Below are 113,112 nucleotides of genomic sequence, written 5' to 3' on the forward strand. Positions count from 1 at the left end.
AGCTCCAGCGCCTCGTCGCCCGACCCGGCCTTCAGCACGCGGATGCCCGGGCGGGCGAGCAGGGCCTCCAGCGCGAGCAGGTTCTGCGCGACGTCGTCGACGACCAGCACGTTGACTTCTGACGTTGGGTTCATGGCGTTTCTCTGAAGTTCGATGGAGATTGGAAAAGGTTCATGACACGGCAGCCAGGCTCAGCGCCATGCGTTCGATCGAGAGCACCGCGTCCGCGCCGGCCGACGCGATGCCCGCGGCCGGCATGGTGCTCGCCACCGCGGTGTCCGGGTCCTGGACCCAGGCCGTGCCGCCGCGTGCGCGCACGGCCGCCAGGCCCTCGCTGCCGTCGTCGCTGCCGCCGGTCAGCAGCAGCGCGAGCAACTGCGCACCGTAGGCGATCGAGGCCGATTCGAACAGAGGGTCGATCGCCGGCCGTGAATAACGCACGGGCGCGTCGATCGACAGCGCGAGCGTGCGCGTGGGTTCCACGAGCAGATGGTAGTTGGGCGGCGCGAACACCACGGCGCCGGGCGGCACGGGCTGCTTGTCGAGCGCTTCGGTGACGGGCAGGGCGCAGCGCTGGTCGAGCAGCGCGGCGATGCCGCTCGGCTGGTCGGGCGGTACGTGGATCACCACGAGCACCGCTGGCCGGAATCCCGCGGGCAGGGCCGTCAGCAGCGACAGCAGCGCGTCCACGCCGCCGGCCGAGGCGCCGATCACGACCGCCTCGATCCGGGACAGGGGAAGCACGGGGGTGTCCATGGCGAGCCTCACAGTCGGCGGTAGATGCGCTCGGGGCTGGCCACGGCCTCGAACGCCTGCGCGTGCGTGCCGAACTGCAGCGTCTCCTTGCTGCCCAGGCCGAGGAAGCCGCGGTGCACCAGCGACTCGCGGAACAGGCCGATGGCGCGGTCCTGCAGGCCCGGGTTGAAGTAGATCAGCACGTTGCGGCATGACACGAGGTGCACCTCGGAAAACACGGTGTCCGTGGCGAGGCTGTGGTCGGCGAACACGATGTTCTTGCGCAGCTTGCGGTCGAACACCACGCCTTCGTAGGCCGCGGTGTAGTAGTCCGACAGCGAGCCCGTGCCGCCGGCCGCCTGGTAGTTGCGGCTGAAGAGCGCCATGCGGTCGAGCGGGTACACGCCGGCCTCGGCCTTGCGCAGCGCCTCGGGGTTGATGTCGGTGGCGTAGATGAGCGCGCGGTCGAGCAGCTTCTCCTCGGCGAGCAGGATGGCCAGCGACCAGACCTCCTCGCCGCTGCTGCAGCCGGCCACCCACACCTTGATGGAGGGGTAGGTGGCGAGCATCGGCGTCACCTCGCGGCGCAGCGTGGCGAAATACGTGGGGTCGCGGAAGAACTCGCTGACCTGCACGGTGAAGTACTGCAGCATCTGCGCGAACACCTCGGGCTCGCGGAGCACGCGGTCCTGCAGGTGGGCCAGGCGCTCGCAGCCGAAACGGGCCATCGCCTGGCGCATGCGGCGGCGCAGCGACGTGACGGCGTAGTCGCGGAAGTCGTGCTGGTAGCGGAGGTACACGGCCTCCAGCATCAGCTTGACCTCGATGTCGAACAGCGCGGTGTCGGCGTCCACGGGCGCTCCTACTTCGGCATCCAGACGCGGCACAGCGAGATCAGCTTGTCCACGTCGAGGGGTTTGGCCACGTAGTCGTTCGCGCCGGCCTCCAGGCAGCGGTCACGGTCGTCCGGCATGGCCTTGGCCGTGAGCGCGATGATGGGCAGGTTCGCCCACTCGGGCCGCTCGCGGATGTGTTTCATCGCGGTCAGGCCGTCCATCTCCGGCATCATGATGTCCATCAGCACGAGGTCCACGGCCGGACCGCGTTCCAGCCGGTCCAGCGCCTCCTGGCCGTTGCGGGCCACCTCGAGCTTCGCGCCCAGCGGCTCGAACACGCTCGAGAGCGCGAAGATGTTGCGCACGTCGTCCTCGGCGAGCAGCACGCGCCGGCCGTCCAGCACCGAGTCGCGCTCGCGCGCCTGCATCAGCAGCCGCTGCTGCTCGGGCGGCAGCGACGACTCCACGCTGTGCAGGAACAGCGTGACCTCGTCCAGCAGGCGCTCCGGCGAGCGCGCGCCCTTGACGATGATGGACTTCGAATAGCGGCGCAGGCGCTGCTCCTCGTCGCCGCTCAGGGCCCGGCCGGTGTAGACGATCACGGGCGGGAAGGCGTACTGGTCGCCCGCGGCCATCTTCTCGAGCAGTTCGTCGCCCGAGCCGTCGGACAGCGACAGGTCCATCACCATGCAGTCGTACGTGGTGCTCGACAGGCGCTCGAGGGCGTCGGCCACGGTGCCCACCGCGTCGATCACCACGCCGTCGGCCGACAGCAGCAGCACGAGGTTGCGGCGCAGGTCCTCGTCGTCTTCCACCACCAGCACGCGGCGCACCTCGCGCTGCAGGCGGTCCTGCAGGCCCTGGATGGCCGACACCAGCTGCTCGCGCGCGGCGGGCTTGAGCACGTAGCCCACGGCGCCCAGTTCGAGGGCCGTCTGCGTGCGCTCGTGGGCGGACAGCATGTGCACCGGCAGCGGCCGCGTCGCGGTGTCGCGCTTGAGCCGCTCGAGCACGGTCAGGCCCGACTGGTCGGGCAGCCCCACGTCGAGCAGCACGCCGCTCGGCTGCAGTTCGCGGGCGAGCCGCAGGCCTTCCTCGCCCGTGCTGGCGATCACGCAGTCGAAGCCCAGCTCGTGGGCCAGGTCGTACAGCACGGCGGAGAAACGCGGGTCGTCCTCGATCACGAGGATCAGGCGGCCCGCGCGACCGAGCTGCCGGCGGTCGTCCTCGACGGCCGTGGCCACGGGGGCCGGCACCGGCGCGGCGACGGGGGCGACGGCGGCAGTGGCCACCGCGGCCGGGATGGTCGACTCCACCGCGACCCCGTCGAACTCGACGGGCAGGTCCACCGTGAACGTGCTGCCGCGGCCGGGTTCACTGTCGACCCGCAGCGTGCCGCCGAGGCGGTGGGTGAGTTCGCGGGAGATCGACAGCCCGAGGCCCGTGCCGCCGAAGCGGCGGCTCGTGCTGCCGTCGGCCTGGCGGAAGGCCTCGAAGATCACGTCCTGCTGGTGTTTCGGGATGCCGACGCCGCTGTCGATCACGTCGAAGGCCACGCGGCCCTCGGCCGCGGGCCGCACCACGAGCCGCACCTCGCCGCGTTCGGTGAACTTGATGCCGTTGGCCAGCAGGTTCTTGAGCACCTGCAGCAGGCGCTGCCCGTCGGTCTGAAGCGTGGCGGGGGCGCCGGGCGCGGTCTCGACGACGAACGAGAGCTTCTTCTGGCGCGCGAGCGGGTCGAACGTGGCGCGCAGCCGCGCCACCACGTCGGCGAGGTCCAGCGGCTCCACGTGCAGGTCCACGTGGCCGGCCTCGATCTTCGAGAGGTCGAGGATGTCGTTGATGAGCAGCAGCAGGTCGTTGTTGGAGGCGTGGATGGCCTGGGCGTACTTCACCTGCTCGGCGTTGAGCGAACCCGGCTTGTTGTCGGCCAGCAGCTTCGACAGAATCAGCGAGCTGTTGAGCGGCGTGCGCAGCTCGTGCGACATGTTCGCGAGAAACTCCGACTTGTAGCGGCTCGCCGCCTCGAGCTGCTCGGTCTTGCCGTGCAGCGACTGCTGCGCCGCCAGCAGGTCGAGCTTCTGGCGTTCGAGCACCTGGGCCTGCTCCTCCAACTGCACGTTGGTCTGCTCCAGTTCCACCTGCTGGGTCTCGAGCCGCGCCTGCGACTCGAGCAGCACCCGGCTCTGTTCCTCCAGCTCCTCGTTGGAAACGCGCAGCTCCTCCTGCTGGGCCTGCAGCGATTCGCCCTGGCGCTGGGTCTCCTCCAGCAGCACTTCCAGGCGCCGGCGGTACAGGGCCGAGCGCAGCGCGAGGCCGATGGGTTCGGCGACCTGGTCGAGCAGTTCCAGCACCCGCCCGACGTCGTCGCGCTTGCGCAGGAAACCCAGTTCCACGACCCCGGCCGTGACGCCATCGATGCGCAACGGCGCGATCACGATCCGGCCGGGCGTGCTGCGTCCGAGCGCCGTGGTGACCGGCAGGTGGCCCGGCGGCACGTCGTCGAGCACCCGGGCGCGGCCGTCGCGCGCGACCTGACCCGCGAGGCCGTCGGGAATGGGGATGCGTTCGCGGGTGGCGGCGAGGTCGACCGCGTGGCCGCCCTTGCGCAGCAGGTCGGGGCCGTCGATGCGGTAGAGCAGGGCGGTGTCGGCCCCCGTGACCTCGCAGAGGGACTGGGTGGCGCGGTCGGCCACCTCGTTCGGGCCGTGTTCACCGATCAGGCGCTGCGAGACGATCGTTTCACCCTGCTGCAGCCACGCGAGCCGCGCCACGTCCAGGCGCACTCGCAGCACCTGCCACACGAGGAAGGCCAGGGCCCACAGCACCGCACCGCCCACGACGCGGTTGACGCCGGCGACGAACGCATCGGTGCCCGCGGGGGACAGCAGGTAGCCGGCGAGGCTCATCGCGGACGCCACGGCCGCCGCGATGAGGGGCGCCTGGGGACGCGTCTGGAGCAGCAGCAGGCCCACCGGCACGAGGAACAGCGCCCATTCGGCATAGCCCACCGGCGTGAACAGGTCGACGGCGAGGGTGGCGAGCATCAGCGCAGCGGCGCCGACCTGGACTGCGAGGTTTCGGGATCCGTCGACGTGGAGGTTCATGCGGGGTTGGGACGGGGTCGGCGTGGTGGAGTTCCCCGCGATTGTGCCCAGGACGCTCACGGTCGGGCCGGCGTGGGTGTCACGCGCCAGACCACGTTGCCCACGTCGTCGGCCACGAGCAGCCCGCCGCGCGTGTCGAAAGCGACGCCGACGGGGCGGCCGAGCGCCTTGCCGTCCTCGCTCAGGAAGCCCGTCAGCACGTCGCGCGGATCGCCCGCAGGACGGCCGCCGTCGAACGGCACGAGGATCACCTTGTAGCCGCTGTGGGGCTTGCGGTTCCACGAGCCGTGCTGCCCGACGACCATGCCCGTGCCGAGCGGCGGGAGCGCGCGGCCGTCCGACCAGGCGAGGCCCAGCGATGCGGTGTGGGCGCCCAGCGCGTAGTCGGGCACGAGCGCCTTCGCCACGAGTTCGGGGCGCTGCGGCGACACCCGTTCGTCGACGTGCTGGCCGTAGTAGCTGTACGGCCAGCCGTAGAAGCCGCCATCGCGCACGGAGGTGAGGTAGTCGGGCACGAGGTCGCTGCCGATCTCGTCGCGTTCGTTGGCGACGGTCCACAGCACCCCGGTGGCGGGTTCCCACGCCATGCCGTTCGGGTTGCGCAGGCCGGTGGCGAAGAGCCGTTTCGTGGCCGCGGCGGGGTCCACCTCCCAGATCGCGGCGCGGCCCTCCTCGATCTCGAGGCCGTTTTCGCCGACGTTGCTGTTGGAGCCCACGGTGACGTACAGCCGCCGCCCGTCGGGCGATGCGATCACGTTCTTGGTCCAGTGGTGGTTCAGGCCGGCCGGCAGGTCGACCACCTTGGCGGGCGCCGTGGCCACCGTGGTCTCGCCGGCGCGGTAGGGCACCTTCACGAGGGCGTCGGCGTTGGCCACGTACAGCGTGTCGCCCACGAGGGCCATGCCGAAGGGCGAGAACAGGTCCTTCAGGTAGACCGAGCGCACTTCGGCGACCCCGTCGCCGTCGGCATCGCGCAGCAGCGTGATGCGGTTGGCGCTGGGTACCGTGGCTCCGGCGCGCTTCATCATCGTCTTCTGGGCCCAGGCCCGCAGCCCGCCGCCGCCGGGCTTCGGCGGCGCGTTCGACTCCGCCACCAGCACGTCGCCGCTGGGCAGCACGTGGATCCAGCGGGGGTGGTCGAGCCCGGTGGCGAACGCCTTGACCTGCAGGCCGGGCGCGGCGACCGGTTTGCCGTTGGCGGGCCACCCGGTGGCCGGGGCGACGTTGAGGGTGGGCACCAGGGTCTTGTTCGGCGGCGGCAGCTGGGGGTTCGGGCCATAGCCGGCGCTTTCGGGCAGGCGCGCCGCCTCGCCGCAGCCGGCCAGCATCAGCACACCGAGGGCGACCGCGCCCAGACCCCGTTTGCGACCACCTGCGGACATGAGAAAAACCTGATTGAGGAAACAGACCATTCTTCAATGCCGTTCCGGCCGCCCTTGTAGGCGGACGCCTCACCGCCGCGTGGGAATACTTCCGTAAAGGCGGGAATTCCCAACGTTGTGCGGCCCCCGCGACCGGCCGAAGTGGGGCCCAATGACGGCATGGGGAAAAGAGAGTCTGCCGCGTTGCTCGCGTTGGCGGTCTCCGGTGTGACCGGAACCGCCAACGCGGACACGCGTCTGTCCACGCAGGAACTGCGCTGGGCCCAGGCCGCCAGCCCCGTCGTGGCGTATGCCCGCACGCAGGGCCTCCCGGTGGACGTGGTCGTCCAGCCGCAGGACACCCCCGGCCTCGCGCCGGTGGCCATGGCCCTTGTCGACGGCCGCTGCAAGCTGGTGTTCTCGATGCGGGGCAACCCCGCCGCCGAGGAGACGGAGCGTTCCATTCCCCCCGCCTTGTTCACCCCCGTCGTGGAAGCCATCGCGGCCCACGAGGTGGCGCACTGCTGGCGTCAGGTGCGAGGCGCCTGGCGCACCGTGCCGGCCGGGTTCACCGACCCGTCGGGGCCCGTGGGGTCGACCGACCCCGACGTGGTCGCCCGCTGGTCGGCCATGGCGGCCACGCGCCGCGAGGAAGGGTTCGCCGACCTGGTGGGCCTCGCCTGGACGTGGCGGCAGCATCCGGCGCAGTACGCGCAGGTGCACGCCTGGCTCATGAACGAACGGGCGAACCCGCCCCTGGCAGGCAGCCATCACGACACGCAGGCGTGGGTGCGCCTGGCCGCGAACGGGGGCTTCGGCGATGCCGACAGCCCGTTCGAGCAGGTCACACGGATGTGGACCGCGGGCCTCGTGGGCGAACCCTGAGACCCGCCGGTCCTGGAAAGAGCAGGAGGGCGGTCAGCCCTGGCCGTTGGCCGCGTCGAGCTCGCGGCAGGACGGCGCGCACACCGCCTGCGCCTTGCCGAGCAGCTTGCGCGTCTTGAGTGACGCGCGGGGCCGGTGTTTGCCACACAGGAAACACGACATGGTGGCGGCCCCGAAGGAGCCTGCCGCGGTGAACGGCGAACCCGCCACCTTCGATCGATACCGCAGACCGTCTGCCACGACGGTCGTCTTCACTTCATTCTTCGCCACTGAGGGGTCCCTGGTTCATCATTGATCGGTCGCGCGACGTGCCTTGTCGATCACGTCCCTGGCCTGCAGTTCCGCGCTCGACGAAAATTCGAGCGCCGACCGGCAAAGCCCGGCATGCTGGTACTGAAGGTTTTCATACAGCTCCGCGGCCGCGGGGTAGGAATCTAGCACCGCATTGAGTGTTTCGCCGGGCTTGACCGATTCGAATTCCTGTACCAAGTGCGTGACGACGGACCGGTATTGCACCGGATCCACCGCCACGGGGCTGCGTTCCAGCCGTTCCAGCAGGTGGGCGAGCGTGATCACCACCGAGGGCCGGGCGGGCGTTTGTTCAGGTGAACGGACGTTCATGGGGAATTTCCTCTCCGGGGGACGTTGATTCAGCCCCCCTCACTGAGAGAACATGGGGACGGTCGACCGGACTGCAAGGCCCGGTGCCCGCCGGCGGATGCCCCGGCGTATCGTTCCCTCTCCGGAGCCCGTGCCGCATGAGCATCCGCAACCTCGATTCGCTGTTCGATCCCTCGTCCGTCGCGGTCATCGGGGCCTCGCTCCGGCCCGACCGCACCGGCACGGTGGCCTGGGCCAACCTGAAGGCCGGCGGCTTCAAGGGCCGGCTGTTCGCGGTGAACCCCAAGTACGACGAGCTCGACGGCCACCCGGTCGTCCACCGCATCGACCAGCTGCCCGAAGCCCCCGACCTCGCCCTGATCTGCAGCCCCCGCCACACCGTGCCCGAGGTGGTCGCCCAGCTGGCGGCTCGGGGCACCCGGGCCGCCGTGGTGCTGACGTCGGGCCTGGGCGCGCGGCGAACCCAGGCCGCGCTCGACGCCGCCCGGCCCGCGCTGCTGCGCCTGCTGGGCCCCGACAGCATCGGCCTGCTGACCCCGCACCTGGGCCTGAACGCCAGCGCCGCCCCCATCGGGGCCACACCGGGCGCCGTGGCCTTCGTCTCGCAGTCGGCCGGTCTTGTCACCGCGGTGCTCGACTGGGCGAAGGGCCGGCAGGTGGGCTTCTCGCACGTGGTCTCGCTCGGCGAACGGGCCGACGTCGACTTCGGCGACATGCTCGACTACCTGGCCAGCGACCCGCGCACCCGCGCCATCCTCCTCTACATGGAGGCGATGGAGGCGCCGCGCAAGTTCATGTCGGCCGCCCGGGCCGCGGCGCGCAACAAGCCGGTGATCGTGGTGAAAGCCGGCCGCTCCGAGCAGGGCCGCCGGGCAGCCGAATCGCACACCCGGGCGCTCGCCGGCTCCGACCTCGTGTTCGACGCCGCCATCAGCCGGGCGGGCATGCTGCGGGTCGACACGCTGTACCAGCTCTTCACCGCGGCCGAAACCCTGGCGCGCTTCCGCGGCAACACCGGCGAACGCCTGGCGCTGCTCACGAACGGCGGCGGGGCCGGGGTGCTCGCGGCCGATGCGGCCGCGGCGTCCGGCATCGAACTGGCCGAACTGGCACCGGCGACGGTGGCACGGCTGAAGGAACTGCTGCCGCGCGGTCCCGAGGGCCATCCGGTCGATGTCGGCGGGGACGCGCCCGTGCCGCTGGTCGTCGACGCGCTCAAGGCACTGCTGTCGGACCCCGACGCCGGCGCCACGCTGTTCATCCATGCCCCGTCCGCCCGCGTGCGCGCCGACGACGTCGCCGAGGCACTGCTGCCACTCGCGCAGGGTTCGCCGCCGAAGCTGCTGAGCTGCTGGCTGGGTGATGCGGCGGTGGCCGACGCCCGGCAGCGCGTGCGCGCCGCCGGCATCCCGAGCTACTTCACCCCGGAGGAGGCGGTGCGCGCCTTCGCGATGGGCGTGCGCTACCGCCACAACCAGGCCCAGCTGATGGAGGCGCCGCAGGCGGCCTCGGGGGGCGCACGGGCCGACGTGGAGGGCGCCCGCCACCTGCTGCGTGCGGCGCTGGCCGGCGGGCGGGACGTGCTGACCGAACCCGAGGCGAAGTCGCTGCTGTCCCTGTACGGCATTCCCGTCGTCGCCACGCGGCGCGTGCTGCCCGACCCGGACGTGGTGGAGGCGGCCGCGGACGCCATCGGCTACCCGGTCGTGCTCAAGGTGCTGTCGGCCGACATCGACCACAAGACCGACGTGGGTGGTGTGATGCTCGACCTGCCCGACGGCGCCGCGGTGCGCCAGGCGGCCGCGTCGATGCTCAAGCGGGTGGCGGCGGCCCGGCCCGACGCGGTCATCGAGGGCTTCACGGTGCAGGCGATGGTGCGCCGGGCCCACACGCACGAACTCATCGTGGGCGGCAGCATCGACCCCACCTTCGGGCCCGTGGTGCTGTTCGGCGCCGGAGGCACCTCGGTGGAGCTGGTGGCCGACCGGGCCATCGGCCTGCCCCCGCTCAACGAACCGCTGGCCCGTGCGATGGTGGACCGCACGCGGGTCTCGCGCCTGCTCAAGGGTTGGCGCGACACACCGCCCGCCGACGAACCCGCCGTGTGGCAGGCACTCGTGGCGGTGTCGCGGATGCTCGCCGACCTGCCCGAACTCTCGGTGGTCGACATCAACCCGCTCGTGGCCAACCACGAGGGCGTGATCGCGCTCGACGCCCGCATCCGCATCGACCCGTCCCGCCCCGGCGGCGAACACCGCTTCGCGATCCGCCCATACCCGTCGGACCTCGTCGAATCCCGGGTGTGGCAGGGGCGCCTGGTGACGCTGCGCCCCATCCGCCCGGAAGACGAGGCGCAGCACCTCGCGTTCCTGCGCCGCCTCGACCCCGAGGACATCCGCATGCGGGTGTTCTACAGCCGCCGCTCCATCGAGCGCAGCGAACTGGCCCGCCTCACCCAGATCGACTACGCCCGCGAGATCGCCTTCGTGGCTGTGGCGGCGGGAGAGGCGCACGACGAGACGCTGGGCGTGGTGCGGGCGATGACCGACCCCGACAACGACAGCGCCGAGTTCGCGATCGTGATCCGCTCCGACCTCAAGAGCGGCGGCCTCGGGCGCATCCTGATGAACAAGCTGATCGCCTACCTGAAATCGCAGGGCACGGCGAAGGTCGTCGCGAGCGTGCTGACCGACAATCGCACCATGCGCCATTTCCTGCGTTCGCTCGGTTTCGTGGAGGGCCCCGTCGAATGGGGCAACGACACCGTCGACGTCACGCTGACGCTGAACCCGCCCTGACCGGGCCCTTCGGGCCGCCCGTACTTCGCGTCCCGCACCTGTTAGGCTTCACCGCATGGACATCCGACCCTTCCTGCCCCTGGCCCTGCTCGCCGCCATGCCGCACCTCGCCTTCGCCGCCGACCCGTCTCCCCGCGACGCGGCCGGCGAACGCTGCGAAGCCGCCGTCACCGAGACCGTCAAGCACATGCGCGGCGACGACGCGCGCCAGGTGCAGTTCAACCGGGCGAAGCAGGTCGTCGCGCCCCCGGTGGACGAGGAAACCGACGTGAAGGGCGAGGGCAGCTACCGCGGCGGCACCGGCGGGCCGCGCCCGTTCAGCTACAGCTGCGCCTACAACATCAAGGCCGGCACCACGTCGGGTGTCGTGTTCCGCGACCTGGGCCCGGCCCGCACCGACAGCCCCGAGACCGCGTGGCAGCCCGACCTGTCCACGCTGTCGCCCGAGGCCTGCGAATCGGCCGTGGCCGCCGTGCTGAAGGGCAAGTACCCGCGCGTCGGCCGCATCGCGTTCGGCTCCGATTCGCGCCGGCTGCGGCCCGCACCCAACGGCCGCTCCGGCATGACGGGGCAGGGCTCGGTCGAGCGGGCGCCCGGCATGAGCCTCATCGCCTTCGACTACCAGTGCGAGTTCGAGTCGCGCACCGGCAAGGTGGTGGCCGCGCGCACCACGCCCTGACACCTGGCGGGTCGCCCGCGCCTGCGGGTGATGCGTCGCGCGGGGCAGCCGGGCCGGCCCGATATCATTCCCCCGGACAAGACAACACGAACGAACACACAAGATGGCAACGATCAGAGACGTGGCTCAACTGGCCGGAGTGGGGGTCGCGACCGCATCGCGGGTGATCTCGGGCACCGGCTCGTTCTCAGCCGCGGCGGCCGAGCGCGTGCGCGCCGCCGCGGCCGAACTCGGCTTCCGCCCGTCGAACGTGGCACGCGCCCTGTCTCTGCAGAGCACCGGCACCATCGGCGTCTATGTGCCCGACTTCCGCGGCCCGTTCTACGGCCCCATGCTCGACGCCATCGACGGCGAACTGCGCCGCCACGGCCGCCACATGGTCGCGGTCAACGGCATCGGCGACGTGGACGCCCGCCAGCAGGCGCTGAGCAGTGCCGAGTTCCTCGCCGACCGCGAGTGCGACGGCATCATCATCGCCAGCAACGAGCTGCGCGACGCCGACTACCTCGCGATCCGCCAGCGCATCAAGCACGTGGCGATCATCAACCGCGAGGTCAAGGGCATGAAGACCCAGAGCTTCACGGTGAACCACCGGCTGGGCGGCGCGCTGGCCGCCCGGGCACTGCTCGAGCACGGCCACAAGCGCCTTGCGGTCATCTCCGGCCTCGCGCACGCGCAGGACAACCGCCAGCGCCTGGAAGGGTTCCTCGAGACCGTGCGCGCCGCGGGCATCGACTCCGACACCATCCCTGTGGTGCACGCAGACTTCACGGCGCCGGGCGGCTGGGCCGCCACCGAGGAGCTGCTGGGGCGCAAGACGAAGTTCACGGGCCTCTTCTGCGCGAACGACCAGATGGCCATGGCCGCCATCTCGAAGCTCGGCGTGGCGGGCAAGTCGGTGCCGGAAGACGTGTCCGTCGTCGGCTACGACAACACCGACATGGGCGCCTACCTGCGGCCCCGCCTGACCACGGTGGACACGCACATCGGCGAGATGGGCCTCAACGCCTGCCGGCTGCTCGTGAACCAGTGCTACGGCAAGGAACTGTCCATCGCGCGCGACTTTCCCCCCACCTTCGTGCCGCGCGACTCGCTCAGGAAAATCGGCCGCTGACCTTGCGGCGGGCGGCCATCAGCGCCTTGAGGGCCAGGGCGCTGTCCTTCGGGGTGCGTTGCTGGGTGGCGTAGTCCACGTGCACGATGCCGAAGCGCTTGGCGTAGCCCTCCACCCATTCGAAGTTGTCCAGCAGGGACCACGCGAAATACCCGCGCACGTCCACGCCGGCGCGCATCGCCTGGCCGATGGCCACGAGGTGGCGCTGCAGGTAGCGCACGCGCTGGGCGTCGTCCACGCGCCCGTCCACCACCGTGTCGTCGTCGCTCGCCATGCCGTTCTCGGTGATGTGCACCGGCGGCAGCGCGGGGTACCGGCCCTTGAAGCCGATGAGCAGGTCGCGCAGGCCGGCCGGGTACACCTCCCAGCCCATCACCGTGCGCTCGACGCGGTCGAGGCCCTTGTCGGCGTAGCCGTGGGCGCCGTCGCTGCGCACGTTCGCGCGGAAGTAGTAGTTGATGCCGATGTAGTCCATCGGCGTGGAGATCAGCGCCATGTCGCCGTCGCGCACGGACGGTGACACACCGGGCCACAACTCCTGCAGGGCCTCGGGGTAGGTGCCGAGCAGCAGCGGGTCCAGCACCCAGTGGTTCCAGCAGGCGCCGGCCAGGCGCGCGGCCTGGCGGTCCTCCGGGCTCTGGCTGTCGGCGGACACGGCCGTGACGTTCGTGACGAGGCCCACCTGGGCCGCACCGTTGGCCCGCAGCGCCGCGGTGGCCAGGCCATGGCCCAGCAGCAGGTGGTGCATGGCCTCCACCGCATACCGCACGTCGGCCAGGCCCGGCGCGTGCACGCCGCTGCCGTGGCCCAGCCACGCGGCGCACCACGGTTCGTTGACGGTGGCCCACGCCGCCACGCGGTCGCCCAGCCGGCGGCTCGCCACGTCCGCGAAGTCGGCGAGGCGCGAGGCCGTGTCCCGGTTGAGCCAGCCGCCCCGGTCCTGCAGGTGCTGCGGCAGGTCCCAGTGGTACAGCGTGACGAACGCGCGGATGCCGTGGTGAGCCAGCCGGTCGAGGATGCGTTCGTAGAAGTCGAGGCCCGCGGCGTTGGGCGACCCGTCGGGCCGCATCACCCGCGACCAGGCGACCGACAGGCGGTAGGCGTCGAGCCCCAGCGAGGCGACGAGGTCGATGTCGTCCTGCCACCGGTGGTAGTGGTCGCAGGCCACCACACCCGACTCGCCGTTGCGCACGGCGCCGGGGCGCGCGCAGAACGTGTCCCAGATGGTCGGCACGCGGCCGCCCTCGGCCACGCCGCCTTCGATCTGGTAGGCCGCCGTGCCGGCGCCGAACAGGAAGTCCGGCAGCCACAGGGGCGAACCCGGGGGCGGGGACAGGACGTCGTCGTTGGACAGGTCGTTCATGGCAGGTCAGCGCGGCATCCACACCCGCACGAGGGACAGCAGCTTCTCCACGTCGAGGGGCTTGGCGATGTAGTCGTTCGCGCCGGCCGCGAGGCACTTCTCCTGGTCGTCCTTCATCGCCTTCGCGGTGAGGGCGATGATGGGCAGCTTCTTGAGCCCTTCGCGCTTGCGGATCTCGCGCATCGCGGTGAAGCCGTCCATCTCCGGCATCATGATGTCCATCAGCACGAGGTCGGCGGCCGGGCCCGTGCCGCCGAGGCCGCGGTCCAGCACCTCCAGCGCCTCGCGGCCGTTGCGGGCGATCTCGATGGTGGCGCCTCGGGGCTCCAGCACGCTCGACAGCGCGAAGATGTTGCGCGCGTCGTCCTCCACCACGAGGATGCGCCGGCCTTCCAGCGCCGCGTCGCGGTCGCGCACGGCTTTCAGCATGCGCTGGCTCTCCGCGGGCAGGGCGGACTCCACCTGGTGGATGAACAGCGTGACCTCGTCCAGCAGCCGCTCGGGGGAACGGGCGTCCTTGATGATGATCGAGCGCGAGAAGCGGCGCAGGTCCAGCTCCTCGTTGCGCGTGAGCGAACGGCCGGTGTAGACGATGACGGGCGGGAACGACACGTCGTCCTGCTCGGACATGCGCTCGAGCAGCTGGTAGCCGCTGAGGTCGGGCAGGTTCAGGTCCATCACCACGCAGTCGAAGGTGGTGGCCTGCAGCTGCGCGAGCGCGTCGGCCGCGTTCGCCACGTCGGTGATCTGCACGTCGGCGTGGTCCAGCAGCAGGCGGATGCTCTCGCGCTGGCGGGCGTCGTCCTCCACCACGAGCACGCGGCGCGTGTTCTGCGTGAAGCGCTCCTCCAGGCGGCGGAAGGCCTCGGCGAGTTCCTCGCGCTTGACCGGCTTGAGCGCGTAGCCCACGGCACCGAGGCCGCGCGCCTCCTGGCGGTAGTCGGTCACGGACATCATGTGGACCGGGATGTGCCGCGTGGTCGCCGACCGCTTGAGCTGGTCGAGCACGCCGAGGCCCGAGTGGTCCGGCAGGTTCACGTCGAGCAGGATCGCGCTCGGCCGGTACGTGGCGGCGGCCTGCAGGCCTTCGCCGGCGGTGGGGGCCACGACACACTGGAAGCCCAGCTCGTGCGCGACGTCGCGGAGGATGGCCGCGAACCGCGGGTCGTCCTCGATCACGAGGATCAGCCTCGAGGCCGGGCTCAGCCGCTCGCGGTCGTCCTCCGGGGCGCTGTCGTCGCGCGCCGGGGGCGGCGGAAGTTCGGCGGGCACCACGGGCGGCGGCGGCGACGGGGTGCGGTCCGGGCGGCCGGCCGCCGGCCCCGGGTACTCGGCGGGCAGGGTCAGGGTGAACTGGCTGCCTTCGCCCGGTGTGCTTTCCACCGAGATGTCGCCGCCCAGCAGGCGGGCGAGGTCGCGCGAGATCGACAGCCCGAGGCCCGTGCCGCCGTACTTGCGGTGCGTGCTGCCGTCGGCCTGGCGGAACGCCTCGAAGATCAGGCCCTGCTGCTGCGGGGCGATGCCGATGCCGGTGTCGCGCACGGCGAAGGCCACCTGGCCGTCGGGCCGCGCGGTGACGCGCATCGAGACGGCACCGCGTTCGGTGAACTTCAGCGCGTTCGACAGCAGGTTCTTCAGGATCTGGCCGAGGCGTTGCGGGTCCGTGTGCAGGCGGTCGGGCACACCCGGCTCCACGACGGCGTCGAAGGCGAGCGACTTCTGCGAGGCCACGGGCTGCATCGCGGCCATCAGCGAGTCCACCGTGCGCGCGACGGGGACAGGCTCGGGCATCACCTCGACCTGGCCGGCCTCGATCTTCGAGAGGTCGAGGATGTCGTTGATGAGCGCGAGCAGGTCGTTGCCGGCGGACGAGATGGTGCGGGCGAACTTGACCTGCTCCTCCGTCAGGTTGCCCGGCTTGTTGTCGGCGAGCAGCGTCGCGAGGATCAGCGTGGAGTTGAGCGGCGTGCGCAACTCGTGGCTCATGTTTGCCAGGAACTCGCTCTTGTACTGGTTCGAGCGCTCCAGCGCCTCGGCCTTGTCGGTCAGCTGCACCTGGGCGAGGGACAGCTCGCTCTTCTGGCGTTCGAGCTGGTTCGCCTGTTCCTCCAGGCTCACGTTCGACTGTTCCAGCTCGGCGTGCTGCGACTCGAGCTGTGCCTGCGATTCGCGCAGCACACGGGACTGTTCCTCCAGCTCCTCGTTGCTCACCCGCAGCTCCTCCTGCTGCGCCTGCAGTTCCTCGGCCTGGCGCTGGGTCTCCTCCAGCAGCTCCTCGAGGCGGGTGCGGTCGCGCGACGAGCGCACGGCGACACCCAGCATCTCGGCCACGCGGGCCAGCAGCTCCTTGTCGTCCGGGTGCACCGGGCGCAGGAAGCCGAGTTCGACCACCGCGTGCACGGTGCCGTCGGCGATGGCCGGGGCCACGAGCAGCTCGGCCGGCCGGCCGCGACCGAGGGTCGACACCACCGGCAGGTAGCCATCCGGCACGTCGCGCACGTGCAGCGGCTGCCCGTCCTTGGCGGCCTGGCCCAGCAGGCCTTCGCCGCGGGCGACCGTGTCGGGGGCCGCCGCATGGCCGGCGACGCGCCGGAACCGGCCGTCCTCCCCGGCGACGTACACCGTCCCCACGCGGGCGCCCAGGTACCGGGCCAGGAATGCGAGCACCTTCTCGCCCAGCGCCGCCAGCCCCTGTTCGCCCTGGATGCGTGACGCCAGGCCCATCTGGCCGGAGCGCAGCCAGTTCTGGGCCTCGCGGGCGCGGTAATCGCGCGAGGTCATCGTCGCGGCCGCCAGGATCAGCACGAGCAGCAGCCCCGAGCCGCCCCACGCGACGTACGAGGCGAATCGAGTGGCCTGCCGCCATGTCTCCTGACGCTCGGCCAGCAGGCGCTGCTCTTCGTTCCTCAAGTCCAGCACCAGGGTGCGGATCTGGTCCATGACCGCCTTGCCACGGTCGGTGCGCACCATCGTCAGGGCCGCTTCGGCCTGGCCGGCACGCCGCAGCGCGATGGTCTCTTCCAGTTCCAGGAGCTTGAGACGGGAGAGTTCGCTCAACTGGCCGACGGTGCGCTGCTGCGTCGGGTTGTCGCCGGTCAGGCGGGCCAGCGCCTCCAGTTCACCATCGAGGCCGGCGCGCGCGTTGCGGTACGGATCCAGGTAGCTTTCCTGTCCCGTGAGCAGGTAACCGCGCTGGCCCGTCTCGGCGTCCTTCACCTGCGAGAGAACGCCGGCGAGCCGCGCTTGCACTTCGAGCGTGTGGGTCACCTGCCCGGCGGCGTCGGTGTTCGCCTGTTGGGCGCTGTAGGAAAAGGCGGCGATGAGGACCACGGCGAGGATGGCCGCGAGAAATCCTGCGAACGGGCCGGGAGGCAGGGGAGGACCGGAACGTGCATTGGGCACGGCGGCGAGGCCATCTGAAGGGGTGGTCATGGGCGGCGGGTTCGCGAAGGTCTCGCCGGCCCGTTGCGGAAGGACACTCGGGGGCCGGAAGCGCGTCGGATCCTACCGCATGGCCTGAAAGGGCTGGTACGCTCGGGGTTCGTCACACCAGGGAGGGAGTTGACATGCCGACGCATCCGACAGAGATCGCCACGGCCGAGCCGTGGGACACGGTTCCCGGAATCCAGGTCACCAAGGTCGTCGAGGCCTTCGGCCGCCTCGGCATCGACGTCTCGCCCACGATGGCCGCCTTCGGCCTGCCGGCCGACGCCGCCAACGACACCCCCCTGCCGTTCCGCCAGTCCGCTGCGTGGATCGACCACGTGCTGACGACGTTTCCCCAGCGCGGACTGGGCCTGCTCTACACCGACCTGCTGACGCAGCTCGACAACGGCATCGTCGGGTACACCATCCTGTCGTCGGACACCGTCGGGGCGGCCATCTCGGAGCGCATCCGCTTCGCCGCGCTGCTGCGCCCGTACTTCGGCGTGGCGCTGCGCGACGCGGGTGACGGCATGTCCGAGGTCGTGGTGATCGACCGCGACCCGCCTCTCGTCAGCGCGAAGACCCGGGCGTTCTTCATGGAGCGCGACCTGGCGATGTTCGCCGGCGCCGCCCGCCGCATGATCGGGCCCGGCCGGCACTTCGAGCAGGTGCACTTCGCCTACCCGGATCCCCAGCTGCGAGACCGGTACCACGAGGTGTTCGGCTGCCCGGTCCGCTTCGACCAGCCCGAGTCCCTGATTCGCTTCCGCACGTCGCTTCTCGACCAGCCGATGCGCCACGCCCACAGCGAGGCGCACGCGATCTGCGAGACCCAGTGCGACGTGCTGCTCGCCCGCATGCGCGAGCGCGCCGGCACGGCCACCGCGCTCCGCCGCCTGATGCTGCGCCGGCCGAAGACGCTGCCCGACCTCGAGTCGGCGGCCGCCACGATGGGCAAGAGCTCCCGCACGCTGCGCCGCCAGCTTCAGGACGAGGGCACGTCGTTCACCGAGGTGCTGGCGGACGTGCGCACCGTGCTGGCCTGCGACTACATGCGCGCCACCACGCTGGGCATCCGCGACATCGGCCGGCTCCTCGGGTATGCCGACGAGTCGGCGTTCTCGCGGGCGTTCAAGCGGGCGATGAAGCAGACGCCGCGGGAATGGCGCAACGGGCAGGGCGCCCTCCGGTAGGCCAACCGGCCACGAATCGTGGCCTCGCCTGCCGGAATCAAGCGCACAAACCCGAAGAAGAGGCGATCCTCCCGCCTGTTCGGGGGATGGTCGTCACGAGGTCCCATGGAAAGTGACGGCCGCTCCGTTCGCCCACTTCCCGAATGCGCATGCCCAAACTCTTCCTCCAATCCGGTCTCCGCGTCCGGCTGGCCGCGATGGCCGGCCTCGTGTTCGTGCTCGTCGCGACGGCCTGCGTCGACATGGCCAGCGCGATCCGGGCGCACCTGAATGCCGACATCGCCAGCACGGCGGCCCTGCAGGATGCGGCTCGGCGGCTGCGTGACCACCTCGAAACCGGGCGCCAGGCCGACCTGGGCCGCGCCGGCGCCGCACTCGCGGCACCGCTCGGCGCGGTGGCGGTGCGGCAGGCCCTCGACGCGGGCGGTGGCGACACCGACGCCCTGCGCCAGGCGCTGCTGCAGGCCCGGGTGCCGGAGCAGGACGTCGGCAGCGTGCTGCGCCTGTACCGCGTGATGCGGGGCACCGACGCGCTCGCGGGGACGGTCGCGCTGCGCAACGACGCCGACGAGGCGACGCTGACGCTCGACCGCATCGTCCACCAGCTCCAGGCGCGGGACACCGACACCGGCCCGTTCACCGACCGCGAACGCCGCACCTGGCTGCGCCGCATCGACGCGGCGCTGCCGGAAGGCGGCGCCGGCGCCCTGGCGTTCTCCGAGCGCCTGGACCAGCCCGTGCGCTGGCTCCGGCGCACGTTCGCGGCCGCCTCGGCCCTGTTCATCGCGGCGATGGTGAGCCTCGTGCTGCTGCCGGGGCGTCCCCGCCGCGCCGTGGCCCGTTCGCGCTGGGAACGTGCGGCCGCGGCCGGCCGCGTGGGCCTCTTCGAATGGGACATGCGGCACGATGCCTTCGCGTTCGACCCGCACAGCCTCGCGCTGCACGGCTGGTCCGGCGACGCGTCGGGCGGTGTGGCCACGCGCGACGTGCAGCAGGTGGTGCATCCCGACGACCACGCGCGGTTGCGCGAGTCGGCCGCCCACGCCCGCGTCACGCGCCAGCCCTGGGTCGAACGCTTCCGGGTCATCCGCCCCGACGGCAAGGTGCGCCATGTGGAAGTCTCCGGCCGCATGGACATGGGCGAGACGGGACAGGATGTGCGCATGGTGGGCGTGATCCGCCCGGCATCCGCCACCGAACCCGTTGCCGAGACCGCCGACACCGCGGGACCGAGCCGCTGCGAGGTGCTGGCCCGCGTGAGCCACGAACTGCGCACGCCGCTGCACGCCGTGCTGGGCTTCGCGCGGCTCATCGCCAACGACCGGTCGGACCGGCTGCCCGCCACGCAGGCCCACCGGGTCGACCAGGTGCTGCGCAGCGGGGCGAGGCTGCTGCGGCTCGTCGACGACGTGCTGGGCATCCCGCCGTCCGACGGGCCGGTGGCCGGGGTCGACGACCTGCCGCCACCGCGCGGACGCGTGCTCTACATCGAGGACAACCCGGTGAACGTGCTGCTCGTGAAGGAGCTGCTCGCGCGCTGGCCCGAGGTGCAACTGGTGACGGCCGACGACGGCGAGACCGGGCTGATGATGGCCCGCACCGACACGCCCGACCTCGTGCTGCTCGACATGCAGCTGCCCGGCATGGCGGGCCTCGAGGTGCTGCGTGCGCTGCGGACCGGCCCGGAGGTGGCGATGCCGCCGGTGGTGGTGCTGTCGGCCAACGCCCTGTCGGACCAGCGCGACGAGGCCGTGTCGGCCGGGGCCAACGGCTACCTCACGAAGCCGTTCGCGTTCGATCAGTTCCTGGAGCAGGTGCGGCGTCACCTGCGCTGAGCGGCGCGGGACGGGAGGGCAGCGACGACGCGATGCACCACTGCGCCGCCCAGTAGGTGGCCAGCACGAGCAGCGACGCCGCCGGCAGCGGGGCCTTGAAGCGGTCGAAGGCGAGCAGGGCGTCCGAGCACACGAACAGCGCGCCGCCCACGGCCGCCAGCGTGGCGAGCGGCTGCCGCACCCGCAGGGCCCGCGCCGCGGCCTGGGCCGCCATCGCCGAGAGGCACACCACGTACGCGAGCACCGGCACATGCAGCGGGCCCGGCACACCGGGCCACAGCACCACGAGCAGGGCGCCCGCCACCACGGCGTAGGCCGCGAACGCGGCAGGTGCGGCACGCAGCAGCGGCGTGTCGCGGGTGAACGCCACCAGGTAGCACAGGTGGGCGATCAGGAACGACACGAGGCCGGGCACGAACCCCTGCTGCGGCCACAGCAGCGCGATGTCGCCCGCGAGCGAGGCCACGAGGCCGGCGAGCAGCCAGCGGCGCATCCCGGGCGGACCGTCGCCACGCGACAGTGCGTGGCCGATGAGCAGCACCGTGGTCAGCGGCTTGAACACGAACGCGAGCCACGGCTGGCCGAGCGCCCACGGTGCGGCGGCGATGGCGAGGAGGGCGGACGCCGCGACGGCGAAGGGCATCAGGACACCGGGTCGGTTCATGCGCGGCAGGATACGGGAGGCGGCCGGTTGACACCCTGGGTGGATCCCCCGAGACTGGGCCATTCCATCAGACTCCAGGGGTGCTTCGCATGAAGGTTTCGTCCCGTCTCGCCGTCGCCGCGCTGCTGCTGTGCGGCGGGGTCCTGTCGGCCCAGGCCTCCGGCTGGGTGGCGCTGCTGAAGAACACGCCGGCCGAGGTGTACGACGACGAGGACCTGCAGCTGTTCCTCTCCGCCGCCGCCAAGGCGGTGGCCGCCGAGGATGGTCAACCCGTCGACTGGTCCAACCCGGCCACCGGGTCCGGCGGCAGCTTCAAGCCGCTCGGTGCGGCGCCGTCCGTGAAGGGCCTGCCGTGCCGGAAGGTCCGCATGACGGTCTACGCGAAGAAGCGGCCGCAGAAGTCGAGCAACCTCACGGCCTGCAAGACGCCGGAGAACAAGTGGAAGCTCGCGACCGTCGGCTGATGCGCTCCGCCGTCAGAACGCGAACTCGCCGCTGAACACGTCGCCCACCGCGAAGCGGGTGCCGGGCTTCGCGCGCCCGTAGACGCCGAAGGTCGTCGGCTTGCCCGGGTGGTGCGCCGCGGACAGCGCCGTGAGCGCTTCGAGCGTGCGCGGTGACACGGACGCATCCGTCGGATCCACGTTCGGCACCACGCACCGCACGCACGGCGCCGTCATCTCGATGCGGCCCGCCGGCCCGTCCAAGGCCTGCAGGAAGTCTTCCTCGAAGGCCGCGGCGTCGCTGCGCAGCACGACGTTCGGGCGGTAGCGCCGCGGGTCCGCGGGCGGCCCGCCGGCCTCGGCGAGGTGGCGGTCCACCGCGTCGGCCGACGCCCGCGTGGTCAGGTGCAGGCGGTTGACCGTGTCGCGGCGGCGAGCCGCGTGGCCGAGCCGCACGAGGCGCAGCAGCGCCCCCGTCACGCGGGTGAGCCATGCGGCCGCGGCATTGCCCGCGTCCTCGGCCTCGAACACCTCCGCGCGGCGGTCGCGCTCGTTCCAGATCGTCACGTGCACCGGCGCCAGGGGGCCCGTGGTGGGCACATGGACCGGTGCCATGCCCGGCGTGGTCAGCACGAGGGCGTCGTCGGTCAACTGGGGGTGGACCAGCGCAAGGCGAGGGTGGTCGCCCTGCCACGTGACATCACCGCGGGCGTTCACGATGGCCCAGTGGCGGTCACCCGCCGCACCGCCATCGCCGTCGATCACCAGGTGATCCACCGGCACCCCGGCGCAGGCCTTCACGGGGTACAGGTACAGCGCGTCGATCGTGAAGGCGGGCTCCGGGAGGGCAGGCGAGGACATGGCGGTTTGGTAGCGGTTCCAAAGCGACATCATCGCATTGCATCGCCGTGTCCGTTTCAAAGCCGTCCGCGCAGGCCACTGGCAACTCGTTCGTGGCCGGATGAGCGGGCGTCGACCAGAGCGTCGCGGCGAACCAACGCTCAGCCCGCATGAGGACTTTCCCTGAACCCGTGGGGTCGTGACCCGGATCCGGGCGAACGTCCAGGGGCGACGCGGTGAGGCGTGCGCGACGGCGCGGGGCGGTCCCGGTTCGTTCGATGGTGCCGCGGGGGGGCGATCGTGGACATGGACAATGCGAAGCAGGAACTGCCGGGCGGCATCCGGTGCAAGATGCGGATGCCGGGGCTCGCGGATTCGCGCTGACCGGCACGAGAAGGATCGCTCCATGCTGAACCGAATGGCCTGGCTGATCGTCCCGCTGCTCGCCGCCGCCCACCCGGAGGCCGAAGCGGGTCGCCCCGCCATGAAGACCCTGTCGAGATGCCTGGCCGTCGAGGGCCACGACATGGACCCGAGCTCGGCGATCAACATGGTGCTGGTGACCGACCTGATCCCGCCGCCACCGGGGCATTCGCGACACGGCGATGGCGTCATGAAGCACAAGGGCACGCTGGTCCCCATCCGCTCCGAGGTCGTCACCCCACCTCGGCACGGCGCGCTCACGCTGATCGACGCCGAACACCAGTTCTATCGCTACCAGGCCCGGGACAGCTACTACGGCCTCGACCACGCGACACTGCGCGTCGACGTCGGCACCTACCGCTACCGGGTGAAGCTGACGCTGGACTCCGTGCGGAACAAGGACTTGGACGGCTGCGGGCTGTGAAGAGAAAAAGGACCGGCTCATGCACATCGCCCGCTGTCGTGTTCTTCGCCCGTGGATCGCGCTCGGCCTGCTGTCCGTGGCGGCCACCGGGCTCGCCGGGGAGCCCAAGGAGAGCCTGAGCGGCCGTGATGGCGTATTCGCTGCCTGGGCCTCACCATCGGTCGCCGACACCCACGTGTTCTTCAAGAGCCGGGAAGGTGCGACGGCCCTCGCCAGGCATTGCCGGGCGCAGCTCCCGGTGCACCTGCTGCCCCAGGGAACGCCGTTCACCTGCCGGGTGGAGTTCCTGCCCCCTGCCGAAGCGGGCCATGAAGGTGGCGGGCTCCGCTTGTCGGTGAAGGGCCCCGGATCCAAGCCCGACCACTGGGTCTATGGCCTGTTCACCGTGTCGTCCCCTCACCATGTGCGGTGGACCGAACGGGCCGCCACGGCCGCCGAGCAGTCGGCGGTGAGGGCCTTGCTCGCGACCGACACGAAACTCTCTCGGACCGTGACAGGCCGAGCCGTGGGTTCGGCCCGCGCGGTGGCCGCCGCCGAAGGGGGGCGCATCCTGGTCGTGGTCCCGGGCAGGCGGGTGGTGGATGCGTTCTCCGAAGCACGGCGGCACCATGTTTTCCTGGTGGACGGGGAGTCGGCGCGCCACCTCGGCGAACTGCCCGACCGGCCGAAGCAGTACGTCGATGTCGACGGCGACGACCTGCCGGAGGTGATCACGGACACCGAGTGCGACGGCATCTGTGTCCAGCTGTGGACGTTCTCGCCGCGCCTGGAATTGCTCGTCGAACTGGGAGGGCATTGAGCGGTCAACGGTAGCTTCGCGCGTCCTCGATCACCTTGCCGTCGTTGGCGAGTTCGCCGGGGCCCACCACCACGACCTCGCCGCGGAGTTTCGTGACCTCGCGCAACGCGTCCGCCACACGCTGTTCCAGGCCGACGGGCGGCGACGCGCATTCCACCCGCAGGGTCATCCGGTCCGCTCCCATCTCGCCCTCGACCACGAGCCGCGCCCGCGCCACCTCGGGGAACCGCTTCACCACCTCGGCCACCTGGCCCGGGTGCACGAACATGCCGCGCACCTTGGTCGTCTGGTCCGCGCGCCCCAGCCAGCCGCGGATGCGGCGGTTGGTGCGGCCGGTCGGGCAGGGGCCCGGGAGGATCGCAGAGAGGTCGCCGGTGCCGAAACGCACCAGCGGGTAGGTGCGGTCGAACGTCGTGACGACCACTTCACCCACCTCGCCGTCGGGCACGGGGTCGCCGGTGCCGGGGCGCACGATCTCGACCAGCACGCCTTCGTCGAGCACCAGGCCCTCGCGGGGCTCGGTCTCGTACGCGATGAGGCCCAGGTCGGCCGTGGCGTAGCACTGCAGACCCTGGACGCCGTGGGCGGCGATCCAGTCGCGGAGGCTGGGCGGGAAGGCCTCGCCCGACACCAGGGCCTTCGTGAGGAAGGGCAGCGGCTTGTTCAGTTCGGCCGCCTTCTCCAGCAGGATCTTCAGGAAACTCGGCGTGCCGATGTAGCCGTCGGGCCGCAGGTCGGCCATCGCCTCCACCTGCTGCTCGGTCTGGCCGGTGCCGGCCGGGAACACGGAGCAGCCGAGGGCGCGTGCGCCCGATTCCATCATGGCCCCGGCCGGGGTCATGTGGTAGCTGAAGCTGTTGTGCACGAGGTGGCCCGAGCGGAAGCCCGCGGCGAACAGCGAGCGGGCCATGCGCCAGTGGTCGGCGTGGACGCCCTCGGGTTCGTACAGCGGGCCGGGGCTCGCGAACACCCGCGGCATGGCGGGGCCGCGCGTGACGGCGGCAAAGCCACCGAACGGGTCGCCGGCACGGCGCTGAATTTGCAGCGCGAGCAGTTCCGACTTGCGCGTGACCGGCAGGCGGGCGAGCGCTTCGCGCGACACCACGGCCGCCGCGTCCACCTCGGCGAGGATCTCCGCGAAGGCCGGGGCATTCGCCTGCGCGAACGCCACCTGGCCGGGCAGGGCGCTCAGCAGCGCACGTTCGCGCTCGGCCGGGTCGCGCGATTCGAGGGTGTCGTGGAACTCGCCCATGGCGGCCTCACGCGAGCCAGCGCTTGCGGCGCTTGTAGCTCTTGACGTCGCGGAAGCTCTTGCGGTCCGCACCGCCCATGCCGAGGTAGAACTCCTTCACGTCGGCGTTCTCGCGCAGGCTCTTCGCCTCGCCGTCCATCACCACGCGGCCGTTCTCCAGGATGTAGCCGTAGTCGGCGTAGCGCAGCGCCATCGCGGTGTTCTGCTCGGCCAGCAGGAAGGTGACCCGTTCCTTCTCGTTGAGGTCCTTCACGATGCCGAAGACCTCGTCGACGATCTGGGGGGCGAGGCCCATCGACGGCTCGTCGAGCAGCACCGTGCGCGGGTTGGCCATCAGCGCGCGGCCGATCGCGCACATCTGCTGCTCCCCGCCCGAGGTGTACGCCGCCTGCGAGGTGCGGCGTGTCTTCAGGCGCGGGAAGTAGCTGTAGACCTTCTCGAGCGTGGTGGCCACCGCCGCCTTGCCGTCGGTGCGGGTGTAGGCGCCCGTCATCAGGTTCTCCTCGATGGTGAGGTGGGCGAAGCAGTGCCGCCCCTCCATCACCTGCACGAGGCCGCGCTTGACGAGCTCCGACGGCGACAGCGCCTCGATGCGTTCGCCACACAGCTCGATGGACCCCTTGGTGACCGCGCCGCGTTCGCCCGCGAGCAGGTTGGAGACGGCCCGGAGCGTGGTCGTCTTGCCCGCCCCGTTGCCGCCGAGCAGCGCCACGATGCCGCCCTCGGGCACCTTCAGCGACACCCCCTTGAGCACGAGGATCACGTGGTTGTAGATGACCTCGATGCCATTGACATGGAGGACGGTGCTGGCTGCCGCGCTCATGGTGTCAGCTCTGGCAGTCGGCCGGCGTGCGCGGCGTGAGCTTCTTCTCCGACGCGTACTTCGCGGCGGTGCTCTTGACCAGGGGCTTGAGGATCTGCTCGTCGGCCTGCAGCCAGTCGGAACTGAACTTCCAGGCCTTGCCGTCCCAGGTGTGGATGCGGGTCCAGGCCGCGCCCATGTGGTCCACGCACGAGGTGCTGATGGGACGCATCACGCCCGCGAAGCCGAGCGCGTCGAGCTTGGCCTGCGTGAGGTTCAGGTTCTCGAGGCCCCAGCGGATCTGCTCGCCGTTCATCGTCTTGCCCTTGCCGAAGCGCTCCTGCGCGGCACGCACGCCCTCGACACCCAGCATCGCGCTCATCGCCCCGCGCATGTAGAGCACCTGGCCCACTTCCTCCTTCGGCCCGGTGCCGAGGTTCTTCGCGTGCAGCTTCGCGAGCACGTCCTTGACGAACTGGGACTGCGGCTCGGCGCCGTGCTGCATGGCGACGGCGTTGTAGCCCTTGGCGCCTTCGCCCACGTCCTTCACGTCCGGCTCGGCGCCGGCCCACCACACGCCGTACATCTTCTCGCGCGGGTAGCCGGTGGCCTGGGCCTCCTTCAGCGCGGTGGAGTTCATCACGCCCCAGCCCCACAGCAGCACGTAGTCGGGCCGGTTCTGGCGCACCTGCAGCCACGTGGCCTTCTGCTCGACGCCCGGCGCCGTGACCGGCAGCAGCGTCAGTTCGAAGCCGTGCATGCGCGAGCGCTCCTGCAGCAGCGGGATGGGCTCCTTGCCGTACGGGCTGTCGTGGTACACGAGTGCGATCTTCTTGCCGCGCAGCTTGTCGAGCCCGCCTTCCTTCTTGCCGATGGCCTGGATGATGGTGTCGGCGGCCACCCAGTAGGTACCGGCGATCGGGAAGTTCCACTTGAAGACGGTGCCGTCGGCGCTTTCGCTGCGGCCATAGCCCACCGTCACCACCGGAATCTTGTCGACCGGCGCCTTCTCGGTGATGGCGAACGTGGCGCCGGTGGACAACGGCTGCACGAACGAGGCGCCGCCGTTCTTGTCCTTCAGCCGCTCGTAGCACTCGACGCTGCGCGCGGTGTCGTAGCCGGTCTCGCATTCCTCGAACTGCAGCTTGACGCCGTTGATGCCGCCGCGTTCGTTCACGAGCTTCAGGTAGTCGACGTAGCCGTTCGCCCACGGCGCCCCGTTCGGCGCGTACGCCCCGGTGCGGTACGACAGCACCGGCACGAACTGCTGCTTCGCCTGGGCGAACGCGCCCGCCGTCACCAGGCCCAGGGCCGTGGCCACCGTCAGAGTCCGAAGGTTCATGGCTGCTCCTCTTGGAAGTGGAAGGTCAGTAGGGGAAAGGCCAGGTCCGCAGCTTCTGTTTGCCGGTGGACCAGAGGCGGGCGAGCCCGTGCGGCTCGACGATCAGGAACCAGACGATGAGGCCGCCGAACAGCATCAGCTCGGCGTGGGAGATGCCCACGGTGGAGATCTCGGCCCCGACGAGGCCCGCCAGCGCGGGCAGCACCTGGTTCAACACGACCGGCAGCACGATGATGAAGGCGGCGCCGAAGAAGCTGCCCATGATCGAGCCGAGACCACCGATGATCACCATGAACAGCAGGCGGAACGACAGGTCCACCGAGAAGGCGGCGGGTTCCCACGCGCCCAGGTACACGAAGGCCCACAGCGCGCCGGCCACGCCGATGATGAAGGAGCTCACCGCGAAGGCGCTCAGCTTCGCGTGCATCGGGCGGATGCCGATCACCGCGGCGGCCACGTCCATGTCGCGGATGGCCATCCACTCGCGCCCGATGGCGCCGCGCACGAGGTTCTTCGTCAGCACCGCCATCGCCACCAGCACCGCGAGGCAGAAGACGTAGCGGCTGGCCGCGCTTTCGACGGGCAGGCCGAACACCTGCAGGTTCGACACCGACACGGAACCGGACGGCGTGTCGAGCGTGAACCACTTGATGCGCAGGAACATCCAGTCGCTGAAGAACTGCGCGGCCAGCGTGGCGACCGCGAGGTACAGACCCTTCACGCGCAGGCTGGGCAGCCCGAACAGGATGCCGAACGCGGTGGCGCACAGCCCGCCCAGCAGCAGCGCGGGGACGAGCGGCATGCCGGGGATCCGGACGAAAATGTTGTAGGCCCCGTACGCGCCCACGGCCATGAAGGCGCCCGAGCCGAGCGAGATCTGCCCGCAGTAGCCCACCAGCACGTTCACGCCGAGCGCGGCGAGCGACATGATCAGGAACGGGATCAGGATGGCCCGCATCAGGTAGTCGCTGGCCAGGAACGGCACGACGACGAAGGCCGCAGCGAGCAGGGCCCAGATCGCCACGCGGTCCTGCAGGATCGGGAAGACCTGCTGGTCGGCCCGGTACGTGGTCTTGAACTGGCCGTTCTCGCGGTAGAACATGATGGTCAGACCCGGTCGATGATCTTTTCGCCGAACAGCCCCTGCGGACGGAACAGCAGGAACACGAGCGCCAGCACGTAGGCGAACCAGATCTCGATGCCGCCGCCGACGAAGGGCCCGAGGTACACCTCGGAGAGCTTCTCGCCCACGCCGATCACGAGGCCGCCGATGATGGCGCCCGGCACCGAGGTGAGCCCGCCGAGGATCACGACGGGCAGTGCGCGCAGCGCGACCGTGGTCAGCGAGAACTGCACGCCGAGCTTGCTGCCCCAGATCATTCCTGCCACCAGCGCGACGACACCGGCCACGCACCACACGATCACCCAGATGTGCGTGAGCGGGATGCCGATGGACTGCGCGGCCTGGTGGTCGTCGGCCACGGCCCGCAGCGCGCGGCCGATGCCCGTCTTCTGGAAGAACAGCGACAACGCGGCGACCAGCGTGGCGGCGATCAGTGCCGCGTACAGGTCCTCCTTGTTGACGAGGATGCCGCCCTGGAACATGCCTTCGAGCAGGAAGATCGGGTCCTTCGGCATGCCGATGTCGATCTTGTAGATGTTGCTGCCGAACAGCGTCTGGCCCGCGCCGTCGAGGAAGTAGGCAATGCCCAGCGTGGCCATCAGCAGCGTCGCGCCCTTCTGGTTGACGAGGTGGCGCAGCACCAGGCGCTCCACGAGCCAGGCCACGGCAAACATGATCAGCCCCGCCACCACGAAGGCGGCGACGTTGGCGAACCAGCGGCTCTCGATGCCGGTCCACTGCGGGATCCATTCGGAGAACCGGGCCATCGCGAGTGCCGCGAACAGCACCATCGCACCCTGGGCGAAGTTGAAGACGCCGGATGCCTTGAAGATCAGCACGAAGCCGAGGGCGACGAGCGAGTACAGCATGCCGACCATCAGGCCGCCGAAGAGGGTCTCGAGGAAAAAGCCCATGTCAGTGCGCCACCCCGAGGTAGGCCCGGATCACGTTCTCGTCGTGGCGCACCTCGTCGGGCGTGCCGTCGCCGATCTTGCGGCCGTAGTCGAGCACCACGACCCGGTCGGAGATGTCCATCACCACGCCCATGTCGTGTTCGATCAGCACGATGGTGGCGCCGAACTCGTCGTTCACGTCGAGGATGAAGCGGCTCATGTCCTGCTTCTCCTCGACGTTCATGCCGGCCATGGGTTCGTCGAGCAGCAGCACCTGCGGCTCCATCGCCAGCGCCCGGCCGAGGTCCACGCGCTTCTGCAGGCCGTACGGCAGCTGGCCCACGGGGGTCTTGCGAAACGCCTGAATCTCGAGGAAGTCGATGATGTGCTCGACGAACTCGCGGTGGCGGATCTCCTCGCGTTCGGCCGCGCCCCAGCGGATCGCCTGCTGGAACAGGTTGCAGCGCATGCGCAGGTTGCGGCCCGTCATCAGGTTGTCGAGCACGCTCATGCCCTGGAACAGCGACAGGTTCTGGAAGGTGCGGGCCACGCCCATCTCGGCCACCTGGCGCGAGTTCATGTGGCGGAAGGTGCGGCCGCGGAACTCGATCGCCCCCTGCTGCGGTGTGTAGACCCCGTTGATGCAGTTGAGCATCGAGCTCTTGCCCGCGCCGTTCGGGCCGATGATGGCGCGCACCTCGTGCTCGCGCACGTCGAAGCTGATGTCGCTCAGGGCTCGCACGCCGCCGAAGCTCAGCGAGATGTTCTGCACGTCGAGCACCACCTCGCCGATGGGGCGGCCGCCGTTCATGCCGCGGCCCTCACGGCGGGGAACCGTGTCGCGTCGACGATCTTCAGCGTCGCGTGGACCAGGCCCGTGCGGCCATCCTCGAACTTGACCTGGGTCTCGATGTACTGCTCGGGCCGGCCCGCGTACAGCGCGTCCACCAGCACCGCGTACTTCTCGGCGATGAAGCCGCGGCGGACCTTGCGGGTGCGGGTCAGCTCGTCGTCGTCGGGGTCGAGTTCCTTGTGCAGCACGAGGAAGCGGGAGATCTGCGTCTCGGCCATGCCGTGTTCGGCCGCCAGGTCGGCGTTGACCTGCCCGATGCAGTCGGCGATGAGGTCGAGCACGTCCGCCTTGGTCGCCAGGTCCACGTAGCCGCCGTAGGGCAGGCCGCGGCGTTCGGCCCAGTTGCCCACCGCCTCGCTGTCGATGTTGATGAACGCGCAGACCTCGTCGCGGCCGTGGCCGAAACACACGGCCTCCTTGATCTGCGGGAAGAACTTGAGCTTGTTCTCGATGTAATTGGGGGCGAAGAGGGCGCCTGCGCACGCGCCGTCGGGGGCGTTGAGCCGGCCCACGTCCTTCGCGCGGTCGATGATGCGCAGGTGCCCCTCGGCATCGAGCACACCGGCGTCGCCGGTGTGGAAGTAGCCCTCGGCGTCGAGCACCTCCGCGGTGGCGTCGGGCCGGCGGTGGTAGCCCTTGAGCACCGAGACGCCGCGCACCAGCACCTCGCCGTCGGCGGCGATGCGCAGTTCCATGCCGGGCGCGGCGGCACCCACCGTCTGCAGCTTGACCTTGCCGTCCTGCTGCAGGCACACGTAGGCGCAGGTTTCGGTCTGGCCGTAGAACTGTTTCAGGTTCACGCCGATGGAGCGGTAGAAGCGGAACAGGTCGGGGCCGATCGCGGCGCCCGCGGTGTAGGCGACGCGGATGCGGCTCATGCCCAGCACGTTGCGCAGCGGGCCGTAGATGACGAGGTCGCCGAGCGCGTACAGCAACCGGTCGCCCAGGGCCACCGGATGGCCGTTGAGCAGGTCGGCACCCACGCGGCGGGCCAGCGCCATGAACTTCGCGTACAGCCAGCGCTTCGGCCGGGCCGCGTCCTCCATGCGGATGGACACCGCGGTGAGCAGTCCCTCGAAGGTGCGCGGCGGACCGAAGTAGTAGCTCGGGCCGATCTCGCGCATGTCGTTCGTGACCGTCTCCGACGACTCGGGGCAGTTCAGCGTGAAGCCGCCCACGAGCCACTGCGCCACCGAGAACAGGTGGTCGCCGACCCAGGCCATCGGCAGGTAGCTCATGATGTTGTCGCCGGGACCGAGCCGGTCGGTCTCGACCCCGCCGCGGCCCGCGGCGATGAAACTCGCGTGCGTCTGGCACACGCCCTTCGGCCGGCCCGTGGTGCCCGAGGTGTAGAGGATCACGCCCACGTCGCCGGGCTCGCCGCTGGCCACGGCTGCGTCGAAGAAGCCGGGATGGGCCTCGTCGTACGTGCGGCCCAGCGCACGCAGCGCGTCGTAGCCGAGCAGGCCGTCCTGCGCGTAGTGGCGCAGGCCCTTCGGGTCGTCGTAGACGATGTGGCGCAGCGGCGGCGCGCCGTCCTGGCGCAGCTCGCGGCATTCGAGGAGCTTGTCGACCTGCTCCTGGTCCTCGGCGATCACGAACTCGACGGAGGCGTCGTCGAGCATGAACACCATCTCGCCCGCGATCGCGTCCTGGTACAGCGGGACCGGCACGCCGCGCAGGCTCTGTGCCGCGACCATCGCCATGTAGAGGTGAGGGCGGTTCGCGCCCACCACGGCGAGGTTGTCGCCGGGCTTGAAGCCGAGGCTCGCGAGGCCGCAAGCGATCTCGCGGACCTCGCGGGCCACGTCGGCCCAGCCCCACGTCTGCCAGATGCCGAGGTCCTTCTCGCGCATGGCGGGGGCCTCGGGCCGGGCCCGGGCATGGGCCATCAGCAGGCGCGGGAAGGTGGGTTGGAGTGTGTCCACGATGGCCGGATCGTAGGCTTCACTTTGACGCCGATTTGTCGTTGCGACGACAATCCTAGGGACAGCCCTCCCCGGAGTTTCCCGATGCAGTCGAGTGGCCATTCCATCCGCGACCGCGCCCGTCCACCCACCGCCGACGAACTCGCCGGCATCCCGTGGCTGCCGGCGCTGACCCCCGCCGAACGCCGCCGCGCGGAGGCCGACCTCGTGGTGGGCGAGGCCGAGCCCGGCGACCTCGTGTGCCGCATCGGGCGCTCGCCCACGTTCTGGTTCGGTGTGGTCGAGGGCCTGCTGAAGATGAGCACGGACCGCGCCGACGGCGGCACGGTGACCTACACCGGCGTGCCGCCGGGCGGCTGGTTCGGCGAGGGCACGGTGATGAAACGCGAGCCGTACCGCTACAACATCCAGGCCCTGCGCCGCAGCGTGGTCGCGGGCCTGCCGATCGAGAGCTTCCACTGGCTGCTGGACCATTCCATCGGCTTCAACCGCTTCGTGATGAACCAGCTCAACGAACGGCTGGGGCAGTTCATCGCGGCGCTCGAGATCGACCGGCTCAACAACCCGGACGCACGCGTCGCGCGCAGCCTCGCGGCGCTGTTCAACCCGGTGCTGTACCCGGGCGTGGGCGACGTGTTGCGCATCACGCAGCAGGAACTGGCGTACCTCGTGGGGCTGTCGCGGCAGCGCGTCAACGAGGCGCTGACACACCTCGCGGCACAAGGGTTGATCCGCGTCGAGTACGGCGGCCTGCGGGTGCTCGACCTGGACGGCTTGCGGGCCACCGTGGCGGGGGCCGGGAAGCGGGATGTGTGATCGGGATGGCGCGGGGCCCCGTTCCCGGGGGGTGTCCTCGAAATGCCGTCGATGTGTAGTAGCCTCGCACCGTCTCGAAAAACGAAACCACCGGCCGACGTCGACGTGCCTCCTGGCGATGCGGCGCGGCCCACGCCACGGGAGAACGCGGGATGCCCCTCACAGACCTGATGTTTCGCACGACGCGCGTCGCGTCGCTCGGCGTTCAGAACGCGATCGGTGTCGTGCGGCCCCATCCGGCGGTGAATGGCGACCAGAGAACCCACGCCTTCACCCATGCCCGGGCCACCCTGGCCATCACGCCGAACGGCGGCACGATGAACCTCAGCATCGTGCCCGACGTGAATGGCGACGTGGTCTACATCCCGTGGGGCCTGGGCGAGATTCACTCGGTGCACATCCCGCAGGCCGAACTGGCGAACATCTCGCTGTTCGTGACGGCGCAGATGCAAGGGTGCCAGCTCGTGGTCAACAAGATGGACGACGGCTCCTACAAGTTCCATCACGGCAACTCGCTTCAGAGCCCGACGGCGCAGGACTCGGCCACGCGCCCCACGTTCCAGACGCCCGCCGCGCTGACCGACCTGACCCGCCTGTCGGACCTCGGGCGGCCACTGGTGGCGGACCCGGTCCAGATCCAGTTGACGGGGACCCTCTCGAAGGCCGACTACTTCGCCGGCGTGCAGCGACGCCTGGACCAGAAATTCGCGAACGGGCGCACCGGCATCAACTACGCGCGCCCGGAACACGTGTCCTTCACCTACGTCGTGGCCTTCAACCTGGGGGCGCAGTGGAGCGTCTGGTACCAGACGTCCTCGCAGTTCTTCTACCGGCGCCCGACCAAGGCGATCTTCCGCAAGAAGGTGGTCGACCCCTCGGCCGGCCAGAACATCGAGTTCATCGAGGCACGCGAGGCGTTCAGGATCTGAGTGCCGGCGATCAGGCCCGCTCCAGCTTCAGGAACAGCTCGCGGTCGGGCGAGAAGTTGGCGTGCAGCGGCAGCAGCGCGCCGCCCAGCGCGCGGGCGTCCTGTCCCACCGCACCCGGCAGCAGTTGAGGGCGCTGCGTGCCTTCCCAGTTGTAGAGGGCCAGGGCGTCGGACACGTCGCGGTTCAGGCGGTCGAGCAGCGTGCGGCTGATCGAGCCGTCGACGATGACGCCGTCGAGGTCGAGCAGGCAGGCCGCGTTGTGCACCACCATCGCGATGGCCGGGGCGGCCTGCGCGAGCCAGGCCTCGGTGTGGGGACGCCACGGGGCGTCGAGCGAGCGCTCGTCGCCCACGGCGGCCGGATCGAGGCCTGCCGCCTCGTACGCGGCCTCCAGGCTCAGCAACGACGCCACGCTCAGCAACTGTTCGGGAGGCTGCGCCTGTCCCGCTTCGCCGCGCCGCATCGCGTGCGAGCCCACCGCGCCCGCGTTGCCGTGAAGGCCGCTGCGCAGCTGGCTGTCGATGACGAGCCCGCCGCCGATGAAGGTGCCGATGAACACGTAGAGGAAGGTCTTGAGCGACCGCCCGCGGCCGGCCACGAGTTCCGCGACGCAGGCAGCGGCCGTGTCCTTCACGAACGACGTGGGCAGGCCGCTCATGCGCCCCACGCGTTCGGCGAGGTCGATGCGGGCCCACGACGCGCTGGGCGTGACCCCGAGCAGCGACGCCCAGCCGTCCAGCAGCAGCGGCGCGGCCACGCCGATGCCCTGCAGACGGTCGCGCCTGGTCGTCCCGAGGCGCTTGCGCATCGCCTTCACTTGTTTCTCGATCTCGGCGAGCACCTCGTCCGGGTTCGGGTAGCGGTAGTTCACCGTCTGGCGCTCGCGCACCTCGCCCTGGAAGTCGACGAGCAGCACGTCGAGGCTGCGCCGGCCCACGTTGATGCCGATCGAGAACGCGCCCTCGGGGTCGAGCGCGATGGGCACCGAGGGCTGGCCCACCTTGCCGCGCACCGGGGCCAGCCGCAGCAGAAGACCTGCGGATTCGAGCCGGGCGAGGATCAGCGACACCGTCTGCGCGGTCAGGTGGGTGAGCCGCGCGATCTGGGCCTGCGGCAGCGCGCCATGGAGCCGGATGGCCTGCAGCACGACCCGCTCGTTGAACTGGGCCATGCCCATCTGGTTCGAGCCCCGCGGACGGAGCGGCGGGCGGGCGGCGGCGGATTCGGAGGCGTGGGCGTCGGAAGACATCGGGATCGCGAAGAGAGGAGGGCCGGGAGGGATGTTCGCACGGCCCGGGATCGGCTCAGGCCAGGCACTCCGCCGGCAACTCGCTCGCTTTCAGCGCCCCGGTCATCACGGCCACCGTGTCGCTCATCGAGATCTTCTTCGGGTCGAGCACCGCGGCGCGCTTGCCGAGGCGCGCGACGTGGATGCGGTCGGCGATCTCGAACACGTGGGGCATGTTGTGGCTGATCAGCACGACCGGCAGGCCCTTGTCGCGCACGCGCCGGATCAGCTCGAGCACCATGTTGCCTTCCTTGACGCCGAGGGCGGCGGTGGGCTCGTCCATGATGACCACGTGCTGGGCGAAGGCCGCGGCGCGCGAGACGGCCACGCACTGCCGCTGGCCGCCCGAGAGCGTCTCGACCGCCTGCGTCATCGAGCGGATGCCGACCTTCAGGTCCTTCATGCGGGCCGTGCTCTCCTCGAGCATGCGGCGCTTGTCGAGCATGCGCAGCACGTTGCCGAGGAAACCGGGCCGGCGGATCTCGCGGCCGAGGAACAGGTTCTCGGAGATGTTCATGGCCGGCGCCACGGCAAGTTCCTGGTACACCGTCTCGATGCCGGCGCGGCGCGCGTCGATGGGGCTCTTGAAGCGCACCTCCTGGCCGTCGAGCAGGATCTGCCCTTCGTCGGGAATGGTGGCGCCGGACAGCGCCTTGATCAGCGAGGACTTGCCGGCGCCGTTGTCGCCGATCACCGCGAGGATCTCGCCGGCGCGCAGTTCGAAGTCGGCGCCGTCGAGCGCGGTGACCTGGCCGTAGCGTTTCACGAGGCCCGTGGCCTTCATCACGGGCGGGCGGGTGGATGTCGTCTGCATCATGGGGCTCCGGTTCAGCGCACGCCCTTGCGCGACAGCTGGTCGGCCGCGACGGCGAGGATCACGAGCACGCCCGTGACGAGGATCTGGTAGACCGACGACACGCCCATCAGCGTGAGGCCGTTGCGGAACACGCCGACGATCAGCGCGCCCACGAGCGAGCCGAGCACCACGCCGCGGCCGCCGAAGAGGCTGGTGCCGCCGAGCACCACGGCCGTGATGGCGTCGAGGTTCTCGGTCTGGCCGGCGTTGGGGTCGCCCACGCCGGTGCGGGCCACCGACAGCAGCGAGGCCAGCCCGTAGAAGAGGCCCGCCAGCACGTAGACGCCCAGCAGCACGCGGTGCGTGGGGATGCCGGTGAGGCGCGTGGCCTCGGCGTTGTTGCCCACCGCGTACACGTGCCGGCCCGACGCCGTCTCGCGCAGCCAGAACCACGCGATGCCGTACAGCATGAGCATCAGCACCGTGCCGTAGGCCACGTTGGTGCCGGCCAGGCCGAAGGTGTTGCCGAGCCAGGTGAGGGCGTCGGGCAGGTCGGTGACGGTCTGCGAGCTGGAGTACAGCTGCGTGATGGCGAACGCGATGTTCAGCGTGCCCAGCGTCACGATGAAGGGCGGCAGCCCGAGCCGTGTGACGAGCAGCCCGTTGACGAGCCCGAACAGCATCGTGACCGCGAGGCCGCAGCAGATCGCGATGCCCGGGGGCAGGCCCAGGTCGGTCGCGAACTTGGTCATCACGATGCTGCCCAAGGCCATCACCATGCCGCACGACAGGTCGATGCCGGCGGTGAGGATCACGAGCGTCTGCCCGATCGCGATCACCCCCACCACCGCCACCTGCTGCAGGATCAGGGACAGGTTCTCGCCGCTCAGGAAACGGTCGGTCTGAAGGGCGAAGAACGTGCACGCGATGAGCAGCGCGATGAACGGGCCGAAGGTGCCCACCGGCGGAAGGTGGAACTTCCGTTCGGCGGGGGACGGCGTGGAGGGGGTGGTCATGGTGTTCATGTCGATCAGGCCCGCGGTGTCGTCACTTCTTGCCCCAGCAGAGGTCCGTGCCGGTCTTCGTGTCCTTGCTCTCGACGCCCGCCACCGGGTTCTTCGCGATCAGCATCACGCCGGTGTCGACGTAGCCGGAGGCCTTCTTGCCGGTCTTCGCGTACGCGATGCCGGCCTCGACGCCCATCGCGGCCATCTTCAGCGGGTATTGCTGCGAGGTGGCGGCGATCTTGCCGGCGGCCACGTCGCGGATGCCCTGGCAGCCGCCGTCGACCGACACGATGATCACGCCCTTCTCCTTGCCGGCCTTCTTCAGCGCGTTGAACACGCCGGCGGCGGCCGGTTCGTTGATGGTGTAGACCACGTCGACCGCGGGCACCTTCTGCAGGCAGTTCTCCATCGCGGTCTGGCTCTTGGCCTGGTCGCCGAATCCGTCGGCCATGCAGACCACCTCGGCGGGCTTCGCGAGTTCATTGCTCTTCGCCTCGAACGTGGTGAGGCCCATGCCCTTCAGGAAGCCGTTGTGGCGCTGGGCGCCGACGGGGTGGCCCGGGAGCAGGTCGATCGTGATGATCTTCGCCGGCTTGCCGGCCATCGCGGCCTTGGCGTATTCGCCGATCAGCACGCCAGCCTTGTAGTTGTCGGTGGCGAACAGCGCGTCGGTGGCGTCGGCCGGGTCGGCGGGGCTATCGAGCGCGATCACCTGCACGCCCTTGTCGCGGGCCTTCTTGATGGCCGGCACGATGGCCTTCGAGTCGCTCGGGGTGATCAGGATGGTCTTGGCGCCGGCGGCCACGAGGTTCTCCATCGCGGTGACCTGGCCGGCGTTGTCGCCGTCGGCCTTGCCCGCGCTGGCCACCACCTTGGCGCCGCTCTTCTGCGCCGCTTCCATGGCGCCTTCCTTCATCTTCACGAAGAACGGGTTGGTTTCGGTCTTCGTGACGAGGCCGATCACCGGCGGGTCGGCAGCCATGGCGGACGCGTGGCCCAGCAGGGCGAAGGCGGACAGGGCGAGGAGGGGATTCAGGCGCATGACGTGGACGCTCCGTGACGTTGTGGTGCCAGGAATTCTGGTTGCCATGGCTTGATAAATCAAGGTGATTGATTAATGGAAAACCCCATGGCGGAGTGACAATGGGGGCGGCATCCTGCCGGTCTCTTTTCCTGTCTTTCCCTGAGGAGTCGATCCATGTTCGTGGTCTGTGGCGAAGCGCTGATGGACGTGTTTGCCAGCGGGACGACCCCGTCCGGCCTGGGCCTCGACGGCCGCATCGGCGGCTCGCCGTTCAACGTGGCGCTGGGCCTGGCGCGCCTGGCCCAACCCGTGGCCTTCTTCGGCGGCCTGTCCACCGACTTCCTCGGCGACCGGTTCCGCCAGTCGCTCACCGCCGAAGGCATCGATCAACGCTGCGTGTTCGAGTCGTCCGCGCGCACCACGGTCAGCTTCGTGGGCGTCGACGCGCACGGTGTCCCGTCGTACGCGTTCTACGGGGAGGGTGGGGCGGACCGCGTGGTGCCGCTCACCGCACTCGAGCGCATCCCGTCGGAGGCGCGGGCCTTCCACTTCGGCTCGTTCGCGATGGTGGTGGAACCCGTGGCCGGCACGCAGCGCGCGCTCATCGAACGCGAGCACGGCCGCAGCCTGATCAGCTGGGACCCCAACGTGCGGCTCAACGTCGAGCCCGACACGGCCCTCTGGCGCGACACCCTCGAGTGGATGCTGCCACGCACCCACGTGCTGAAGGTGAGCGACGAGGACCTGCACCTGCTGTACCCCGGCACCGACCCCGCGGTGCTCGCGGCCCGGTGGCTGGAGCGCGGCGTGTCGCTCGTCGTGGTCACGCGGGGCGCCAAGGGCGCGACGGCCTGGACCCGCACGTTCTCGCTCGAATCGCCGGCCGTGCCCACCACGCTCGTCGACACCGTCGGCGCGGGCGACACGTTCCAGGCCGCGATGCTGACCTGGTTCGCCGAACACGGCGTGCTGTCCATCGACGGCGTGCGCAGCCTGACGGCGGCATCGCTCGGCGAGGCACTGGCCTTCGCCGGCCGGGCCGCGGCCATCACGTGCAGCCGCCGCGGGGCCGACCTGCCGCGCCGTGCCGAACTCGGCTGACCGGGTGCGCCCTACGGAACGTTGTATGGGGTAACAATCTAAGGTGATCCCCGCTGGTTGAACACCCGTTCACATTGCAGCATTCGCCCTGGGCGCTCCGTGGGAGCCCGAGGGTGAGGGCCGGCACATGGAACACAACGAGATCTGGATCAAGAAGGGCGATGGCGACGCGCGGCTGGGCCGCCTCGCCACGTACCGCCCGCAGGACCTGGCGCACTGGACCGGCCTGAAGATCATCCGCTTCAAGGTCCCCGAGGAGTTCACCGACCGGCAGGTCGTGGCCCCGCATCCCATCGTCACGCTGCTCGACGCCGGGCAGACCTCGTCGCGGCTGCGCTACGGGCTGCGCGACGTCACCACGCAGTGCCGCGCCGACGATCTGATGTGCTACAGCGGCGGCTGCGAGATCGACCACGCGCACTGGCGCACGCGCGACGCCGCGATGATCTCGGTGGAACTGGACCCGTCGCGCCTCTCGCTGATCGAGGCGGGCGACACGCGCTTCGCGCAGCGCACGCTGCAGGGAGAGCCGCGGTTCAGCGACCCCGAACTGGCGGTGATGCTGCGCACGCTGTGGCGCGAGGTGCGGGGCGGCTGCGCGAAGGGCCGGCTCTACGCCGACAGCCTGAGCCTGGGCCTCGCGGTGCACGTGCACCGGCGCTTCGGCCGCATGGCCGGGGGCGAGGACCGCCGCGAGGCGCGCTCGCGCCTGACCGCCGCGCAGCTGCGCCACCTCGACGACTACATCCGCACCCACCTCGACGAGTCCATCGGCCTGGCCGACCTCGCACGCGAGGCGGGCCTGAGCCGCTACCACTTCACGCGCCTGTTCACGAACACCGTCGGGCGGAGCCCGTACCAGCACGTGCTGCACAAGCGGCTCGAACGCGCGTACCACCTGCTCACGAGCACGCAGGCCCCGGTGGCCGACGTCGCGCTCGCCGCGGGCTTCTCCAGCCAGAGCCACTTCGCCGAGGTGTGCCGGCGCGTGATGGGCGCGACGCCGAAGGAGCTGCGCGACCGGCACTGAGCGACGACCGCGCCTCCCGCCACGGCAAGGCCGGGGCCTCCGCGACGGGGTCCCGGCCTTGCCGTTTCCGCTCGTGGCCGGAGCATCGGAATCTTGCGCCAGACGGCGCACGTTCCTGAAAGACCGCGGTCCGTTCTGCTTCCAACATGCGGCTCCCCAACGGCGTGGCGGAGGGCCGCGCCGATCACCAGCAGTCGGAGAGACCTGAATGACGTTTCGATGGAACCGCGTGTTGAACACCCCCCTGGCTTGTACCGTGCTCGCCCTGGGCCTGGCGGCCTGCGGCAGCGACGATGACACCGTGGCGGCGGCCCCGGCGCCCACGGCCACGACGCTGTACGGCACCGTCTCCGGCTCGGTGCATTCGTCCGGCACGATGAAGCAGTTCCTCGGCATCCCGTACGCCGCGCCGCCGGTGGGCGAGCGCCGCTGGGCCGCCCCGGTGCCGCCCGCGGCCTGGACCGGCACGCGCGACGCCACGAAGTTCGGCAACCACTGCCCGCAGCGTGACACGTCGCCGCTGTCGTACTACGGCACGGCCGGCGGCCAGGAGGACTGCCTGTTCCTCAACGTGTTCACGCCCACCACGCCCGGCCCGCACCCGGTGATGGTGTGGATCCACGGCGGCGCGTTCCTCTACGGCCGCGGCGACGGCTACACGCCGGTGCGCCTGACGCAGCAGGGCGTCGTGGTGGTCACGCTCAACTACCGCCTGGGCTCGCTCGGCTTCCTGGCCCACCCCGCGCTCAACGACGCGGCCGGCCACTCGGGCAACTACGGCGTGATGGACCAGACGCTCGCGTTGAAGTGGGTCAAGGACAACATCAACGCCTTCGGCGGCGACAGCAGCAACATCACGGTGGCGGGCCAGTCCGCCGGTGCGGCGAGCGTGCTGACGCAGCTCAACACGGCGAAGGCCACCAACCTGTTCCACAAGGCCATCCTCCAGAGCGGCCCGGTCACCACCCAGCCCACGGGCGCGGCGGCCCAGACCAGCGGCGCGGACGTGGCCGCCGCGAACTTCGGCTGCCCGAACGACGCGAACGCCGCGGCCTGCCTGCGCGCGCTGCCGGTGGCGACGATCATCGCGAAGCAGCCCACCGCCACGTTCTCGAGCACGAACTCCCCGAACGTCGACGGCGACTACCTCGTGCGCACGCACGCGGAGGCCGTCAACGGCGGGCTGCTGCCGAACAAGGTCCCGGTGCTGATCGGCAACACAATGGACGAGTACACCTCGCTGCTCGGCACCGAGGAGACGCTGAAGAACAACGCCACCGTGGCGGCGGGTTCGCCCGCCAGCGCGCTGCTGCTGCCGGGCGCCGCGGGCTACAAGAACCTGTACGAGACGGACGCCGAACTCACCGCGGTGTTCACCGCGACCTTCGGACCGGCCGCGACCGCCGCGGCTGCTGCGTACCCGGCCGCGAACTACGGCGGCTCGCGCCCGCTCGCGCTCAGCGCCGCGGTGACCGACTCGCTGTTCGCCTGCGGCACCCGCCGCGCGGCCAAGGCGCTGTCGGCGAGCGGCGTGCCCGTGTACGCCTACGAGTTCAACGACCCGGACGCGCCGATGGAACTGCAGGCCAAGGTCAGCTTCCCGTTCAAGTCGTACCACGCGGCCGAGATCCAGTACCTGTTCGACCTGCCGAGCTCGGCGAAGCTGACCACGGCGCAGAAGGCGCTCGCCGACAAGATGACCACGCACTGGGCGCAGTTCGTCAAGAGCCGCACCGGCAACCCGAACGCGGCGGGCAGCACCGCCTGGCCGCCGTACACGACCACGGAGGAGGTGCTCCAGTTCGCACCCACCCAGTCCGCGGTCATCACGAACTTCAAGGTGACCCACAAGTGCGCCGCACTGTGGACCCGCGACTTGCCGTGACCGTCCTCACCTGAGGCGGGACACCCACAGAACGCCCGGACCCGGCGGTTTCTCCGCCGGGTCCAGGACGTCAACCCAGAGGAGACAAACATGACCCGCAAGCTTTCCCGATGCCATGCCGTTCCCGTTGCATTCGCCGTGGCCACGCTGATGGCCGCCGCGCCGGCGCAGGCCGTGCCCGGCTGCAACACCAGCACCGCCGCGGCCGGCAACTCCACCTTCACCATCTCGCACGGGGGCCGCAGCCGCACGTACCGGCTGCACATCCCGCGCAACCTCGTCACGCCCGCCGCGGTGGTGCTGAGCCTGCACGGCCTGAGCAGCAGCGCCTCGTCGCAGCAGAACGGCAGCGGCTGGGACGCCACGTCCGACAGCGCGAAGAACTTCGTCGTGGCCTACCCCGACGGTGTGGACCGCCAGTGGAACGTCGCCGGCTTCAACCCGGCGGTGGACGACACCGGCTTCATGAAGGCCATCGTCGACCACGTGGCGCAGCGCGTGCGCATCGCCCCGAACCGCGTCTACATCAGCGGCACCTCGCTCGGCGGCGGCTTCTCGCACAAGATGGCCTGCACGCAGGCGAACTACTTCGCCGCGGCCGCGCCGGTGGTGTTCCACCTGCACAGCAGCCCGCAGGACTACGTGTGCGCGCCGTCGCGTCCGATCAGCGTGAAGGAGTACGCCGGCACGCGCGACCTGCTCGTGCGCTACGAGGGCGGCACGAGCAGCGTGGCCGGCCAGACCGTGACCCACCTGTCGGCCAACGCCAGCTTCCAGAAGTGGGCGCAGCTGAGCGGCTGCACGGGCAGCCCGGTGACCACCTGGTCCCGGCTGACGGCCAACGTCAAGGAGTACCAGAACTGCGCCGGCGGCGTGAAGGTGGGCCTGGCCAGCCTCAGCTGCGGTCACGGCTACTGCACCGACACCTCGTTCGGTTCGCCGACGGCCGACGCGTGGAAGCTGTTCCAGACGCAGACCACGCCGGGCCTGCCGGCCGACGCCTGCGCGCGCTGAGGTCCACTGGTTCTTTTGTCCGACGGTCTTCGGGCCCGCGTCCGCGCGGGCCCTTTTTGCACCTACACGGGCGACGAGGGCGCCGCCCCGCCGATGCGTTCGACGAACTTGCGTGCCGCGAGACCCAGCGGCCGCGACTTGGACCACACGACGTCCACCCACAGTTGCAGCTCGTTCGAGAGGTTCTCGAAGCGCATCTCGACGAGCTCGCCGCGCTCGAGCTGCGGCCGGATGTAGTTGCGCGGCAGCCAGCCCCAGCCCAGGCCCGCGAGGATGAGGCTCAGCGCCGCCACCGGCGTGTCGGTGCGCCAGCGGTGGCGGGCCAGCACGAAACGCGGGTCGACCACGGACCGGTCGCGGCTCGCGACGACGATCTGGCGGGTCGACAGCAGTTGGGCCTCGCGCAGGCCGGTGCCGGCCTCGGCCTCCTGCCACACCGGGTGTCTGGGCGAGATCACGGCGACGTGCACGTCCGAAGCCACCTCCTGGAAGCCTTCGCGCCCGTCGATCCCGGGCCGTTCGAACACGAGCGCGAGGTGGGCGCGGCCATCGTGCAGCATCGCGAGTGCATCGGCCTGCGGTGCGGCCAGCACCTCGACCTCCAGTAGCGGGTGTTCGGCCGCGAGCTCCGCGAGCGCGGTGTTCCACGGCACGGCCAGCAATTCCGGCGCGATGGCGATCGTGAGGATGTCCTCCAGCCCCTGGGTCAGGGCGAGGGCGTGCACCTGGAGCTGCTGCCGCTGGGCCGCCAGCAGCCGGGCCTGCGGCGCGAGCGAGAGGGCGGCGGCCGTGGGCTTCGGCTCGCGGCCGCGGCGGTCGAACAGCGGCAGGTCCAGCTCGGCTTCGAGCTGGGCGATGGCCATGCTCACGGCCGAGGGCACGCGGCCGAGGGAGCGGGCGGCGGCCGAGAAGGACCCGTGGTCCAGCACGGCCAGGAACACGGCCACGGCGTTGTCGTCGAAAGGCATCAATCTGTCAGATTCACTGATAGGAGATGACTTTTTACATCAGATCCGGACACATACAGTGAGGTCATCACTGGAGTCCGAACGCAATGCAAGGCAAAACGAGAAAAGTGGTCTACCTGGCCCTGTACGAGGCCATCGCCATCGTCATGGCCGGCACGGGCCTGTCGCTGATGTCGGGGCAGGGCGCGCTGCAGTCCGGCGCGCTGGCCGTCGTCACCTCGGCCATCGCCGTGGTGTGGAACCTGACGTTCAACCACCTGTTCGAGCGCTGGGAATCGCGCCAGGCCGTGCGCGGCCGCTCCGTGGCCCGCCGCATCGCCCACGCCGTGCTGTTCGAGGCCGGCCTCGTGGCCATGCTCGTGCCCACCATCGCGTGGTGGTACGGCGTGGACCTGTGGACCGCGCTGATCATGGACATCAGCCTGGTCGTGTTCTTCCTCGTCTACACCTTCGTGTTCAGCTGGTGTTTCGACAAGGTGTTCGGCCTGCCTGCCTCGGCCCAGGGGCCGGCCGGGCAGGCCGCCTGACGCGGCGTCAGCCCCCGCGGGCGGCGTCGACCAGCCCGGCGAGGCGCTCGACGTCGGTCACCACCAGAGCCTTGCCCGCCTTGCGCAGCAGCCCCTGGCGGGTCAGCGCCGACAGCTCGCGGGTCACCTGCTCGCGGTTCGTGCTGATCTGGGCTGCCAGGTCGGCGTGAGGGGGCGCGGGGTCGAGCGTGGCCTCGTTGGCGGAAACGCCGGCCTCCCGAGCGAGGCGCAGCAGTTCCGCGTGGATGCGTTGAGGTACCGACGTGGTGCTGAGTTCGATCACCCGCTCCGACAGCTGCCGCACCAGGCCCACGAGCCGCAGCATGATGCGCCGGGACACGGCGGGCTCCTCGTCCAGCAGGATCAGGAAGCCGGCGCGGTCGAGGTGGGCCACGACGCTGTCGGCCAGGGTCGTCACGTCGACCGACCGGGGCCGGCCGTCGAGCGCGGCGAGGTCGCCGAACAACTCGCCTTCGCCCACGTCGCGGAACGTGACCTGGCGGCCGCTCACGGCATACATCGTCGCCCGGACGCTGCCCGCGGCGATGAAGTACACCCCGCCCTCGTCCTCGTGGCGCGAGACCACGTGCCGGCCCGCCGGCACCGTGCGCCACGTGCAGCGCTCGGCGATCCACGCCAGGCGCTCGTCCGCCAGGCCGTCGAACAACGGCATGCGGCGGAGCATTAGACTCGAACGAGACGACGTTTCCATGTGCTGATGCCCAGTCCTTCCTCCGGGTCCCGCGTGTTGACCATCCGCCGCCTGCGCGCGGCCTCCGGCCTGGTGCTGCTGACCTACATCGGCCTGCACCTCGCCAATCATGCCCTGGGACTGGTCTCGGTCGGCACGGCCGACACCGCCCGGCGCGTGATGCACGCCCTCTGGCACTCGCCACCCGGCACGGTGCTGCTGTACGGCAGCCTCGTCGTGCACATGGCCCTCGCGTTCGTGGCGGTGTGGACCCGGCGCTCGCTGCGCCTGCCACCGGTCGAGGTGCTGCGCCTCGTGCTCGGCTTCGGGCTGCCCTTGCTGCTCTACATGCACGTCGCCGCCACGCGCCTGCTCGACACGCTGTTCGCCATCGACGCGCCATACGCCCGGGTGGTGAACGCGCTGGCTCACTGGAACACGGCCCCGTTGCAGCTCGCGCTGATCGCCATCGCGTGGACCCATGGGTGCATCGGCGTCGCGATCATGCTGCGCGCCAACCCGAACGTGCGCCGGTACAGCCATGCCGCGGTGGCCGCCGCCGTGCTCCTGCCCGTGCTCGGGGCGCTGGGTTTCCTGGCCATGGCCCGCGAGCTCGCCGTGACTGGCGCGAAGGCGGCGGCGATGCCGTCGCCCGCCCAGTTCGCCCAGGTCACCGCCGTCGCCTCCATGATGATGCTCGGGCACGCCGTGGCCACCGTGGCGCTGTTCGCAGCCCATGCGTGGCGGGCCCGCTTCGAATCCGGCGTGGCCGGAGCGCTGCGGCTGAGCACCGGCGGCCAGGTGCTGCAGGTGCCGCGCGGCTGGAGCGTGCTGGAGGCGAGCGACCGCCATGGCGTGCCGCACCTCTCGCTGTGCGGCGGCCGGGCGCGCTGCTCGACCTGCCGGGTGCGCGTGGCCGGCCCCGCCGCGAACATCCCGCCTCCGAACGCCGACGAGGCCCGCACGCTGCGTCGCATCCATGCCGCTCCCGACGTGCGCCTTGCCTGCCAGCTCCGACCGCTGGGAGACCTCGCGTTCGAACCCCAGCTGACCGCCCCTGGGGCCGACGGCCCGCGGGTCACCCACGAGCGCGAGGTGGCGGTGCTGTTCGTCGACCTGCGCCGCTGGTCCACGCTGGCCGAGGGCCAGTGGCCGCACGACCTCGTCTACGTGCTGGACCGCTACTTCGCCCTGGTGGGCGCGGCCGTGCGCGCGTGTGGCGGGGAGCCCAACCAGTTCATCGGCGACAGCGTGATGGCGATCTTCGGGCTGGAGACCGACCTGCCCACCGCCTGTGCCCAGGCGTTCCGCGCCGCCACGCGGATCCACGCCGACATCGCCGCGTGGCGCGCCGAGTTCGAGGCCCACTTCCCGCATGGCCTCGCCATCGGCATCGGGCTGCACGCCGGGCCGGCCGTGGTCACGGAGGTCGGGTACCGCGAGACCACGTCGGTCACCGCGGTGGGCGAAGTGGTCAACACCGCAAGCCGCCTGCAGGAGCAGACCAAGGCGTCCGGCGCATGGCTCGTGGCCTCGGCCGATGCGATCGCCCTCGGCGAAGTGGCGGTGGACGGTGCGGATCGGACCACGGTCGCCGTGCGCGGGCGTTCGGCCCCGCTGGACGTCGTGTGCTTCACGCGTTGAGCGCCCCCGTTCGGGGACGACGCGCACCCTTTTGAGGCGCGATCGGCCGGTCCGCAGAGCGAAACCCGTGCATCCGTGGGGCCGAGCCCCGGCGAAACCCCTGGCACACCCCTTGCGTAACGTAGCGCGTCCTGCGGTGACGATGCTGCGGACATGAGACACCTCCGCTGACGATGGCGGAACCCCGAGCGGCCCGCCTCCCGAGGCGAAGTCGCGACGGCTGTTCCACAGCCAGATCCCCGCGTTCGTGCAGGAAACCTCATGAAAAAGATCGTTGTTGTCGGCCACGGCATGGTGGGCCACAAGTTCCTCGAAAGCCTCGCCGAGACCGGCCTGACCGATGTCCAGGTCACCGTGTTGTGCGAGGAACCGCGTCCTGCCTACGACCGCGTCCACCTCTCCGAATTCTTCGCCGGCAAGTCCGCCGACGACCTCTCGCTCGTCGAACCCGGCTTCTTCGAACGCACCGGCTTCTCGCTGCGCCTCGCGGCCAAGGCCGTGGCCGTCGACCGCATCGGCCACACCGTGACCACCGCCGACGGCGAGGTGCTGCCGTACGACAAGCTCGTGCTGGCCACCGGTTCCAACCCGTTCGTGCCGCCCGTCCCGGGCCGCGACCGCGAGCATTGCTTCGTGTACCGCACCATCGAGGACCTGGAGGCCATGACGGCCTCGGGTGCCAAGTCGAAGACCGGCGTGGTGGTGGGCGGCGGCCTGCTGGGCCTCGAATGCGCGAAGGCGCTGCGCGACCTGGGCCTCGAGACCCACGTCGTCGAGTTCGCCCCGCGCCTGATGGCCGTCCAGGTGGACGAAGGCGGCGGCCGCACGCTGCGCGCGAAGATCGAGGAACTGGGCCTGCACGTGCACACCGGCCGCAACACCGTCGAGATCACCGACGGTGCCCGCGCCCGCCATCGCATGGTGTTCGCCGACGGCACGTACCTCGAGACCGACATGATCGTCTTCTCGGCCGGCATCCGCCCCCGCGACGACCTGGCCCGCCAGTGCGCGCTGGCCATCGGCCCGCGCGGCGGCGTCGTCATCGACAGCAACTGCCGCACGAGCGACCACAACGTCTACGCGATCGGCGAATGCGCCTCGTGGAACGAACAGACCTTCGGCCTCGTGGCCCCGGGCTACGACATGGCCCGCGTGGTGGCCCGCCACATCGCCGGCGACACCGACGCCGCCTTCGTGGGCGCCGACATGAGCACGAAGCTCAAGCTGATGGGCGTGGACGTGGCCAGCATCGGTGACGCCCACGGCCGCACGCCGCACAGCCGCACCTGCCAGTACGTGGACGAGCGCAAGGGCGTCTACAAGAAGATCGTCATCAGCGAGGACGGCAAGCAGCTGCTGGGCGCCGTGCTGGTGGGCGACGCCACCGAATACGGCACGCTGCTGCAGATGGCCCTGAACGGCATCGCGCTGCCGGCCGACCCCGAGTTCCTGATCCTGCCGTCGAGCGACGGCAAGGCCAAGCCGGGCCTGGGCGTGGACGCCTTGCCCGACAGCGCCCAGCTCTGCTCGTGCAACAACGTCACGAAGGGCCGCATCTGCGAGGCGGTGGGCGAGGGCGCCACCACCATCGCCGAGATGAAGGCCTGCACGAAGGCTGGCGCCACCTGCGGCGGCTGCGTGCCGCTCGTCACGCAGGTGATGAAGGTCGAGATGGCCCGCCGCGGCATGGCCGTCAACAACCACGTCTGCGAGCACTTCCCGCACTCGCGCCAGGAGCTGTTCCACCTCGTGCGCGTGGGCGAGATCAAGAGCTTCGATGCGCTGATCCACAAGCACGGCAAGGGCCTCGGCTGCGACATCTGCAAGCCGGTGGCGGCCAGCATCTTCGCGTCCTGCTGGAACGAGTTCGTGCTGAAGAAGGACCTGGCCGGCCTGCAGGACAGCAACGACTACTACCTCGGCAACATCCAGAAGGACGGCACCTATTCGGTGGTGCCGCGCATGCCGGGCGGCGAGGTCACGGCCGACGGCCTGATCGCCGTGGGGCAGATCGCCAAGAAGTACGGTCTCTACACGAAGATCACCGGCGGCCAGCGGGTCGACCTGTTCGGCGCGCGCGTCGAGCAGCTGCCCCCGATCTGGGAGGAACTGATCGCCGCCGGCTTCGAGTCGGGCCATGCGTACGGTAAGTCGCTGCGCACGGTGAAGAGCTGCGTGGGTTCCACGTGGTGCCGCTACGGCGTGGGCGACAGCGTGGGCCTGGCCGTCGAGCTGGAGCACCGCTACAAGGGCCTGCGTTCGCCGCACAAGATCAAGTTCGGCGTCTCCGGCTGCACGCGCGAATGCGCGGAAGCCCAGGGCAAGGACATCGGCGTGATCGCCACCGACAAGGGCTGGAACCTGTACGTCTGCGGCAACGGCGGCATGAAGCCCCGCCACGCCGAGCTGATCGCGTCCGACCTGTCGAAGGAACGCCTGATCCAGCTCATCGACCGCGTGCTGATGTTCTACGTGCGCACGGCCGACCGCCTGCAGCGCACCAGCACGTGGCGCGAGAACCTGGAAGGTGGCCTCGACTACCTGAAGGGGGTCGTGATCGAGGACACCCTCGGCATCGCCGCGGAACTGGAAGCCCAGATGCAGCACGTGGTCGACACGTACCAGTGCGAGTGGAAGACCGCCGTGAACGACCCGGAAACCCGCAAGCGCTTCCGCTCGTTCGTGAACAGCGAACGTCCGGACGAACACATCGTGTTCGTCGAGGAACGCGGCCAGATCCGTCCGGCCCGTCCCGAAGAGCGTTCCACGGCCGCCGTCGCCGAGTCCTGATCCACGCGAGAGGAGATTTTCATGAGCACCACTTCTTCGACCTGGACCGACATCTGCGCGGCCGGCGACATCCTTCCGGGCACCGGCGTGGCCGCCCTCGTGAGCGACCGGCACGTGGCGGTCTTCCGCCTCGACGCCGACCAGTTCTTCGCGATCGACAACGTCGACCCGAAGTCCGGCGCGAGCGTGCTGTCCCGCGGGCTGCTGGGCAACCTGGGCGACCGCATCGTCGTCGCCTCGCCGCTGTTCAAGAACCACTTCGACCTGCGCACCGGGGAGTGCCTCGAGGCGCCGGAGCACTCGGTGCGTGCCCATGCGGTGAGCGTGGAGGACGGGCGGGTCCGCCTCGCGCTGGCCTGAACGCCGCCAGGCCGCACCCCGGGTGCGGCCGAGGGCACACAACGAGGGACAATGGCGACCTGAACGGCACCTTTCGTGGCCGTGACCCGTTGCCTTGATCCAGGAGTGTGTGCATGCCCGACCCAACCCCGCTGTCCGCCTCGCAGTTCGTGCTGCAGGCCCGGCGGTTCGAGATCGATGCCGTCCGCCACCTCGCCCGCCGGGCGGAGCTGGCCGACGTCATCGGCCAGGTGATCCAGGCGCTGCAGCGCGAGCGCGGCGCCTCCAGCCTCTACCTGGCCTCGTCGGGCCAGCGCTTCGGCGAGGTGCGCCGCGCCACCATCGAGCAGGCGCGTCCGCTGGAAGCCCGCTTGCGCGAGCTGTTCGCCGCGCAGCTCGACCCGGCGCAGGGCACCACCGCCGGCATGCTCTCGCTGATGGCCTGGGTGCTGCTGGGCCTCGATTCCCTCGATGAACTCCGTGCGCAGATCGACGCCCAGTCGCTGTCCGCCCACGGTTCGGTGGCCGCGTACAGCCGGCGCATCGCCGGACTGATCGAGCTGGTGGTTCAGGTGGCCGACGCCGCGCTGCTGCCCAGCATCTCGCGCCTGCTGGTCGCCTTCCTCCACCTGGTGCAGACGCAGGAAGCCGCGGGGCAGGAACGGGCGCTGGGGGCGCTGCTGTTCGCCTCGGGCGTGTCGAACGACGTGCAGCAGGAGCGCGTGGTCCACCTGATCGACGCCCAGGAACGCTACCTGAAGGTGTTCTCCGAATTCGCCGCGGCGGACCAGAAGTCCGCCTGGGAGCAGCAGCAACTCGCGCCGGCCGTCGCGCGGCTGGAGCGGCTGCGCCGCACGCTGTGCACCGCCAAGTCCGGCGCCACGCTGGACAGCAACCTCAGCGACACCTGGTTCGAGGTCAGCAGCGCCCGCATCGACCAGCTGTGGCAACTGCAGGTCGAACTGATGAAGCGCCTGCGGGAGGAATGCGAGGCCCGCATCCGCGACGCCGAGCAGGACCTGCACGACGTCGAAGGCCTGCTGCGGCGTGTGCGCGACAACCCGCCGGCCCACGCCCACGCGGTGGACCGGTTCTTCGACGCCGAGGGCAGCCCCGGCGCCGTCCCCGAACTCGTGACCGCGGCGCCCGGCGAATCCGCCTCGCTGCTGGACGTGCTGCAGACCCAGGCCGCGCGCCTGGCCAGCATGGAGCTGGAGCTGGGCTCGGCCCGGCGCGCGCTGCACGAGCGCAAGGTGATCGAGCGGGCCAAGGGGGTGCTGATGTCGCGCCTGCGCATGAACGAGGAAGAGGCCTTCCGCGCGCTGCAGAAGACTTCCATGGACCAGAACCGGCGGCTGCTGGAGGTGGCCGAGGCCACGCTGTCGCTGCCCGATTTCGCTTTCGGGCCGCCGCCGGAGCGGCCGGGGTCCTGAACGGTCAGCGTTCCCCGGCGATGTAGGGCTTCATCAGCGCCTGCGGTGCCCGGGCGCGCCGCGAGGCCACCACCAGGGCCACGATCGACAGCACGTAGGGCAGCATCAGGTAGACCTGGTGGGGCAGGGCGCCCGCATCGGCCTGCTGCAGGCGCAACTGCAGCGCGTCGAAGAAGCCGAAGAGCAGGGCGCCGAGCAGCGCCTTGCCCGGCTGCCAGCCGGCGAACACCACCAGCGCGACACACACCCAGCCGCGCCCGTTCACCATGTTGAAGAAGAACGCGTTGAACGCGGCCAGGGTCAGGAAGGCCCCGGCCACGCCCATCAGCGCGGAGCCGGACACCACCGCCGCATATCGCACGCGCGCCACCGAGATGCCCTGGCTGTCCACCGCCTTCGGGTTCTCGCCTGCCATGCGCAGCGCCAGGCCCGCGGGCGTGCGGTACAGCACCCAGGCCAGCAGCGGCACCAGCACGAGGGCCAGCAGCGTGAGCGGCGTCTGCTCGCGCAGCACGGGGATCGGCAGCCAGTCCATGGGTGCGAATGGCGTGACCGTGGGCGGCGTGCTGACCTTCGGGAAGGCGACGCGGTAGGCGAAGTACGAGAGCGCGGTGGCCAGCATCGTGATGCCGAGTCCCGCGACGTGCTGCGACAGCGCGAGGGTGACGGTGAGGAACGCGTGCAGCACCCCGAACAGCGCGGCCACGCCCGCGGCGACCAGCACGCCGGCCCACAGCGGCAGGCCCAGGAACACCGCGAACCAGCCCGAGAACGCGCCCACCACCATCAGGCCTTCGATGCCGAGGTTCAGCACGCCGGCTCGTTCGTACCACAGCACGCCCAGCGTGCCGAAGACGAGCGGCGTGGCCACGCGCAGCACCGCCACCCAGAACGGGGCGCTGACGAGCAGGTCGAGGACGGTGTTCATCGGGTGTCGAACCTCAGTCGGTAGCGGCTCAGCATGGCGGCGGCCAGCACCGAGAGCAGGGCGCCGGCCACGACGGCGTCGGCCAGGTAGGTGGGCACGCCGGCCTGGCGGCTCATGCTGTCGGCACCGACGAGCACGCCGGCGACGAGCACGCTCGCGGCCACCACGGCCAGCGGGTGCATCCCGGCCAGCATGGCGATCACGATGCCGCTGTAGCCGTAGCCCGGGGACATGTCGAGCGTCACGTAGCCGGCCCGGCCGGCGACCTCCACGGCACCGCCCAGGCCGGCGAGCCCACCCGACAGCAGCGCGACCAGGATCGTCGTGCGCGTGACCGGGACGCCGGCATAGGCAGCGGCGCGGACGTTCGCGCCGGTCGCGCGGATGTCGAAGCCCCAGGTGGTGAACCGCAGCAACGCCCAGAGCCCGAGCGCGGCCGCGAGGCCGATCAGCAGGCCGCTGTGCACCCGGGTCTGCGGCACGAGGCGCGACAGTTCGAGTTCCGGGGGCAGGGCCACGCTCTGCGGCCAGCCGAGCGCGAGCGGGTCCTTCATCGGCCCGTCGAGCAGCGCGCTCACGCCCAGCAGCACGATGAAGTTCAGCAGCAGCGTCGTCACCACCTCGTCGACACCCCACTGCCGCTTCATCAGCGCCGGGCCGAGCAGCAGCAGGGCGCCGACCATGGCGGCAGCCAGCATCATCGCGAGGAACACGGCGGGCGACGGCTCGCCGAGCGCGCCTCCGCCCACCGCCACGGCGGCCATGGCGCCCGCATAGAACTGCCCCTCGGCGCCGATGTTGAAGAGCCTCGCCCGGAACGCGATGGTGGCGGCCAGGCCCGTGAAGATCAGCGGGATGGCGCGCGTGAGGGTCTCGGTGAAGGCGAAGACCGAGCCGAAGGCGCCGTCCAGCACGAGGCCGAACGTGCGGCCCACCGGGGCGCCGGCCACGGCCACGAGTCCGGCGGCCAATGCCATCACGGCCACGAGGGCCAGCACGCCGGCACGCAGCGCGTCGTGCCAGCCCGGGTGGGCGCGGGCTTCAAGGCGCATGGGGCACCTCCGAGGTCTCGCCGGCCATCGCGAGGCCCAACTGTTCCCGGGTCCACGATGCGGTCGCCCGCGCCGTCCCCAGCCGGCCGTGGCTCATCACCGCGATGCGGTCCGCCAGGCGTTCGATCTCGTCGAGGTCGTCGGAGATCAGCAGCACCGCCGCGCCCGCGTCGCGGGCAGAGCGCAGCAGTCCGTGGACGAAGGCGACCGCTCCCACGTCCAACCCCCAGGTGGGCTGGTGGGCCACGATCACACGGGGCAACTGGCCGTCGGCCCGCTGCAGCACCCGCGCGAGCACGAGCTTCTGGATGTTCCCGCCCGACAGCGCGTGCGTGCGCCGGTCGAGCGTGGCGCCGCGCACGTCGAACGCCTTCAGCGCCGCCTGGGCGTAGGCCCGCGCGGCACCGCGGCGCACCCAGCCCCGGCGGGAGAGCACCGGCGTGGCCAGCGCCTCGGCGCACAGGTTCTCCCAGACCGGCAGGTCGCCCACCACACCGACCGATTGGCGATCCTCGGGCACCCGGGCCACCCCATGCCGTGCCACGGCCCGCGGCCCCTCGGGCAGCGGTTCGCCGTCGACCGTCAGGTGTCCCGCGTCGGCCTCGGCCACGCCGGCCAGCACCTCGGCGAGCAAGGCCTGGCCATTGCCGGAGACCCCGGCGATGCCGAGGATCTCACCGGCAGCGATGTCGAACGAGACCCGGTCGAGGCGGGTGCGGATGCCTCGGGCCACGAGGTCCGTCACCACCAGCCGCCTCGGCGCATCGGCAGGGACGGGCGCGCGGGGCACGGGTGCGGTGTCCAGCCCGGCCACGGCCTCGCCCACCATCCAGCGGGCGAGTTCGGCCTTGTTCGTCGCGGCCGTGGCCGCCTCGGCCACGCACCGTCCGGCGCGCAGCACCATCACGCGCCGGGACACGGCCATGACTTCGTCGAGCTTGTGGCTGATGAAGATCACCGCGGTGCCCTGGGCGACGAGCAGGCGCACGGTGGCGAAGAGGCTCTCGCTCTCCTGCGGCGTCAGCACGGCCGTGGGCTCGTCGAGCACCAGCACCCGCGCGCCGCGGTACAGCGCCTTCAGGATCTCGACCCGCTGGCGTTCGCCCACGGACAGGTCGGCCACCCGGGCGCCGGCGTTCACCGACAGACCCGAGGCGCGGGCGACTTCGTCGAGCCGGGCGCGGGCCGCCGCACGCCGCGTGACCAGCGAACCGAGGCGTTCGGTGCCCAGCATCACGTTGTCCAGCACCGTGAGGTTGTCGGCCAGCGTGAAGTGCTGGTGCACCATGCCGATGCCGGCGGCGAGCGCCGCACGGGTGTCCCCGGACGGCAGCGGCCGGCCGGACACCTCCACGGATCCGGCATCGGGCACGCAGTGGCCGAACAGGATGGCCATCAGCGTGGACTTGCCCGCGCCGTTTTCACCGAGCAGTGCGAGCACCTCGCCGGCGTGCAGGTCGAGCGAGACGCCGTCGTTGGCCACCACGTCGCCGAAGCGGCGGGTGATGCCCCGCATGCGCAGCACCGGGGCGAGGTCCCCGGTCAATTGAAGGCGGCCTTGGGCTGGGAGTCGTCGACCTTCACGGCGAACGTGCCGCCCTGGATGGCCTTCTGCTTCGCGTCGACCTTCGCCTTGAGCTCGGCCGGCACCTTCTTCTCGAACGTGCCCAGCGGCGCGAGCGAGGCGCCCTGGTGTTTCATCGTCGAGTAGACACCGTAGTCCTCGGCGGCGAACTTGCCGGCCTTGACGAGCTGCAGCGCGCGGTCGATGGACGGCTCCATGTGCCACAGCGCGGACGCGATCACCGTGTCGGGGTACTGGGCCTGCGTGTCGATCACGTTGCCCACCGCGAGCTTGCCGCGTTCCTTGGCCGCGTCGCTCACGCCGAACCGTTCGGCGTAGAGGATGTCGGCGCCCTTGTCGATCATCGCGAAGGCGGCTTCCTTGGCCTTCGGCGGGTCGAACCACGAGTTGATGAACGTCACCGAGAACTGCACCTTCGGGTTGACCTCGCGCGCGCCGGCCATGAAGGCGTGCATCAGGCGGTTCACTTCGGGAATGGGGAAACCGCCCACCATGCCGATCTTCCCCGACTGCGTCATGCCGCCGGCCACCATGCCGGCGAGGTACGAAGGCTCCTGGATGTAGTTGTCGAACACCGAGAAGTTCGGCGCCTGCGGCTTGCCCGAGCTGCCCATCAGGAAGCCCACCTTCGGGAAGTCCTTCGCGACCTTGCGGATGGCGGCCTCGACCCCGAAGGCCTCGCCGACGATCAGCTGGTTGCCTTGCGTGGCGTACTCGCGGGCGACCCGTTCGTAGTCGGCGTTCGCGACGTTTTCGGTGGCCTTGTACTCGATCTCGCCCCGGGATTCGGCGGCCTTGAGCGCCTTGTGGATCCGGCTGACCCATTGCTGCTCGAACGGCACCGTGTAGATCGCGGCGACCTTGAGCTTCGCCTGGGCGTGGGCGAGGGGGGCGGACAGGCCCAGCAGGGCGGCGGTGACGAGCAGGATGCGGCGGGACGTCATGGGGTGGGGACGGTGGTTGGAGACGCGGCAGGGCACGCAAGGCATGTGCCAGCCTGATCCCGCCGCATGGCCCCGCCGCCGGCGCGGCGATCTCAAGTCGGGCACCGCTTCGTCCGATGATGTCGTCACGATGATTCCCGCTCCAATCCCCAACAACGATGCCCAGCGCCTGCAGGCGTTGTACCAATTGCTGATCCTGGACACCCCGCCCGAGGCGCGGTTCGACCGGATCGTCGCGTTCGCCGCCGACGAGTTCGACATGCCCGTCGCCCAGATCAGCCTGATCGACCACGACCGGCAATGGGCCAAGGCCCGGGTGGGCATCGAGCCGTGCGAGATGCCGCGAGGCAACTCGGTGTGCGGCCATCTCCTCGACAAGCCGCAAGGCCTCGTGGTGCCGGACCTCACCGCCGACGAGCGCTTCCATGACAACACCGTGCTGATCGACGAGGTGGGACTGCGCTTCTACGCCGGGTCGCCGCTCGTGATGCCGGACGGCCACGTGATGGGCGCGCTGTGTGTCATGGACCGCCGGCCTCGGGAATTCGACGCGACGGACCGGGCCATCCTCGACGCCCTGCGGGACCTGGTGGTGATGGAACTGGCGGGGCAAGGGAAGGGCGACGATGCGACATGACACCTTGCCCGGGCTCCTTCTGCTGGAGCCCTATTTCGTGCTGCGCCACACCGTGGCCGCCGTCGCGCGCGAGCTGCGCATCGCCGACATCGTCGAGGCCACGTCGCTCGACAGCGCCACGCAGATGCTCGAGCACCGGTCCTTCGACGCGTGCCTGGTGTCCGTCGGCGACGACCGTCAGGAGTTGGCGCTGATCCAGCGGCTGCGGGATGGCGTGCTGGCTTGTCCGCCGGAGACACCCATCGCGGTCACCGCCGCGACCGTCGACGCCGGACTGGTGCTGGCGTTGAAGGAGATGCACGTCTCGCGCATCGTGCTCAAGCCGTTCAAGGTGAAGGTGATGCTGGAGACGCTGACGAAGATCGTGGCGGACACGGCGAAGGTGGCGTAGCACCAAAAGGCAGTAGGCAGGCGCCGGCCACGGGCGCACACTGGGCCATGCGCCAACCGAAGATCCTCATCGTGGGCGCCGGCGTGGTCGGTGGTACGGCGGCCCTGTTCGCCGCCGTGGCCTTGCCCGGCGCCGAGATCGTCATCGTCGACATCGAGCGCGTGCGGGCCGACGCCCAGGCCCTCGACCTGGCGCATGCCACCGCCTTCTGGGGCCACGACCGCGTGCGCGCCGGCGAGTTCGCGGACGCCCGCGGCGCCGACATCGTCGTGATCACGGCCGGTGTCGGCGTGAAACCCGGGCAGACGCGCCTGGACCTCGTCCAGACCAACGCCCGCATCGCCTGCAGCGTCGTCGACCAGGTCGCCCCCCTCGCGCCAGATGCCATCTACGTCATCGCCACCAACCCCTGCGACCCGCTGACCGCGGTGGTCCGTGCACGGCTCGGCTGCGAACCCGGCCGGGTCATCAGCACCGGCACCTCGCTCGACACCGCCCGGCTGCGGGCGCTGCTGTCACAGCGGCTGGGCGTGGTCCCGTCCGCGATCCACGCCTACGTGCTTGGCGAACACGGTGAATCCGCGCTCATCCACTGGTCCGGCGCCACCGTCGCCGGCATGCCGCTCGACACCTACCTGCAACGCGCCGGCAAGGAACTGGGCCCGCAGAGCAGGGCGCTGCTGCTGCGCTCGGTCCACGAAGCCGCCCGCCAGATCAAGGAAGGCAAGGACGCCACCCAGTACGGCATCGCCAGCGCCATCGGCCGCATTTGCCAGGCCATCGTGCACAACAGCCATCTGATCCTGTCGGTGGGGGTGGTGCAGCCGGAGGTCGAAGGGGTGCCGGATGTCTGTGTGTCGCTGCCGATGGTCATCGATGCGACGGGAGCGCACCTCGTGGCGTATCCGGAACTCGATGCCGTCGAAAGAGAGGCGCTGCGGCAGAGTGCGAGCGTCGTCAAAGAGGTTGCGGTCGGGATGACTGCGTTCGGAGCATTTCCGAATTGAACCTGTTCGACCCCAACAGGGGCGTTTTTCGGTGCAGGAGATGACACCACTCAGGCGGCAGAGACGGCGAGGGCGCTCACGGAGTAGGCACAATGCGACTTGACGCGGGCGGCCGACCCGCGGGGAGAGATCGCCGGTGAGCTCCGTCACCCAGCCGTACCGCTATGCCCACCCGTCCTTCGTCGAGGCCGGCGACCGCCCGAAGCTCGTGCTGGCCACCGCCGACGCGCGGGGCGAGGCCCACCCGCACTTCTTCGAGGGCCGCCTGCTCGCGCCGCGCCTGACCGCCGAACTGCTGACCACGCTGCAGATCGTCGTGGGCAGCCGCTTCTTCACGCCGGCCAACAGCGTGGCGCTCGCCATCGCACTCGCCGACCCGGTCGTCACGGCCGGGGGAGGGCAGCTGCGCTTCGAAGGGTTCTCGTCGTGCGGCAGCGCCTATGCGCGGGTCGACCTGCTGCCCGAAGCGTACGACGGCGAGGTGGTGGGCAAGGGCACCACCAACGTCGACTTCAACGCGCCGATGCGTGCCGCGCTCGCGCAGGTCTCCGACACCCGGGGGCTCGCGATCTCGGTCGGCCGCGACGCGCTGACGCTGCACAGCGGCGACCACGCCGTGGTCGAACGCAAGGTGGCGCTGCCGCTGCGCTGGGTGCGCGGCCTGCTGGAGGTGCAGTCGTACATGGCCTCGATGGTGCCGCGGCTGGACGCGAGTGCCGTCGAGGTGAACCGCTTCATGCGCACCTTGCCGAAGGCGTCGACCTCGCGCACGCCGCTGTGGATCGCACGCGGCCCGGCGGGCCTGATGAGCACCACGCGGCCGGTGGACGCCGGGGTGCGCATCACCGAGATCGCGCGGCTGCGCGTGTTCCAGCCGCTGCTGGCGCGGGCGAAGTCGCTGCGGGTGTACGCCGACCCGGCGGGCCAGGCTTCGGCCTGGGTGCTGGACTTCGGCACGGCCCGCTTCACGCTCGCGGCCAGCGCCGAGACCTGGCGTGGCTTCTCCGGCGAAGGCCAGGCCTTGCGGGCGCTGCTGCGCCATGGCGACGACGGCACCGGCCTCGCGGCGGTGCGGGCGCAGCTGCAATGGGCGCCGTCGCTCGATGCCGACGCACTGGCCGCCCAGGTGGGCCAGCCGCGCGACCAGGTGGAAGACCACCTCCGTGTGCTCGGCGCCAGCGGCCTCGTCGGTTTCGATCTCGCCGAGGGGCGCTATTTCCACCGCGAACTGCCGCTCGACCTGTCGCTGGCCGAGGACCTGCACCCGCGCCTGGGTGACGCGCGCGCGCTGCTGCAGGCCGGCGCCGTGACCCTCACCGGCCGGGCCCCGCTGTCGGCCACGGTCGACAGCCAGGGCGTGCTGCACCAGGTGCGCGAGGCCGACGGCCAGCTGCGCTGCACCTGCCCGTGGTTCGCACGGCACCAGGGCGACCGCGGCCCCTGCAAACACGTCCTCGCGGTCGAAGCCGCCCAGTCCCTCGGAACGCCATGAGCCGCACCTTCGAACCCTCGACCCCGCTCGAACACCGGATCGTCGCCGCCGACCAGAACGCCGTGCTCGCGACGCTGCGTGCCCTGACCGTCGACGAACGGCGCAAGGAACGCGCCGCCGTCGCCCGTCTGTCGAAGCTGATGAAGGCCTCCCGTTTCGAGGATCGGGCGGTGAACGGGGTCAAGTGGGTGGGCCGTCCCACCGACGAGCAGCTGTTTGCCGCCGACACGGCCCTGGCCGTGTGTGGGGACGCTGACGACCTGGCCTCCGCGGGCTGGGTCGCAGGCGATGCCCTCGTGGCGCTGGCCCGCGAGTTCGACCTCCCGGGGCTGTCCGGCTTCGCCGACGCCGCACTGGCCCGCTCCACGTGGCGAATCACCGACGTCCAGGCCTTGGTGGCCGCCGGCCTGATCCCCCGGCCCGATTCCGATGCCTACGCCCTCGGGCTGCTGGCACTCGCCGACCGCTGCCGAGGCCGCGGCCGCGGCGAGATCTTCGAGACGTATTTCACCGCCGACCCCGGCCTCGCCGACGTGGCGTTGCGGGTGCTCGACGTCGAAGGCACGCCGGAGCTGAACCTGGCGAGCCTCGACAAGTACGCAGCGAACTACTGGGGGCCGAAGCTGCTCTCGTTGTGCGCCGAGGGACGCTTCTCCCGGGACACCTTGCTGTCGCGGGTGCTCGGCACGTTGTCGCGCGACTGGCCGCAGTTCCGCGCCGGCTGGTTCTCCCGGTTCCACGGCGAGATCGCTCCCACGCCGGCCGAGATGGCGCCGCATACTGCGCGGTACCTTGCGCTGCTGTCGAGCCGCATCCCTCCCACCGTGACCCTCGCGCTGGAGGCCGTCTCCGCGCTGGACGCCGCCGGACACCTCGACGCCGCCGACCTCGCGCGGGCGCTGGTGCCGGTGATGGCCTCGGGCAACAAGAAGCAGCTGGATGCTGCGCTGAAGCGCTTCGATGCGATCGTGGCGCGTGACCCCGGTCTTCGCGAGACCGCCGCGCTCGCCGTGTGCGGCGGTCTCGTGCTCGACGCACCGGACCTGCTGAAGAAGATCCTCGACCGGGTCGAGGCCTGGGGTGTGACGGACGCCGTGCGTGTGGAACTCGAAGCCCACGCGCCGGGCATCGCGGCCAGCCAGCGGGCCCGCGTGGCGGCGCTGCTCGGCGAGGCGGCTCCGGCCGCATCCGTGCAGCCCGCGTCTGCCGTGCCCGCGGTGACGATCACGGTGCTCGATCCCTCCCGCCGTCTCGCGACGCCGCAGGATGTGCTCCGCCTCGTCGAGGCCGTGGCCCACGTCTTCGAACACGGCACCGACGTCGACACCTTCGAACAGGTGGCGGCGGCACTCGTGCAGCGGGCGCCACTGTCCGAGGACATGATCCCGGCCTTCGGTCCGGTGATGCGCCGCGCCGGCCGGGTTCGCACGCCCATCGCGGCCGAACTCGCGCGGCTGCTGGTGTTCGTGGTGGAAGGTCGCCTCACGCACCGCGCTGCGTTCACCGACCTGGGCGAGAGCCCGCTGTACGGTGTGCTCGGAGACCGCATCGACGGATTCATCGCACTGGCGGCCCAGGGCCACGGCCTCGTGCCCCTCGCGTCACCCACCCACCGGCGCGGGGTCATCGACCCGGCCGTGCTGGTCGAGCGGGTGCGCCTGCACGTGGGGAAGGGCGCCGAGTCACCGGTGGACGAACAGGCGCTGGCCCTGCTGAGGCTGGCACCGGGCGCCGACGCCGGCGTGCGCCTCGCGGCACGTGCGCTGGCCGACACGCCCTTCACGCGGGCGCTGCGCCACGCGCTCGGTGACGACGTGGCCACCGACGGCGACCCGATGCTGTGGGCCGCCGCCGCACGCGCACGCCACCCCGGCACCGACGATCCGGCCCTGTCGCCCGTGTTGCCGGACGATCCCGACGGCGCGCGGGTGGCGGCCTACAGCTGGCGCATCCACCACCGGACTCACGCAGAGTACGACACCTACCATTTCGTCGACCTCATGGTGGACGTGGAGCCGGCTCGCCAGGCCCGGCCGATGCCCCTCGCGAGCCGGCGCCATCCCGACCCCGACCCGGAATTGCCGTACTACCGGACCTGGGGCTGGCTGAGCTTCTCCGGCCAGGACGAAGGCCTCGTGCACCTGTCGGCCGCAATCGTGCCGAGCGACCTGTCCGCCCATTTCGCCGAAGGCGCACGCGCCATCGGCAACAACCTCGACTGGAGCGAGGCCCGATGGCAGGACCGCGCCTACCTGGCACCGCTGCTGGACCCCACGGTGCCGCCAGGCCCGATGGCCCAACTGCTGCTGGCCGTGGCCCTTGCGGGCCGCGAACCGGGGCAGACCGCGCTGGCGGTGGACGCATTCGTCGCGATGTGGGCCACCGGCCGCCTCGACGAGGCCGGCCTGCAGGAGACGATGACACGCCTGCTGGCCGAGGGCGGTGTCAAGGCGGCCCGGTGGCGCAAGAGCTTCGAAGCCACGCTGCGCATCGAACCGGCGATGGCCGACACCGTGATCCGGCTCGTCACGGCCTTGTTGCGTGCGCGTCCCGAAGAGCCGCCGAAGGACACGGCCGGGCTGCTGGAACTGCTGAACGAACAGCTCGCGGCCACCGGGACTGCGCTGGATGCGGAAGGCCGGGCGGCTGTCGCAGCCCTGGTGCTGGGCGGGCGGGGCAAGGTGCTGCAGAAGGCGTTGCTGGCTGCCTGAGGTTGGCGCCGACAGCCAGGGCTTGGGACGCTGATCGGATAGTTTACATAACGCACATTGTAGGCATTTCATACATCACCAATGCCAACCAAGCGGCGGCCTCAGCGCCCCTCAGGTCAGCAACACGACCTTGTGCTCCGGTGAGTTCGCGACCTGCAACGTCAACTGCCTGAACGCCACCCGCCCCTGGACCGGATGCAGGAACACCCGTTCGCCCCCTTCACGCGCCAGCACGTCCTGGCCCGACCAGAACCGGTCGAAGTCGGGGCTGGCCCGGCGCAGCGTGGCCACCTGGGTCCGCGTGGCTTTCTCCTGGAGTCCGGCCCGGCGGTCGGCCCGGAACTCGGCGACGAGTCGGCGGGCGCGTTCGGGCCAGTCCGCGATGAATGTCCGTGCGTCCGGGTCGAGGAACATGTAGTTCAGCAGGTTTCGCTCGGTGGCCTGCTTGCCGAGCCAGCGCTCGAAGAGCGCGGCGGCGGGCTTGTTCCAGGCGACTGCGTTCCACTCGGCGTCGAGCACGTACGCAGGCGACCGGAACCTCGCCACGGCCTCGGCGAGCGACGCCCTCAGCGCCGCCGCGGCGGCCTCGCCGGGAGTCACGTCGCCGGAGGCGGGATCGCGCACCGCCGCCAGGTCGAACAGGTACGCCCGCTCCGCGGGGTTCAGCGACAGCGACTTCGCCAGCGCGGCCAGGGTGCCGGCCGACAGTGACAGTGCGCGGCCCTGTTCGATCCACGTGAGCCAGGTCGGGCTGATGCCGCACAGCGCGGCCAGTTCCTCCCGGCGCAGGCCCTTGGCACGGCGACGGAAGCCCGGTGGCAGGCCGACGGACTGGGGTGTGATGCGTTCGCGGTGGTTGCGGACGAACTCGCCGAGCAGGGTGGCCGATGCGGCAGCGGACGGGGTGGTCATGGCAGTGGTAATACCAGTATGAGCAGTTGTCTTGTACCAGGATCGGAGTCGCCCGATGATGCCATCTCCCCAGCCCTGGAGTCCCCATGATTTCCCATGACCAACACGTCGACCGCCAGTTCGGCCCCGTTGCCGCCGCCTACCTCTCGAGCCCTGTCCACGCCCAGGGCGCCGACCTCGCAAAGACCGCGGCGCTGCTGCGGGGCGCGGGCCGGGTCCTGGACGTGGGCTGTGGCGCCGGCCACCTGAGCTTCGCGGTGGCGCCCGGCGTGGGCCAGGTCGTCGCGAGCGACCTCTCGCCCGGCATGCTCGACGCCGTGCGCGACGAGGCGCAACGGCGCGGCCTCGCGAACCTGACCACGCAGCAGGCCTCCGCCGAAGCCCTGCCCTTCGCCGACGCCAGCTTCGACGCGGTGTGCACGCGCTACAGCGCCCACCACTGGGCCGACCTCGCCGCGGGCCTCGCGGAAATCCGCCGCGTGCTCAAGCCGGGCGGCCGCCTCGTCGTGATCGACATCGTGTCCCCCGACGACCCGCTGCTCGACTCGCACCTCCAGACCCTCGAACTGCTGCGCGACGCGTCCCACGTGCGCGACCATTCCATCGCCCAGTGGGACGCCCACCTCGATCAAGCCGGGTTCTCCATCGCGTACCAGGAGGCCTGGCCGCTGCCGATGCAGTTCGACAGCTGGGTGGCGCGCATGCGCACGCCGGCCGACCGCGTGGCGGTGCTGCGCGGGCTGCTCAAGCAGGCGCCGGCCGAGGTGCGGCGGCACTTCAACGTGCAGGCCGACGACTCGTTCGACATCGAGGCAGCGATGCTGGTGTGCGCCTGACCCGTCGGGCGTGAGAGCATCGGGACGTCGTCCCCCGCAGTTCCCACCGTCCCGATGCACATCCACGCCCGCGCCCTCGCGTACTTCGACATGATCCGCCGCAGCGGTTCGATCCGCGAGGCGGCCCGCCGCCTGCACCTCGCGTCCTCGGCGGTGAATCGCCAGCTGCTGCAGCTCGAGGAGCAGGTGGGCGCCCCGCTCTTCGAGCGCATGCCCACCGGCCTCAAGCTCACCGCGGCGGGCGAGGTGTTCTCCCGTCACGTGATCACGGTGCTGCAGGACGAGCGCCGCATGGTGGGCGAGCTCGAGATGCTCCGTGGCATCCGCCGCGGTGCGCTCAGCGTGATGTCCGTCGAGGGCCTCAACGCCGACCTGCTGCCGGCCTGCCTCGAACGCATGCTGACGCGCTACCCGACGATCCAGATCCACGCGCGCTCCGCCGGCTCGGCGCAGACGGCCACGGCGGTGACCGATGGCGATGCCGACGTCGCCATCGGCTTCTCGCTCGCCCGCAACGAGACGCTGCGCCAGTGCGCCGTGGGCCAGTTCGCCCTCGGCGCCGTGGTGCGGGCCGACCATCCGATCGCGGAGCTGCCCCACGTCGGGTTCGCCGAATGCGCGCGCTATCCGCTGATCCTCGCGTCGCCGGAGCTGTCGATCCACGCGCAGATGAAACCGGTGCTGGCCCACCACAAGCGCGCGCTGACCGTGCTGCTGGAGACGGCGTCGATCGAGCTCGCGAAGACCCTCGCCGGCCGTGGCCTCGGCATCGCCTTCCAGACCCGGCTGGGCCTGGAGCGCGAACTCGCCGAGGGCCGCCTGGTGCACGTTCCGCTGAAGTCACCCGGCCGGCTGCTGACCGAGCTGGGCGTCTACGTGCGCGCCGGCCGCACCCTGCCCCCGGCGCTCGACGCCTTCATCCGCATCGTGGCCGAGGAGATCGAGCGGCGGGAGGCCGAGGAATCCGCCTGATGCCGTTTCGGCAGCACCCCGAGCCAAACTCTGCGCTATCGCGCTCACCCCCGAATTCCTAGACTGCGTCGCATCGACCCGATGACTTCGCAGCCATGTCCCCTCTTCCCACCTCCGCCCCCCTCGGCCTGCCCCTGATCGACGTGGGCCCGCTGCGGGACGGTGACACTGCCGCCCGCGCCGGTGTCGCCCGCGCGCTGCGCGCCGCGTGCGAGGAGCGCGGCTTCTTCTACATCCACAACCACGGCGTGCCGGAGGCGCTGATCGCCGAGGTGTTCGCGGCCACCGAGGCCTTCTTCGACCAGCCGATGAGCGCGAAGCTCGCGCTCGACAAGTCGCTGTCGGCCTGCAGCCGCGGCTACGAGCCGCTGCGGGCTCAGACGCTCGAAGCCGGCGCCCCGCCCGATCTGAAGGAGAGCTTCTACCTCGGCGAGGAAGTGCCCTCCGACGACCCGCGGGTGCGGGCCGGCCGCTTCAACATGGGCCCGAACCAGTGGCCCGCCGACCTGCCCGGCTTCCGCGAGACGATGACGACGTACTTCGAGACGGCGCACGCGCTCGGCGCGACCATCGTGCGCGCGCTCGCCGAATCGCTCGACCTGCCCGCCGGCCATTTCGAGGGCTACCTGACCGAGGCCGCCGCCACGCTGCGCCTGCTGCATTACCCGCCCCAGCCGGGCAACCCGTCGCCCGGAGAGAAGGGCTGCGGCGAACACACCGACTTCGGCGGCGTCACGCTGCTGCTGCAGGACGACTCCGGCGGCCTGCAGGTGCGCGACGCCGCCGCCGGCCGCTGGATCGACGCGCCGCCGGTGCCGGGCACCTACGTCGTCAACATCGGCGACCTCTTCGCCCGCTGGACCAACGGCCGCTACCACTCGACGCTGCACCGGGTCATCAACGTCTCCGGCCGCGAGCGCCATTCGGTCCCGTTCTTCTTCACCGGCAACCCGATGCACCTCGTCGAATGCCTGCCCACGTGCCTCGCCGACGGCGAGTCGCCGAAGTTCCCGCCGGTCACCGTCGAGGAACACCTGAAGGCCTGCTACCGCCGCACCTATGGCTGAGCGCGACCCCACCAAGCACCTCGTGCTGGTGCACGGCGCGTGGCAGGGACGGTGGTCCTTCGCCGCGTGGACGCCGATGCTGGAAGCCGCTGGCTGGCACGTGCACGCGGTGGACCTGCCCGGCAACGGCTGGGGCCCGCAGGGCCACGCGCCGGCCAGCCTCGCGCACTACACCGCCCACGTCGCCGGCCTCGTCGTCTCGCTCGGCCGCCCCGCCGTCGTGCTGGGCCACAGCGGCGGCGGCATCACGGCCTCGCAGGTGGCCGAGGCGCTGCCCGACCGCGTCACCGCGCTCGTGTACCTGGCCGGGATGATGCTGCCGTCCGGTGTCTCGTTCGTGGACCTGGTGCACGGCGTCGCGACCGCCGACCCCGGCGCCGAGGTGGCCGGCATCTCGCCGTTCCTCGATCACGACACCGCGGCCGACACCACCACCGTCCGCCCGGAAGGCGCCCTCGCCTGTTTCGTGCAGGACTGCGACCCGTCCGCCGCCCGCGACGCCATCGCGCTGCTGCGCCCCCAGCCGGAGAGCGGCCGGCGCATGGTCAACCGACTCTCCGCCGAACGCTTCGGCCGCGTGCCGCGGGTGTACGTCGAATGCACGCAGGACCGCTCCGTCACGCCGCCGCTGCAGCACGAGATGTTGCGGCTGACGCCCGGAACGAAACACCTTTCGCTGGACTGCGGTCACGTGCCCCAGCTCGCGCAGCCGGAACGGCTGACCCGCCTCCTCGTGCCCGAACTCGATGCGCTGCATGCGCGCCGCCTGCTCACCCTCCCGCCCACCCACTGACCCGCCACCACCGCCATGAACCTGCGCCCCCTCCTCGCCTCCCTCGCCCTCGCGGCCCTCGGGTCGGCCCACGCCGCCGAAAAACTCACCGTGCAGCTCGACTGGCTGCCCGGCGGGGACAAGAGCTTCGTCTACGCCGGCCTCAAGCAGGGCTACTTCGCCGCCGAGGGGCTCGACGTGACCATCCTCCCGGGCCGCGGTTCGGCCGACGCGATCACGAAGGTGGGCTCCGGTGCGGCCGACGTCGGCTTCGGCGGCATCTCGGCGCTGATGATGGCCGCAGCCGAAGGCGGCGTGCCGGTCAAGGCCGTGATGTCGCTGTACTCGAAGCAGCCCGACTCGCTGTTCACGACCCCGGGCAGCGGCATCAAGTCGCTGAAGGACGTGGCCGGCAAGACCGTGGCCACGTCCACCTTCTCGTCGTCGAACTCGCTGTGGCCCGTGGTGCTCGAGAGCAACGGCATCGACCCGTCCAAGGTCAAGCTGCTGAAGGTGGACCCGAGCACCCTCGCGCCCATGCTCGCGCAGGGCCGCGTCGACGCGACGATCAACTGGGTCACCGTGGCCCCGGCCGTGCAGAGCGTGCTGAAGCAGGCCGGCAAGGACCTCGTCGTGGTGCCCTGGACCTCGTACGGCCTCGACGGCTACGGCTGGTCGGCGATGGCGAGCGACAAGCTGATCAAGGAGCGGCCCGACACCCTCAAGCGTTACCTGCGCGCGCTCAACAAGGCCCTGCAGTTCGCCATCGCGAACCCGGACAAGGCCGCCGCCGACCTGAAGTCGGTGGTGCCCGAGGCCGACGTGGCGGTGATCGCCGCCGAGTTCCGCTCGTCGATCCCGCTGCTGCAGAACGAGATCACCCAGCGCGAAGGGTTCGGCAAGTTCGAGCCGAAGCTGCTCGCCGCCACGTGGGGCTGGGTCGCGAAGTCGATGGACTATGCGCCGGCCAAGGTCGACCCCGAGAAGCTCGTCGACCGCTCGTTCCTCGGCAAGTGATCCCCACGTGAGCGCCGTCCCCGCCCCCACGGCCTCGAACGCCGGGCTCGTCATCGAGTTCGCCGGCGTCGGCCAGACCTTCACGTCCAGCGACGGCAGCCCCGTCGTGGCGCTGCAGGACGTGAACCTCGGCTTGCGCCGCCACGAGTTCGTCTCGGTGATCGGGCCGTCGGGCTGCGGCAAGTCGACCTTGCTGCGGCTCGTGGGCGGGCTGCTCAGGCCCACGTCCGGCACGGTCTCGATCTTCGGCATGCCGGTGACCGAGCCGCGCGACGAGATCGGGTTCGCGTTCCAGAGGCCCACGCTGCTGCCCTGGCTCGACGTGCTCGACAACGTGACGTTCCCGATGCGCCACAAGTACGGCCGCGTCGACGCCCGCGACACCGCGCGGGCGCAGGAGCTGCTGGCGGTGACGGGACTCGCCGACTTCGCCCGCAAGCGGCCGGCCGAGCTGTCGGGCGGGATGCAGCAACGCGTGGCCATCGCCCGGGCGCTGCTGCACGACCCCGACATCCTGCTGATGGACGAGCCGTTCTCTGCACTCGACGCGCTGACCCGCGACGAGATGAGCTTCGAGCTGCTGCGCATCTGGTCCGAGCGGCCGAAGACGGTGGTGTTCGTCACCCACTCGATCCAGGAGGCCCTGCTGCTGTCCGACCGCATCGTCGTGATGAGCGCCCGGCCGGGGCGCGTGGCCGAGATCATCGACGTGCCGCTGCCCCGGCCCCGCAACCTCGCGACGCTGTCCGACCCCGTGTTCACGCACCTCGCCAACGAGATCCGCGTGAAGGTGTTCTCGCGCAAACCCGAGTAAGGCCGCCATGAAGTCCCTGCTCAACCGCCACGCCTCGCTGCTGGCGTTCGCCGTCGTGCTGCTGTGCTGGGAGGCCGGCTGCCGGGTCTTCCAGGTCCCGGTGTTCGTGCTGCCGGCGCCCAGCGCGATCGTGATCTCGGCGATCGACCTGGGCCTGCCCCGCTGGCTCGAACACCTGGCCGCCACGCTGCAGGTCGCGCTCCTCGGCTATGCCGCGGCCATCGCGATCGCGCTGCCGCTCGCCATCGGCATCACGAAGTCGCCACTGCTGTCGCGCACGCTGATGCCCTGGCTCGTGGTCGTGCAGTCGACGCCCATCGTCGCCATCGCGCCCATCATCGTCGTGACGCTCGGCGCGGGCACGCTGCCGCGGGTGGTCATCACGACGCTGATCGCGTTCTTCCCGCTCGTGATCTCGACGGCCACCGGCCTCGCCGCGGCGCCGGCCGAGCTGATCGAGCTGTCGCGCTCCCTGCGCGCGCCGCGCTGGCGCGAGTACACGCAGATCCGCCTGCCCTATGCCGTGCCGTACGTGTTCGCCGCGCTGAAGGTCGCCATCACGCTCGCGGTGATCGGCGCCGTCGTCGCCGAGTTCGTCGCCGCGGAAAAGGGCCTCGGCTACCTGATCCTCTTCGCCACGTCGTCCTTCAAGGTGCCGGTGGCCTTCGCCGCGCTCGCGCTGCTCGTCAGCTGCAGCCTGCTGCTGTACGCGCTGATTGTCTGGCTGCACCGGCGCCTCTTCCCGTGGAGCCTGTCGGCTCCGAACTGAAAGGTCCTTCCATGTCCTCCGCGCCCAGCCCCGAACAGATCCTGAAGCACCTGCGCCGCTCGAACGACGTGGCCCGCCGCGCCATGTCGCTCGGCCACCACCCGTTCGGCGCGGTGCTGGTCGGCCCCGACCACGAGACCGTGCTGCTGGAGCAGTGCAACATCGACACGGTCAACCACGCCGAGTCGACGCTCGCGCGTGTCGCCGCCACCAACTACACGCCCGAGTTCCTGTGGGGCTGCACGCTCTACACCGCGGTGGAGCCGTGCTGCATGTGCGCAGGCACCGCGTACTGGGCCAACATCGGCCGCGTGGTGTTCGGCATGACCGAGGAGCAGTTGCTCGCGGAGACGGGCGACCACGGCGAGAACCCGACGATGAGCGTGTCGTCGCGCTACGTGTTCGAGCATGGGCAGAAGCCCGTCGAGCTGATCGGGCCGGTGCCCGAGATCGCCGCCGAGACGGTCGAGATGCAGCGCGCCTTCTGGGCCACGCGCTGACGCCGCGATGCTGGCGGTCGAACGTTGCACGGACGCCGCCGGGGCGCAGGCCCGGCGCGACACGCTGGGTGCCAGGGGCACCTTCGTGGCCGGCGGCACCGCGCTGCAGCTCGGCTGGAACGGCGCCGCGCCGGACCTGACGCTGGTCGACGTGTCGGCGCTGCCCGCGGCCCGAGGGGTGACGCGGCATGGCGACCGGCTGCGCATCGGCGCCGCCAGCCGCCTCGAATCGCTGCGCCACGACCCCGCCGTGCGAGCCGGCGCCCCGCTGCTCGTGTCGGCCTGCGGCGAGATCGCCGCGATCGGCGTGCGCCACCTGGCCACGCTCGGGGGCAACGTGGGCTGGCGGTACGGCGATGCGCTGGCACCACTCCTCGTGCTGGACGCCGGGGCGGAACTCGCCGACGGCCGCGTGGTCCCGCTGTTGGACGTGTTCACACAGGATCCATTGCCACTCGTCGTGGCGCTGTGGATCGACACCCGGACCGCGCGTGAACGATCCGTGTTCGAGAAGGCCGGCCACCGTGCCGCGTTTTCGCCGAGCCGCCTGACCCTCGCGATCGTCGACGGGCCCGACGGCACGCGCCTCGCCGCCGTCGGTGCGGGCCTGGCCGCACGCCGGCTGCGTGCTGCCGAACGTGCCCTGCAACACGGCGGCCTCGCCGACGCCTGCCTCGCCGACCTCGGCGACCCCGTCCGCGCCCGCCTTGCCCGGCGCCTGATCGAAGGCCACCTCGGATGACCCCGCACCAGCTGCGCTCCCACGCCGAGCTGTCCGCCGCCACCCCGCCCCGGCCCGATGCCGCCGCCAAACTCGCGGGCCGGCCCGGGTACCCCACCGACCACATCGCCCCCGGCCAGCTGCACGGCGCGATCCTCGGCAGCCCCCACCCCCACGCCCGCATCGTCTCGATCGACACCACCGAGGCGGCCGCGATGCCGGGCGTGGTCGCGATCGTCACGGCCGCCGACATCCCCGGCACCACCCACTACGGGCTGCGCGTGGTGGATCGCCCGGTGCTGTGCCACGACAAGGTGCGCTGCATCGCCGACCCGGTCGCCGCGGTGGCGGCCACCACCCGCGAGCTGGCCGACGCAGCACTCGCCCGCATCCGGGTCGTCTACGAGCCGCTGCCCCTGGTGGACGACGCCGAAGCCGCGCTCGCGCCCGGCGCCCCGCCGGTGCATGAACGCGGCAACCTGCTGCACGCGACCCGGCACCAGCGCGGCGACCTCGATGCGGCGAAGCGACTGGGCCTCCACGTCGTCGACACCACGTACGAGAGCCCGCGCCAGATGCACGCCTTCCTCGAGACCGAGGGCGGCGTGGCAGAACCCGACGGCGCGGGCGGCTGGGTCGTGCGCTTCGGTTGCCACAACCCCGAGCGCGACCGCCAGGTGATCGCCGCGATGCTGGCCGTGCCCGCCGGCCGCGTGCGCGTGATCGGCACGCCCGTCGGCGGCTCGTACGGCGGCAAGGACGAGTTGACCGTGCAGCCCATCGCCGCGCTGCTCGCATGGAAGACCGGCCGCGCCGTGCGCCTGCACCTGCGCCGCGGCGAGTCCACCGACCTCGGTGTCAAGCGGCACGCGATGCGCATCCGCATGCGCACGTCCTGCGACGCGGCCGGCCGCCTGCGGTCACACGAGACCTGGGTGCTCGCCGACACGGGCGCCTATGCCACGCACGGACCCGAGGTGCTCGATGCCGCCCAGGAGCACGCCGTGGGCCCGTACCGGCACGATGCGGTCGCCATCGACGCGCGTCTCGCGTACACGAACAACGGCATCGCCGGTGCCTTCCGTGGCTTCGGCGCCGTGCAGGTGCAGTTCGCTCTCGAACAGCAGATGGACCGCCTGGCGCGAGCTTGTGGTTCGGACCCGGCCGCGTTCCGCGCGCTCAACCTCGCCGCACCCGACGCCCCGGGCCCGCTGGGCCAGGTGGTGGCACCGTTCGACGGCCCGGCACGGGCGCTCGACGTGGTGTCGCGGTACCCGCTGTGGACCGGCCCGCGCACGTGGACCGACGGCCGCTGGCGCCGCGGTGTCGGTCTGGCCCTGGTTCACCGCAGCGACGGCTTCGGCCGCGGCGGCCCCAACAGCTCGCGCATCGACCTCGCGCTCGGGGCCGACGGGCGCATCGAGCTGCGCGCCGGCTTCACCGAACTGGGCCAGAACCTTGTCGGCGCGATCCAGGCCCTCGCTGCCCGCCACCTCGGGTGCGCGGCGTCCGACGTGCACCCGGTGCTGGGCGACTCGGCCCGCACACCGGACTCGGGTCCGGTGGCGGCCTCGCGCGCCACCACCCTCGTCTGGCGCGCGCTCGAGGCCCGCGGTGCGCAGTGGCGCGAGACCTTGCTCACGCTCGCGGCCGCACGCCTGGGCGAACCGGCCGGCCCGTTGCGCTTCGGCGCGGGCGGCCTGTGGGACCGGTCCGGCCTGCGCTGGCCGTGGACCACCGTCGCGGCGATCCTCGGTCCGGACGCCCCCGTGGCCGAGATCGAACTCACGGCCGAGGAAACACCGAGCGCGATCGAGTCCGCGCACTTCGTGTTCGGCGCCTGCGCCGCGCTGTGCCAGGTGGCCGTGGACACCTGGACCGGGGCCGTGCGGGTCGAACGCCTCGTGATCGCCGCCGCGCTGGGCCCCGTGGCCTCGCCCGCCGGCTTCCTGGGGCAGATGGAGGGTGGCGCGCTGATGGGCATCGGCCTCGCGACCACCGAACACCTGCCGATGACGGGCGGCCGCTACGGCGCCCGCAACCTCGACACCTATCTCGTCCCCACGCTCGCCGACAGCCCGGCCCTGGAAGTGATCGCCGTGGAGAACGTGCCCGACGGCGACACCGTCGGCCCGCGCGGGGCCGGCGAGATCGGCGTCAACATCGCCACCCCGGCCGTCGCCAACGCCATCGCCACCGCCCTGTCCATGCCCGTGGAGCGGCTCCCGGTGCGGCCCGACGACGTGCTCGACTTCCTGGAGCGTGCCCCATGCCCGTGACCTTCCACGTCAACGGCGAACCGGTCCGCCACGACGGCCTCGCCGACCGCCGCCTGCTCGCCATCCTGCGCGAGGACCTCGCGCTCACCGGCGCCAAGCCCGGCTGCGAGATCGGACGCTGCGGGGCGTGCATGGTGTGGCTCGACGGCGAACCCGTCAACGCGTGCCTCGTGATGGCCTGGCAACTCGACGGCCGTCGCGTGACCACCATCGAGTCGGTCGCGGCCGACCCCGGCAGCGCGCCCGTGCGCGACACGCTCGCAGCCTGCGGTGCCGTTCAGTGCGGATACTGCAACGCGGGACTCGTCATGGCGATGACCTGGCTGCATGCACATCCCACCCTGCCCGACCGTGCCGAGGCTGCGGCCTCGCTGTGCGGCAACGTGTGCCGCTGCACGGGCTACGGCGGCGTCTCGCGTGCGATCGAGACGCTGTTCCCCGCGAGCGGCTGATCGGCGTACCGGCTCGGTGTCACTCCGGTGGCCCGGCGGAACATCGCGATGAACGCGCTGACGTTGTCGTAGCCGAGATCGGTCGCCATGTCCGCCACCGGGCGGTCCTCGGCGAGCCATTCGAGTGCGCGCATCAGTCGCGCGCGCTGGCGCCAGTCCGCGAGGCTGCAGCCGGTCTCGAGCGCGAAGTTGCGCGTGAAGGTGCGTGCGGGCATCGCCGCCTCGGCCGCCCAGTCGTCGAGGCTGCGCGCGCCGGCCAGGTCGCCGAGCAGGCCGCCGGCCACCGAGAGCAGGCGCGGGTCGAGGGGCATCGACAGACCGAACTCGGCCGGGCGCAGCGTGCGGATCTCGTCAAGGATCACGCCGGCGAGCCGCCAGCGCACCGCATCGAGCGGACCCTCGTCCCATGTGCACGCGCGCAGCACGGCCTCGTTCAGCAGGCCCGACGACCGCAGCGCGCACGCGGCGCCCGGCAGGTCCGCGCACGCGGACTCGGCCACCGTCACGCACCACCCGTCGAACTCGCCATGCCGCCCCGCGTGCCGCAGCCGCGACGGTGGCACCCACGCGACGTGGCCCGGCGGCACGACCCAGCGGCTGTCGCCCGCGTCCAGGCTCAGCAGGCCCCGCCGCGTTCCGAAGAGCAGGCCGTGGTCCCCGGTCCCCGGCGGCAGCGGCCCGTCCGCCGTGAGCGCGGCCGCGGCGAGCACGGCACCGCGGGGATCGGCGGTGGAACGGGACGGCTGCGGCGAGATCATCGTGGAAGGGGATGAAGGAGGGGGAAAAGGAGGGGCCCGCGCGGCCCTGTTCGCACGGTAACAGAGGCGGGGGGCGAAACGGAATGGCGCGGACCTGACCGGAATCAAAGCGGAAGGGTTGCAGACCCGGTACAACGGCGCTACAACAGCGGCGTCGCCAACGGGCGGCGCTCTTAAGCCAAGGGGAAACGCAAGTGGACCGCAGCCAGGAGACCTTCACCAAAGCCCAGGAAGTGCGGAGCTTCCTGTTCCTCACGGCCGTGATGGCGCCGCTGCTCGCGGTGCTCATCGTGGCCGGCTACGGATTCCTCGTCTGGATCTACCAGATGTTCGCCGGTCCGCCGGGTCCGATGGGGCACTGACCGCGATGCGCGTCATCCCGATCGTCCCCGAGACACGCGACGAATGGCACATCGCCAGCCTCGTCGTGCACACCCTGCCCCACCGTGTCGACGCCGTCGCCGACCAGGTCGCCACGCTGCCCGGCGCGGAGATCCATGCGGTGGCCGCGCTCGGCAAGCTGGTGGTGACGCTCGAGGCCCCGGGCAGCGGCCCGATCCTCGACACCATCGCCGCCATCCAGCGCATCGACGGGGTCATCAACGCGGCCCTGGTCTACCAGTGCGCCGACACGCTCGAATCCATGAATGAGGAGTTGCCCGATGTCGATCGTCCGCAGGGACTTCATTAAGCGCACCGCCGCGGCCGCCGCCGGCGCTGCCGCAGGCGTCCCGATCGCGTCTTCCGCCCAGCTGCCCGCCGAGGAGCCGGGCCCCGCGAACCTGAAGTGGTCCAAGGCGCCCTGCCGCTTCTGCGGCACCGGCTGCGGCGTGATGGTGGCCGTCAAGGACAACCGCGTGGTCGCCACGCACGGCGACCCGCAGGCCGAGGTGAACCGCGGCCTCAACTGCGTGAAGGGCTACTTCCTGTCGAAGATCATGTACGGCAACGACCGGCTCACCCAGCCGCTGCTGCGCAAGAGGAACGGCAAGTACGCGAAGGACGGCGAGTTCGAACACGTCTCCTGGGACGAGGCGTTCGACGTCATGGCCGCGCAGTTCAAGCGCGTGCTCAGGGAAAAGGGCCCCACCGCCGTCGGCATGTTCGGCTCGGGCCAGTGGACCGTATGGGAAGGCTATGCCGCCCTCAAGCTGATGAAGGCCGGCTTCCGCTCCAACAACATCGACCCGAACGCCCGGCACTGCATGGCCTCGGCCGTGGTGGGTTTCATGCGCACCTTCGGCATGGACGAGCCCATGGGCTGCTACGACGACATCGAGGCGGCCGACGCCTTCGTGCTGTGGGGCAGCAACATGGCCGAGATGCACCCGGTGCTCTGGACCCGCGTCACCGACCGTCGCCTGAGCGCCGAGCACGTGCGCGTGGCCGTGCTGTCCACGTTCGAGCACCGCTCGTACGAACTCGCCGACATCGAGCTGACGTTCACGCCCCAGACCGACCTCGCGATCCTCAACTACATCGCCCACCACATCATCAAGACGAACCGCGTGAACCGCGAGTTCGTCGACAAGCACACGTCGTTCCGGCTCGGCAACGCCGACATCGGCTACGGCCTGCGGCCGGAACACCCGCTGCAGAAGGCCGCGAAGAACGCGAAGGACCCGGGCGGCTCCAAGCCGATGACCTTCGACGAGTTCGCCACGTTCGTCTCGAAGTACGACCTCGAGTACACCGCGAAGCTGACCGGGGTGCCGAAGAACCGGCTCGAGGCGCTGGCCGAGATGTACGCCGACCCGAAGGTCAAGGTGATGTCGTTCTGGACCATGGGCTTCAACCAGCACACCCGCGGGGTCTGGGCGAACAACATGGTCTACAACATCCACCTGCTGACCGGCAAGATCGCCACGCCCGGCAACAGCCCGTTCTCGCTCACGGGCCAGCCGTCGGCCTGCGGCACCGCGCGCGAGGTGGGCACCTTCGCGCACCGGCTGCCCGCCGACATGGTGGTCACGAATCCGCAGCACCGCGAACACGCCGAGGAGATCTGGAAGATCCCGCACGGCACCATCCCCGACGTCCCCGGCTACCACGCCGTGCTGCAGAACCGCATGCTCAAGGACGGCAAGCTGAACGCCTACTGGGTCATGGTGAACAACAACATGCAGGCGGCCGCCAACCTCACTCAGGAAGGCTACCCGGGCTACCGCAACCCCGACAACTTCGTCGTGGTGTCCGACGCCTACCCCACGGTCACCGCCGTGGCAGCCGACCTGATCCTGCCGAGCGCGATGTGGGTCGAGAAGGAAGGCGCGTACGGCAACGCCGAACGCCGCACGCACTTCTGGCACCAGCTGGTCACCGCGCCGGGCGAGGCGCGCTCCGACCTGTGGCAGCTGATGGAGTTCTCCAAGCGCTTCACCACCGACGAGGTGTGGCCGGCCGAGCTGCTCGCGAAGATGCCCGCGCTCAAGGGCAAGACCCTGTACGACGTGCTGTACCGCAACGGCAACGTCGACAAGTTCCCGTCGTCGCAGATGGAAGCCGGCTACGCCAACGACGAGGTCAAGCACTTCGGCTTCTATGTGCAGAAGGGCCTGTTCGAGGAGTACGCGGCCTTCGGGCGCGGCCACGGCCACGACCTCGCCCCCTTCGACGACTACCACAAGGCCCGCGGCATCCGCTGGCCCGTGGTCGCCGGCAAGGAGACGCGGTGGCGCTACAAGGAAGGCAGCGACCCGTACGTGAAGGCCGGCACCGGCTATCAGTTCTACGGCCACAAGGACGGCAAGGCGCTGATCTTCGCCCTGCCCTACGAGCCGCCGGCCGAGGCCCCCGACAAGGACTTCCCGTTCTGGCTGTCCACCGGCCGCGTGCTGGAACACTGGCATTCGGGCTCGATGACCCGCCGCGTGCCCGAACTGCACAAGGCCGTGCCCAATGCCGTCTGCTACATGCACCCCGACGACGCGAAGGCGCTCGGCCTGCGGCGCGGCACCGAGGTCGAGATCGCCTCGCGGCGCGGCGCCATGCGCACCCGCGTCGAGACCCGGGGCCGCAACAAGCCGCCGCGCGGCCTCGTGTTCGTGCCCTGGTTCGATGCCAGCCAGCTGATCAACAAGGTCACACTCGACGCCACCGACCCGATGTCGTTCCAGACCGACTTCAAGAAGTGCGCGGTGAAGATCACGAAGGTGGGGGTGGCGTCGTGATCGCCCGCGTCCTCCTGTTCGTGCTCGCGCTGGCCGCGGGTGCCGCGGCGGCCGAACCGTTCACCGATGCGGCGCGCGGCCCGAAGCCCATCATGGAGACCACGGAACCCCCGCGTCTCACGAACTGGGTCAACGACGACCAGCGCCGGCCGCGCAACTACGACATGCAGCCGCCCACGATCCCGCACCGGGTCGACGGCTACCAGGTGGACCGCGCCTTCAACAAGTGCCTGGACTGCCACGCGCGCACGCGCACGGAGATCAGCCAGGCCACCCCGGTGAGCCCCACCCACTACATCAACCGCCAGGGGAAGGTGCTGCCCACGATCTCGACGCGCCGCTACTTCTGCCAGCAGTGCCACGTGGCCCAGGAGCCGGTGAAGCCGATCGTGGAGAACACGTTCCAGGACGTGGACACCGTGGTCCGCAACGGCCGCCCCTCCCCGACGAACGCGAAGAAATAGACGCAGGGTCTGCCCATGATCGAACTCGTCAAGCGCTACTGGAAGATCATTTCCCGCCCCGCCACGCACATCAGCCTCGGTGTGCTCACCGTGGCCGGCTTCGTCGCCGGCATCGTGTTCTGGGGCGGTTTCAACACCGCGATGGAACTCACGAACACCGAGACGTTCTGCACCGGCTGCCACGAGATGAACGACAACGTCTTCGCTGAGCTGAAGACCACCATCCACTACAGCAACCGCTCCGGCGTGCGCGCGGTGTGTTCCGACTGCCACGTGCCGCACAACTGGACCTCCAAGATGGCCCGCAAGATGCAGGCATCGAAGGAAGTGTGGGGCAAGATCTTCGGCACGATCGACACCCGCGAGAAGTTCCTCGACAAGCGCCTCGAACTCGCCAAGCACGAGTGGGCCCGCTTCAAGGCGAACGACTCGCTCGAGTGCCGCAACTGCCACAACTACGAGTCGATGGACTTCACCCGGCAGAGCCCGCGCGCGCAGGCCATGCACACGAAGTACCTCGAGACGAAGGAGAAGACCTGCATCGACTGCCACAAGGGCATCGCACACCACCTGCCGTTCATCCCGCCGGGTGAAGGCCCGTGGGACACGCCGGGACAGCAGCCGCCCACGCCGGACCCCACCGCGCCGCCGCAGTCCGCGGCACCCGCGCCGCCGCCATCCCTCGCGCCCGCGAGCGGCAGCGGCAGCTGACCCGCACCGCATCCTTCCGCGCCGACGGCCTCGCCCCCACCCGGGGCGAGGCCGTTTTCGTTCGGCCGATTGGCAAGCACCGCTTGCGGCTGCCTCAAGGCGGCACACCCTAGTCCGCCCCCCGCCCCCGCCCTACAGTCGTCCGTCCCGCAGGAGCCGGCGAGGCACGCCGTTTGCCACCGGCATCCGTCCCCCCGTCAGCCCGACGCCAACCAGGAACGGACCCATGGAAAAGAGCATCGACCTGAACCTCTCGCGCCGCGACCTGCTGATCGCAGGCGCCGGCGCCGCCTCCACCACGGTGGCCACCGGCCCCGCGGCCGCCGCGCCGGGCGCCCCCGCGTCGTCGAAACCCGCGTCGGGCGTGCCCACGATGAAGGTGTCCTTCACGGTCAACGGCACCGCGCAGACACTCGAACTCGACACCCGCACCACGCTGCTCGACGCGCTGCGCGAGCACCTGCACCTCACCGGCACGAAGAAGGGCTGCGACCACGGCCAGTGCGGGGCCTGCACGGTCATCGCCGACGGCCGGCGCATCAACGCGTGCCTGTCACTCGCGGTCATGCACGAGGGTTCGAAGGTCACCACGATCGAAGGCCTCGGCGCGCCGGGCAAGCTGCACCCGATGCAGGCGGCCTTCGTGAAACACGACGGCTACCAGTGCGGCTACTGCACGCCGGGACAGATCTGTTCGGCCGTGGCGGTGCTCGACGAGGTGAAGGCGGGCATCCCGAGCCATGTCAGCGCCGACCTGAACGTCCGGCCGCTGCTGTCCGCCGAGGAGTTGCGCGAGCGCATGAGCGGCAACATCTGCCGTTGCGGCGCCTATTCCAACATCGTCGACGCGATCACCGAAGTCGCCGGGAGCGCCTCATGAACCCCTTCACCTACGAGCGCGTGACCACCGCGGCCGCCGCCGCCTCGGCCGCGGCCCGCCAGCCCGGCGCGAAGTTCATCGCCGGCGGCACCAACCTCCTCGACCTGATGAAGCTGCGCGTCGAGGCGCCGGTGCACCTGGTCGACGTCAACGCCCTGCCCCTGGACAAGATCGAACCCGTCGACGGGGGCGGCCTGCGCATCGGCGCGCTGGTGCGCAACACCGACCTCGCGGCCGACGCCCGCGTGCGCCGCGACTACGGCGTGCTGTCGCGCGCGCTGCTGGCCGGCGCTTCGGGCCAGTTGCGCAACAAGGCGACCACGGCCGGCAACCTGCTGCAGCGCACCCGCTGCCCGTACTTCTACGACACCGACCAGCCCTGCAACAAGCGGCAGCCCGGCAGCGGCTGCAGTGCCATCGGTGGCATCACGCGGCAGCACGCCGTGATCGGCACCAGCACGGCCTGCATCGCCACCCACCCGAGCGACATGGCCGTCGCGATGCGGGTGCTCGACGCCACGGTCGAGACGGTGCGCCCCGACGGCCAGATGCGCCGCATCCCCATCGCCGACTTCCACCGCCTGCCCGGCGACACCCCCCAGGTCGAGACGGTGCTGGAACGCGGCGAACTGGTCACGGCCGTGACGCTGCCGCCGCCGGTGGGCGGCATCCACGCCTATCACAAGGTGCGCGATCGGGCGTCGTACGCCTTCGCACTGGTGTCGGTGGCCACCATCGTGCAACGCGACGGCACGGGCCGCGTCGCGGTCGGCGGCGTCGCCCACAAGCCGTGGCGCGTCGAGGCGGCGGAGGCCGAGTTCCCGCGCGGCGCGCCCGCGGTGGCGGCGAAGCTGCTCGCGGGCGCGACGCCCACCGACGACAACGCCTTCAAGGTGCCGCTGGTCGAGCGCACGCTCGCCGCGGCCATCGCTTCCGCGAGGACCTGACCCATGAAGTTCGACACCCCCGCCACCACCAACCCGATCGACCAGCTCAAGGTCATCGGCAAGCCCACCGACCGCATCGACGGCCCGCTGAAGACCACCGGCACCGCCCGCTACGCGTACGAACGCCACGACGCCGTGCCTGACGCCGCGTACGGCGTCGTCGTGGGCGCCGGCATCGCGAAGGGCCGCATCGTGTCCATGGACCTGGCCGCCGCGCGCGCCGCCCCCGGCGTGCGCGCCATCGTCACGGGCGCGAACGCCGGCAAGCTCGGCAAGGGCAACTTCAACACCGCGCGGCTGCTCGCCGGCCCCGGCGTGCAGCACTACCACCAGGCCGTCGCGCTCGTCGTCGCCGACACGTTCGAGCAGGCCCGGGCGGCCGCGCAGCTGGTGCGGGTCGAGTACGTCGCGACGCGCGGCCAGTTCGACCTGTCGGCCGCGAAGGATGGCGCCAAGGCCCCGAAGCCCAACGACTTCAGCGGCCCGCCGGACACCGCCGTGGGCGACTTCGCCACGGCCTTCGCCGCCGCGCCCCTGACCCTCGACGCCACGTACACCACCCCCGACCAGTCCCACGCGATGATGGAGCCCCATGCGTCCACCGCCGCATGGCACGGCGGACACCTCACGGTCTGGACGTCGAACCAGATGATCGCGTGGAGCGTGGGCGACCTCGCGAAGACGCTGGGCATCCCGGCCGACCGCGTGCGCCTCGTCTCGCCGTTCATCGGCGGCGGATTCGGCGGCAAGCTGTTCGTGCGGGCGGACGCGGTGCTCGCCGCGCTCGGCTCGAAGGCCGCCGGCCGGCCCGTCAAGGTGGCCCTGCAGCGCCCGCTGATGATGAACAACACCACGCACCGGCCCGCGACGATCCAGCGCATCCGCATCGGCGCGGACGCCGCGGGGAAGATCACCGCGATCGGCCACGAGGGCTGGTCCGGGGACCTGCCCGGCGGTGGCCCCGAGACGGCCGTCAACCAGACCCGCCTGCTCTACGCCGGCGCGAACCGCCTGACCGCCACCCGCCTCGCGGTGCTGGACCTGCCCGAGGGCAACGCCATGCGCGCGCCCGGCGAGGCGCCGGGCCTGATGGCCCTCGAGATCGCGATGGACGAGATGGCCGAACGCGCGAAGCTCGACCCGGTCGAGTTCCGCGTGGTGAACGACACGCAGGTCGACCCCGAGAAGCCCGGCCGGCCGTTCTCGCAGCGCCGCCTCGTCGAATGCCTGCGCCTGGGCGCCGAGCGCTTCGGCTGGAGCCGGCGCAATCCCCGGCCCGGCAGCACGCGCGACGGCCGCTGGCTGGTGGGCTACGGTGTGGCCGCGGCATTCCGCAACAACCTCGTGATGAAGTCGGCGGCGCGGGTGCGCCTCGACGCGCGCGGCCGGGTCGCGGTGGAGACCGACATGACCGACATCGGCACGGGCAGCTACACCATCATCGCGCAGACCGCCGCCGAAATGATGGGCGTCCCGCTGGACCACGTGGCGGTGCGCCTGGGCGATTCCACCTACCCGGTGTCGGCCGGCTCCGGCGGGCAGTGGGGCGGCAACAGCGCCACCGCCGGCGTGTACGCCGCGTGCGTGAAGCTGCGCCAGTCGGTGGCCCGCAAGGCCGGCTTCATGTCGGGCGAGCCGGTGTTCGCCGACGGCCGCGTGCAGCTGGGCGACCGCTCGGTGACGCTGGCCGAGGTGGCGGGCCCCGACGGCCTCGTCGCCGAGGACTTCATGGAATACGGCGACCTCGGCCAGAAGGCCCAGCAGTCCACCTTCGGCGCGCACTTCGTCGAGGTGGCGGTGGACGCCGCGACCGGCGAGATCCGCGTGCGGCGCATGCTCGCGGTGTGCGCGGCGGGCCGCATCCTGAACCCCAAGGCGGCCCGCAGCCAGGTGATCGGTGCGATGTCGATGGGCGTGGGCGCGGCGCTGATGGAGGAGCTCGCGGTGGACCACCGCCGCGGCTTCTTCGTGAACCACGACCTCGCCGGCTACGAGGTGCCCGTGCACGCCGACATCCCGCACCAGGAGGTGGTCTTCCTCGACGAGACCGATCCGCAGTCGTCGCCGATGAAGGCCAAGGGCGTGGGCGAGCTGGGCATCTGCGGCGTGGCCGCGGCCGTCGCGAACGCGGTCTACAACGCCACCGGCGTGCGCGTGCGCGACTACCCCATCACGCTCGACAAGCTCCTCCCGGGCCTGCCGGCCGTCGCCTGATGGAGAACCTCGACCTCGCCGTGCTGCGGCAGCTGCGCGACTGGCGGCGCGCGGAACGGCACGCGCTGCTCGCCACGGTCGTGCGCACGTGGGGCTCGTCGCCGCGTCCCGTGGGCTCGATCATGGCGCTGTCGGCCGACGGCGCCGTGGTGGGGTCGGTCAGCGGCGGCTGCATCGAGGACGACCTCGTCGAGCGCCATCGGCACCACCCGATGGCGGAAGCCCCGCCCCGGTTCGTGACCTACGGCGTGACCGCCGACGAGGCCCACCGCTTCGGGCTGCCCTGCGGCGGCACGCTGGAACTGCTGCTCGAACACGACCCCGACGCCGACGCGCTCGACGACCTCGTGGAGGCCGTGTCGCAAGGCCGCCTCGTGCGACGCGCGGTGCGCCTGAGCGACGGTGCCGTGGTGCAGCAGCCGCTGCACCGGCCCGAGGGCCTGCGGGTGGCGGACGGCGTCGTCAGCAACACCTTCGGCCCGGCGTACCGCATGCTGCTGATCGGTGCCGGCCAGCTGGCCGAGTGCCTCGCCACGATGGCGCTCTTCAGCGGCTTCGACGTCACCGTGTGCGACCCGCGCGAGGCGCACCGTGACGCCTGGAGCGTCGCGGGCGCGGCCCTCGTCACCGGCATGCCGGACGACGTCGTCACCGCGATGCGCCCCGACGCCCGCACCTGCATCGTCGCCCTCACCCACGACCCGAAGCTCGACGACCTGGCGCTGATGGAGGCGTTGCGGTCGGAGGCCTTCTACGTGGGCGCCATCGGCAGCCGGCGCAACCAGGTGTCGCGCCGCGAGCGGCTGACGGCCCACTTCGGGCTCACCGAGGCGCAGATGCGGCGGCTGCACGGCCCCGTGGGCCTCGACATCGGCAGCCGCACGCCACCGGAGATCGCGGTGAGCATCATGGCGGAGGTGATCGCGGTGAAGAACGCGGTGGCCGCCGCGGTGTCGCGGCCGGCGCCCGTCGCGGCGGTCACCTGATCCGCCGGCGCGTGGCCGCCCCCAGGGCGACAAGGCCCAGTGCCATCATCAGCGCGGTGGCCGGCTCCGGCACGGGCGCCGCCGGCGACAGCAGGAACGCGCGGACGTTCCCCTCGAACTGGCCCCAGCCCGCGATCTGGCCCGAATCGTTCACGTCGACGAGGTACATGTTGGTCCACCCGGCCGCGGTGCCGGGCAACAGCACGCTCGCGAGGTCGACCAGCTGGCCCGTGGAGAGGTCGTGCAGGAACGAGAAGGTCTCCCACATGTCACCGCGCGCGCCGTACCCGACGACCAGCCCCTGTTCGTTGACCGCCGCGGCGGTGCTGAACTGGTTGAGCCAGGGCATGGCGTCCACGAGGTCCACGACGCCGGCCTCGGGCGTGTACGCGAAGGCATGCTGGATCGGGATGCCGGCCATGTCCGAGTAGACGGCCTGCATGCCGACGACGGCCCCCTGCTCGTTGAAGCCCATGGCGTGGCTCGAGTACGCGCCACCGGTCGCGAGGTCGCGCCACGTGCCGTTCTCGAGCAGGCCGGCCACGGGGCGTTCGGAATCGGTCGCGTGCTGGCGGTTCGCCACGATCACGCCGTCGTTGCGCAGCCCCGCGATGCCCGCCAGCGCGACGGGCGCGGTGTGCACGGCCAGGTTGCCGCCGGGGTCGGCGACGAAGTAATCGCGCCCGGTCCCGCCTCGGAAGCGGCCCACCGTGTTTCCCGCGTCGTCGGTGCCGTTCCCCTCGACGCCCGAGAGGCCCAGGTCGCGCATGCCACCGTCACTCGTGTATCGGAACGCGCGCACCTCGCCCAGGGGGTACCAGGTGCCCGTGATCACGCCGGCGGCGTTGATGTCCGCGCCACGCGGCGTGTTCGGCACGGTGTTGGGTGGCACGCCCGGCACCATCGGATCGGTCAGCAGCACGACCCCGGTCGCCGGGCTCGTGTAGTAGCCCCCGGCGGCCCAGTGCCAGGACTCGGCCAGCACGCCGCCCTGGTTGTCGATCCCGACCGAAAACTGCAGCGTGCCGCCTGCGCTGATGTCCTGCAGCCGGTACGTGCCGATGGCGGCGGCGGACGGCGAGGCGAGCCACGCGGCGAGCATCGCCGCGGCGAATGCGCGGCGGGCGTTCACCGGGAGTCTCCGTGCCCGCGGATGGCGCGGCGGCCCGCGATCGCCGCGAGTCCCAGCCCGAACAGGGCCAGCGTGCCGGGCTCCGGCACCGGCGTGGCCAGCGGGCTGAGGCTGATGTACCCCGCGAGGCCCAACGTCGAGTAGGTACGCGTTTGCGACGGGTTGGAGAGATGGCCGTAGGACCAGCCGCGGCCATCTTCGAAGAACGGGAGGTGTTCGTCCGGCTCGCCGGACTCCGCGAGGTTGAAGTTCACCTGCCACCGGCTCGGAGCGCCCGGCGTCGCCGTGCCGAGCTGGATCAGCGTCGTGTACGACTCTTCGGGACAATCGAAGGTGGCCGGGCAGGTGGTGCTGGGCCATGCACGCTTGAACATCGTGCCGCCCGTGCCCGCGAACCGCGCGGGCACCATGTTCTCGTCCCAGCCCAGCACGTTGTAGCTCACGATGGTGCCGATGAAGAGGCCCTCGTTGAACGTGGGGTCGCTGTCCGGCACGGACTGGTCGAAGACGATGAGCCCCTCGCCGTCGCGGCTGGCCCATCGCAACTCCGCGAGGCCAGCCGTCGCGGCATTCGCGGCGGCACAGAACAACGCCGCGAGCGCGGCCGACCGAACTGCATGAATCTTCGTGTTCATGGGGCCTCCCAGCCGCGTGCCGTCGATCCGGCGTGATGACTCTAAGCAGTCGCGGCCGGCGTTTCAACCATGGGCTGAGCCCCGGCAAAACTTGCCGCCTCCGCCGGCTTAACATGCGCGGTCCAACAGGTTCTTCGAGGAAATCCAGATGTCCCAGAAAGTCGCGGTGGTGGTCGGTGGTGGGAGCGGCATGGGCGCCGCGGCGGCGCGCCGGCTGGCGGCCGACGGATTCGGCGTCGCCGTCCTGTCCTCGTCGGGCAAGGGCGAAGCGCTGGGCCGGGAACTGGGCGGCATCGGGGTGACCGGGTCGAACCGGTCCACCGAGGACCTGCAGCGCCTCGTGGACCTCACGGTCGCACGCTGGGGTCGCATCGACGTGCTCGTCAACAGCGCCGGCCACGGGCCGCGTGCGCCGGTGCTCGAACTCACCGACGAGCAGTGGCACACCGGGATGGAGGTCTACCTGCTCAACGTGATCCGCGCCACGCGGCTCGTCACGCCCCACATGGTGAAGCAGAACGGAGGCGCCATCGTCAACATCTCCACGGCGTGGGTGGCCGAGCCGAGCCCGATGTTCCCGACCTCGGCCGTCTTCCGCGCGGGCCTTGCAGCCTTCACGAAGCTGTTCGCCGACGAACATGCCGCGCACCACGTGCGCATGAACAACGTGCTGCCCGGCTGGATCGACAGCCTGCCCGAGAAGGACGACCGCCGTGCGAACGTGCCGATGCAGCGCTACGGCACCAGCGAGGAGATCGCCGCCACCATCGCGTTCCTCGCGTCCGAAGGCGCGGCCTACATCACCGGACAGAACCTCCGCGTGGACGGCGGCCTGATGCGATCCATCTGAGTCAGCCCGACAGCGGCCAGCGCGCGAGCACGTCGTAGCGCTTGACCGGCTGGTTCATCAGGCTGTCGATCAGCACGAACTCGGACACCGTCCACGAGACGGGGGCCACGGCCTGCTCCGGCACCAGCGGGTCGTCGTAGAGCAGCGTGACGTGGGGCGTGTACACGCGCTCCTTGCGCACGATGTTGACGCGGGCCAGCGCATCCGACAGCGACTTCTGGAACGCGACCAGCGGTGCGAGCGCCTCGCCGCCCCGCAACACGAACGGCCGGTTGCCCGGCCGGCCCGAGAAGCTGGCGGCCCGGTCGAACGCGACCTCGAACGGCGCCACCCGCGCGGCCTGCGACGCGGCGGCGTGCACCTTGTCGAGCAGGCCCGGAGGGATGCCGGGGAAGTCCCCCACGTGGAAGAGCGTCACGTGCAGCTTGTCCGGCTGCACGGCCTTGGCAGTGAGCCCGTGGTCCGCCCGCAGCCCCTCGATCGCCTGGGCGATGCTCTGTCGCGCGGGCGCATCCGGCAGCAGCGCGAGGAACAGGCGGTCGGTGGGCACCGGCGGGGGATCGAATCCCATCAGGGACATCTGGTCGGACATGCGAGGTTCGTTCGTCGAGGCATCGGGGGAGCGGCCAGCATACCGCGCGCAGTGCGGGACAATGGGTCACCATGACGACGACCGCCCTGCCCGATCCGGACCCGATGCCCGTGGCCCCGGAGCCGCCCGACCTCGACGAATGCTGCGGCAATGGCTGCGATCCGTGCATCTTCGACCTGCACGACCTCGCGATGGATGCGTACCGGCAGGACCTGCGGGCATGGCGGGAGCGGCATCCGGAGGCCTCGGCCGGGGGTTAGCGCTTCCCCCATCAGGGCGACCAAAGTCACCCGCCCCCTGCCCCACAATCCGCGGGCCGGATGAGGGCGGGCATCGATCCACCCCGGCGGCGACAACCTCTCGATCCTTCAACACACCTGTTCCTGGGAGTCCAGTCATGTCCGTTCGCCTTCTGCTCGCCACCGTGGCCCTGTGCCTTGGTGCCATCGCCACCCCCGCCCACGCCAAGAAGGGCATCGGGGTCATCAACACGGGGGACGAGCTGTTCGAGGTCGCGCCCTTCCCGGCCGAGGTGATCGAGGCCATCCCGAAGATCAAGGACCTGAAGGTCGGCTACAAGTGCAGCCACTTCGGCGTCTTCTGGGCCGACGTCTGGACGTGGGACTGCGAACTCGTGGGCGTGGAGAACGAGAACACCTACACGAGCCTGCCGGACGAACTGCGCACGAAGCTCGCCGCCGACCCGCAGTACGCCTACAGCCACGCCAAGCGAGGCCTGTGGAACCACTACGGCTTCTGGGCCGTGCTGGCGGCGGTGGCCGTGTTCCTCGGCATCGGCGCGGTGACCGGCAAGAAGGACTCGGCCGAAGCTGCGACGGCGTGACCGCGGGCAGGTGTCGCGACGAACCTGCTCATCCGCCTCGGCGGCGGCGTTGCCGCCGCCGTCCTGCTCGCCACGGCCGCCCGCGCGGCCCCCGATGAGGACCTGCTCGGGAAGGCCGACGGGTACCCCGTCGGCACCTACATGGACTACTCCGGAAGCCAGCGCCGCCCTGAGGCCGCTCACCACCGGCTCTCCACCGCCAGCCGGACCACCAGGTCGTCGTTCCAGCGCAGGATGGGCGGGACGCCAGGGCGGTTGTAGACGTCCAGGTTGTACCGGTAGTAGTCCGCGCTGAGTACCAGCGCGGGCTGCTTGAAGTAGGTGTCGGCCAGCCAGCGGGACGCCTCCATCCGCACCGCCCCCTGGTACTGGGTTTCGAGCGTCTGGTGGTGGTCCCGCCATTCCCGCGCGCGGCCGGAGAGCGTCCACGCGTCGCCGAGCCGGAGCGCGAGCCGCGCGGTGGCCGCGTACGCGAACGTGCTGTTCCGCAAGGTGCTCCGGTCGTAACCCTGGACCCGCGGCGCGTCGTCGTCGATCTCGAGGAAGAACCACCCCGCGCCTGCCTCGAGGGAGGCCAGGAGCCCATGACCGTCGTAGGTGGCGACCAGGGCGGGCAACGCAGTGATCTGCCGTTCGATCCCGCTGACGGTGTTCGCGCGGGTGTGGATGTCGGCGGTCCAGCCGGCGCGCAGCCCGTGGCCCCGCCAGAAGTCTCCGTCGGACCCGAGGTGGAACTGCCACCAGAGCGGGATGTGGTCGGGGTCCAGTTGGTCCTTGTCGCGGTCGAGGAAGAGGTCCGTGTCGACCAGCAGGTGCCGGCCGTTGTCGAGGTGCGTGTCCAGCGCCACGCTGCCGTTGAAGCCGAAGCTGTGGGAATCGACGTCCGGCACACCGACGTCATGGACGCCCAGGGCATAGCGCCAGTCGGCCGCCACGCAGCTGCCCGCGGCCAACGCGAGCCAGGACGCAGCGAATGCGCGGGCGATCATCATGTGAAGGCCTTTCGTTCCGCCGACGAACTGCGGACAGGCCGAGCGTACGGCCGGACTTCGGAAGAAGCAATCGGGTCCGGGCGCCCGCCTATGATCGCGCCCATGACCGACTGGACCTTCGCCGTGCTGGGACTCGCCATCCTGGCGGTCTGGCTGCCCCCACTGCCCCTGGGGCGCAAGCCGATCCCCAGCTGGCCCTTCGCCTTCGCCACGGCCCTGATCCTGGGGTTCGCCAGCGGCGTGCTGCGGCGGCCGGCCTTGCCGGTGCTCGCCGTTTTCGCGGCGCTGGTGTGGGCCGCGTCGAGCGCACCTCGAGGCCGCCCGTTCTTCATCGTCCTGGCCGGTGCGATGGCCGTCGCCCTGTCGGTCCACGTGCTGCCCGGCTTCGCCAACCCGAAGGTGTTCGACGCCGAACGCCTCACACCCGACGCCCTGCCCTTCACGCAGTACCTCAACTTCGACAAGGGCACGGCGGGGCTGTTCCTGCTGGCCGCGTTCGCACCGCGCGTGCGTCGCTGGCGAGAGGCCGGAGCGATCGCATGGCCGCTGTCGCTCGCCGCCCTGTCGAGCTCGATCCTGGTGCTCGGCCTCGCCGTCGCGCTGGGCCTCGTGCGCCTCGATCCCCACTGGCATCCACTCGCGCCGACCTTCCTCGCCGTCAACCTGCTGTTCACCTGCGTGGCCGAGGAGGCCTTCTTCCGAGGCCTGCTGCAGCACCGGCTGCCCGGCCCCCGGCCGCTCGCGGTCGTGGTGTCCGCGGGGCTGTTCGGCCTCGTGCACCTGCCCGCCGGCATCGCCTACGCCGCGCTCGCCACCGTGCTGGGCCTGGGCTGCGCCCTCGTGTTCGAACGCACCCGCCGCATCGAGAGCGCCATCGCCGTGCACTTCGCGGTCAACGCGGTCCACTTCGTCGGCTTCACCTACCCGATGATCGCCAGCGCGTGATCGAGCGAGCGCACGCGATTCCGTGCGGCTCGGCCACGCGCCCCGGTCGTGTGTCGCGGGACATGTTCATCATTTGCAGCACGACCTGCTGCACACGTCTTTCTTTCCCTCGCACGCACACTCGTCGCTTCGGCAACTCGCCGCCGGAGGACCGAACGCCACGGCAGGAATCGGTCCAGACTCACTGAGGACATCGAACTGTCCGTCTGCTCGAATAGCCCCGATGAACACCGGCTTGTGCAGGTGATGGTTCTTCTCGTCCATCTTCGCGACGAAGCCGCTCGGGGCCTTGAAGGTCTGGCCGGCCATCGCGGCGATGACCTTGTCGGTGTCGGTGCTCTTGGCCTTCTCGACGGCCTGGGCCCACATGTGGATGCCGATGTAGGTGGCTTCCATCGGGTCGTTGGTCAGCGGCTTGTCGGCGCCCGGCAGCTTCTTGGCCTTGGCGTAGGCGGCCCATTGCTTCTTGAACGCGTCGTTCGTCGGGTTCTTGAGGCTCATGAAGTAGTTCCAGGCGGCCAGTTGCCCCACCAGCGGCTTGGTGTCGACGTCGCGGAGTTCTTCCTCACCCACTGACAGAGCGACAACGGGCAGGTCGGTCGCCTTCAGGCCCTGGTTGCCCAGTTCCTTGTAGAACGGCACGTTCGAGTCGCCGCTGATCGTCGAGATCACCGCGGTCCTACCACTGGCGGCGAACTTCTTCACCTCGGTGACGATGGTCTGGTAGTCGCTGTGGCCGAACGGCGTGTACTTCTCGTCGATGTCCTTGTCGGCGATACCCTTGCTCTTGAGGAAGGCACGCAGGATCTTGTTGGTGGTGCGTGGGTAGACGTAGTCGGTGCCCAGCAGCACAAAGCGCTTGGCGCCGCCACCGGCCTTGCTCATCAGGTATTCCACGGCGGGGATGGCCTGCTGGTTCGGAGCCGCGCCCGTGTAGAACACGTTCCTGCTCGGCGCTTCACCTTCGTACTGCGCAGGATAGAACAGCAGGCCGTTGAGCTCCTCGACGACCGGCCGAATCGACTTGCGCGACACGCTGGTCCAGCCGCCGAACATCACGACAACCTCGTCCTGCGAGATCAACTGCTTGGCCTTCTCGGCGAACAGGGGCCAGTTGGAGGCCGGATCCACGACCACCGGCTCGAGCTTCTTGCCGAGCACGCCCCCCTTGGCGTTGATCTCGTCGATGGCCATCAGCGCGACATCCTTCAGGGCGGTCTCGGAGATGGCCATCGTCCCCGACAGCGAGTGAAGCACCCCCACCTTGATGGTGTCGGCGGCCTGGGCGACCATCGGCAGACTCACCATCGCCAGTGTACGAAGCAAAGCAGAAAGCAGCACTTTCATGAACGGTCTTCCTTTCTTGAAAGCGCGCATCGAAATCCGATCAAGTCGTCTCCATTCTTGGCGAGCCGGCGATCCCTTCGACTGGAGCGCATCCGCCGCTCGTCTTCCGAGTACATATCTTCGAACCCGGCTGCACCTTTGACGACGCACTCCGTCTTGCAGCCATTGTTCTTCTTGTACGGAACAGGGTGGCTGGAACTGTGCTCGGTTCCGGTCCACTCACGCACTCCGGTCGTCATCCCTTCAACGCCCAAGGGACTGCGATCCAACGCATGAGGGATGTTGAGGCGCACACCCAGCATGTCCCGGTCGTTGCCTTTGACTCCTGTTGCAGCCTTTTGCTTGGAAAGAACAGCTGCGGTGATATCCGAGTCGCTTCCCCAAGGAAACGGCCAACCATCGGTCCCCCTTGCCGCGACTTCCCACTCGAGTTCTGTCGGCAGACGCCTGCCTCCCGACTTTTGACAGAACCTCGTCGCATCGAGTTGGGAGGCACCGACCAGCGGACGGTCGACATTGTCGCGATGACGCCGCCACCTGCTCAGCTTTGAACCCATCACCTCTTCGAACGAAGGAGCGGTCGACTCCCCCATGACCGCGTTCCACTGACCATTCGTCACGGACCTGGCATCGATGAGAAATGCACCGAAGCTCACCTGCTGCGCCGGGGCCTCGGCTTTTTCATCGTCGTCCGAACCCAGCACCGCAACGCCCGCCGGCACGTCGATCATTTCGTACTGCCGACGGTATCGCTCCCGTCTGGGCATACGCGACTGAACTTCTGCAAAGTAGCTCTGGATGTCGCCTACCGCTTGGATGGACATCAGCCCGAGAAGCGCTTTGTATCTGACCAGCGGCTCCGCGTCCTTAAGTCCTCGAACCAGCAGGTCGCGACGTCTTTCTCTGGAGATTCTGCTGCGTCCCTCGGGCAAACCAGCGGCCTCCATGATGCCAACCCTCAGTGTGAGCTCTCGCTCGTTGGATGCCCCTGAACTCCGCGGGCCACCCCGTGTAGGAGATGCCGCCCACTCCTGCTCGAGGATCAACCACGCGACATCCGGATCCACCTGCCCATACTGCTGGGCGGCTGCGATTCTCTGAATCGAAGAGCGCTCGGCAAGCCGCGTGACCAGCGTCTTTGCGATCGTTTCCTGCGCGCGCTGCGCGCTTTCCTTCGAAGCAATGATCTGATTGATCCAGATGCTTCCCCCAATCCCGATGACCGCAGCCAACAGCGTCACCGCCGGGGCGATGTTCTTGAGCCAGAGGGGCCGATTCAGCTCTCTGAGTTCCGCTGCAAGCTTCTCCGCTTCTGGGCCGATTCGACGTTGCAGGCCTTGAATCTCGTAGCGCAGCTTCTCCAGCTCGAGCTCGACTTTTGCCCTGCTCGAGCTTCGATCTCCGTCTCTGTCTTCGGGCTCCCCCTCGCCGTCGTGGCGATCTCCTCCGTCCTCAGACGAACTGGACCGCGACTGGCCAACCCCATCCCCTTGTCGTTCTGAACCCATCGCCGTTGCCCCCATGCGCAACACTTGTCTCGAACACCTCGCCCGAATCTCCAGTCAACGATCAAGTGACTCGCAGATCGAGTGCGACGTCTGTCAGGAGCAGTGGACCCGAACGGACGGCGACTTGGGTCATCAACATTGATGAAGCCCCTTCCGCAGCGGCCCGCGGAGCGCAGGCTCAGGCCCCTTCGACCGAGCACCTCGATGTCCACGCAGCACGCTTCATCGCGATCGCGCGACGTCGATCGGAGACCCGACACACGGAGCCACTGCCTACCCGATGCTCGCCAGCGCGTGATCGAGCAGCAGCAGCGCGAAGATCCCCGACAGGTAGACGATCGAGTAGCGGAACACCGGCATCGCGAGGCGGATGTCGCGCCGCAGCCGCCACGCGAGCCAGGTGAAGCGGCCGCCCAGCACCGCCGCGCCCGCGAGGTAGGTCCAGCCCGCCATGCCGATCGCGAACGGCAGCAGCGACACCACCCACAGCGCCACCGTGTACGCGAGGATGCGGCCGCAGGTGAACGGCACGCCGTGGGTCACCGGCAGCATGGGCAGCGACGCGCGGGCGTAGTCGTCGCGCCGGTGGATCGCCAGCGCCCAGAAGTGCGGCGGGGTCCAGATCAGGATGATCAGGAACAGCACGAGCGCGCCCGCGTCGAGGTGGCCGGTCACCGCGACCCAGCCCAGCAACGGCGGTGCGGCGCCGGCGGCCCCGCCGATCACGATGTTCTGCGGGGTGCTGCGCTTGAGGAACAGGCTGTAGATGCCGGCATAGCCCACCAGCGAGGCCCACGTGAGCACCGTGCACAGCGGGTTCGTGAACGCGAGCAGCAGCACGGTGCCGATCGCCCCGAGCACCACCGCGAACACCGCGGCCTGGGCGCCCTGCAGCGCGCCGGTGGGCAGCGGGCGGCCCCGTGTGCGCGCCATCAACGCATCCACGCGCTGGTCGATCAGGTGGTTCAGCGACGCGGCCGATGCGGCAAGCAGCGCGATGCCGAGCGTGCCGAACACGAACACGCGCCACGGCACGATGGACGGCGTGGCGAGGGTCATGCCCACGGCCACCGTGAACACCATCAGCGCGACGACACGGGGTTTCGTCAGTTCGACGTAGCGGCGCCAGTCGGCGCGGGTGACGGTCCAGGCGACGGGCGACGACATGGGATCAGCGGAAGAACAGTTGCCGCACCGCGTGGGTGTGTCCGCCCTCGATGGCCATCAGCGCCACCAGAACGATCAGCGCCCCCACTGGCAGCAGGATGGCCGTCACGAGCGCCAGGCGCTCCCAGGCCATGTGCATGAAGATCGCGACGATCAGGCCGGCCTTCAGCATCATGAAGACGATGATCAGCGTCCAGCGCAGCAGGCCCTGCACGTGGAAGTAGTCGACCATGTACGACAGCGTGCTCAGCACGAACAGCAGCAGCCAGATCTTCAGGTAGAGCCCGATCGGGTGCTGCTGGCCGGTGTGTGTGCTCATGGTTCACCTCACCACAGGTAGAAGAACGCGAAGATGAAGACCCAGACGAGGTCCACGAAGTGCCAGTAGAGGCCCACGATCTCGACGGTGGACGCATCGGCCCGGCCCTGCAGCACGCGGTGCGCGAACAGCAGCAGCAGGATCACGCCGCCGGTGACGTGCAACCCGTGGAAGCCGGTGATCATGAAGAACACCGACCCGAATTGCGCCGCGCCCCACGGGTTCTCCCAGGGGCGCATGCCCTCCAGCAGCAGCTTGGACCATTCGAAGGCCTGCATCAGCACGAAGGTCTCGCCGAACGCGGCGGTGACCACCATCAGCGCCGCCGCGTTGGCGCGGTCGCCGCTGTAGGCGAAGTTCACGGCCATGGCCATCGTGCCGCTGCTCGTGATCAGCACGAAGGTCATGATCGCGATGAGCAGCAGCGGCACCTGCGTGGCGCCCACGTGCAGCGCGAACACCTCGCTCGGGTTGGGCCACTGTGCGGTGATGGACGCACGCACCGTCATGTAGCCCGTCAGGAACGAGCCGAAGATGAAGGTGTCGCTCAGCAGGAAGATCCACATCATCGCCTTGCCCCACGAGACGTGGAAGGCCTGGCGGTCGGACGACCAGTCGGCGACGAGGCCGCGGCCGCCGTCGGGGAGCGGCACGCTGCTCATGGCGTCACCCCGCAGATGGCGCGGGCCACGTCCGGCGTGATCCACCGGAACGCAGCGAACAGCGCGAGCCACACCGCCAGCAGGAAGTGCCAGTAGCGGGCACACAGCGCGATGCGGCGGTCACCGCCCGGCGCGCCGCTCACGTTGCCCCACGCCACCAGCCCGCCCACGGCGTGCAGCGCGTGCAGGCCGGTCAGCAGGTAGAAGAAGCTCGCGGCCGGGTTGCCCGTCAGTACCACGTTCGCCGCCTGAAGCGCCTGCCAGGCCCAGCACTGCACGGCGACGAAGGCGACGCCGCACAGGCCGCCGGCCATCAGCCAGGTGCGCGACGCCGAGCGCGAAGCCTGGTGCAGCAGCCCGCTGCCAGCCACGAGCACCGCGGTGCTGAGCCACAGCTGCCAGGGCATCGCGATGGCGGTGGCGTCGGGACTCGCGAGCCGCATCACGTACGCCGTGAGGAACAGGCCGAAGAGGCTCGTCACCACCGCGAGCAGCGCCCAGACACCGGTGCTCAGCGCCCGTTCGCGGTCCGCGGCGGAGATGCGCAGCGTGGTCGTGTTCATGGATGTCCCCTCTCCGGTCCCGGCTCCACGCCACCGGCCTTCGCCGGTGCGTCCTGCGGGATGAAATCGAGCTGCGTGCCCGGCACGCTGTACGCGTAGGCCCAGCGGCGCACGACGGGGAGCTGGTCGCCCCAGTTGCCGTGGGCCGGCGGTGTCTGCGGCGTGAGCCACTCGAGCGATGCGGCGTTCCACGGGTTCGGATCGGCCTTGCGGCCGTGGAACGCGCTCCACAGCAGGTTGAACACGAAGACGAGTTGCGTGACGCCCACGATGATCGCGATCACGGTGATCCACGCGTTGAACGTGTGGGCCGAAGCCGGGATGAAGTCGTAGGCCGCGTACTCGTGGTACCGCCGCGGCATGCCCAGCAGGCCCAGGTAGTGCATCGGGAAGAAGATCGAGTAGGTGCCGATGAACGTGACCCAGAAATGCAGGTGCCCGAGGCGGTCGTCGAGCATGCGGCCCGTGATCTTCGGGAACCAGTGGTAGATGCCACCGAACACCACCAGCAGTGGCGCCACGCCCATCACCATGTGGAAGTGCGCCACGACGAAGTACGTGCCCGACAGCGGCACGTCCACGCTGACGTTGCCGAGGAACAGGCCCGTGAGCCCGCCCACCAGGAACGTCGCCATGAAGGCGAGCGCGAACAGCATCGGCACGGTCAGGTGGATGTCGCCGCGCCACAGCGTCAGCAGCCAGTTGTAGACCTTGATGGCGGTGGGCACCGCGATGATCAGCGTGCTGGTCGCGAAGAAGAAGCCGAAGTACGGGTTCATGCCGCTCACGAACATGTGGTGCGCCCACACGACGAAGCTCAGGCCGCCGATGGCGACGATGGCCCACACCATCGTGCGGTACCCGAAGATGGCCTTGCGCGCGTGCACGCTGATCAGGTCCGACACGATGCCGAAGGCCGGCAGCGCGACGATGTAGACCTCGGGGTGGCCGAAGAACCAGAACAGGTGCTGGAACAGCAGCGGGCTGCCGCCCTTGTGCGCCGACACCTGGCCCATCGAGACGAGGGCCGGCATGAAGAAGCTCGTGCCGAGCGTCTTGTCGAAAAGCATCATCACGCCGCTCACGAACAGCGCGGGGAACGCCAGCAGCGCGAGGATCGTCGCCACGAAGATGCCCCACACCGACAGCGGCATGCGCAGCAGCGTCATGCCCTCGCAGCGCAGCTGCAGCACGGTGGTGACGTAGTTGAGGCCGCCCATCGTGGCCGCCACGATGAAGATCAGCAGCGAGACGAGCATCACGATGATGCCCCAGTCGTGCCCCGGCGTGCCGGGCAGGATGGCCTGCGGCGGGTACAGCGTCCAGCCCGCGCCGGTGGGCCCGCCCGGCACGAAGAAGCTCGCCATCAGCACCACCACCGAGGCCAGGTAGAACCAGAAGCTCAGCATGTTGAGGTACGGGAACGCCATGTCGCGCGCGCCCACCATCAGCGGGATCAGGTAGTTGCCGAAGCCGCCGAGGAACAGCGCCGTGAGCAGGTAGATCACCATGATCATCCCGTGCATCGTGACGAACTGGTAGTAGCGTTCGGCGTCGATGAACGCGAACTGCCCGGGGAAGCCGATCTGCAGCCGCATCAGGTTCGACAGCAGCAGCCCCACGAGACCCACCGCGATCGCGGTGCCCCCGTACTGGATCGCGATCACCTTGTGGTCCTGGCTCCAGACGTAGCGCGTCCAGAAGCTCTGGGGCGCGTGGTGCGCGTGGTCGTCGGCGGAGTGCACGTAGGCCATGGGGACTCCCTCACTGCGGCGCGGGCGCCTGGGCCTTGATGTACGCCACCAGCGCGTCGAGTTCCGGGTCGGTCAGGTCGACCTTCGGCATCACCGGCGGGTAGCCCTTGACGGAGCGGGCGGTGGGGTTGCGGATGAAGTCGCGCAGGTAGGCCTCGTCGACCTTGGCCTGCGAGCCGTCGTCCATCGACTCCATCTTCCCGAAGAGGCCCTTCCACGTGGGGCCGACGATGGTGCGGCCGTCGATGCTGTGGCACGCCACGCAGCCCTTGGCACCGGCGAGCGCGCGGCCCTTGTCGACGAGCGGGTCGCCGGTGCCCTCGGCGGCCTTCGCCCGCGCGGCGAGCGCCATCGTGAACGTGGGCTGCTTCGCGAGCCAGGCCTTGTACGCCTCCTCCGACTCCACCACGACGAAGCCGCGCATGTTCGGATGCCCCACACCGCACAGCTGAGCGCACATCGATTCGTAGCGCCCGTTCACCGTGGGCGTGAACCAGAAGCTGCTCACCTGCCCCGGCACGATGTTCATGCGGGCGCGAAAGGGCGGGACGAAGAAGTCGTGCAGCACGTCGTTCGAGCGCATCAGCACCTGCACGGGCCGGTCCTTCGGCAGGTGCACCTCGTTGCCGATGACGAGCACGTCGTCGAGCGCCCGCGTGTCGGACGGGTCGAGGCCGAACGGGTTGTCGGGTTTCACGAAGCGCGCATCGCTGCCGCCCAGCGCGCCATCGCCGCCCTGCAGCCGGAAGCGCCATTGCCACTGCTCGCCGAGCACCTCCAGCACCAGGGCGTCCTTCGGTGGCCGCACGTAGTCGGCGTACACGACGAGGCCCGGGGCGAGCAGGCCCACGATGCCGACGGTGGTGATGCCGATCAGCCAGCGTTCGAGCTTGTGGTTCTCGGGTTCGTACGAGGCGCGGTGACCGTCACGGTGGCGGTAGCGCCACAGCACCCAGACGAGGAACAGGCCGATGGCGACGAAGAAGATGCCGGTGATCAGGAAGGTGATCCACAGCGTGTGGTCCATGCGGTCCCAGTTGGACGCGAGCGGGGTCGTCCACCATGGGGTGAGCCAATGGAACAGCAGCGATCCGAGTACGACGAGGAGCAGGACAACGGTGATCGCCATGGCGGATGTCCGTGCCCGGCCTTCACGCGGGCCGGTGTGCCTCGGTCGGAGGCCTGGCGAGGCGGCGGTAGAGCACCGCCGCGGTCACCCCGAAAACGATGTGCGCGATCGCGGTGCCGACGCCTTGCAACTCGGCGAACCACGGGAACCAGTGCACCATCAGGTGGAAGTTGAGGCCGTACAGCAGCAGGCCGAACACCGCGCCCATCCCGACCAGGGTGGTGGTGTCGTCGTCGCCATGCACCCCCGCGGCCACGAACCCGAGCACGAGGCCGAATCCGATGCCGAGCATGTAGTGGATGACCAGTGCCGTGGCGACGGTGCCGAGGTCGAAGACGTGCGGTGTCGACCACATCGCCTCGGGCCCGAGCAGCAGCGCGGCGACCATCTGCGAGAGGCGCCACGCCCCGGTGGTGCCGGGTGCGAACGCGGACCACAGCAGCTCCAGGGCCATCAACACGGCGCCGCCGGCGAATCCGGCGACGGCCGCGGCGGTCCAGTCGAACGGGCGCCGCTCCCAGCGGTGCAGGTGAAGGGGAATGTCCATGATCGCCTCCAACGAACGGCGTCACGCGAGCGTGGCGGAACCTCGAACCTCCTGAAAGGGGAACTCAGGGGAATGCGGGAATGTTCGGTTCCACGCCTTCGAAGTGGCCTTCGGGGTGCAAGGTCTGCAGCAGCTGCTCGATCTCGTCCACGCGCTGGCGCGGCACGTCGACCATCAGGAGGATCTCGCCCTTCTTCAGCGCCGACGCGAACCGGGCGAGCCGGTTGCTCGGCGTGGACACGCCGATCATGCTCGACGACCACGCCCCGATGAGCCCGCCGACGAATCCGAGCACGGCGACCATGCCCCACTGGGGCTCGTCACCCACGATGGGGAAGAACACCGCGGCCAGCAGCCCGACCACGATGCCGGCGCCACCGCCGATCACGAGGCCCGCCTGCGCGGAGCGCACGACGTCGGAGGTCTGCAGGAGGTTCGCGGCGTGGAGGCCGGTCATGTCGGCTTCGTCGTCGGCGACGAAGTGGATGTGCCGTTCGCTGACGCGGGCCAGCAACAGGTCGTTCATGGTCCGACGGGCACTCGCCAGGTCGGGCAGCAGCCAGTAGATGCGCTTGCGCATGATGTGCTCCTCTTCGCGTGGTTGAACTTTGCGAAAGACGTGCTCTTGCGACCTTATACACCCGGGCCCTGCCCCCTTCAAGACGAGACTATCCCGCGGTCGCGGTGGTCCTTCGAACACCGGCCGCGGGGAATGACGCGTCAGAGACGCCTCAGAAGAATCCCATCGCCGACTCGTCGTAGCTCACGAGCAGGTTCTTCGTCTGCTGGTAGTGGTCGAGCATCATCTTGTGGTTCTCGCGTCCGATGCCGCTCTGCTTGTAGCCGCCGAACGCGGCGTGGGCCGGGTACGCGTGGTAGCAGTTCGTCCACACGCGGCCCGCCTGGATGCCGCGGCCCATGCGGAACGCGGTGTTCATGTCGCGGCTCCACACGCCCGCGCCGAGGCCGTACAGCGTGTCGTTCGCGATCGAGAGCGCCTCCTCCTCGTCCTTGAAGGTCGTGAGCGACACCACCGGTCCGAAGATCTCCTCCTGGAAGATGCGCATCTTGTTGTGGCCGCGGAACACCGTGGGCTTCACGTAGTAGCCGCCCTCGAGGTCACCGGGCAGCACGTTGCGCTCGCCGCCGATCAGGCACTTCGCGCCCTCCTGCTTGCCGATGTCGAGGTAGCTCAGGATCTTCTCGAGCTGCTCGCTCGAGGCCTGCGCGCCGATCATCGTCGTGAGGTCCATCGGGTTGCCCTGCTTGATGGCGGCCACGCGGGCGACGGCCCGTTCGATGAACGCATCGGCGATCGACTCCTGCACCAGCACGCGCGACGGGCACGTGCACACCTCGCCCTGGTTCAGCGCGAACAGCGCGAAGCCTTCGAGGGCCTTGTCGAAGAAGGCATCGTCCTTCGCCATCACGTCGGCGAAGAAGATGTTCGGGGACTTGCCGCCGAGCTCCAGCGTGACCGGGATCAGGTTCTGGCTCGCGTACTGCGAGATCAGCCGGCCGGTCGTGGTCTCGCCGGTGAACGCGATCTTGCCGATGCGGTTGCTGGAGGCGAGCGGCTTGCCGGCCTCCAGGCCGAAGCCGTTGACGACGTTGAGCACGCCCGGCGGCAGCAGGTCGCCGATGACTTCCAGCAGCACGAGGATCGACACCGGCGTCTGCTCGGCGGGCTTGAGCACCACGCAGTTGCCGGCGGCCAGCGCCGGGGCCAGTTTCCACACGGCCATCAGCAGGGGGAAGTTCCACGGGATGATCTGGCCCACGACCCCGATGGGCTCGTGGAAGTGGTATGCATAGGTCTTCTCGTCGATCTCGCTGATGCCGCCCTCCTGCGCGCGCAGGCAGCCGGCGAAGTAGCGGAAGTGGTCGACGGCCAGCGGCAGGTCGGCGTGGGTGGTCTCGCGCAGCGGCTTGCCGTTGTCCCAGGTCTCGGCCGCGGCCAGCATCGAGAGGTTCTGCTCGATGCGGTCGGCGATGCGGTTCAGGATGTTGGCGCGCGTGGTGGGCGACGTGCGGCCCCACGGCCCCTTCGCGGCATGGGCCGCGTCGAGCGCGCGTTCGATGTCGGCGGCGGTCGAGCGCGGCACCTCGCAGAAGACCTTGCCCGTGACGGGCGTGATGTTCTCGAAGTACTGCCCTTCGGCCGGGGTCACCCATTCGCCGTTGATGAAGTTGCCGTAGCGCTTCTTGAAGGCGACGGGTTGGCCGAATTTGCCGGGCTCGAGCATGTCCATGGTGACTCTCCAGGGGGTTGAAAGAAGGAATCGAACACCTGTCCTGGCGCATCTCGCGTGCCAGCCTTCGATGCCTCGAAAAGCACCCTCCGCACCCGTCGCTTTCGAGGGAAAGCCCCGCCCGGGTGTGCCACCGTGTGACACCCGGTGTGCCATCGCTGTCCCGAGGCGGACCGACCGCCACGCGACGCACCGGGCCGGCGGCCTGCACGCGACTTGCAGGCGTCACCGACAGGAGGAACGCGCGATGGACCACCACCCCGAATCCGGACCGCCCAAAGCACTGAAGGCCGAGCGCCTGTTGGCGCTGGCCTTCGTGCTGGTGTTGCTGTGCGCCCTGCCGGCGCTGCTGCTGGGCTGAGGCGTCCGTCAGTGCGGTGGCGCGGCGGCCCGCGCCGCGTCCACGGACGTCGTGCGTTTCGGCGGATCCAACGGGCGGGTCTCGACGAACGTGCGGATCGCCCAGATCTCGTCGTCGCGCAGCACGCCACGCCACGGCGGCATGTGCACGACGCCGGCGCGCACCTTGCCGTCGAGCACGGAGCGCAGGTAGTAGGTGTCGACGTCGCGGAGGCAGTGCGACTTCAGCGCGGCATCGGCCAGGCGGCGGCAGAAGCCGTCGAGGCGGCGCAGGTCGGGCGCCTCGGCCATCGGCGACACGGCCTGGTCGCCGTGGCAGGCCGCGCAGTGGGCCGCATAGGCGGCGCGGCCGGGTTCGATCGCGGCCGGGTCGCCCCGCAGCGGGTTCGGGGGAGCGGCGAGCGCCGGCGCGGCGGCCGCCAGCAGAACGAGATGAACGAAACGCATGCGAATCTCCAGGGTCACCAGCCGTCCGGGCACCCGGTGCAGCCGTCGAAGTTGGCGTCGGGGAAGATCGCGAAGCGGAACACCGCGCCGCGCAGGTCCGCGCCCTTCAGGTTCGTGCCGTTGAACTTCGCCTCCTGCAGATCGGCGTCGTTGAGCTTCGCGCCCTCCAGGTTCGTCAGCACGAAGCGGACGGCCTCGAGGTTCGCCGAGCGCAGGTCCGCACCGCGCAGGTCGGCCCGGAAGAAGCGGGCCTGCTCCAGGTCCGTGCCGACGAGGATGGCGTGGCGCATCGACACGCCCGGCGCGTTGAGCGCGTAGGCACGCGCCGCCGTCAGGTCGGCGCCGTCGAGCACTGCGCCGGCGAGGTTCGCCGAACGCAGGTTCGCGCGGTTGAGCTTCGCGCCGGTGAAGTCGACGCCGCGCAGGTCCTTCCCGACCAGGTTCGCGTGGCGCAGGTCCGCGCCGGGACACTGAGCGTAAGGCCAGAGGTGGCAGCCGCCGATGACGGTCACCTCCGGCGCCGCCGCAGGCTGGGCGAAGGCCGCTCCGCCCGCCAGGCCGAGACACAGCGCGAGGAGCGGCCCCGGCCTCATTTGGAGGCCACCTTCCGGCCTTCCGCGCGCGGCAGCTTGAACACCCAGTAGCTGCCGCCCTGCGTGATCTGCTTCGTCAGGTCGGCCATGTCGCCACCCCAGAGCGGTACGGCGCCGCCGTAGCCGCTGGACAGGCCGATGTACTGCTCGCCGTCCTGCTCCCACGTGATGGGCACCGACACCACGCCCGAGCCTGTCTGGTACTTCCACAGCTCCTTGCCGGTCTTCGCGTCGAAGGCCTTCACGAAGCCGTCGGACGTGCCGGTGATCAGCAGCCCGCCGGCCGTGGTCAGCGTGCCGGCCCACAGCGGGAACTTCTCCTTGTTCTCCCACACGATGCGACCGGTCTTCGGATCGATCGCGCGCAGCGTGCCCACGTGGTCGTCGTACAGGCGCTTGATCCGGAAGCCCTGGCCCAGGTAGGCCGAGCCCGGCTTGTACGTCACGTGTTCGGTCCAGTAGTCCATCGCCCAGTGGTTGCCGGGGATGTAGAACAGCCCGGTGTCCGGCGAGTACGACATCGGCATCCAGTTGGTGCCGCCGAGGAATGGCGGCGACACGAACACGGCCTTGCCCTTCTCGGCGCCGGCCTCCGGCAGCGGCGGGCGGTTGCCGGTCTCGATGGGCCGGCCGCTCTTCAGGTCGAAGCCCTTCGCCCACGTGATGCCATCGACGAACGGCCACGCGTTGATCAGCGACGTGGGCTTGTTCGGGTAGCCCGCGCCGGTCGCGAGCTTCTCGCGGTCGGTCACGAAGAAGTAACCGTTGCGGTCCGCATGCGCGCTCGCCTTCACGAGCTTTCCGGTCTTCGGGTCCTTGTACTCGAACAGCACCACGGAGTTGTTGCCCGAGAAGTCCCACGCGTCGTTCGGCGTGTGCTGGTAGAAGCCTTTCAACTCGCCGGTGCTGGCGTCGACGTAGGCCTGGCCCGAGGTGAAGAGGCTGTCCCACTCCAGCGGGTTGCCGCCCTCGGCCGTGCGCTTCCAGGTGTTCCACGGCGCGGGGTTGCCCGACCCGATCACGATGGTGTTCGTATCGGGGTCGAACGACGCGGTCTGCCACGGCGCGCCGCCGCCCTGCTTCCACGACTCGGTGAGGTTGCCGTCCCTGTCGCGCGGCCAGCTCGGGGCCTTCACGTCGCCGGTGGTGGTGCTGTCCTTGCCTTCGAGGCGGCCCATGTGGCCTTCCACCAGCGGCCGGGCCCAGACCTCGGCGCCGGTCTCCGGGTCGCGCGCGAACAGCCAGCCGAGCACGCCGAACTCGTCGCCCGAGCTGCCGTGCACGACGAGCACGCGGCCGCCCTTCTCGCGCACGATGAACGGCGCGCCGGTCATCGTGTAGCCCACCTTGTGGTCGCCGAACTTCTGGTTCCACGCGACGGCGCCGGTCTTCTTGTCGAGCGCGACGAGTCGCGCATCGAGCGTGCCGAAGTAGATCTTGTCGCCGTAGATCGCGGGCCCGCGGTTGACGACGTCGCAGCACGGGCGGATGTCGTCGGGCAGGCGGTGCTCGTAGGCCCACAGCTGGTGGCCGGTCTTCGCGTCGAGCGCGTACAGGCGCGAGTACGACGCGGTCACGTAGATCACGCCGTCGTGCACGAGCGCCTGCGCCTCCTGGCCGCGCTGCTTCTCGCCGCCGAACGAGAAGGTCCAGGCGGGCACCAGCATGTCGACGTTGCGGGTGTTGATGCGTTTCGCCGGGCTGTGGCGCTGGGCCTTGAGGCCGAGGCCATAGCTGAGCACGTCGCCCGTGCTCTTGTCGTCGTGGGCGAGGTCGTCCCAGGCGACCTTGCCGCCGGCCGCGTGCGCGGCGCCGATCAGGAACGCGAGGGTGGTCGCCGCCAGCGGCGCGGCGATGCGGGTGAGGGTCGGTTGCATGCTGGTATCCCGTATGGTTTGAGGTGGTCTGGGGCGGCCGGGCCGCAGGGGTCGAAGCGCAACATGCATGCCACGCGGTCCTTCGTCGCGCAGGCGTCGCCACGCGAGGGAAAGCCCCGAGATCGGTGTTCAGCCTTGCCACAACGCACACGCCGCGGTGTGCCAGCGCGGACCGCGCCGCTGCCATCGCGGCACACGTTCACCCGGTTCTCGCGTGGCATGTGTGTTGCCTCAGAGGCCTCCGTTCATCCACGGAAGGAAACCCCATGACACCCATCACCCGCCGCCACTTCGTCGTCTGCGCCTGCGTGGCCGCGCCATTGCCGCTGCGTGCCCAGACGCCTTCGCGCGTCGACGAGGCCGGCGAACAGGCCGTGGCCCTCGGCTACAAGCACGACACCGCGAAGGTCGACCAGGCGAAGTACCCGAAACACACGGCCGCGCAGAAGTGCGCGAACTGTTCGTTCTGGCAAGGCAAGCCCGACGAGCCCTGGGCGGGCTGCGCGATGTTCGGCCGCAAGCAGATCGCCGGGCCGGGCTGGTGTGCGGCGTGGGCCGCGGCGCCCGCGAAGTGACGGATCAGGGCGTCTCGGCGCCCTGCCCGCGCAGCCGGCGGTAGATGGTGTTGCGGCTGATGCCCAGCTGCTTCGACGCCGCCGAGATGTTGCCGCCGAGCGCTTCGAGCGTCGAGCGGATCAGCTCGATCTCGGCCTGCTCCAGCGTGTGGGCCGGCACGGCCGCGGCGGGACGCGGCACTTCGGGCACCGGCAACGGTTCCGCGGCGAGGCACACCGGCGCGGGCGCGGGGGTGTGGCCGGCCTGCCGCGCCTCCTCCAGGAAGTCGTCCGACAGGTGGGCCGTGGTGATCTCGTGTTCGCCGGCCGACATCACGGCCGCCGTGCGCAGCACGTTCGCGAGCTGGCGGATGTTGCCGGGCCACGCATAGCGGCGGAACAGCGCACGCACCGGGCTGCTGAGGTCGGGCGGGTCCTGCGGTCGTTCGGCCATCAGGATGCGGCGGGCCACGGCCTCGAGGTCGGTGCGTTCGCGCAACGCCGGCAGCTTGAGCGCCAGGCCGTTCAGGCGGTAGTACAGGTCCTCGCGGAACGTGTGCTGGTCGATCATCTCGCGCAGGTTCCGGTGCGTGGCACCGATCAGCATGATGTCGATGGGGATGGACCGCGTGCTGCCGAGCGGCGTGACGCTGCGCTCCTGCAGCACGCGCAGCAGGCGGGCCTGCAGCGGCAGCGGCATGTCGCCGATCTCGTCGAGGAAGAGCGTGCCGCCATTGGCCTGCACGAGCCGGCCCGGTGCGCCCTTGCGCCGGGCGCCGGTGAACGCACCGTCTTCGTAGCCGAACAGTTCGGCCTCGATCAGCGACTCGGGGATGGACGCGCAGTTCACCGCGACGAAGGGTGCGTTGCGCCGGCTGGAGTCGTGGTGCACCGCCCGCGCGAGCAGCTCCTTGCCAGTGCCGGTCTCGCCGAGCACGAGCAGCGGGATGTCGCGATCGAGCACGCGGCGCACCTTCTGCACGAGCACGTCGAGCTGCGGGTCGCCGGTGCGCAGGTACTGCAGGCCCGAGAACGCCGGCGGCTGCGCCGCGGCGGGCTCCACGCGGCGCACGGCGGGCGCGCGCGGCGCGGCTGCGGCCTCGTCGCCATCGGCCATGCCGAGCCCCGCGACCACGGGCCGCGACGGCCAGTCGAACCGCGCGCTCACATGGAACGGGCGCCCGTCGGGCAGCGTGAGCTGCATGGGCGCGGACATGGGCATGCGGAAGTGGTCGTAGACCGCCGACGGCGTGGTGCCGAACAGCGAGGCGAGGCTCTGCGCGCGCAGCGAGGCGCCGCTGTGGCCCAGCTGCTCGAGCGCGCTGGGATTGGCGCCGATGATGCGCCCGTCCGGGCCCACGACGAGGATGCCCTCGAGCAGCGTGCCGATGAATTCCGCGCGGCTGTGGAAGTGCAGGCGCAGGCGGTGGTTGTAGTCGTCGGAGAGCCAGTGGTTCTCGATCATGCGTGCGGACATGCGCACGAGGCCCATCGTGTGCTGGTGGTAGCCGCGGTGGTCGCCGGTGACGTCGAGCACGCCCAGCATGCTGCCGCGCGGGTCGAAGATGGGCGACGCGGAACACGTGAGGAAACTGTTCGCCAGCATGTAGTGTTCGTTCGCGTGGACCAGCGTGGGCGCCTCCTCGAACAGCGCGGTGCCGATGGCGTTGGTGCCCTTGGAGTGTTCGGCCCAGTTCTCTCCAGGGGCCAGCGCGACCTTCTGCGCGCGCTGCAGGAAGTCGTCGTCGCCCACCGAATGGAGGATGGTGCCCTGCGCGTCGGTGAGGACGATCATGCTCTGCGTGTTGACGATCTGCTCGAACAGCAGGTGCATGACCGGCGCGGCGTGCAGGCACAGGCGGCGGTTGCGCTCGCGGGCCACCGCGAGGTCGCTGCGCACGAGCGGGTCGAAGTCGCGCCGTTCACCGCGGGTCAGGCCCAGCGCCTCGCTGCGCTGGTGGGCCCGTTCGATGAGCCCGTCGCGCGGGGTGGCGGATGCGTTCAGCTCGGAGGTCATGACATCGATCTCGTGCGGGTTCCGGAGGCATCGTGTGCCAATCCGGGCCGGTTGTCCATGGTGCTTTGCCGGAGGACGGCACAGCGGTTGTTCCGTCCTGGAACACTTTGCCGTGGCATGCGCTTTGCGCAACCGGGAGGCGGCCCCGCCGCGCTTTTCATCGCACCCGGAGACCTCCCATGAAGCCGTTCCCCTACGCCGCGCCCTACCCTTCGCATCGCCGCACGCGTGTGCGCACCACTGCCTGCGTGATCGCCTGCACGGTGGCCCTCTTCGCCGCGTTCGGCGCCTTCGCCCACGGGGACACCGTGCCGCAGGCGGTGGACACTTCGTCGCTCCCGCGCCTCGGCGACGCGTGGCGCGCGGAGAACCCGTACCGCACGAACGACGCCGCAGTGAAGGTGGGCTCGTCGGCCTACAACCAGAACTGCGCGCGCTGCCACGGGCTCGAGGCGGTGTCGGGTGGCATCGCGCCCGACCTGCGCAAGCTTGACAACGACTGCGCCACGGCCCAGGCAAACACCCGCGCCACCTGTGTCAAGGAGAATGACGAATACTTCCTGACCACGGTGCGGCATGGCCGGAGCCGCAACGGTGCGGTGTACATGCCGCCGTTCGAAGGCACGTTCGATCAGGAGGCCATCTGGGCGATCAAGGCCTACCTCGAGACGCGCCGCGAAAAGCCGTTCTGAACGAGGAGATGACGACATGACCCGCTTCCCTGCCCCGCGGCGCTGGCCGCTGTGGGCGCTCGGCGCGCCCGCCGCCGCACTCGCCCAGGCCGAGGTGCCGCCCGACCCCGTCCGCCTGCCCCCCGTGGTCGTCACCGCCACACGCACCGATGCCGCCGGCTTCGACGTGCCGGCCTCGATCGACCGTGTCGACGGCACCGACGTGCGCGCCGGCCGGGCCCGCATCAACATCTCCGAGAGCCTCGGCGCCGTGCCGGGCCTGCAGGCACGCGACCGCCAGAACTACGCGCAGGACGTGCAGCTCTCGATGCGCGGCTTCGGCGCGCGCTCCACGTTCGGCATCCGCGGCGTGCGCCTGTACGTCGACGAGATCCCCGCCACGCTGCCCGATGGCCAGGGCCAGATCACCCATGCGGAGCTGGGCACCGTGGGCCGCATCGAGGTGCTGCGCGGGCCCTTCTCGGCGCTGTACGGCAACTCCGCCGGCGGGGTCGTGCAGGTGTTCACCGAAGACCCCGAAGGCCCGCCCCGCCTCGAGTTCGGCGCCTCGGGCGGCAGCGACGACACGTACCGCCTCGGCACGAACGCCATCGGGGTCGTCGACGGCCTCGGCTACGTCGTGGGCGCCAGCCGCTTCGTGACCGGCGGCTACCGCGACCACAGCGAGGCCGACCGGCGCCTCGGCAACGCGAAGCTGACGCTGAAGCCCGACGAGCAGTCGCGCCTCACCTTCGTGGCCAACAGCGTGGCGCTGCCGCTCGCGCAGGATCCGCTGGGCCTGACCCGCGCGCAGTTCGAGGCCAACCCGCGCGGGGTTGCGCCGCAGGCGCTGGCCTTCGACACGCGCAAGACGGTCGAGCAGACGCAGGGCGGCGTCGTGTACGAGCGGCGCGTCGCACCGGAGCACATGGTCCGCCTGCTCGCCTACACCGGCCACCGCGGCACCGAGCAGTACCAGGCGATCCCGGTCGCCCCGCAGGCCAACCCGCTGCACCCCGGCGGCGTGATCTCGCTCAGCCGCGACTACAGCGGCACCGACGTGCGCTGGACCTGGAAGACCCGCCTCGCCGACCAGCCGTTCGACCTGGTGGCCGGCCTCGCGTACGACACGCTGTCGGAGCACCGCCAGGGCTTCCAGAACTTCGTGGGCACGACCCTCGGCGTCAAAGGCTCGCTGCGACGCGACGAGGAGAACCATGCCTCGAACACCGACCCCTACGTGCAGGCCTCGTGGCAGCTCGGGCCGCAGTGGACGCTGAACGCTGGCGTGCGGCACAGCCGCGTGCGCATCCGCTCGGCCGACCAGTACGTGGTGGGCTCGAACCCGGACGACAGCGGCAGCACCGACTACGAGGCCACACTGCCGGTCGTGGGCGTGCTGTACGCCGTGGACGACCGCGTGCACCTGTACGCCACCGCCGGCCGCGGCTTCGAGACCCCCACGCTCAACGAACTGTCGTACCGCCCCGACGGCCAGACCGGCCTGAACCTCGCGCTGAAGCCCGCCACGAGCAACAGCCTCGAGGCCGGCGTGAAGGTGCAGACGGGCGACTGGGGCGACCTCAACGCCGCGGTGTTCCAGACGCGCACCGACGACGAGATCGCGACGCGGTCCAACGTGGGCGGCCGCTCGACGTTCCAGAACGTGGGCCGCACGCGGCGCACGGGCGTGGAACTGGGCTGGTCCGGCGAATGGCAGCGGCACCTGCGCGCCCAGGCCGCGGCCACCTGGCTCGACGCGACCTACCGCGACAGCTTCACCACCACCGTGAACGTGCCCGCGGGCAACCGCATCCCCGGCATCGCCCGGGGCTCGCTGTACGCGGGCGTGGCCTGGCTGCCTCCCACCGGGTGGCGCGGTGGCGTGGAAGCGCGTTACCTGAGCAGCGTGATGGTGGACGACGCGAACACGGACGCGGCCCCGTCGTACGCGATCGCGTCGGCACACGTGGGCTACGTGCTCGCGGTGGGCGCCTGGGAGCTGGGTGGAACCGTGCGCGCCGACAACCTGTTCGACAAGCGCTACATCGGCTCGGTGATCGTCAACGAGGGCAACGGGCGGTTCTTCGAACCGGCGCCGGGAAGGACGTGGCTGGCGAGCGTGACGGCGAGCGTGAAGTTCTGAAGCCGCCGAAGCGGTCATCCCGGCGAACGCCGGGATCCACCGCAGTCGAAGCGCCAGGCGGGCCGGTGGGCCCCGGCGTTCGCCGGGGTGACCCGCAGGGGCATCAGTCCTGGCCGAGCGCCCGGTTGATGCTCAGCGCCGCCAGCGTGCACCCGGCACCCGACAGCAGGTAGACGCTGACGTAGCCGAGGCCGAAGTGGGCCGACAGGCCCAGCGCGACCAGCGGAGCGAACGCCGCGCCGATGAGCCAGGCGAGGTCCGCCGTCAGGGCCGCGCCGGAGTAGCGGTAGCGGCCGATGAAGTTGTCGGTCACCGCGCCCGAGGCCTGGCCGTACGACAGGCCCAGCAGGATGAAGCCGATCAGGATGAAGACGTCCTGGCCGAGCGTGCCGCCGTCGAGCAGCGTGGGGGCGAAGCCGCTGAACACGGCGATCATCACGGCCAGTGCGCCCAGCGTGCTGCGGCGGCCCACGCGGTCGGCGATCTTGCCGGAGGCCACGATGCCGGCGGCGGCCAGGAAGCCGCCCAGGATCTGGATCAGCAGGAACTGCGTGATGGACTGGTGCGTGAACAGCTGGATCCACGACAGCGGGAACACCGTGACGATGTGGAACAGCGCATAGCTCGCGAGCGGGGCGAAGGCGCCGATCACGAGGTTGCGGCCCTGGGTGCGCACGAGGTCCGTGGTGTCGACGGCGTCGAGTTCACGGGCTTCCAGCAGCTGCTCGTACTCGTGGGTGACCACGAGGCGCAGGCGGGCGAACAGGGCCACCACGTTGATGGCGAAGGCCACGAAGAAGGCGTAGCGCCAGCCCCAGGCCAGGAATTCGTTGAGGTTCAGGCTGGCGTACAGGAACGCGAACAGGGCCGTGGCGACGATGAAGCCCACGGGCGCGCCCAGCTGGCCCAGCATGGCGTACCAGCCGCGCTTTTCCTTCGGGGCGTTCATGGCCAGCAGCGACGGCAGGCCGTCCCACGAGCCGCCGAGCGCGAGGCCCTGGCCGATGCGCAGCACCGACAGCAGGATGATGGAGGTGGCGCCGGCCGTGCCGTAGCCCGGCAGGAAGGCGATGCCCACGGTGCACGTGCCCAGCAGGAACAGGGCCATGGTCAGCTTCGTGGCGCGGCCCCACCGCTGCTGCACGGCCATCGAAATGGCCGTACCGATGGGACGGGCGATGAACGCGAAGGAAAACACCACGAAGGCGTACAGTGTGCCCTCCAGCGGCGACGCGAACGGGAAGAACAGCGCCGGGAACACCAGGCACGACGCGATCCCGTACACGAAGAAGTCGAAGTACTCGGAGGCCCGACCGATGACGACACCCACAGCGATCTCGCCAGGGGCCACCGAATGGTCAGCCGTGATGACCCGCGCGTCCCGTTCGAGGGTGCCGGAGTTGGGTTCGGAGTGTGTGATGCTGGACATCGTGCGGGATTCGGACTCAAGGGTCTTGCAAGGTTGCGCAGAATCGCACCGGAATGGAATTTGCGCCATAGGACAAAACGTCCAATCGCAATTCCGGACCTCCGGAATTACATTGTGCGCCTACCTTGCACGCCGTGTCGCCTCCCTGTGGGGCACGCGCCTTTTCCTCGCTCCAGGCATGCCAAACCTCACGTCCTTCCGCGCGCCCCTCCGCGGGTTCGCCGCCCTTGCGCTCGCTGCCCTGCTGTCCGGCTGCAACATGGTGGTGCTGAACCCGTCCGGCGACATCGCGGCCCAGCAGGGCCGGCTGGTCGTGATCTCCACGCTGCTGATGCTGCTGATCATCGTCCCGGTGATCGCGCTGACCTTGTTCTTCGCGTGGAAATACCGTGAATCCAACAAGGAGGCCGTCTACAAGCCCGACTGGGACCACTCCACCCAGCTGGAGCTGGTGATCTGGGCGGCCCCGCTGCTGATCATCATCGCCCTGGGCGCCCTGACCTGGATCAGCACCCACACGCTCGACCCGTTCCGCCCGCTGGCCCGCATCGACGCCGAGCGCCCGATGCCCGAGGAAGCCAAGCCGCTGGTCGTCGAGGTGGTCGCCCTCGATTGGAAGTGGCTGTTCATCTACCCCGAGCAAGGCATCGCCACGGTGAACGAGCTGGCCGCCCCGGTGGACGTGCCCATCCAGTTCCGCATCACCGCGTCGAGCGTGATGAACGCCTTCTACGTTCCCGCGCTGGCCGGCATGATCTACGCGATGCCCAGCATGGAGACCAAGCTCCACGCCGTGATCAACGAAGAGGGTGTCTACGACGGCATCTCGGCGAACTACAGCGGCGCCGGCTTCTCCGGCATGCGCTTCAAGTTCCACGGCATGAACGTGGCCGATTTCGAAGCCTGGGTCAAGAAGAACCAGGCCGAAGGCCAGAAGCTCGACCGCGAGACCTACGTCAAGCTCGAGCGCCCGAGCGAACGCGAGCCCGTGCGCCGCTACGCCTCGGTCGACCCCGCGCTGTACGACGCCATCGTGAACCGCTGCGTCGAACCCGGCCGCATGTGCATGAAGCACATGATGGCGATCGACGCCGCGGGTGGCGCCGGTCGCGCCGGGCTCTCGTCGTACGCACTGACCACCGTGCCGAAGGGTGAGTCCGGCCTGCCCGCCACCACCCTGGCCACCGACATCTGCACGCCGGCGAACCCGGTCGGCACGCCGGTCGCCATCGCCCAGTAAGAAGCCTTTCGTTCCCCTGCCTTTAGGTATCCGAGACACACGATGCCCGACAACCTGACCCAGCTCATCTTCGGTCGCCTCTCGTGGGAGGCGATTCCGCTGCATGAGCCCATCCTGATCGCCACCTTCGCCGGTGTCGTGCTCGGCGGCATCGGCCTGCTCGGGCTGATCACCTACTTCAAGCTGTGGGGCACGCTGTGGCGCGACTGGTTCACCAGCATCGACCACAAGAAGATCGGCATCATGTACATGGTGCTCGGCATCGTGATGCTGCTGCGCGGCTTCGCCGACGCGCTGATGATGCGCCTGCAGCAGGCCATCGCCTTCGGTGATGCCGTGGGCTACCTCCCGCCCCACCACTACGACCAGGTCTTCACCGCCCACGGCGTGATCATGATCTTCTTCGTGGCGATGCCGCTGGTCACGGGCCTGATGAACTACATCGTGCCGCTGCAGATCGGCGCGCGCGACGTGGCCTTCCCGTTCCTGAACAACTTCAGCTTCTGGATGACCACCTGCGGCGCCGTCCTCGTGATGATGTCGCTGTTCGTCGGCGAATTCGCGAAGACCGGCTGGCTGGCGTACCCGCCGCTCTCGGGCATCGACTACAGCCCCGACGTGGGGGTCGACTACTACATCTGGTCATTGCAGATCGCGGGCGTAGGCACATTGCTATCGGGCGTGAACCTGCTCGTCACGATCGTGAAGATGCGCGCCCCCGGCATGACGCTGATGAAGATGCCCGTCTTCACGTGGACCTCGCTGTGCACCAACGTGCTGATCGTCGCCGCCTTCCCGGTGCTGACCGCCGTGCTGGCCCTGCTGTCGCTGGACCGCTACGTCGGCACGAACTTCTTCACGAACGAACTGGGCGGCAATCCCATGATGTACGTGAACCTGATCTGGATCTGGGGCCACCCCGAGGTCTACATCCTGGTGCTGCCGGTGTTCGGCATCTTCTCGGAAGTGGTGTCCACGTTCTCGCGCAAGCGCCTGTTCGGCTACGCGTCGATGGTGTACGCCACGGTCGTGATCACCATCCTCTCGTACCTCGTGTGGCTGCACCACTTCTTCACGATGGGCTCGGGTGCCAGCGTGAACTCGTTCTTCGGCATCACCACGATGATCATCTCGATCCCCACGGGGGCCAAGATATTCAACTGGCTGTTCACGATGTACCACGGCCGCATCAAGTTCGAGGTACCCATGCTGTGGACCGTCGGCTTCATGGTCACGTTCGTGATCGGCGGCATGACGGGCGTGCTGCTGGCGGTGCCGCCGGCCGACTTCGTGCTGCACAACAGCCTCTTCCTGATCGCCCACTTCCACAACGTGATCATCGGCGGCGTGGTGTTCGGCCTGTTCGCCGGCATCAACTACTGGTTCCCGAAGGCCTTCGGCTTCAAGCTCGACGCGTTCTGGGGCAAGTGCTCGTTCTGGTTCTGGCTGGTCGGCTTCTGGGTCGCCTTCACGCCGCTGTACGTGCTGGGCCTGATGGGGGTCACGCGCCGCGTGAGCCACTTCGAGGACC

The 113,112-nt window shown here is 70.2% G+C and carries 104 protein-coding genes (2 of these 104 only partly in view); 54 read left to right on the forward strand and 50 right to left on the reverse strand.

Features of this window, described 5'->3' with window-relative positions:
• The 5 genes in view from A4W93_RS14605 to A4W93_RS14625 are tightly spaced (at most 56 nt apart) and all read right to left on the reverse strand, a layout consistent with a single transcriptional unit that may run on beyond the window.
• Positions 1-134, reverse strand: the start of a protein-coding gene (locus tag A4W93_RS14605; RefSeq protein WP_085751292.1) for a hybrid sensor histidine kinase/response regulator. 979 nt of this gene lie to the left of the window's left edge; only the first 134 of its 1,113 coding nucleotides appear in the window; its start codon is at positions 132-134; its stop codon lies off the left edge, out of view.
• Between the two features lie 37 nt (positions 135-171).
• Entirely contained in the window at positions 172-744 is a 573-nt protein-coding gene (locus A4W93_RS14610; protein ID WP_237357544.1) for a chemotaxis protein CheB, read from the reverse strand.
• Positions 745-764: 20 nt separating this feature from the next.
• Positions 765-1,613, reverse strand: coding sequence for a CheR family methyltransferase (locus A4W93_RS14615; protein ID WP_407081716.1), 849 nt, complete (start codon positions 1,611-1,613; stop codon positions 765-767).
• Positions 1,598-4,678 carry a response regulator gene (locus A4W93_RS14620; RefSeq protein ID WP_085751294.1) on the reverse strand — a complete coding sequence of 1,027 codons (3,081 nt, stop codon included), beginning with the start codon at positions 4,676-4,678 and terminating at the stop codon, positions 1,598-1,600. The genes A4W93_RS14615 and A4W93_RS14620 overlap by 16 nt, the downstream gene beginning before the upstream one ends.
• Before the next feature lie 56 nt (positions 4,679-4,734).
• Positions 4,735-6,060, reverse strand: coding sequence for a PQQ-dependent sugar dehydrogenase (locus tag A4W93_RS14625; protein ID WP_085751295.1), 1,326 nt, complete (start codon positions 6,058-6,060; stop codon positions 4,735-4,737).
• A 207-nt stretch (positions 6,061-6,267) separates the two neighbouring features.
• On the opposite strand from A4W93_RS14625, the gene A4W93_RS14630 reads away from it, so the two are divergent.
• Entirely contained in the window at positions 6,268-6,924 is a 657-nt protein-coding gene (locus A4W93_RS14630; RefSeq protein WP_237357545.1) for a hypothetical protein, read from the forward strand.
• A gap of 33 nt (positions 6,925-6,957) precedes the next feature.
• Here the strand turns inward: A4W93_RS14630 and A4W93_RS14635 are convergent, their stop codons facing one another.
• Both A4W93_RS14635 and A4W93_RS14640 read right to left on the reverse strand, forming a co-directional pair.
• Positions 6,958-7,194 carry a hypothetical protein gene (locus A4W93_RS14635; protein ID WP_085751297.1) on the reverse strand — a complete coding sequence of 79 codons (237 nt, stop codon included), beginning with the start codon at positions 7,192-7,194 and terminating at the stop codon, positions 6,958-6,960.
• Between the two features lie 18 nt (positions 7,195-7,212).
• Positions 7,213-7,545: a hypothetical protein gene (locus tag A4W93_RS14640; protein WP_085751298.1), complete on the reverse strand. Its 333-nt coding sequence runs from the start codon at positions 7,543-7,545 to the stop codon at positions 7,213-7,215.
• A gap of 137 nt (positions 7,546-7,682) precedes the next feature.
• Here A4W93_RS14640 and A4W93_RS14645 point away from each other — a divergent pair, with 137 nt between their 5' ends.
• From A4W93_RS14645 to A4W93_RS14655, 3 genes are all read left to right on the forward strand, one after another.
• The gene (locus A4W93_RS14645) at positions 7,683-10,343 is read left to right on the forward strand and encodes a bifunctional acetate--CoA ligase family protein/GNAT family N-acetyltransferase (RefSeq protein ID WP_085751299.1); all 2,661 of its coding nucleotides are present in this window, start codon (positions 7,683-7,685) and stop codon (positions 10,341-10,343) included.
• A gap of 55 nt (positions 10,344-10,398) precedes the next feature.
• On the forward strand, positions 10,399-11,022 hold the full coding sequence (locus A4W93_RS14650; protein ID WP_085751300.1) for a hypothetical protein: 624 nt from the start codon (positions 10,399-10,401) through the stop codon (positions 11,020-11,022).
• Between the two features lie 103 nt (positions 11,023-11,125).
• Complete coding sequence (locus A4W93_RS14655; RefSeq protein ID WP_085751301.1) at positions 11,126-12,136, forward strand: substrate-binding domain-containing protein; 1,011 nt, start codon at positions 11,126-11,128, stop codon at positions 12,134-12,136.
• Here A4W93_RS14655 and A4W93_RS14660 read toward each other — a convergent pair.
• Together A4W93_RS14660 and A4W93_RS14665 are read right to left on the reverse strand one after the other, a co-directional pair.
• Complete coding sequence (locus A4W93_RS14660; RefSeq protein WP_085751302.1) at positions 12,117-13,499, reverse strand: GH1 family beta-glucosidase; 1,383 nt, start codon at positions 13,497-13,499, stop codon at positions 12,117-12,119. The genes A4W93_RS14655 and A4W93_RS14660 overlap by 20 nt on opposite strands.
• Before the next feature lie 6 nt (positions 13,500-13,505).
• Positions 13,506-16,931: a response regulator gene (locus tag A4W93_RS14665; RefSeq protein WP_085751303.1), complete on the reverse strand. Its 3,426-nt coding sequence runs from the start codon at positions 16,929-16,931 to the stop codon at positions 13,506-13,508.
• 134 nt (positions 16,932-17,065) lie between these two features.
• On the opposite strand from A4W93_RS14665, the gene A4W93_RS14670 reads away from it, so the two are divergent.
• A complete protein-coding gene (locus A4W93_RS14670; protein ID WP_085751304.1) occupies positions 17,066-18,118 on the forward strand; it encodes an AraC family transcriptional regulator in 1,053 nt (350 codons plus the stop codon).
• Positions 18,119-18,267: 149 nt separating this feature from the next.
• Positions 18,268-19,953, forward strand: a complete 1,686-nt coding sequence (locus A4W93_RS14675) for a response regulator (RefSeq protein ID WP_169726543.1) — start codon at positions 18,268-18,270, stop codon at positions 19,951-19,953.
• Here the strand turns inward: A4W93_RS14675 and A4W93_RS14680 are convergent.
• Positions 19,895-20,596, reverse strand: a complete 702-nt coding sequence (locus A4W93_RS14680) for a lysoplasmalogenase (RefSeq protein WP_169726544.1) — start codon at positions 20,594-20,596, stop codon at positions 19,895-19,897. The two genes, A4W93_RS14675 and A4W93_RS14680, sit on opposite strands and share 59 nt — an antisense overlap.
• Before the next feature lie 110 nt (positions 20,597-20,706).
• On the opposite strand from A4W93_RS14680, the gene A4W93_RS14685 reads away from it, so the two are divergent.
• A complete protein-coding gene (locus tag A4W93_RS14685; RefSeq protein ID WP_085751306.1) occupies positions 20,707-21,081 on the forward strand; it encodes an RT0821/Lpp0805 family surface protein in 375 nt (124 codons plus the stop codon).
• A 12-nt stretch (positions 21,082-21,093) separates the two neighbouring features.
• Here the strand turns inward: A4W93_RS14685 and A4W93_RS30050 are convergent, their stop codons facing one another.
• Complete coding sequence (locus A4W93_RS30050; protein WP_169726545.1) at positions 21,094-21,921, reverse strand: MOSC domain-containing protein; 828 nt, start codon at positions 21,919-21,921, stop codon at positions 21,094-21,096.
• A 385-nt stretch (positions 21,922-22,306) separates the two neighbouring features.
• Here A4W93_RS30050 and A4W93_RS30055 point away from each other — a divergent pair, with 385 nt between their 5' ends.
• On the forward strand, positions 22,307-22,747 hold the full coding sequence (locus A4W93_RS30055) for a hypothetical protein (RefSeq protein ID WP_169726546.1): 441 nt from the start codon (positions 22,307-22,309) through the stop codon (positions 22,745-22,747).
• Positions 22,748-22,766: 19 nt separating this feature from the next.
• A complete protein-coding gene (locus A4W93_RS14695) occupies positions 22,767-23,546 on the forward strand; it encodes a hypothetical protein (protein ID WP_085751308.1) in 780 nt (259 codons plus the stop codon).
• A 4-nt stretch (positions 23,547-23,550) separates the two neighbouring features.
• On the opposite strand, the gene A4W93_RS14700 is transcribed toward A4W93_RS14695, so the two are convergent.
• The 7 genes from A4W93_RS14700 to A4W93_RS14730 are packed head-to-tail and all read right to left on the reverse strand — an operon-like array spanning position 23,551 to position 31,739.
• On the reverse strand, positions 23,551-24,798 hold the full coding sequence (locus A4W93_RS14700; RefSeq protein ID WP_085751309.1) for a phenylacetate--CoA ligase family protein: 1,248 nt from the start codon (positions 24,796-24,798) through the stop codon (positions 23,551-23,553).
• Between the two features lie 7 nt (positions 24,799-24,805).
• Positions 24,806-25,621 carry an ABC transporter ATP-binding protein gene (locus A4W93_RS14705; protein ID WP_085751310.1) on the reverse strand — a complete coding sequence of 272 codons (816 nt, stop codon included), beginning with the start codon at positions 25,619-25,621 and terminating at the stop codon, positions 24,806-24,808.
• A gap of 4 nt (positions 25,622-25,625) precedes the next feature.
• Positions 25,626-26,942 (reverse strand): ABC transporter substrate-binding protein, encoded by a 1,317-nt coding sequence (locus A4W93_RS14710; protein WP_085751311.1) that lies wholly within the window; start codon positions 26,940-26,942, stop codon positions 25,626-25,628.
• A 25-nt stretch (positions 26,943-26,967) separates the two neighbouring features.
• On the reverse strand, positions 26,968-28,044 hold the full coding sequence (locus tag A4W93_RS14715; protein WP_085751312.1) for a branched-chain amino acid ABC transporter permease: 1,077 nt from the start codon (positions 28,042-28,044) through the stop codon (positions 26,968-26,970).
• Between the two features lie 5 nt (positions 28,045-28,049).
• Positions 28,050-28,979 (reverse strand): branched-chain amino acid ABC transporter permease, encoded by a 930-nt coding sequence (locus A4W93_RS14720; RefSeq protein ID WP_085751313.1) that lies wholly within the window; start codon positions 28,977-28,979, stop codon positions 28,050-28,052.
• Position 28,980: 1 nt separating this feature from the next.
• Positions 28,981-29,769 carry an ABC transporter ATP-binding protein gene (locus A4W93_RS14725; protein ID WP_085751314.1) on the reverse strand — a complete coding sequence of 263 codons (789 nt, stop codon included), beginning with the start codon at positions 29,767-29,769 and terminating at the stop codon, positions 28,981-28,983.
• The gene (locus tag A4W93_RS14730; RefSeq protein ID WP_085751315.1) at positions 29,766-31,739 is read right to left on the reverse strand and encodes an AMP-dependent synthetase/ligase; all 1,974 of its coding nucleotides are present in this window, start codon (positions 31,737-31,739) and stop codon (positions 29,766-29,768) included. The genes A4W93_RS14725 and A4W93_RS14730 overlap by 4 nt, the downstream gene beginning before the upstream one ends.
• A gap of 84 nt (positions 31,740-31,823) precedes the next feature.
• Between A4W93_RS14730 and A4W93_RS14735 the strand changes: the two genes are divergently transcribed.
• Positions 31,824-32,555 carry a Crp/Fnr family transcriptional regulator gene (locus A4W93_RS14735; RefSeq protein ID WP_085751316.1) on the forward strand — a complete coding sequence of 244 codons (732 nt, stop codon included), beginning with the start codon at positions 31,824-31,826 and terminating at the stop codon, positions 32,553-32,555.
• Between the two features lie 152 nt (positions 32,556-32,707).
• Positions 32,708-33,484, forward strand: a complete 777-nt coding sequence (locus tag A4W93_RS14740; protein WP_085751317.1) for a hypothetical protein — start codon at positions 32,708-32,710, stop codon at positions 33,482-33,484.
• 10 nt (positions 33,485-33,494) lie between these two features.
• Here A4W93_RS14740 and A4W93_RS14745 read toward each other — a convergent pair whose 3' ends face one another.
• The 4 genes from A4W93_RS14745 to A4W93_RS14760 are packed head-to-tail and all read right to left on the reverse strand — an operon-like array spanning position 33,495 to position 37,617.
• Positions 33,495-34,733 carry an ROK family transcriptional regulator gene (locus tag A4W93_RS14745; RefSeq protein WP_085751318.1) on the reverse strand — a complete coding sequence of 413 codons (1,239 nt, stop codon included), beginning with the start codon at positions 34,731-34,733 and terminating at the stop codon, positions 33,495-33,497.
• Positions 34,734-34,788: 55 nt separating this feature from the next.
• Positions 34,789-35,589 carry an ATP-binding cassette domain-containing protein gene (locus A4W93_RS14750; RefSeq protein WP_099959909.1) on the reverse strand — a complete coding sequence of 267 codons (801 nt, stop codon included), beginning with the start codon at positions 35,587-35,589 and terminating at the stop codon, positions 34,789-34,791.
• Positions 35,590-35,600: 11 nt separating this feature from the next.
• Entirely contained in the window at positions 35,601-36,584 is a 984-nt protein-coding gene (locus A4W93_RS14755) for an ABC transporter permease (RefSeq protein WP_085754182.1), read from the reverse strand.
• A 31-nt stretch (positions 36,585-36,615) separates the two neighbouring features.
• Positions 36,616-37,617 (reverse strand): sugar ABC transporter substrate-binding protein, encoded by a 1,002-nt coding sequence (locus tag A4W93_RS14760; protein WP_085751319.1) that lies wholly within the window; start codon positions 37,615-37,617, stop codon positions 36,616-36,618.
• Between the two features lie 156 nt (positions 37,618-37,773).
• On the opposite strand from A4W93_RS14760, the gene A4W93_RS14765 reads away from it, so the two are divergent.
• The 4 genes from A4W93_RS14765 to A4W93_RS14780 all read left to right on the forward strand — a co-directional run bounded on the left by A4W93_RS14765 (position 37,774) and on the right by A4W93_RS14780 (position 42,629).
• Positions 37,774-38,700, forward strand: coding sequence for a carbohydrate kinase family protein (locus tag A4W93_RS14765; RefSeq protein WP_085751320.1), 927 nt, complete (start codon positions 37,774-37,776; stop codon positions 38,698-38,700).
• A gap of 127 nt (positions 38,701-38,827) precedes the next feature.
• A complete protein-coding gene (locus A4W93_RS14770) occupies positions 38,828-39,730 on the forward strand; it encodes a helix-turn-helix domain-containing protein (RefSeq protein ID WP_085751321.1) in 903 nt (300 codons plus the stop codon).
• 232 nt (positions 39,731-39,962) lie between these two features.
• Complete coding sequence (locus tag A4W93_RS14775; protein ID WP_157782162.1) at positions 39,963-41,615, forward strand: carboxylesterase/lipase family protein; 1,653 nt, start codon at positions 39,963-39,965, stop codon at positions 41,613-41,615.
• Positions 41,616-41,705: 90 nt separating this feature from the next.
• On the forward strand, positions 41,706-42,629 hold the full coding sequence (locus A4W93_RS14780; RefSeq protein WP_157131663.1) for a CE1 family esterase: 924 nt from the start codon (positions 41,706-41,708) through the stop codon (positions 42,627-42,629).
• Between the two features lie 62 nt (positions 42,630-42,691).
• Here A4W93_RS14780 and A4W93_RS14785 read toward each other — a convergent pair whose 3' ends face one another.
• Positions 42,692-43,597, reverse strand: a complete 906-nt coding sequence (locus A4W93_RS14785) for a LysR family transcriptional regulator (protein WP_085751324.1) — start codon at positions 43,595-43,597, stop codon at positions 42,692-42,694.
• Between the two features lie 86 nt (positions 43,598-43,683).
• Here A4W93_RS14785 and A4W93_RS14790 point away from each other — a divergent pair, with 86 nt between their 5' ends.
• The gene (locus A4W93_RS14790) at positions 43,684-44,124 is read left to right on the forward strand and encodes a PACE efflux transporter (RefSeq protein ID WP_085751325.1); all 441 of its coding nucleotides are present in this window, start codon (positions 43,684-43,686) and stop codon (positions 44,122-44,124) included.
• A 7-nt stretch (positions 44,125-44,131) separates the two neighbouring features.
• On the opposite strand, the gene A4W93_RS14795 is transcribed toward A4W93_RS14790, so the two are convergent.
• Positions 44,132-44,797, reverse strand: a complete 666-nt coding sequence (locus A4W93_RS14795) for a Crp/Fnr family transcriptional regulator (RefSeq protein WP_320409197.1) — start codon at positions 44,795-44,797, stop codon at positions 44,132-44,134.
• Between the two features lie 45 nt (positions 44,798-44,842).
• On the opposite strand from A4W93_RS14795, the gene A4W93_RS14800 reads away from it, so the two are divergent.
• The 4 genes from A4W93_RS14800 (at position 44,843) to A4W93_RS14815 (ending at position 51,021) form a co-directional block, all read left to right on the forward strand.
• Positions 44,843-46,459 (forward strand): adenylate/guanylate cyclase domain-containing protein, encoded by a 1,617-nt coding sequence (locus tag A4W93_RS14800; protein WP_085754183.1) that lies wholly within the window; start codon positions 44,843-44,845, stop codon positions 46,457-46,459.
• A gap of 261 nt (positions 46,460-46,720) precedes the next feature.
• Positions 46,721-49,249 (forward strand): nitrite reductase large subunit NirB, encoded by a 2,529-nt coding sequence (nirB, locus tag A4W93_RS14805; protein WP_085751327.1) that lies wholly within the window; start codon positions 46,721-46,723, stop codon positions 49,247-49,249.
• A 21-nt stretch (positions 49,250-49,270) separates the two neighbouring features.
• Positions 49,271-49,609, forward strand: a complete 339-nt coding sequence (gene nirD, locus A4W93_RS14810; RefSeq protein WP_085751328.1) for a nitrite reductase small subunit NirD — start codon at positions 49,271-49,273, stop codon at positions 49,607-49,609.
• Positions 49,610-49,722: 113 nt separating this feature from the next.
• The gene (locus A4W93_RS14815; protein ID WP_085751329.1) at positions 49,723-51,021 is read left to right on the forward strand and encodes a nitrate- and nitrite sensing domain-containing protein; all 1,299 of its coding nucleotides are present in this window, start codon (positions 49,723-49,725) and stop codon (positions 51,019-51,021) included.
• Between the two features lie 4 nt (positions 51,022-51,025).
• Here A4W93_RS14815 and A4W93_RS14820 read toward each other — a convergent pair whose 3' ends face one another.
• Genes A4W93_RS14820 through A4W93_RS14835 form a run of 4 tightly spaced genes read right to left on the reverse strand, consistent with a single transcriptional unit; the run spans position 51,026 to position 55,530 of the window.
• Positions 51,026-51,949 (reverse strand): ABC transporter permease, encoded by a 924-nt coding sequence (locus A4W93_RS14820; protein WP_085751330.1) that lies wholly within the window; start codon positions 51,947-51,949, stop codon positions 51,026-51,028.
• Positions 51,946-53,001, reverse strand: a complete 1,056-nt coding sequence (locus tag A4W93_RS14825) for an ABC transporter permease (protein ID WP_085751331.1) — start codon at positions 52,999-53,001, stop codon at positions 51,946-51,948. Before A4W93_RS14825 ends, A4W93_RS14820 begins: the two co-directional genes overlap by 4 nt.
• A complete protein-coding gene (locus A4W93_RS14830) occupies positions 52,991-54,517 on the reverse strand; it encodes an ABC transporter ATP-binding protein (RefSeq protein ID WP_085754184.1) in 1,527 nt (508 codons plus the stop codon). The genes A4W93_RS14825 and A4W93_RS14830 overlap by 11 nt, the downstream gene beginning before the upstream one ends.
• A 26-nt stretch (positions 54,518-54,543) precedes the next feature.
• On the reverse strand, positions 54,544-55,530 hold the full coding sequence (locus A4W93_RS14835) for a BMP family protein (RefSeq protein ID WP_085751332.1): 987 nt from the start codon (positions 55,528-55,530) through the stop codon (positions 54,544-54,546).
• Positions 55,531-55,546: 16 nt separating this feature from the next.
• Here A4W93_RS14835 and A4W93_RS14840 point away from each other — a divergent pair, with 16 nt between their 5' ends.
• The 5 genes from A4W93_RS14840 (at position 55,547) to A4W93_RS14860 (ending at position 61,768) form a co-directional block, all read left to right on the forward strand.
• On the forward strand, positions 55,547-56,167 hold the full coding sequence (locus tag A4W93_RS14840) for a GAF domain-containing protein (RefSeq protein WP_320409198.1): 621 nt from the start codon (positions 55,547-55,549) through the stop codon (positions 56,165-56,167).
• The gene (locus A4W93_RS14845) at positions 56,157-56,558 is read left to right on the forward strand and encodes a DNA-binding transcriptional response regulator (RefSeq protein WP_085751334.1); all 402 of its coding nucleotides are present in this window, start codon (positions 56,157-56,159) and stop codon (positions 56,556-56,558) included. Before A4W93_RS14840 ends, A4W93_RS14845 begins: the two co-directional genes overlap by 11 nt.
• Positions 56,559-56,605: 47 nt before the next feature.
• The gene (locus A4W93_RS14850; RefSeq protein ID WP_085751335.1) at positions 56,606-57,565 is read left to right on the forward strand and encodes a lactate/malate family dehydrogenase; all 960 of its coding nucleotides are present in this window, start codon (positions 56,606-56,608) and stop codon (positions 57,563-57,565) included.
• A gap of 136 nt (positions 57,566-57,701) precedes the next feature.
• Positions 57,702-59,057: an SWIM zinc finger family protein gene (locus tag A4W93_RS14855; RefSeq protein WP_085751336.1), complete on the forward strand. Its 1,356-nt coding sequence runs from the start codon at positions 57,702-57,704 to the stop codon at positions 59,055-59,057.
• Positions 59,054-61,768 (forward strand): DUF6493 family protein, encoded by a 2,715-nt coding sequence (locus A4W93_RS14860; protein WP_085751337.1) that lies wholly within the window; start codon positions 59,054-59,056, stop codon positions 61,766-61,768. The genes A4W93_RS14855 and A4W93_RS14860 overlap by 4 nt, the downstream gene beginning before the upstream one ends.
• 111 nt (positions 61,769-61,879) lie before the next feature.
• Here the strand turns inward: A4W93_RS14860 and A4W93_RS14865 are convergent, their stop codons facing one another.
• A complete protein-coding gene (locus tag A4W93_RS14865) occupies positions 61,880-62,680 on the reverse strand; it encodes a helix-turn-helix domain-containing protein (RefSeq protein WP_085751338.1) in 801 nt (266 codons plus the stop codon).
• An 86-nt stretch (positions 62,681-62,766) separates the two neighbouring features.
• On the opposite strand from A4W93_RS14865, the gene A4W93_RS14870 reads away from it, so the two are divergent.
• The 11 genes from A4W93_RS14870 (at position 62,767) to A4W93_RS14920 (ending at position 72,879) form a co-directional block, all read left to right on the forward strand.
• Complete coding sequence (locus A4W93_RS14870) at positions 62,767-63,516, forward strand: class I SAM-dependent methyltransferase (RefSeq protein ID WP_085751339.1); 750 nt, start codon at positions 62,767-62,769, stop codon at positions 63,514-63,516.
• 54 nt (positions 63,517-63,570) lie between these two features.
• On the forward strand, positions 63,571-64,488 hold the full coding sequence (locus A4W93_RS14875) for a LysR family transcriptional regulator (protein WP_085751340.1): 918 nt from the start codon (positions 63,571-63,573) through the stop codon (positions 64,486-64,488).
• A gap of 95 nt (positions 64,489-64,583) precedes the next feature.
• A complete protein-coding gene (locus A4W93_RS14880; protein WP_085751341.1) occupies positions 64,584-65,555 on the forward strand; it encodes an isopenicillin N synthase family dioxygenase in 972 nt (323 codons plus the stop codon).
• Positions 65,548-66,348: an alpha/beta fold hydrolase gene (locus A4W93_RS14885; RefSeq protein ID WP_085751342.1), complete on the forward strand. Its 801-nt coding sequence runs from the start codon at positions 65,548-65,550 to the stop codon at positions 66,346-66,348. The genes A4W93_RS14880 and A4W93_RS14885 overlap by 8 nt, the downstream gene beginning before the upstream one ends.
• A gap of 15 nt (positions 66,349-66,363) precedes the next feature.
• Positions 66,364-67,344: an ABC transporter substrate-binding protein gene (locus A4W93_RS14890; RefSeq protein ID WP_085751343.1), complete on the forward strand. Its 981-nt coding sequence runs from the start codon at positions 66,364-66,366 to the stop codon at positions 67,342-67,344.
• 7 nt (positions 67,345-67,351) lie between these two features.
• Entirely contained in the window at positions 67,352-68,158 is an 807-nt protein-coding gene (locus A4W93_RS14895; protein ID WP_407081686.1) for an ABC transporter ATP-binding protein, read from the forward strand.
• Positions 68,159-68,165: 7 nt separating this feature from the next.
• Positions 68,166-68,927, forward strand: a complete 762-nt coding sequence (locus A4W93_RS14900) for an ABC transporter permease (protein WP_085751345.1) — start codon at positions 68,166-68,168, stop codon at positions 68,925-68,927.
• A gap of 11 nt (positions 68,928-68,938) precedes the next feature.
• Positions 68,939-69,427 carry a nucleoside deaminase gene (locus A4W93_RS14905; protein ID WP_085751346.1) on the forward strand — a complete coding sequence of 163 codons (489 nt, stop codon included), beginning with the start codon at positions 68,939-68,941 and terminating at the stop codon, positions 69,425-69,427.
• A gap of 7 nt (positions 69,428-69,434) precedes the next feature.
• Positions 69,435-70,169 carry an FAD binding domain-containing protein gene (locus A4W93_RS14910; RefSeq protein ID WP_085751347.1) on the forward strand — a complete coding sequence of 245 codons (735 nt, stop codon included), beginning with the start codon at positions 69,435-69,437 and terminating at the stop codon, positions 70,167-70,169.
• Complete coding sequence (locus tag A4W93_RS14915) at positions 70,166-72,427, forward strand: xanthine dehydrogenase family protein molybdopterin-binding subunit (RefSeq protein WP_085751348.1); 2,262 nt, start codon at positions 70,166-70,168, stop codon at positions 72,425-72,427. Before A4W93_RS14910 ends, A4W93_RS14915 begins: the two co-directional genes overlap by 4 nt.
• Positions 72,418-72,879, forward strand: a complete 462-nt coding sequence (locus tag A4W93_RS14920) for a (2Fe-2S)-binding protein (protein WP_085751349.1) — start codon at positions 72,418-72,420, stop codon at positions 72,877-72,879. Before A4W93_RS14915 ends, A4W93_RS14920 begins: the two co-directional genes overlap by 10 nt.
• On the opposite strand, the gene A4W93_RS14925 is transcribed toward A4W93_RS14920, so the two are convergent.
• On the reverse strand, positions 72,828-73,637 hold the full coding sequence (locus A4W93_RS14925; protein WP_085751350.1) for a helix-turn-helix domain-containing protein: 810 nt from the start codon (positions 73,635-73,637) through the stop codon (positions 72,828-72,830). The genes A4W93_RS14920 and A4W93_RS14925 overlap by 52 nt on opposite strands.
• 194 nt (positions 73,638-73,831) lie before the next feature.
• Here A4W93_RS14925 and napE point away from each other — a divergent pair, with 194 nt between their 5' ends.
• From napE to A4W93_RS14970, 9 genes are all read left to right on the forward strand, one after another.
• Positions 73,832-73,999, forward strand: coding sequence for a periplasmic nitrate reductase, NapE protein (napE, locus tag A4W93_RS14930; protein ID WP_085751351.1), 168 nt, complete (start codon positions 73,832-73,834; stop codon positions 73,997-73,999).
• 5 nt (positions 74,000-74,004) lie between these two features.
• Positions 74,005-74,328: a chaperone NapD gene (locus tag A4W93_RS14935; RefSeq protein ID WP_085751352.1), complete on the forward strand. Its 324-nt coding sequence runs from the start codon at positions 74,005-74,007 to the stop codon at positions 74,326-74,328.
• Positions 74,300-76,807, forward strand: coding sequence for a periplasmic nitrate reductase subunit alpha (napA, locus tag A4W93_RS14940; protein ID WP_085751353.1), 2,508 nt, complete (start codon positions 74,300-74,302; stop codon positions 76,805-76,807). Before A4W93_RS14935 ends, napA begins: the two co-directional genes overlap by 29 nt.
• Positions 76,804-77,271, forward strand: a complete 468-nt coding sequence (locus A4W93_RS14945; RefSeq protein ID WP_085751354.1) for a nitrate reductase cytochrome c-type subunit — start codon at positions 76,804-76,806, stop codon at positions 77,269-77,271. Before napA ends, A4W93_RS14945 begins: the two co-directional genes overlap by 4 nt.
• Before the next feature lie 15 nt (positions 77,272-77,286).
• Positions 77,287-77,982 (forward strand): cytochrome c3 family protein, encoded by a 696-nt coding sequence (locus tag A4W93_RS14950; RefSeq protein WP_085751355.1) that lies wholly within the window; start codon positions 77,287-77,289, stop codon positions 77,980-77,982.
• 226 nt (positions 77,983-78,208) lie between these two features.
• Positions 78,209-78,862 (forward strand): aldehyde dehydrogenase iron-sulfur subunit PaoA, encoded by a 654-nt coding sequence (gene paoA, locus A4W93_RS14955; protein WP_085751356.1) that lies wholly within the window; start codon positions 78,209-78,211, stop codon positions 78,860-78,862.
• Positions 78,859-79,809, forward strand: coding sequence for an FAD binding domain-containing protein (locus A4W93_RS14960; protein ID WP_085751357.1), 951 nt, complete (start codon positions 78,859-78,861; stop codon positions 79,807-79,809). Before paoA ends, A4W93_RS14960 begins: the two co-directional genes overlap by 4 nt.
• A 3-nt stretch (positions 79,810-79,812) precedes the next feature.
• Positions 79,813-82,023: an aldehyde oxidoreductase molybdenum-binding subunit PaoC gene (gene paoC, locus A4W93_RS14965; RefSeq protein WP_085751358.1), complete on the forward strand. Its 2,211-nt coding sequence runs from the start codon at positions 79,813-79,815 to the stop codon at positions 82,021-82,023.
• Positions 82,023-83,009 carry an XdhC family protein gene (locus tag A4W93_RS14970; protein ID WP_085751359.1) on the forward strand — a complete coding sequence of 329 codons (987 nt, stop codon included), beginning with the start codon at positions 82,023-82,025 and terminating at the stop codon, positions 83,007-83,009. The genes paoC and A4W93_RS14970 overlap by 1 nt, the downstream gene beginning before the upstream one ends.
• Here the strand turns inward: A4W93_RS14970 and A4W93_RS14975 are convergent.
• Together A4W93_RS14975 and A4W93_RS14980 are read right to left on the reverse strand one after the other, a co-directional pair.
• Positions 83,002-84,141 carry a DUF3466 family protein gene (locus tag A4W93_RS14975; RefSeq protein WP_085751360.1) on the reverse strand — a complete coding sequence of 380 codons (1,140 nt, stop codon included), beginning with the start codon at positions 84,139-84,141 and terminating at the stop codon, positions 83,002-83,004. The genes A4W93_RS14970 and A4W93_RS14975 overlap by 8 nt on opposite strands.
• The gene (locus A4W93_RS14980; RefSeq protein ID WP_085751361.1) at positions 84,138-84,776 is read right to left on the reverse strand and encodes a PEP-CTERM sorting domain-containing protein; all 639 of its coding nucleotides are present in this window, start codon (positions 84,774-84,776) and stop codon (positions 84,138-84,140) included. Before A4W93_RS14980 ends, A4W93_RS14975 begins: the two co-directional genes overlap by 4 nt.
• A gap of 148 nt (positions 84,777-84,924) precedes the next feature.
• On the opposite strand from A4W93_RS14980, the gene A4W93_RS14985 reads away from it, so the two are divergent.
• Positions 84,925-85,626 (forward strand): SDR family oxidoreductase, encoded by a 702-nt coding sequence (locus tag A4W93_RS14985; RefSeq protein WP_085751362.1) that lies wholly within the window; start codon positions 84,925-84,927, stop codon positions 85,624-85,626.
• 1 nt (position 85,627) lies between these two features.
• Here the strand turns inward: A4W93_RS14985 and thpR are convergent, their stop codons facing one another.
• On the reverse strand, positions 85,628-86,218 hold the full coding sequence (thpR, locus tag A4W93_RS14990) for an RNA 2',3'-cyclic phosphodiesterase (RefSeq protein WP_085751363.1): 591 nt from the start codon (positions 86,216-86,218) through the stop codon (positions 85,628-85,630).
• Positions 86,219-86,289: 71 nt separating this feature from the next.
• On the opposite strand from thpR, the gene A4W93_RS14995 reads away from it, so the two are divergent.
• Entirely contained in the window at positions 86,290-86,478 is a 189-nt protein-coding gene (locus A4W93_RS14995; RefSeq protein WP_085751364.1) for an oxidoreductase-like domain-containing protein, read from the forward strand.
• Positions 86,479-86,615: 137 nt separating this feature from the next.
• Complete coding sequence (locus A4W93_RS15000) at positions 86,616-87,062, forward strand: hypothetical protein (protein ID WP_085751365.1); 447 nt, start codon at positions 86,616-86,618, stop codon at positions 87,060-87,062.
• 179 nt (positions 87,063-87,241) lie between these two features.
• On the opposite strand, the gene A4W93_RS15005 is transcribed toward A4W93_RS15000, so the two are convergent.
• Positions 87,242-88,054, reverse strand: a complete 813-nt coding sequence (locus A4W93_RS15005) for a hypothetical protein (RefSeq protein WP_085751366.1) — start codon at positions 88,052-88,054, stop codon at positions 87,242-87,244.
• A gap of 102 nt (positions 88,055-88,156) precedes the next feature.
• Between A4W93_RS15005 and A4W93_RS15010 the strand changes: the two genes are divergently transcribed.
• Entirely contained in the window at positions 88,157-88,999 is an 843-nt protein-coding gene (locus A4W93_RS15010; protein ID WP_085754185.1) for a CPBP family intramembrane glutamic endopeptidase, read from the forward strand.
• A 69-nt stretch (positions 89,000-89,068) separates the two neighbouring features.
• Here the strand turns inward: A4W93_RS15010 and urtA are convergent, their stop codons facing one another.
• The 14 genes from urtA to A4W93_RS15080 all read right to left on the reverse strand — a co-directional run bounded on the left by urtA (position 89,069) and on the right by A4W93_RS15080 (position 103,524).
• A complete protein-coding gene (urtA, locus tag A4W93_RS15015; protein WP_085751367.1) occupies positions 89,069-90,346 on the reverse strand; it encodes an urea ABC transporter substrate-binding protein in 1,278 nt (425 codons plus the stop codon).
• Positions 90,343-91,869, reverse strand: a complete 1,527-nt coding sequence (locus tag A4W93_RS15020) for a formylglycine-generating enzyme family protein (protein WP_085751368.1) — start codon at positions 91,867-91,869, stop codon at positions 90,343-90,345. The genes urtA and A4W93_RS15020 overlap by 4 nt, the downstream gene beginning before the upstream one ends.
• A gap of 258 nt (positions 91,870-92,127) precedes the next feature.
• A complete protein-coding gene (gene cyoE / locus A4W93_RS15025; protein WP_085751369.1) occupies positions 92,128-93,021 on the reverse strand; it encodes a heme o synthase in 894 nt (297 codons plus the stop codon).
• Positions 93,022-93,025: 4 nt separating this feature from the next.
• Entirely contained in the window at positions 93,026-93,340 is a 315-nt protein-coding gene (locus A4W93_RS15030) for a cytochrome C oxidase subunit IV family protein (RefSeq protein WP_085751370.1), read from the reverse strand.
• A gap of 8 nt (positions 93,341-93,348) precedes the next feature.
• Complete coding sequence (locus tag A4W93_RS15035; protein WP_085751371.1) at positions 93,349-94,002, reverse strand: cytochrome c oxidase subunit 3; 654 nt, start codon at positions 94,000-94,002, stop codon at positions 93,349-93,351.
• Positions 93,999-94,565 (reverse strand): cytochrome c oxidase subunit 3 family protein, encoded by a 567-nt coding sequence (locus A4W93_RS15040; RefSeq protein ID WP_085751372.1) that lies wholly within the window; start codon positions 94,563-94,565, stop codon positions 93,999-94,001. Before A4W93_RS15040 ends, A4W93_RS15035 begins: the two co-directional genes overlap by 4 nt.
• A complete protein-coding gene (gene ctaD, locus A4W93_RS15045; protein ID WP_085751373.1) occupies positions 94,562-96,319 on the reverse strand; it encodes a cytochrome c oxidase subunit I in 1,758 nt (585 codons plus the stop codon). The genes A4W93_RS15040 and ctaD overlap by 4 nt, the downstream gene beginning before the upstream one ends.
• A 10-nt stretch (positions 96,320-96,329) precedes the next feature.
• Positions 96,330-97,448 carry a cytochrome c oxidase subunit II gene (locus tag A4W93_RS15050; RefSeq protein WP_085751374.1) on the reverse strand — a complete coding sequence of 373 codons (1,119 nt, stop codon included), beginning with the start codon at positions 97,446-97,448 and terminating at the stop codon, positions 96,330-96,332.
• A gap of 22 nt (positions 97,449-97,470) precedes the next feature.
• Entirely contained in the window at positions 97,471-97,995 is a 525-nt protein-coding gene (locus A4W93_RS15055) for a hypothetical protein (RefSeq protein WP_085751375.1), read from the reverse strand.
• Between the two features lie 64 nt (positions 97,996-98,059).
• Complete coding sequence (locus A4W93_RS15060; RefSeq protein WP_085751376.1) at positions 98,060-98,575, reverse strand: DUF1269 domain-containing protein; 516 nt, start codon at positions 98,573-98,575, stop codon at positions 98,060-98,062.
• A 151-nt stretch (positions 98,576-98,726) separates the two neighbouring features.
• Entirely contained in the window at positions 98,727-100,247 is a 1,521-nt protein-coding gene (adh, locus tag A4W93_RS15065; protein WP_085751377.1) for an aldehyde dehydrogenase, read from the reverse strand.
• Between the two features lie 369 nt (positions 100,248-100,616).
• Entirely contained in the window at positions 100,617-101,054 is a 438-nt protein-coding gene (locus A4W93_RS15070) for a c-type cytochrome (protein WP_085751378.1), read from the reverse strand.
• A 14-nt stretch (positions 101,055-101,068) separates the two neighbouring features.
• Positions 101,069-101,647 carry a pentapeptide repeat-containing protein gene (locus A4W93_RS15075; RefSeq protein ID WP_085751379.1) on the reverse strand — a complete coding sequence of 193 codons (579 nt, stop codon included), beginning with the start codon at positions 101,645-101,647 and terminating at the stop codon, positions 101,069-101,071.
• Entirely contained in the window at positions 101,644-103,524 is a 1,881-nt protein-coding gene (locus tag A4W93_RS15080; RefSeq protein ID WP_085751380.1) for a methanol/ethanol family PQQ-dependent dehydrogenase, read from the reverse strand. Before A4W93_RS15080 ends, A4W93_RS15075 begins: the two co-directional genes overlap by 4 nt.
• A 266-nt stretch (positions 103,525-103,790) precedes the next feature.
• Here A4W93_RS15080 and A4W93_RS15085 point away from each other — a divergent pair, with 266 nt between their 5' ends.
• Positions 103,791-104,099, forward strand: coding sequence for a high-potential iron-sulfur protein (locus A4W93_RS15085; protein ID WP_085751381.1), 309 nt, complete (start codon positions 103,791-103,793; stop codon positions 104,097-104,099).
• A gap of 4 nt (positions 104,100-104,103) precedes the next feature.
• Here A4W93_RS15085 and A4W93_RS15090 read toward each other — a convergent pair whose 3' ends face one another.
• A complete protein-coding gene (locus tag A4W93_RS15090) occupies positions 104,104-106,095 on the reverse strand; it encodes a sigma-54-dependent Fis family transcriptional regulator (RefSeq protein WP_085751382.1) in 1,992 nt (663 codons plus the stop codon).
• A 179-nt stretch (positions 106,096-106,274) separates the two neighbouring features.
• Here A4W93_RS15090 and pedF point away from each other — a divergent pair, with 179 nt between their 5' ends.
• A complete protein-coding gene (pedF, locus tag A4W93_RS15095; protein WP_085751383.1) occupies positions 106,275-106,787 on the forward strand; it encodes a cytochrome c-550 PedF in 513 nt (170 codons plus the stop codon).
• Positions 106,788-106,803: 16 nt separating this feature from the next.
• The gene (locus tag A4W93_RS15100) at positions 106,804-108,912 is read left to right on the forward strand and encodes a TonB-dependent receptor (protein ID WP_085751384.1); all 2,109 of its coding nucleotides are present in this window, start codon (positions 106,804-106,806) and stop codon (positions 108,910-108,912) included.
• 103 nt (positions 108,913-109,015) lie between these two features.
• Here A4W93_RS15100 and A4W93_RS15105 read toward each other — a convergent pair whose 3' ends face one another.
• Complete coding sequence (locus A4W93_RS15105; protein ID WP_085751385.1) at positions 109,016-110,341, reverse strand: MFS transporter; 1,326 nt, start codon at positions 110,339-110,341, stop codon at positions 109,016-109,018.
• A 178-nt stretch (positions 110,342-110,519) separates the two neighbouring features.
• On the opposite strand from A4W93_RS15105, the gene cyoA reads away from it, so the two are divergent.
• Positions 110,520-111,581, forward strand: coding sequence for a ubiquinol oxidase subunit II (gene cyoA / locus A4W93_RS15110; protein ID WP_085751386.1), 1,062 nt, complete (start codon positions 110,520-110,522; stop codon positions 111,579-111,581).
• 42 nt (positions 111,582-111,623) lie between these two features.
• Positions 111,624-113,112: the 5' portion of a cytochrome o ubiquinol oxidase subunit I gene (gene cyoB, locus A4W93_RS15115; protein ID WP_085751387.1), read on the forward strand. 512 nt of this gene lie beyond the right edge of the window; 1,489 of the gene's 2,001 nt are visible here — the first part of the coding sequence; it begins with the start codon at positions 111,624-111,626; the stop codon falls past the right edge of the window.

Source organism: Piscinibacter gummiphilus, from assembly GCF_002116905.1.
In the GTDB taxonomy this organism is placed as follows: Bacteria; Pseudomonadota; Gammaproteobacteria; order Burkholderiales; family Burkholderiaceae_C; genus Rhizobacter; species Rhizobacter gummiphilus.

Coding starts and splice junctions, on each gene's coding strand:
- A4W93_RS14870 (WP_085751339.1), top strand. CDS start 62,767: ATGATTTCCCATGACCAACACGTCGACCGCCAGTTCGGCCCCGTTGCC.
- A4W93_RS15100 (WP_085751384.1), top strand. CDS start 106,804: ATGACCCGCTTCCCTGCCCCGCGGCGCTGGCCGCTGTGGGCGCTCGGC.
- A4W93_RS14800 (WP_085754183.1), top strand. CDS start 44,843: ATGCCCAGTCCTTCCTCCGGGTCCCGCGTGTTGACCATCCGCCGCCTG.
- A4W93_RS30050 (WP_169726545.1), bottom strand. CDS start 21,921: ATGTCCTCGCCTGCCCTCCCGGAGCCCGCCTTCACGATCGACGCGCTG.
- A4W93_RS14625 (WP_085751295.1), bottom strand. CDS start 6,060: ATGTCCGCAGGTGGTCGCAAACGGGGTCTGGGCGCGGTCGCCCTCGGT.
- A4W93_RS14820 (WP_085751330.1), bottom strand. CDS start 51,949: ATGAACACCGTCCTCGACCTGCTCGTCAGCGCCCCGTTCTGGGTGGCG.
- paoA (WP_085751356.1), top strand. CDS start 78,209: ATGGAAAAGAGCATCGACCTGAACCTCTCGCGCCGCGACCTGCTGATC.
- cyoE (WP_085751369.1), bottom strand. CDS start 93,021: ATGTCGTCGCCCGTCGCCTGGACCGTCACCCGCGCCGACTGGCGCCGC.
- A4W93_RS14685 (WP_085751306.1), top strand. CDS start 20,707: ATGAAGGTTTCGTCCCGTCTCGCCGTCGCCGCGCTGCTGCTGTGCGGC.
- A4W93_RS14675 (WP_169726543.1), top strand. CDS start 18,268: ATGCCCAAACTCTTCCTCCAATCCGGTCTCCGCGTCCGGCTGGCCGCG.
- A4W93_RS15050 (WP_085751374.1), bottom strand. CDS start 97,448: ATGGCGATCACCGTTGTCCTGCTCCTCGTCGTACTCGGATCGCTGCTG.
- A4W93_RS15075 (WP_085751379.1), bottom strand. CDS start 101,647: ATGAGGCCGGGGCCGCTCCTCGCGCTGTGTCTCGGCCTGGCGGGCGGA.
- A4W93_RS14620 (WP_085751294.1), bottom strand. CDS start 4,678: ATGAACCTCCACGTCGACGGATCCCGAAACCTCGCAGTCCAGGTCGGC.
- A4W93_RS14795 (WP_320409197.1), bottom strand. CDS start 44,797: ATGCCGTTGTTCGACGGCCTGGCGGACGAGCGCCTGGCGTGGATCGCC.
- A4W93_RS14745 (WP_085751318.1), bottom strand. CDS start 34,733: ATGTCTTCCGACGCCCACGCCTCCGAATCCGCCGCCGCCCGCCCGCCG.
- A4W93_RS15060 (WP_085751376.1), bottom strand. CDS start 98,575: ATGCGCAAGCGCATCTACTGGCTGCTGCCCGACCTGGCGAGTGCCCGT.
- A4W93_RS15080 (WP_085751380.1), bottom strand. CDS start 103,524: ATGCAACCGACCCTCACCCGCATCGCCGCGCCGCTGGCGGCGACCACC.
- A4W93_RS14755 (WP_085754182.1), bottom strand. CDS start 36,584: ATGACCACCCCCTCCACGCCGTCCCCCGCCGAACGGAAGTTCCACCTT.
- A4W93_RS14740 (WP_085751317.1), top strand. CDS start 32,708: ATGCCCCTCACAGACCTGATGTTTCGCACGACGCGCGTCGCGTCGCTC.
- nirB (WP_085751327.1), top strand. CDS start 46,721: ATGAAAAAGATCGTTGTTGTCGGCCACGGCATGGTGGGCCACAAGTTC.
- A4W93_RS15055 (WP_085751375.1), bottom strand. CDS start 97,995: ATGGACATTCCCCTTCACCTGCACCGCTGGGAGCGGCGCCCGTTCGAC.
- A4W93_RS14780 (WP_157131663.1), top strand. CDS start 41,706: ATGACCCGCAAGCTTTCCCGATGCCATGCCGTTCCCGTTGCATTCGCC.
- A4W93_RS14695 (WP_085751308.1), top strand. CDS start 22,767: ATGCACATCGCCCGCTGTCGTGTTCTTCGCCCGTGGATCGCGCTCGGC.
- paoC (WP_085751358.1), top strand. CDS start 79,813: ATGAAGTTCGACACCCCCGCCACCACCAACCCGATCGACCAGCTCAAG.
- A4W93_RS15105 (WP_085751385.1), bottom strand. CDS start 110,341: ATGTCCAGCATCACACACTCCGAACCCAACTCCGGCACCCTCGAACGG.
- napA (WP_085751353.1), top strand. CDS start 74,300: ATGTCGATCGTCCGCAGGGACTTCATTAAGCGCACCGCCGCGGCCGCC.
- A4W93_RS14660 (WP_085751302.1), bottom strand. CDS start 13,499: ATGAACGACCTGTCCAACGACGACGTCCTGTCCCCGCCCCCGGGTTCG.
- A4W93_RS14995 (WP_085751364.1), top strand. CDS start 86,290: ATGACGACGACCGCCCTGCCCGATCCGGACCCGATGCCCGTGGCCCCG.
- A4W93_RS14835 (WP_085751332.1), bottom strand. CDS start 55,530: ATGACGTCCCGCCGCATCCTGCTCGTCACCGCCGCCCTGCTGGGCCTG.
- thpR (WP_085751363.1), bottom strand. CDS start 86,218: ATGTCCGACCAGATGTCCCTGATGGGATTCGATCCCCCGCCGGTGCCC.
- A4W93_RS14705 (WP_085751310.1), bottom strand. CDS start 25,621: ATGAGCGCGGCAGCCAGCACCGTCCTCCATGTCAATGGCATCGAGGTC.
- A4W93_RS14785 (WP_085751324.1), bottom strand. CDS start 43,597: ATGCCTTTCGACGACAACGCCGTGGCCGTGTTCCTGGCCGTGCTGGAC.
- A4W93_RS14645 (WP_085751299.1), top strand. CDS start 7,683: ATGAGCATCCGCAACCTCGATTCGCTGTTCGATCCCTCGTCCGTCGCG.
- A4W93_RS14970 (WP_085751359.1), top strand. CDS start 82,023: ATGGAGAACCTCGACCTCGCCGTGCTGCGGCAGCTGCGCGACTGGCGG.
- A4W93_RS14845 (WP_085751334.1), top strand. CDS start 56,157: ATGCGACATGACACCTTGCCCGGGCTCCTTCTGCTGGAGCCCTATTTC.
- A4W93_RS14770 (WP_085751321.1), top strand. CDS start 38,828: ATGGAACACAACGAGATCTGGATCAAGAAGGGCGATGGCGACGCGCGG.
- pedF (WP_085751383.1), top strand. CDS start 106,275: ATGAAGCCGTTCCCCTACGCCGCGCCCTACCCTTCGCATCGCCGCACG.
- A4W93_RS14900 (WP_085751345.1), top strand. CDS start 68,166: ATGAAGTCCCTGCTCAACCGCCACGCCTCGCTGCTGGCGTTCGCCGTC.
- A4W93_RS14680 (WP_169726544.1), bottom strand. CDS start 20,596: ATGCCCTTCGCCGTCGCGGCGTCCGCCCTCCTCGCCATCGCCGCCGCA.
- A4W93_RS14950 (WP_085751355.1), top strand. CDS start 77,287: ATGATCGAACTCGTCAAGCGCTACTGGAAGATCATTTCCCGCCCCGCC.
- A4W93_RS14640 (WP_085751298.1), bottom strand. CDS start 7,545: ATGAACGTCCGTTCACCTGAACAAACGCCCGCCCGGCCCTCGGTGGTG.
- A4W93_RS14750 (WP_099959909.1), bottom strand. CDS start 35,589: ATGATGCAGACGACATCCACCCGCCCGCCCGTGATGAAGGCCACGGGC.
- A4W93_RS15035 (WP_085751371.1), bottom strand. CDS start 94,002: ATGAGCAGCGTGCCGCTCCCCGACGGCGGCCGCGGCCTCGTCGCCGAC.
- A4W93_RS14790 (WP_085751325.1), top strand. CDS start 43,684: ATGCAAGGCAAAACGAGAAAAGTGGTCTACCTGGCCCTGTACGAGGCC.
- A4W93_RS14925 (WP_085751350.1), bottom strand. CDS start 73,637: ATGATCTCGCCGCAGCCGTCCCGTTCCACCGCCGATCCCCGCGGTGCC.
- A4W93_RS14720 (WP_085751313.1), bottom strand. CDS start 28,979: ATGGGCTTTTTCCTCGAGACCCTCTTCGGCGGCCTGATGGTCGGCATG.
- A4W93_RS14665 (WP_085751303.1), bottom strand. CDS start 16,931: ATGACCACCCCTTCAGATGGCCTCGCCGCCGTGCCCAATGCACGTTCC.
- A4W93_RS14710 (WP_085751311.1), bottom strand. CDS start 26,942: ATGAACCTTCGGACTCTGACGGTGGCCACGGCCCTGGGCCTGGTGACG.
- A4W93_RS15005 (WP_085751366.1), bottom strand. CDS start 88,054: ATGATGATCGCCCGCGCATTCGCTGCGTCCTGGCTCGCGTTGGCCGCG.
- A4W93_RS14760 (WP_085751319.1), bottom strand. CDS start 37,617: ATGCGCCTGAATCCCCTCCTCGCCCTGTCCGCCTTCGCCCTGCTGGGC.
- A4W93_RS14885 (WP_085751342.1), top strand. CDS start 65,548: ATGGCTGAGCGCGACCCCACCAAGCACCTCGTGCTGGTGCACGGCGCG.
- A4W93_RS14850 (WP_085751335.1), top strand. CDS start 56,606: ATGCGCCAACCGAAGATCCTCATCGTGGGCGCCGGCGTGGTCGGTGGT.
- A4W93_RS15070 (WP_085751378.1), bottom strand. CDS start 101,054: ATGCGTTTCGTTCATCTCGTTCTGCTGGCGGCCGCCGCGCCGGCGCTC.
- A4W93_RS14765 (WP_085751320.1), top strand. CDS start 37,774: ATGTTCGTGGTCTGTGGCGAAGCGCTGATGGACGTGTTTGCCAGCGGG.
- A4W93_RS14700 (WP_085751309.1), bottom strand. CDS start 24,798: ATGGGCGAGTTCCACGACACCCTCGAATCGCGCGACCCGGCCGAGCGC.
- A4W93_RS14830 (WP_085754184.1), bottom strand. CDS start 54,517: ATGCGGGGCATCACCCGCCGCTTCGGCGACGTGGTGGCCAACGACGGC.
- A4W93_RS14825 (WP_085751331.1), bottom strand. CDS start 53,001: ATGCGCCTTGAAGCCCGCGCCCACCCGGGCTGGCACGACGCGCTGCGT.
- A4W93_RS15030 (WP_085751370.1), bottom strand. CDS start 93,340: ATGAGCACACACACCGGCCAGCAGCACCCGATCGGGCTCTACCTGAAG.
- A4W93_RS15000 (WP_085751365.1), top strand. CDS start 86,616: ATGTCCGTTCGCCTTCTGCTCGCCACCGTGGCCCTGTGCCTTGGTGCC.
- A4W93_RS14905 (WP_085751346.1), top strand. CDS start 68,939: ATGTCCTCCGCGCCCAGCCCCGAACAGATCCTGAAGCACCTGCGCCGC.
- A4W93_RS14920 (WP_085751349.1), top strand. CDS start 72,418: ATGCCCGTGACCTTCCACGTCAACGGCGAACCGGTCCGCCACGACGGC.
- A4W93_RS15090 (WP_085751382.1), bottom strand. CDS start 106,095: ATGACCTCCGAGCTGAACGCATCCGCCACCCCGCGCGACGGGCTCATC.
- A4W93_RS14985 (WP_085751362.1), top strand. CDS start 84,925: ATGTCCCAGAAAGTCGCGGTGGTGGTCGGTGGTGGGAGCGGCATGGGC.
- A4W93_RS14860 (WP_085751337.1), top strand. CDS start 59,054: ATGAGCCGCACCTTCGAACCCTCGACCCCGCTCGAACACCGGATCGTC.
- A4W93_RS14960 (WP_085751357.1), top strand. CDS start 78,859: ATGAACCCCTTCACCTACGAGCGCGTGACCACCGCGGCCGCCGCCGCC.
- A4W93_RS15040 (WP_085751372.1), bottom strand. CDS start 94,565: ATGAACACGACCACGCTGCGCATCTCCGCCGCGGACCGCGAACGGGCG.
- A4W93_RS14875 (WP_085751340.1), top strand. CDS start 63,571: ATGCACATCCACGCCCGCGCCCTCGCGTACTTCGACATGATCCGCCGC.
- A4W93_RS15010 (WP_085754185.1), top strand. CDS start 88,157: ATGACCGACTGGACCTTCGCCGTGCTGGGACTCGCCATCCTGGCGGTC.
- A4W93_RS14815 (WP_085751329.1), top strand. CDS start 49,723: ATGCCCGACCCAACCCCGCTGTCCGCCTCGCAGTTCGTGCTGCAGGCC.
- A4W93_RS15020 (WP_085751368.1), bottom strand. CDS start 91,869: ATGGGGGCAACGGCGATGGGTTCAGAACGACAAGGGGATGGGGTTGGC.
- A4W93_RS14655 (WP_085751301.1), top strand. CDS start 11,126: ATGGCAACGATCAGAGACGTGGCTCAACTGGCCGGAGTGGGGGTCGCG.
- A4W93_RS14915 (WP_085751348.1), top strand. CDS start 70,166: ATGACCCCGCACCAGCTGCGCTCCCACGCCGAGCTGTCCGCCGCCACC.
- A4W93_RS14910 (WP_085751347.1), top strand. CDS start 69,435: ATGCTGGCGGTCGAACGTTGCACGGACGCCGCCGGGGCGCAGGCCCGG.
- A4W93_RS14880 (WP_085751341.1), top strand. CDS start 64,584: ATGTCCCCTCTTCCCACCTCCGCCCCCCTCGGCCTGCCCCTGATCGAC.
- adh (WP_085751377.1), bottom strand. CDS start 100,247: ATGGACATGCTCGAGCCCGGCAAATTCGGCCAACCCGTCGCCTTCAAG.
- urtA (WP_085751367.1), bottom strand. CDS start 90,346: ATGAAAGTGCTGCTTTCTGCTTTGCTTCGTACACTGGCGATGGTGAGT.
- A4W93_RS14890 (WP_085751343.1), top strand. CDS start 66,364: ATGAACCTGCGCCCCCTCCTCGCCTCCCTCGCCCTCGCGGCCCTCGGG.
- A4W93_RS14650 (WP_085751300.1), top strand. CDS start 10,399: ATGGACATCCGACCCTTCCTGCCCCTGGCCCTGCTCGCCGCCATGCCG.
- A4W93_RS14865 (WP_085751338.1), bottom strand. CDS start 62,680: ATGACCACCCCGTCCGCTGCCGCATCGGCCACCCTGCTCGGCGAGTTC.
- A4W93_RS15085 (WP_085751381.1), top strand. CDS start 103,791: ATGACACCCATCACCCGCCGCCACTTCGTCGTCTGCGCCTGCGTGGCC.
- A4W93_RS14935 (WP_085751352.1), top strand. CDS start 74,005: ATGCGCGTCATCCCGATCGTCCCCGAGACACGCGACGAATGGCACATC.
- A4W93_RS14735 (WP_085751316.1), top strand. CDS start 31,824: ATGCAGTCGAGTGGCCATTCCATCCGCGACCGCGCCCGTCCACCCACC.
- A4W93_RS14980 (WP_085751361.1), bottom strand. CDS start 84,776: ATGAACACGAAGATTCATGCAGTTCGGTCGGCCGCGCTCGCGGCGTTG.
- cyoA (WP_085751386.1), top strand. CDS start 110,520: ATGCCAAACCTCACGTCCTTCCGCGCGCCCCTCCGCGGGTTCGCCGCC.
- A4W93_RS30055 (WP_169726546.1), top strand. CDS start 22,307: ATGCTGAACCGAATGGCCTGGCTGATCGTCCCGCTGCTCGCCGCCGCC.
- A4W93_RS14670 (WP_085751304.1), top strand. CDS start 17,066: ATGCCGACGCATCCGACAGAGATCGCCACGGCCGAGCCGTGGGACACG.
- A4W93_RS14725 (WP_085751314.1), bottom strand. CDS start 29,769: ATGAACGGCGGCCGCCCCATCGGCGAGGTGGTGCTCGACGTGCAGAAC.
- A4W93_RS14715 (WP_085751312.1), bottom strand. CDS start 28,044: ATGTTCTACCGCGAGAACGGCCAGTTCAAGACCACGTACCGGGCCGAC.
- nirD (WP_085751328.1), top strand. CDS start 49,271: ATGAGCACCACTTCTTCGACCTGGACCGACATCTGCGCGGCCGGCGAC.
- ctaD (WP_085751373.1), bottom strand. CDS start 96,319: ATGGCCTACGTGCACTCCGCCGACGACCACGCGCACCACGCGCCCCAG.